Annotated in this window: 98 protein-coding genes, 2 tRNA genes and 1 pseudogene (1 of these 101 running past the window's edge); 33 read left to right on the top strand and 68 right to left on the bottom strand. The window is 67.1% G+C overall.

Annotated features, from left to right (window positions below; translation table 11 throughout):
- The 6 genes from cyoB to U5771_RS16510 form a co-directional block, all read right to left on the bottom strand.
- Positions 1-1,152: the 5' portion of a cytochrome o ubiquinol oxidase subunit I gene (cyoB, locus tag U5771_RS16535; protein ID WP_322024963.1), read on the bottom strand. 855 nt of this gene lie to the left of the window's left edge; 1,152 of the gene's 2,007 nt are visible here — the first part of the coding sequence; it begins with the start codon at positions 1,150-1,152; its stop codon lies beyond the left edge, outside the window.
- A 3-nt stretch (positions 1,153-1,155) separates the two neighbouring features.
- Positions 1,156-2,043, bottom strand: a complete 888-nt coding sequence (gene cyoA, locus U5771_RS16530; RefSeq protein ID WP_044847970.1) for a ubiquinol oxidase subunit II — start codon at positions 2,041-2,043, stop codon at positions 1,156-1,158.
- A gap of 278 nt (positions 2,044-2,321) precedes the next feature.
- Positions 2,322-3,848 carry an NADH-quinone oxidoreductase subunit M gene (locus U5771_RS16525; RefSeq protein ID WP_322024962.1) on the bottom strand — a complete coding sequence of 509 codons (1,527 nt, stop codon included), beginning with the start codon at positions 3,846-3,848 and terminating at the stop codon, positions 2,322-2,324.
- Positions 3,849-4,298: 450 nt separating this feature from the next.
- On the bottom strand, positions 4,299-5,672 hold the full coding sequence (locus tag U5771_RS16520; RefSeq protein WP_322024961.1) for a hypothetical protein: 1,374 nt from the start codon (positions 5,670-5,672) through the stop codon (positions 4,299-4,301).
- A gap of 204 nt (positions 5,673-5,876) precedes the next feature.
- A tRNA-Ser gene (locus tag U5771_RS16515) sits at positions 5,877-5,970 on the bottom strand.
- A 110-nt stretch (positions 5,971-6,080) separates the two neighbouring features.
- Positions 6,081-7,334 (bottom strand): aspartate kinase, encoded by a 1,254-nt coding sequence (locus tag U5771_RS16510; protein WP_322024960.1) that lies wholly within the window; start codon positions 7,332-7,334, stop codon positions 6,081-6,083.
- Here U5771_RS16510 and U5771_RS35600 point away from each other — a divergent pair.
- A pseudogene (locus U5771_RS35600) lies at positions 7,317-7,554 on the top strand (hypothetical protein); the annotation flags it as partial. The gene U5771_RS16510 and the pseudogene U5771_RS35600 sit on opposite strands and share 18 nt — an antisense overlap.
- Before the next feature lie 122 nt (positions 7,555-7,676).
- On the opposite strand, the gene tilS reads toward U5771_RS35600, so the two are convergent.
- The 4 genes from tilS to cysS all read right to left on the bottom strand — a co-directional run bounded on the left by tilS (position 7,677) and on the right by cysS (position 12,523).
- Positions 7,677-9,098 (bottom strand): tRNA lysidine(34) synthetase TilS, encoded by a 1,422-nt coding sequence (tilS, locus tag U5771_RS16505; RefSeq protein WP_322024959.1) that lies wholly within the window; start codon positions 9,096-9,098, stop codon positions 7,677-7,679.
- Positions 9,099-9,141: 43 nt separating this feature from the next.
- Positions 9,142-10,113 (bottom strand): acetyl-CoA carboxylase carboxyltransferase subunit alpha, encoded by a 972-nt coding sequence (locus U5771_RS16500; RefSeq protein ID WP_006478433.1) that lies wholly within the window; start codon positions 10,111-10,113, stop codon positions 9,142-9,144.
- A 99-nt stretch (positions 10,114-10,212) separates the two neighbouring features.
- Positions 10,213-11,082 (bottom strand): DNA-3-methyladenine glycosylase, encoded by an 870-nt coding sequence (locus U5771_RS16495; protein ID WP_322024958.1) that lies wholly within the window; start codon positions 11,080-11,082, stop codon positions 10,213-10,215.
- A 43-nt stretch (positions 11,083-11,125) separates the two neighbouring features.
- Positions 11,126-12,523, bottom strand: coding sequence for a cysteine--tRNA ligase (cysS, locus tag U5771_RS16490; protein ID WP_322024957.1), 1,398 nt, complete (start codon positions 12,521-12,523; stop codon positions 11,126-11,128).
- A gap of 234 nt (positions 12,524-12,757) precedes the next feature.
- Between cysS and U5771_RS16485 the strand changes: the two genes are divergently transcribed.
- From U5771_RS16485 to U5771_RS16470, 4 genes are all read left to right on the top strand, one after another.
- Entirely contained in the window at positions 12,758-13,480 is a 723-nt protein-coding gene (locus tag U5771_RS16485) for a tetratricopeptide repeat protein (RefSeq protein ID WP_322024956.1), read from the top strand.
- A gap of 39 nt (positions 13,481-13,519) precedes the next feature.
- A complete protein-coding gene (locus tag U5771_RS16480; protein ID WP_322024955.1) occupies positions 13,520-14,095 on the top strand; it encodes a peptidylprolyl isomerase in 576 nt (191 codons plus the stop codon).
- 88 nt (positions 14,096-14,183) lie between these two features.
- Positions 14,184-14,675: a peptidylprolyl isomerase gene (locus tag U5771_RS16475; protein ID WP_006751616.1), complete on the top strand. Its 492-nt coding sequence runs from the start codon at positions 14,184-14,186 to the stop codon at positions 14,673-14,675.
- Positions 14,676-14,700: 25 nt separating this feature from the next.
- Positions 14,701-15,501 carry a UDP-2,3-diacylglucosamine diphosphatase gene (locus U5771_RS16470; protein ID WP_322024954.1) on the top strand — a complete coding sequence of 267 codons (801 nt, stop codon included), beginning with the start codon at positions 14,701-14,703 and terminating at the stop codon, positions 15,499-15,501.
- A gap of 39 nt (positions 15,502-15,540) precedes the next feature.
- On the opposite strand, the gene cysE is transcribed toward U5771_RS16470, so the two are convergent.
- The gene (gene cysE / locus U5771_RS16465; protein ID WP_322024953.1) at positions 15,541-16,314 is read right to left on the bottom strand and encodes a serine O-acetyltransferase; all 774 of its coding nucleotides are present in this window, start codon (positions 16,312-16,314) and stop codon (positions 15,541-15,543) included.
- A 315-nt stretch (positions 16,315-16,629) separates the two neighbouring features.
- On the bottom strand, positions 16,630-17,451 hold the full coding sequence (locus tag U5771_RS16460; RefSeq protein ID WP_322024952.1) for an RNA methyltransferase: 822 nt from the start codon (positions 17,449-17,451) through the stop codon (positions 16,630-16,632).
- 279 nt (positions 17,452-17,730) lie between these two features.
- Here U5771_RS16460 and U5771_RS16455 point away from each other — a divergent pair, with 279 nt between their 5' ends.
- Positions 17,731-18,534, top strand: a complete 804-nt coding sequence (locus tag U5771_RS16455) for an inositol monophosphatase family protein (protein WP_322024951.1) — start codon at positions 17,731-17,733, stop codon at positions 18,532-18,534.
- A gap of 310 nt (positions 18,535-18,844) precedes the next feature.
- Positions 18,845-20,467 carry an NAD(P)/FAD-dependent oxidoreductase gene (locus U5771_RS16450; RefSeq protein ID WP_322024950.1) on the top strand — a complete coding sequence of 541 codons (1,623 nt, stop codon included), beginning with the start codon at positions 18,845-18,847 and terminating at the stop codon, positions 20,465-20,467.
- Between the two features lie 123 nt (positions 20,468-20,590).
- On the opposite strand, the gene U5771_RS16445 is transcribed toward U5771_RS16450, so the two are convergent.
- Complete coding sequence (locus U5771_RS16445) at positions 20,591-20,953, bottom strand: aegerolysin family protein (RefSeq protein ID WP_322024949.1); 363 nt, start codon at positions 20,951-20,953, stop codon at positions 20,591-20,593.
- Between the two features lie 210 nt (positions 20,954-21,163).
- On the opposite strand from U5771_RS16445, the gene U5771_RS16440 reads away from it, so the two are divergent.
- From U5771_RS16440 to U5771_RS16430, 3 genes are all read left to right on the top strand, one after another.
- Positions 21,164-21,352 carry a hypothetical protein gene (locus tag U5771_RS16440; protein ID WP_322024948.1) on the top strand — a complete coding sequence of 63 codons (189 nt, stop codon included), beginning with the start codon at positions 21,164-21,166 and terminating at the stop codon, positions 21,350-21,352.
- 537 nt (positions 21,353-21,889) lie between these two features.
- Positions 21,890-24,547, top strand: coding sequence for a DNA mismatch repair protein MutS (gene mutS, locus U5771_RS16435; RefSeq protein ID WP_322024947.1), 2,658 nt, complete (start codon positions 21,890-21,892; stop codon positions 24,545-24,547).
- Entirely contained in the window at positions 24,528-25,799 is a 1,272-nt protein-coding gene (locus tag U5771_RS16430) for a hypothetical protein (RefSeq protein ID WP_322024946.1), read from the top strand. Before mutS ends, U5771_RS16430 begins: the two co-directional genes overlap by 20 nt.
- Here U5771_RS16430 and U5771_RS16425 read toward each other — a convergent pair.
- On the bottom strand, positions 25,779-26,321 hold the full coding sequence (locus U5771_RS16425; RefSeq protein ID WP_322024945.1) for a peptidylprolyl isomerase: 543 nt from the start codon (positions 26,319-26,321) through the stop codon (positions 25,779-25,781). The genes U5771_RS16430 and U5771_RS16425 overlap by 21 nt on opposite strands.
- A gap of 32 nt (positions 26,322-26,353) precedes the next feature.
- Here U5771_RS16425 and U5771_RS16420 point away from each other — a divergent pair, with 32 nt between their 5' ends.
- The gene (locus U5771_RS16420; protein WP_322024944.1) at positions 26,354-27,574 is read left to right on the top strand and encodes a cupin domain-containing protein; all 1,221 of its coding nucleotides are present in this window, start codon (positions 26,354-26,356) and stop codon (positions 27,572-27,574) included.
- A 54-nt stretch (positions 27,575-27,628) separates the two neighbouring features.
- Positions 27,629-27,874: a hypothetical protein gene (locus U5771_RS35595; RefSeq protein ID WP_011657350.1), complete on the top strand. Its 246-nt coding sequence runs from the start codon at positions 27,629-27,631 to the stop codon at positions 27,872-27,874.
- A 20-nt stretch (positions 27,875-27,894) separates the two neighbouring features.
- Here the strand turns inward: U5771_RS35595 and U5771_RS16415 are convergent, their stop codons facing one another.
- From U5771_RS16415 to U5771_RS16365, 11 genes are all read right to left on the bottom strand, one after another.
- Positions 27,895-28,077, bottom strand: coding sequence for a hypothetical protein (locus U5771_RS16415; protein WP_322024982.1), 183 nt, complete (start codon positions 28,075-28,077; stop codon positions 27,895-27,897).
- Positions 28,078-28,201: 124 nt separating this feature from the next.
- Positions 28,202-28,978: an MBL fold metallo-hydrolase gene (locus tag U5771_RS16410; protein WP_322024943.1), complete on the bottom strand. Its 777-nt coding sequence runs from the start codon at positions 28,976-28,978 to the stop codon at positions 28,202-28,204.
- 4 nt (positions 28,979-28,982) lie between these two features.
- Positions 28,983-30,128 (bottom strand): outer membrane protein assembly factor BamC, encoded by a 1,146-nt coding sequence (bamC, locus tag U5771_RS16405; protein WP_322024942.1) that lies wholly within the window; start codon positions 30,126-30,128, stop codon positions 28,983-28,985.
- Between the two features lie 111 nt (positions 30,129-30,239).
- Positions 30,240-31,145: a 4-hydroxy-tetrahydrodipicolinate synthase gene (dapA, locus tag U5771_RS16400; RefSeq protein ID WP_322024941.1), complete on the bottom strand. Its 906-nt coding sequence runs from the start codon at positions 31,143-31,145 to the stop codon at positions 30,240-30,242.
- A gap of 47 nt (positions 31,146-31,192) precedes the next feature.
- Positions 31,193-31,795, bottom strand: a complete 603-nt coding sequence (locus tag U5771_RS16395) for a class I SAM-dependent methyltransferase (protein ID WP_322024940.1) — start codon at positions 31,793-31,795, stop codon at positions 31,193-31,195.
- Positions 31,796-31,804: 9 nt separating this feature from the next.
- A complete protein-coding gene (locus U5771_RS16390; protein ID WP_322024939.1) occupies positions 31,805-33,007 on the bottom strand; it encodes a tryptophan--tRNA ligase in 1,203 nt (400 codons plus the stop codon).
- Positions 33,008-33,015: 8 nt separating this feature from the next.
- Positions 33,016-33,678 carry a site-2 protease family protein gene (locus U5771_RS16385; RefSeq protein ID WP_322024938.1) on the bottom strand — a complete coding sequence of 221 codons (663 nt, stop codon included), beginning with the start codon at positions 33,676-33,678 and terminating at the stop codon, positions 33,016-33,018.
- 45 nt (positions 33,679-33,723) lie between these two features.
- Positions 33,724-34,356 carry an L-threonylcarbamoyladenylate synthase gene (locus U5771_RS16380; protein WP_059535812.1) on the bottom strand — a complete coding sequence of 211 codons (633 nt, stop codon included), beginning with the start codon at positions 34,354-34,356 and terminating at the stop codon, positions 33,724-33,726.
- A 79-nt stretch (positions 34,357-34,435) separates the two neighbouring features.
- On the bottom strand, positions 34,436-35,266 hold the full coding sequence (locus U5771_RS16375; protein ID WP_322024937.1) for a 3',5'-nucleoside bisphosphate phosphatase: 831 nt from the start codon (positions 35,264-35,266) through the stop codon (positions 34,436-34,438).
- 82 nt (positions 35,267-35,348) lie between these two features.
- Positions 35,349-36,239 (bottom strand): alpha/beta fold hydrolase, encoded by an 891-nt coding sequence (locus U5771_RS16370; RefSeq protein WP_322024936.1) that lies wholly within the window; start codon positions 36,237-36,239, stop codon positions 35,349-35,351.
- A 212-nt stretch (positions 36,240-36,451) separates the two neighbouring features.
- The gene (locus U5771_RS16365) at positions 36,452-37,309 is read right to left on the bottom strand and encodes a ferritin-like domain-containing protein (RefSeq protein ID WP_322024935.1); all 858 of its coding nucleotides are present in this window, start codon (positions 37,307-37,309) and stop codon (positions 36,452-36,454) included.
- Between the two features lie 143 nt (positions 37,310-37,452).
- Between U5771_RS16365 and U5771_RS16360 the strand changes: the two genes are divergently transcribed.
- The 3 genes from U5771_RS16360 (at position 37,453) to U5771_RS16350 (ending at position 39,457) form a co-directional block, all read left to right on the top strand.
- The gene (locus tag U5771_RS16360; RefSeq protein ID WP_322024934.1) at positions 37,453-37,977 is read left to right on the top strand and encodes a gamma carbonic anhydrase family protein; all 525 of its coding nucleotides are present in this window, start codon (positions 37,453-37,455) and stop codon (positions 37,975-37,977) included.
- 25 nt (positions 37,978-38,002) lie between these two features.
- Positions 38,003-38,953, top strand: a complete 951-nt coding sequence (hslO, locus tag U5771_RS16355; RefSeq protein ID WP_322024933.1) for an Hsp33 family molecular chaperone HslO — start codon at positions 38,003-38,005, stop codon at positions 38,951-38,953.
- 144 nt (positions 38,954-39,097) lie between these two features.
- Positions 39,098-39,457: a hypothetical protein gene (locus tag U5771_RS16350; protein ID WP_322024932.1), complete on the top strand. Its 360-nt coding sequence runs from the start codon at positions 39,098-39,100 to the stop codon at positions 39,455-39,457.
- 94 nt (positions 39,458-39,551) lie between these two features.
- On the opposite strand, the gene ftsB is transcribed toward U5771_RS16350, so the two are convergent.
- The 9 genes from ftsB to U5771_RS16305 form a co-directional block, all read right to left on the bottom strand.
- The gene (ftsB, locus tag U5771_RS16345; protein WP_322024931.1) at positions 39,552-39,977 is read right to left on the bottom strand and encodes a cell division protein FtsB; all 426 of its coding nucleotides are present in this window, start codon (positions 39,975-39,977) and stop codon (positions 39,552-39,554) included.
- Positions 39,978-40,059: 82 nt separating this feature from the next.
- Positions 40,060-41,343 (bottom strand): phosphopyruvate hydratase, encoded by a 1,284-nt coding sequence (gene eno / locus U5771_RS16340; RefSeq protein ID WP_009689673.1) that lies wholly within the window; start codon positions 41,341-41,343, stop codon positions 40,060-40,062.
- A gap of 106 nt (positions 41,344-41,449) precedes the next feature.
- Positions 41,450-42,304 carry a 3-deoxy-8-phosphooctulonate synthase gene (gene kdsA / locus U5771_RS16335; RefSeq protein WP_322024930.1) on the bottom strand — a complete coding sequence of 285 codons (855 nt, stop codon included), beginning with the start codon at positions 42,302-42,304 and terminating at the stop codon, positions 41,450-41,452.
- Entirely contained in the window at positions 42,301-43,959 is a 1,659-nt protein-coding gene (locus U5771_RS16330) for a CTP synthase (RefSeq protein WP_322024929.1), read from the bottom strand. Before U5771_RS16330 ends, kdsA begins: the two co-directional genes overlap by 4 nt.
- A gap of 175 nt (positions 43,960-44,134) precedes the next feature.
- Positions 44,135-44,980, bottom strand: coding sequence for an alpha/beta hydrolase (locus tag U5771_RS16325; RefSeq protein ID WP_322024928.1), 846 nt, complete (start codon positions 44,978-44,980; stop codon positions 44,135-44,137).
- Positions 44,981-45,212: 232 nt separating this feature from the next.
- Positions 45,213-47,705, bottom strand: coding sequence for a DNA internalization-related competence protein ComEC/Rec2 (locus tag U5771_RS16320; protein WP_322024927.1), 2,493 nt, complete (start codon positions 47,703-47,705; stop codon positions 45,213-45,215).
- 57 nt (positions 47,706-47,762) lie between these two features.
- Complete coding sequence (locus U5771_RS16315) at positions 47,763-48,551, bottom strand: TatD family hydrolase (RefSeq protein WP_322024926.1); 789 nt, start codon at positions 48,549-48,551, stop codon at positions 47,763-47,765.
- A 64-nt stretch (positions 48,552-48,615) separates the two neighbouring features.
- A complete protein-coding gene (lolD, locus tag U5771_RS16310) occupies positions 48,616-49,374 on the bottom strand; it encodes a lipoprotein-releasing ABC transporter ATP-binding protein LolD (protein WP_392840290.1) in 759 nt (252 codons plus the stop codon).
- Entirely contained in the window at positions 49,367-50,620 is a 1,254-nt protein-coding gene (locus U5771_RS16305) for a lipoprotein-releasing ABC transporter permease subunit (protein WP_322024925.1), read from the bottom strand. The genes lolD and U5771_RS16305 overlap by 8 nt, the downstream gene beginning before the upstream one ends.
- A gap of 158 nt (positions 50,621-50,778) precedes the next feature.
- Here U5771_RS16305 and U5771_RS16300 point away from each other — a divergent pair, with 158 nt between their 5' ends.
- The 5 genes from U5771_RS16300 (at position 50,779) to U5771_RS16280 (ending at position 57,529) form a co-directional block, all read left to right on the top strand.
- Entirely contained in the window at positions 50,779-51,855 is a 1,077-nt protein-coding gene (locus tag U5771_RS16300; RefSeq protein WP_322024924.1) for a regulator, read from the top strand.
- A 10-nt stretch (positions 51,856-51,865) separates the two neighbouring features.
- A complete protein-coding gene (gene recJ, locus U5771_RS16295; protein ID WP_322024923.1) occupies positions 51,866-53,563 on the top strand; it encodes a single-stranded-DNA-specific exonuclease RecJ in 1,698 nt (565 codons plus the stop codon).
- A gap of 161 nt (positions 53,564-53,724) precedes the next feature.
- A protein-coding gene (prfB, locus tag U5771_RS16290) for a peptide chain release factor 2 (protein ID WP_105392842.1) occupies positions 53,725-54,829 on the top strand; the annotation gives its coding sequence in 2 pieces (ribosomal slippage) (positions 53,725-53,805 and positions 53,807-54,829; 1,104 coding nt in all).
- Between the two features lie 74 nt (positions 54,830-54,903).
- Positions 54,904-56,430 (top strand): lysine--tRNA ligase, encoded by a 1,527-nt coding sequence (gene lysS, locus U5771_RS16285; RefSeq protein WP_322024922.1) that lies wholly within the window; start codon positions 54,904-54,906, stop codon positions 56,428-56,430.
- Between the two features lie 346 nt (positions 56,431-56,776).
- On the top strand, positions 56,777-57,529 hold the full coding sequence (locus tag U5771_RS16280) for a glycine zipper 2TM domain-containing protein (protein WP_322024921.1): 753 nt from the start codon (positions 56,777-56,779) through the stop codon (positions 57,527-57,529).
- Positions 57,530-57,668: 139 nt separating this feature from the next.
- Here U5771_RS16280 and iscX read toward each other — a convergent pair whose 3' ends face one another.
- From iscX to U5771_RS16220, 12 genes are all read right to left on the bottom strand, one after another.
- Positions 57,669-57,878, bottom strand: a complete 210-nt coding sequence (gene iscX / locus U5771_RS16275; RefSeq protein WP_040144569.1) for a Fe-S cluster assembly protein IscX — start codon at positions 57,876-57,878, stop codon at positions 57,669-57,671.
- 44 nt (positions 57,879-57,922) lie between these two features.
- Complete coding sequence (gene fdx, locus U5771_RS16270) at positions 57,923-58,264, bottom strand: ISC system 2Fe-2S type ferredoxin (protein ID WP_322024920.1); 342 nt, start codon at positions 58,262-58,264, stop codon at positions 57,923-57,925.
- A gap of 88 nt (positions 58,265-58,352) precedes the next feature.
- Entirely contained in the window at positions 58,353-60,221 is a 1,869-nt protein-coding gene (gene hscA, locus U5771_RS16265; protein WP_322024919.1) for a Fe-S protein assembly chaperone HscA, read from the bottom strand.
- Between the two features lie 54 nt (positions 60,222-60,275).
- Positions 60,276-60,803, bottom strand: a complete 528-nt coding sequence (gene hscB / locus U5771_RS16260; RefSeq protein WP_322024918.1) for a Fe-S protein assembly co-chaperone HscB — start codon at positions 60,801-60,803, stop codon at positions 60,276-60,278.
- Positions 60,804-60,897: 94 nt separating this feature from the next.
- On the bottom strand, positions 60,898-61,221 hold the full coding sequence (iscA, locus tag U5771_RS16255; RefSeq protein WP_014896627.1) for an iron-sulfur cluster assembly protein IscA: 324 nt from the start codon (positions 61,219-61,221) through the stop codon (positions 60,898-60,900).
- Between the two features lie 64 nt (positions 61,222-61,285).
- The gene (iscU, locus tag U5771_RS16250; protein WP_009691729.1) at positions 61,286-61,693 is read right to left on the bottom strand and encodes a Fe-S cluster assembly scaffold IscU; all 408 of its coding nucleotides are present in this window, start codon (positions 61,691-61,693) and stop codon (positions 61,286-61,288) included.
- 67 nt (positions 61,694-61,760) lie between these two features.
- Complete coding sequence (locus tag U5771_RS16245) at positions 61,761-62,984, bottom strand: IscS subfamily cysteine desulfurase (RefSeq protein ID WP_322024917.1); 1,224 nt, start codon at positions 62,982-62,984, stop codon at positions 61,761-61,763.
- A gap of 72 nt (positions 62,985-63,056) precedes the next feature.
- Positions 63,057-63,596 (bottom strand): Fe-S cluster assembly transcriptional regulator IscR, encoded by a 540-nt coding sequence (gene iscR, locus U5771_RS16240; protein WP_006760276.1) that lies wholly within the window; start codon positions 63,594-63,596, stop codon positions 63,057-63,059.
- Between the two features lie 117 nt (positions 63,597-63,713).
- Positions 63,714-64,196, bottom strand: a complete 483-nt coding sequence (locus U5771_RS16235; RefSeq protein ID WP_322024916.1) for a low molecular weight protein-tyrosine-phosphatase — start codon at positions 64,194-64,196, stop codon at positions 63,714-63,716.
- Positions 64,197-64,297: 101 nt separating this feature from the next.
- Positions 64,298-64,525 (bottom strand): hypothetical protein, encoded by a 228-nt coding sequence (locus U5771_RS16230; RefSeq protein WP_322024915.1) that lies wholly within the window; start codon positions 64,523-64,525, stop codon positions 64,298-64,300.
- A gap of 127 nt (positions 64,526-64,652) precedes the next feature.
- Positions 64,653-66,065, bottom strand: a complete 1,413-nt coding sequence (locus U5771_RS16225) for a lactate utilization protein B (RefSeq protein WP_322024914.1) — start codon at positions 66,063-66,065, stop codon at positions 64,653-64,655.
- A gap of 34 nt (positions 66,066-66,099) precedes the next feature.
- A complete protein-coding gene (locus U5771_RS16220; RefSeq protein ID WP_322024913.1) occupies positions 66,100-66,822 on the bottom strand; it encodes a (Fe-S)-binding protein in 723 nt (240 codons plus the stop codon).
- Between the two features lie 182 nt (positions 66,823-67,004).
- Here U5771_RS16220 and U5771_RS16215 point away from each other — a divergent pair, with 182 nt between their 5' ends.
- Positions 67,005-67,814 carry an IclR family transcriptional regulator gene (locus U5771_RS16215; protein ID WP_322024912.1) on the top strand — a complete coding sequence of 270 codons (810 nt, stop codon included), beginning with the start codon at positions 67,005-67,007 and terminating at the stop codon, positions 67,812-67,814.
- A gap of 104 nt (positions 67,815-67,918) precedes the next feature.
- Here U5771_RS16215 and pbpG read toward each other — a convergent pair whose 3' ends face one another.
- Entirely contained in the window at positions 67,919-69,076 is a 1,158-nt protein-coding gene (gene pbpG / locus U5771_RS16210) for a D-alanyl-D-alanine endopeptidase (RefSeq protein ID WP_322024911.1), read from the bottom strand.
- A gap of 655 nt (positions 69,077-69,731) precedes the next feature.
- Between pbpG and U5771_RS16205 the strand changes: the two genes are divergently transcribed.
- Entirely contained in the window at positions 69,732-70,298 is a 567-nt protein-coding gene (locus U5771_RS16205; protein WP_044848197.1) for a phasin family protein, read from the top strand.
- A 208-nt stretch (positions 70,299-70,506) separates the two neighbouring features.
- Here the strand turns inward: U5771_RS16205 and lpdA are convergent, their stop codons facing one another.
- From lpdA to aceE, 3 genes are all read right to left on the bottom strand, one after another.
- Positions 70,507-72,270, bottom strand: a complete 1,764-nt coding sequence (gene lpdA, locus U5771_RS16200; RefSeq protein ID WP_322024910.1) for a dihydrolipoyl dehydrogenase — start codon at positions 72,268-72,270, stop codon at positions 70,507-70,509.
- A 277-nt stretch (positions 72,271-72,547) separates the two neighbouring features.
- Positions 72,548-74,188, bottom strand: a complete 1,641-nt coding sequence (gene aceF / locus U5771_RS16195; RefSeq protein ID WP_322024909.1) for a dihydrolipoyllysine-residue acetyltransferase — start codon at positions 74,186-74,188, stop codon at positions 72,548-72,550.
- A gap of 70 nt (positions 74,189-74,258) precedes the next feature.
- Positions 74,259-76,955: a pyruvate dehydrogenase (acetyl-transferring), homodimeric type gene (aceE, locus tag U5771_RS16190; protein WP_322024908.1), complete on the bottom strand. Its 2,697-nt coding sequence runs from the start codon at positions 76,953-76,955 to the stop codon at positions 74,259-74,261.
- 273 nt (positions 76,956-77,228) lie between these two features.
- Here aceE and fixL point away from each other — a divergent pair, with 273 nt between their 5' ends.
- The 4 genes from fixL to U5771_RS16170 all read left to right on the top strand — a co-directional run bounded on the left by fixL (position 77,229) and on the right by U5771_RS16170 (position 83,848).
- Positions 77,229-79,745, top strand: coding sequence for an oxygen sensor histidine kinase FixL (fixL, locus tag U5771_RS16185; RefSeq protein ID WP_322024907.1), 2,517 nt, complete (start codon positions 77,229-77,231; stop codon positions 79,743-79,745).
- The gene (gene fixJ, locus U5771_RS16180) at positions 79,742-80,380 is read left to right on the top strand and encodes an oxygen response regulator transcription factor FixJ (protein ID WP_006493245.1); all 639 of its coding nucleotides are present in this window, start codon (positions 79,742-79,744) and stop codon (positions 80,378-80,380) included. The genes fixL and fixJ overlap by 4 nt, the downstream gene beginning before the upstream one ends.
- A 243-nt stretch (positions 80,381-80,623) precedes the next feature.
- Positions 80,624-81,481: a bifunctional methylenetetrahydrofolate dehydrogenase/methenyltetrahydrofolate cyclohydrolase FolD gene (folD, locus tag U5771_RS16175; RefSeq protein ID WP_322024906.1), complete on the top strand. Its 858-nt coding sequence runs from the start codon at positions 80,624-80,626 to the stop codon at positions 81,479-81,481.
- Positions 81,482-81,760: 279 nt separating this feature from the next.
- Complete coding sequence (locus U5771_RS16170; protein WP_322024905.1) at positions 81,761-83,848, top strand: M3 family metallopeptidase; 2,088 nt, start codon at positions 81,761-81,763, stop codon at positions 83,846-83,848.
- A gap of 60 nt (positions 83,849-83,908) precedes the next feature.
- Here the strand turns inward: U5771_RS16170 and dinB are convergent, their stop codons facing one another.
- Positions 83,909-85,114, bottom strand: coding sequence for a DNA polymerase IV (gene dinB, locus U5771_RS16165; RefSeq protein ID WP_322024904.1), 1,206 nt, complete (start codon positions 85,112-85,114; stop codon positions 83,909-83,911).
- A 200-nt stretch (positions 85,115-85,314) separates the two neighbouring features.
- On the opposite strand from dinB, the gene U5771_RS16160 reads away from it, so the two are divergent.
- Complete coding sequence (locus U5771_RS16160) at positions 85,315-86,007, top strand: aspartate/glutamate racemase family protein (RefSeq protein WP_322024903.1); 693 nt, start codon at positions 85,315-85,317, stop codon at positions 86,005-86,007.
- Between the two features lie 82 nt (positions 86,008-86,089).
- On the opposite strand, the gene U5771_RS16155 is transcribed toward U5771_RS16160, so the two are convergent.
- A tRNA-Met gene (locus U5771_RS16155) sits at positions 86,090-86,166 on the bottom strand.
- 181 nt (positions 86,167-86,347) lie between these two features.
- On the opposite strand from U5771_RS16155, the gene xth reads away from it, so the two are divergent.
- Positions 86,348-87,124, top strand: coding sequence for an exodeoxyribonuclease III (gene xth, locus U5771_RS16150; RefSeq protein ID WP_322024902.1), 777 nt, complete (start codon positions 86,348-86,350; stop codon positions 87,122-87,124).
- Between the two features lie 25 nt (positions 87,125-87,149).
- Here the strand turns inward: xth and U5771_RS16145 are convergent, their stop codons facing one another.
- The 4 genes from U5771_RS16145 to glnA all read right to left on the bottom strand — a co-directional run bounded on the left by U5771_RS16145 (position 87,150) and on the right by glnA (position 93,645).
- Positions 87,150-89,267, bottom strand: coding sequence for a prolyl oligopeptidase family serine peptidase (locus U5771_RS16145; RefSeq protein ID WP_322024901.1), 2,118 nt, complete (start codon positions 89,265-89,267; stop codon positions 87,150-87,152).
- 79 nt (positions 89,268-89,346) lie between these two features.
- A complete protein-coding gene (gene ntrC, locus U5771_RS16140) occupies positions 89,347-90,879 on the bottom strand; it encodes a nitrogen regulation protein NR(I) (protein ID WP_322024900.1) in 1,533 nt (510 codons plus the stop codon).
- 46 nt (positions 90,880-90,925) lie between these two features.
- Positions 90,926-92,068 (bottom strand): nitrogen regulation protein NR(II), encoded by a 1,143-nt coding sequence (gene glnL / locus U5771_RS16135; RefSeq protein ID WP_322024899.1) that lies wholly within the window; start codon positions 92,066-92,068, stop codon positions 90,926-90,928.
- Positions 92,069-92,229: 161 nt separating this feature from the next.
- A complete protein-coding gene (gene glnA, locus U5771_RS16130) occupies positions 92,230-93,645 on the bottom strand; it encodes a type I glutamate--ammonia ligase (RefSeq protein WP_322024898.1) in 1,416 nt (471 codons plus the stop codon).
- 405 nt (positions 93,646-94,050) lie between these two features.
- On the opposite strand from glnA, the gene U5771_RS16125 reads away from it, so the two are divergent.
- A complete protein-coding gene (locus tag U5771_RS16125; protein WP_322024897.1) occupies positions 94,051-94,515 on the top strand; it encodes a rhodanese-like domain-containing protein in 465 nt (154 codons plus the stop codon).
- Between the two features lie 135 nt (positions 94,516-94,650).
- On the opposite strand, the gene U5771_RS16120 is transcribed toward U5771_RS16125, so the two are convergent.
- The 5 genes from U5771_RS16120 to hrpA form a co-directional block, all read right to left on the bottom strand.
- The gene (locus tag U5771_RS16120) at positions 94,651-95,466 is read right to left on the bottom strand and encodes a competence/damage-inducible protein A (RefSeq protein ID WP_322024896.1); all 816 of its coding nucleotides are present in this window, start codon (positions 95,464-95,466) and stop codon (positions 94,651-94,653) included.
- Complete coding sequence (locus tag U5771_RS16115) at positions 95,463-96,290, bottom strand: EI24 domain-containing protein (RefSeq protein WP_322024895.1); 828 nt, start codon at positions 96,288-96,290, stop codon at positions 95,463-95,465. The genes U5771_RS16120 and U5771_RS16115 overlap by 4 nt, the downstream gene beginning before the upstream one ends.
- A gap of 111 nt (positions 96,291-96,401) precedes the next feature.
- Complete coding sequence (locus U5771_RS16110) at positions 96,402-97,376, bottom strand: sterol desaturase family protein (RefSeq protein ID WP_322024894.1); 975 nt, start codon at positions 97,374-97,376, stop codon at positions 96,402-96,404.
- 16 nt (positions 97,377-97,392) lie between these two features.
- Positions 97,393-98,382 (bottom strand): beta-propeller fold lactonase family protein, encoded by a 990-nt coding sequence (locus U5771_RS16105; protein WP_322024893.1) that lies wholly within the window; start codon positions 98,380-98,382, stop codon positions 97,393-97,395.
- A 179-nt stretch (positions 98,383-98,561) separates the two neighbouring features.
- Positions 98,562-102,767 carry an ATP-dependent RNA helicase HrpA gene (gene hrpA, locus U5771_RS16100; protein ID WP_322024892.1) on the bottom strand — a complete coding sequence of 1,402 codons (4,206 nt, stop codon included), beginning with the start codon at positions 102,765-102,767 and terminating at the stop codon, positions 98,562-98,564.
- A 23-nt stretch (positions 102,768-102,790) separates the two neighbouring features.
- Here hrpA and argA point away from each other — a divergent pair, with 23 nt between their 5' ends.
- Both argA and U5771_RS16090 read left to right on the top strand, forming a co-directional pair.
- A complete protein-coding gene (argA, locus tag U5771_RS16095; protein WP_014896599.1) occupies positions 102,791-104,170 on the top strand; it encodes an amino-acid N-acetyltransferase in 1,380 nt (459 codons plus the stop codon).
- 49 nt (positions 104,171-104,219) lie between these two features.
- Positions 104,220-104,495 carry an oxidative damage protection protein gene (locus tag U5771_RS16090; RefSeq protein ID WP_006478357.1) on the top strand — a complete coding sequence of 92 codons (276 nt, stop codon included), beginning with the start codon at positions 104,220-104,222 and terminating at the stop codon, positions 104,493-104,495.
- Between the two features lie 170 nt (positions 104,496-104,665).
- Here U5771_RS16090 and U5771_RS16085 read toward each other — a convergent pair whose 3' ends face one another.
- The 3 genes from U5771_RS16085 to U5771_RS16075 form a co-directional block, all read right to left on the bottom strand.
- Positions 104,666-106,078: an MFS transporter gene (locus tag U5771_RS16085; RefSeq protein ID WP_322024891.1), complete on the bottom strand. Its 1,413-nt coding sequence runs from the start codon at positions 106,076-106,078 to the stop codon at positions 104,666-104,668.
- A gap of 131 nt (positions 106,079-106,209) precedes the next feature.
- Entirely contained in the window at positions 106,210-107,466 is a 1,257-nt protein-coding gene (locus U5771_RS16080; RefSeq protein ID WP_322024890.1) for a CoA transferase, read from the bottom strand.
- A complete protein-coding gene (locus U5771_RS16075) occupies positions 107,463-109,217 on the bottom strand; it encodes an acyl-CoA dehydrogenase family protein (protein ID WP_322024889.1) in 1,755 nt (584 codons plus the stop codon). The genes U5771_RS16080 and U5771_RS16075 overlap by 4 nt, the downstream gene beginning before the upstream one ends.
- A 173-nt stretch (positions 109,218-109,390) precedes the next feature.
- Here U5771_RS16075 and U5771_RS16070 point away from each other — a divergent pair, with 173 nt between their 5' ends.
- Complete coding sequence (locus U5771_RS16070; protein ID WP_322024888.1) at positions 109,391-110,293, top strand: LysR family transcriptional regulator; 903 nt, start codon at positions 109,391-109,393, stop codon at positions 110,291-110,293.
- 49 nt (positions 110,294-110,342) lie between these two features.
- Here the strand turns inward: U5771_RS16070 and U5771_RS16065 are convergent, their stop codons facing one another.
- The 4 genes from U5771_RS16065 to U5771_RS16050 form a co-directional block, all read right to left on the bottom strand.
- The gene (locus tag U5771_RS16065) at positions 110,343-111,761 is read right to left on the bottom strand and encodes an amino acid permease (protein ID WP_322024887.1); all 1,419 of its coding nucleotides are present in this window, start codon (positions 111,759-111,761) and stop codon (positions 110,343-110,345) included.
- 92 nt (positions 111,762-111,853) lie between these two features.
- The gene (locus U5771_RS16060) at positions 111,854-112,924 is read right to left on the bottom strand and encodes a porin (protein WP_415859407.1); all 1,071 of its coding nucleotides are present in this window, start codon (positions 112,922-112,924) and stop codon (positions 111,854-111,856) included.
- Between the two features lie 100 nt (positions 112,925-113,024).
- Entirely contained in the window at positions 113,025-113,411 is a 387-nt protein-coding gene (locus tag U5771_RS16055) for a RidA family protein (protein ID WP_322024886.1), read from the bottom strand.
- A 30-nt stretch (positions 113,412-113,441) separates the two neighbouring features.
- A complete protein-coding gene (locus tag U5771_RS16050; protein ID WP_322024885.1) occupies positions 113,442-114,656 on the bottom strand; it encodes an amino acid aminotransferase in 1,215 nt (404 codons plus the stop codon).
- Between the two features lie 191 nt (positions 114,657-114,847).
- On the opposite strand from U5771_RS16050, the gene U5771_RS16045 reads away from it, so the two are divergent.
- Positions 114,848-115,330 carry an Lrp/AsnC family transcriptional regulator gene (locus tag U5771_RS16045; protein WP_322024884.1) on the top strand — a complete coding sequence of 161 codons (483 nt, stop codon included), beginning with the start codon at positions 114,848-114,850 and terminating at the stop codon, positions 115,328-115,330.
- Positions 115,331-115,343 lie beyond the last annotated feature (13 nt).

The following is a 115,343-nucleotide window of genomic DNA, read 5'->3' as shown; positions in this document are numbered from 1 at the left end:
GATCGTCCACAGCACGGGCGTCGTGAATTCGATCCGGCCGCGGTACATCGTAAACAGCCAGTTGAACACCTTCACGCCGGTCGGGATCGCGATGATCATCGTCATGATCCCGAAGAACGCGTTCACGTTCGCACCGGAGCCCATCGTGAAGAAGTGATGCAGCCACACGAGGAACGACAGCACCATGATCGCGCAGGTCGCGTACACCATCGTCTTGTAGCCGAACAGCGGCTTCTTCGAGAACGTCGCGATGACTTCCGAGAAGATGCCGAACGCCGGCAGGATCAGGATGTACACCTCCGGATGGCCCCACGCCCAGATCAGGTTCAGGTACAGCATCGCGTTGCCGCCGGCTTCGTTCGTGAAGAAGTGCATGCCGAGGTAACGGTCGAGGCCGAGCAGCGCGAGCGTCGCGGTCAGGATCGGGAACGACGCCATGATCAGCACGTTCGTGCAGAGGGCCGTCCACGTGAACACCGGCATCTTCATCAGCGTCATGCCGGGCGCGCGCATCTTGATGATCGTCACGAAGAAGTTCACGCCGGTCAGCAGCGTGCCGACGCCGGAAATCTGCAGCGCCCACAGGTAGTAGTCGACCCCCACCCCGGGGCTGTACTGCAACTCCGACAGCGGCGGATACGCGAGCCAGCCCGTCTGCGCGAACTCGCCGATCACGAGCGACACGTTGATCAGGATCGCGCTGACCGCCGTCATCCAGAAGGAGAGCGAGTTGATGAACGGGAACGCGACGTCGCGCGCGCCGATCTGCAGCGGCACGACCAGGTTCATCAGGCCGACCATGAACACCATCGCCATGAAGAAGATCATGATCACGCCGTGTGCCGTGAAGATCTGGTCATAGTGGTGCGGCGGCAGGTAGCCGGGCGCGTTGTACGCGAGCGCGAGCTGCATGCGCATCATGATCGCGTCGGCGAAGCCGCGCAGCAGCATGATCAGCGCGACGATGATGTACATCACGCCGAGTTTCTTGTGGTCGACCGTCGTCAGCCATTCCGTCCACAGCCACTTCCAGCGGCCGGTGATCGTCAGCGCGGCGAGGATGCCCAGCACGACCAGCCCCATGAAGGCGCCGGCCACCATGATGATGGGCTGATCGAACGGGATCGCCGATAGTGTGAGTTTGCCGAACATGCGTTACCCCTTCGTGCCGCAGGCGGCGTCCTTCAGATCGAGGACGTGGCCGTCGTTGTATTTCGCGATGATGTTGTGGAAGAGCCGCGGATCGACCGACGAGAAGTAGCGCACGGGCGCCTTCTCGCTCGGCTGCGCGACGGTGCCGTACACGGTCGCGTCGAGCCGGTCGGGCGAGGCCTTCACCTTCTGCACCCACGCGTCGAACTGTTCGCGCGGCTCGGCGAGCGTGCGGAACTTCATGTCGGAGAAGCCGCGGCCGCTGAAGTTGGCGGACGTGCCCGCGTAGTCGCCGGCTTCGTCGGCGATCAGGTGCAGGCGCGTCTGCATGCCGGCCATTGCGTAGACCTGGCCGCCGAGCTGCGGAATGAAGAACGAGTTCATCACCGAATCCGACGTGATGCGGAAGTTCACCGGCGTGCCGACCGGAATCGCAAGCTGGTTCACCGACGCGATGCCGAGTTCCGGATAGATGAACAGCCACTTCCAGTCGAGCGCGACGACCTCGACGTCGATCGGCTTCACCGACGACTCGAGCGGCTTGTACGGATCGAGCTCGTGCGTGGTCTTCCACGTGAGCACCCCGAGAAACAGGATGATCAGCGTCGGCACCGTCCAGATCACGACCTCGATCGCGGTCGAGTGCGACCAGTTCGGCGCGTAGGCGGCGTTGCGGTTCGATGCGCGGTAGCGCCACGCGAACCACAGCGTGAGCAGGATCACCGGCACGACGACGATCAGCATCGCCCATGTCGACGTCGCGATCAGCGCCTTTTCGGCGGCGCCGACGCTTCCTTTCGGATTTAGTACATCTAAATTACAGCCTGACAGGCTCAAAGCCGCGCCGATCGATATCAGCGCCGTCCAGCCTTTTGAAGCTCTTCTTTTCATCACACAGCCCGAGGGTCATTGAATCCGTTGCGTATGCCCGATGCGCATTCGATCCACGAAAGTCGCCGAATCATACGTCGCGCGGGCGCGATGAAAACCGGTGGATGCGGAAAATCATCATTGCAAAATCTGTTGTGAGACAGATTGTCGCGGGGCAATTTCACGCAGCCGGGAGGCGGCCGCGAGCCGGCCGGACGCCGCCCGCGCCAGCCTGGATGGATGTGCGCGCAACGACCGCATCGGCGTGCGATGCGGCCGTTGTGCGTCTTGTCAAACGATCAGCCGTGCGCCGCGGTCATGTCCGACTGGGCCGGCGCGCCGCCGTCGCCGGCAGGCAGCTTCGAATGGCTGGCTTCGTCGATCAGCCGTGCGACGGTCGGATCGATCGCGTCGGTGAACGGCTTCGGATCGACGCCGACCATCAGCACGATCAGCGCGAGCGACGCGAACATCACGATCTCGCGGCGGCTCAGGTCGGCGAGCTTCGCGATACGCGGGCTCGCGATCTTGCCGAACACGACGCGCTTGACCATCCACAGCGTGTACGACGCGCTGAGGATCAGCGTGAGCCCCGCGATCGCACCGATCCAGAAGTTGACGCGGATCGCGCCCATGATGACCATGAACTCGCCGACGAAGCCCGATGTGCCCGGCAGGCCGACGTTGGCCATCGCGAACAGCAGCGCGAACGTCGCGAAGCGCGGCATCACGCCCGCCACGCCGCCGTAGGCCGCGATCTCGCGCTGCTTCGTGCGATCGACCAGCACGCTCACGCACAGCAGCATCGCGCCCGCGACGAAGCCGTACGACACGAGCTGCACGATCGCGCCTTCGACGCCGATCTGGTTGAACAGGAACAGCCCGAGCGTGACGATCCCCATGTGCGCGACCGTCGAATACGCGAGCAGTTTGCCGAGATCGGTCTGCGCGAGCGCGATCAGGCTCGCATAGACGATCGCGAACAGCGACAGCGCGATCACGGCCGGCGCGAAGAAGTGGCTCGCGTCCGGCGTGATCGGCAGCGCGAAGCGCAGGAAACCGTAGCCGCCGAGCTTGAGCATCGCCAGCATCAGCGCGGCGCCCGTCGGACCGTCCGTGTAGACGTCGCGCAGCCACGTATGAACCGGCCACATCGGCACCTTGACCGCGAACGCGGCGAAGAAGCCGAGAAACACCAGCAATTGCGGCGCGAAGCCGAGCTGCAGCGTGCGCCATGCGTTCATGTCGAACGTGTGCGACTTCGCGTACAGGTACAGCATCGCCATCAACAGCAGCAGCGAACCCGCGAACGAGATGAAGAAGAACTTCACGGCCGCATAGACGCGATGCTCCCTGCCCCACGTGCCGATCAGCAGGTACAGCGGAATCAGCGTCGCCTCGAAGAAGATGAAGAACAGCAGCCCGTCCTGTGCGACGAACACGCCGACCATCAGCCCCGACAGGATCAGGAACGACGCGTAGTACTGCGCGACGCGCACCGTCACCGATTCCCACGACGCGATCACGACGACCACGGTCGTGAAAGCGGTCAGCACGACGAGCCACAGCGACGCGCCGTCGATCCCGACGCGCCAGCCGGCGTTGAACGCCGCGAGCCAGTTGCGGGTCTCGGCGAACTGCATCGCGGCCGAGTGCGCATCGAAACCGGTGACGAGCGGCACGACGGCGGCCAGCCCCGCGAGTGCGCCGACGAGCGCGATCAGTCTCGTGCGATGCGGATGACGGTCGGAACCGGCGCGCAGCAGGCACGCGCCGAACAGGATCGGAACCCAGATCGCCAGGCTCAGGAAGGGGAAATCATGCATGTCAACAGGCCTTGTGAGGGTCGCGCACTGCATCGGGAACAGGCGTGACGAAAGGAACGAAATCAAATCGACAGATAGATTTCGTGGATCGCCAATGTTGGCAAAATGTAAAGCGGAATCAGGGCAACGGTTGACGCCGCTCAAACGCAATCGGGTTAACCAGCATAAGACGATTGATTATTTTTTGCAGCGCAGCAGAGCTTCGTTTCGCGACGTACATAGAGACCGCTGATTTTTATAAGTAATTTTTTGTATTGCGGCGCGGTGTCGATCGCGTGAATCGGTGCGATGCCGCATTTTTTGTCTGAAGCCCGGTTCTTCGGAGCGCAAGGGCAGAATGCGGGGAAGGATGAATGAGAGTGATTCAAACCTTACATCGATACTTTCATTTTTATTTCGCCGCCCGGTGATCGCCGCGATCCGGAACACCGGAAGTCGCGGCGCATTCCGTCAGCGCTGATGGCTCAGCCTGTCCCACACGCGCATCGTCACCGCACGATAGTGGTTGTGTTGCGCGGGGAAATGGACGAAGCGGCTGTCGCGCGTCGCATAGACCGGCGATGACGCGAGCGACATCGCATCGACGATATAGCGGGCGTCGATCATGCCCGCCTCCAGCAGTTCGACGTAGATCGCCTGCTGGTCGCCACCGCTTGCGTAGACCGACGACCGATCGTCGAAGCTCTCGATGCGCGCGCATAGGCGTTCGACCAGTTCGCGCATCGGCGCGACGTTGCGTACGCCGATCATGCACGAGTTGATCGCCCAGGCCGTGTGGTCGGTGCCGATCACGAAATCGCGGCCGTCGATCACGCCGTCGACCGTCTGGCGCTGGTCGATCGCGAGGATGTCGGCGTCGACCCAGAACACGAACGCGTGATTCGGCAGATGTTCGCGAATCAGATGCAGCTTCGCCCAGTTCGCATCGACACCGGCCGGCAGGAACCCCGGCGGTTCGCGATACGCATGGTACGCATAGCCGTGTCGCGTGCAGTAGCGAACGAAGTTCTCTTCGTGAAGATCGCCGTAACCGGCGATGTGCGACGTGTGCAGGCTCACGAACGCGATGCTTGCGTGCGGGTTCAGGTGCCGCGCGGGCTCGCGCGTTCGTTGCTGCGCGGCACGCCAGTCGTCCATCGCGCGCGGCTGCTCGCCCTGCCCGACACGCGCCGCATCGTCGACGAGCGCGAGCACGTAGCGAAAATCGTAGTCCGGCGTCGGCGCCCATACGCCATCGATCTGCCGCCATTCGGGCGCCTGGTGGGCAACGAGCGGATGCGCGCCGACGACCCCGTCGATCGCGAGCCCGTCGCCCCACACGGTCTGGGCCGACGCGAAATAGCCGGTCGCGAGCGGCTGATCGAACGGCAGCGGCGGGAAGTACTCGGCAAGCAGCGTCGCCTCGCATGCGTGTTGCCGCTCGGGCAAGTGCATCGCCCACTTGCCCAACTCGACCACCAGCTTGCGCAAGCGCTCGCGCACGTCGGGCACGTTGCGAAAGATCATGCCGCTCGCGGCTGGCAACGGCGACTTCGAGGTCTGCGTCGTGACGATCGCGTCATAACCGTCCGCGACATCCGGCAACGCATGCTGGCCGAACACGACCGAGAACGGATCGAGCACGAGCAGCAACGCGCCCTGCTCCATCGCGACGAGCTGCGCGATGATCGCGTGGTACTTGTGCAGCACCTGCTGGCGCTCGCCGTACACATGCGTGCCGTCGACGATTGCGTGCCGGTAGCCGCGGCCCCGCGCGTAACGTTCGTGATTGTCGACGAGCCCGTCGACGGGGCGGTGCGAAAGGATGGTCAGTACGGAATGCATGCGTGCCGGAACTCCAGATTGAGCCGCGCGAGGCGATATGCCTATTTAGCGCATGAGCGTCGCTCAAGTCGAGCATTGATTGGCTGTCCGGACGAAGCGTGGCGCCGAACGGAGAGTCTGGAACCGAAGCGGGAGAAGCGAGAGAAGCGGGAAAAAGAAAAAGCCCCGCAAGTCCGAGAACTTGCGGGGCTTTGTCACCGCTTTTGGCGGAGACGGAGGGATTCGAACCCTCGATCCAGGTTTTGGCCCAGATGCTCCCTTAGCAGGGGAGTGCCTTCGACCTCTCGGCCACGTCTCCCAAACTTTCGCTCGCACTAGGGAGGCAGTGCGACGAGAACAAGATCATATAGGGTTTGGAGCCGTTGGTCAATTTCCATGATGCATTTTCTTCAATGCATCACAAAAAATTCACGCCGGCTGATCGAGCTCGAATGCCTTGTGCAGCGCGCGGACGGCCAGTTCCATGTATTTCTCGTCGATCAGCACCGAAATCTTGATTTCGGACGTCGAGATCATCTGGATGTTGATGCCCTCTTCCGACAGCGTGCGGAACATCTTGCTCGCGACGCCCACGTGCGAACGCATGCCGACGCCGACGACCGACACCTTCGACACCTTCGGGTCGCCCTGCACGCGCTCGGCGCTCACATGGCCCTGCACCTGGTTGGTGAGGATGTCCATTGCCTTCTGGTAGTCGCCGCGGCCGACCGTGAACGTGAAGTCGGTCTTCCCTTCGACGCTCTGGTTCTGGATGATCATGTCGACGTCGACGTTCGCGTCGGCCACCGGGCCGAGGATCTGATACGCGATGCCCGGCTTGTCGGGCACGCCCATCACCGCAATGCGTGCTTCGTCGCGCTGGAACGCGATGCCGGAAATGACTGCCTTTTCCATGGTCTCGTCTTCTTCAAAAGTAATCAGGGTGCCCGAGCGCATTTCTTCGTCGAGCGCAATCAGCGGATCGGTCAGGCTCGACAGCACGCGCGTCTTCACCTGGTATTTGCCGGCGAATTCGACCGAGCGGATCTGCAGGACCTTCGAGCCGAGGCTGGCCATTTCCAGCATTTCCTCGAACGTCACGCGATCGAGGCGTCGCGCCTCTTCGACCACGCGCGGGTCGGTCGTGTAGACGCCGTCGACGTCCGTGTAGATCAGGCACTCTTCGGCATCCAGCGCGGCCGCGACCGCCACTGCCGACGTGTCCGAGCCGCCACGGCCCAGCGTCGTGATGTGGCCGTCCGGATCGACACCCTGGAAGCCCGTGATGATCACGACCTTGCCGCCGTTCAGATCGGCCTTCACGCGCTCGTCGTCGATCGAGTGGATCCGTGCCTTCGTGAACGCGCTGTCCGTCTTGATCGGCACTTGCCAACCGGCATAGCTCACGGCCTCGACGCCGATTTCCTGCAGCGCGATCGACAGCAGGCCGACGCTGACCTGCTCGCCGGTCGACGCGATCATGTCGAGCTCACGCGGGCTCGGCTGGCTCGAAATCTCTTTCGCGAGACCGAGCAGACGGTTGGTTTCGCCGGACATCGCGGACGGCACGACCACCATCTGGTGCCCGGCCTGATGCCATTTTGCGACGCGTTTCGCGACGTTCTTGATGCGCTCGACCGAGCCCATCGAAGTGCCGCCGTATTTGTGTACGATGAGTGCCATTGTCGTTCTGAACTGAAGGAGAAGCCGCACGGGCGCGCTGGGCAGGCCGCGTTGCCGTTCGGTCACGCGGCTTGTGGCTGTGGACGGACGACGAGGGGGACGGCTGGGACGCAACACGCAAGCGTGACGGATTTTGCCCGGAAGGCCGATCAGGCCGCGCAAACCGGGTACGTCACGCGGAAAACCTGCACAAATCGCTCAAAAATCGAGCCGAGCAAACGTCCGAGCGTACCCGATAGAGGCCCGCTTGACAAGCCGCTCGCCGGTTCGGCAAGCGTTCCGGCGCTGTTTACCAAATGGTGAAAACCGGCGCGCGATCGCGCGGCCGGAAGCGTGCCGCCGCTACGCGATCAGCAGGTCGGGACGCCACTCGATCCGGCGCCACCCGCCGTCGCCGGGCAGCCCGTCGCCGGAAAGCCCGTCGCCGTGATTCACACCGAGCCGCGGCACGTAGACGAGCCGGTCGCCCGCGAACAACAGCGGCACGTCGCGCTGCCAGGCCGGCACGCCGCGCTCCTGGAACAGGTTCTTCAGCGTGCGGCCCGGCCCGCCGGGCGACGTACGCAGCCGCTCGCCGCCCGCGCGGGCGCGCGCGGCCAGCACGGCAGCGCGCAGCAACGCCTCCGGCACCGCGCCGTCGCTGCCGGCCTCGGCCGGCGCGAACACGAACGTGCCGCGCCATGCCGGCACGCGCCAGACTTCCTGGCCGTCCCACGCGAGCGAGGATTCGGGATGCGGCGTTCCGGTGCCGTCGTCGGCCGGCTCGGCACTGTCGCCCGCCTCCCAGTACACGGTATCGCGATAGAGCCGCAGGCACTGCCCCGCGTGATCGACCCGCAGCGCATGCGCGTCGTGCGCGGCCCGCAGTTGCCGCATCATGTTCGCGAGCCGGCCCGCCGACGCACCGGGCAGCCCGAGCCGGCGCATCCAGAAACGCAACAGATTCGCGCCGCGCGTGTCGTCGAACGCGACCAGCGCATCGCGCGACAGTGCGCGGCCGTCGTCGCGCGCGGCGCCGGCGAAATCGAGTTCGGCCAGATCGTCGAGCAGCCGTTGCGCGGCGGCCGCATGCTGGGCCGCGCGGCCCAGCGCATCGCGAAAGCCCGGGAAGTGCACGGCGAGCGCCGGCAGCACGTCGATGCGCAGCGCATTGCGCGCGTAGCGCGTGTCGCCGTTCGATTCGTCGTCGATCCACGTGAGCGCGCGCTGCGCCGCATAGCGTTCCAGTTGCGCACGCAACAATCGCAACAGCGGGCGCACGCGCTCGACGCTCACGCCGTCAGGGCGATAGCGCGGCGCCATCGCGGCCAGGCCCGCGATCCCCGCGCCGCGCAACAGCTGCAGCAGCACGGTCTCGGCCTGGTCGTCCGCATGCTGCGCGACCCAGAGCGCCGCCACGCCGTGGCGCTCGCACATCGCATCGAGTGCCGCATAGCGGCGCTCGCGCGCGGTCGCCTCGATGCCGAGGCCGCTGTCGCGCGGCACATCGACACGCTCCGACTCGAACGCGACGCCGAGTTGCGCGGCCGTCGCCTGCGCATGCGCGACCCATGCGTCGGCGTTCGCGCTCAGGCCGTGATGCACGTGCAGCGCGACGCAACGCGCCGCGCCCGCCACGCGCACGGCCGCGTCGAGCAACACCGTCGAGTCGAGGCCGCCGCTGTACGCGATCGCGATGCGCGCATCGGCCGGCAGATCGGCAAGCGCAACGCCGACCGCGTCGAGAACGGCGCGGTCGGCGGAGAATTCGGTCGGGGGGATCACGAGACAGACGCGCGCCGGACGGCGCGCGATGCGAACACGCCGGTCATGCGCCGGGCGTGGTTTCCTTGAACTTGCCGTAGGCCATCAGGCGCTCGAAGCGGCGCTCGCGCAGCGCATCGATGCTCATGCCCTGGAACTGGCGCAGCGAATCGGCGAGCGCGCGGCGCAGCAGCGCGGCCATGCCCTTCGGATCGCGATGCGCGCCGCCGAGCGGCTCGTTGATGATCTTGTCGATCAGGCCAAGCGCCTTCAGGCGATGCGCGGTCAGGCCCAACGCTTCCGCGGCCTCGGGCGCCTTCGCGGCGCTCTTCCACAGGATCGACGCGCAGCCTTCCGGCGAGATCACCGAATAGGTCGAGAACTGCAGCATCATCACGGTGTCGGCCACGGCGATCGCGAGCGCGCCGCCCGAACCGCCCTCGCCGATCACGGTCGTGATGATCGGCGTCTTCAGTTCGGCCATCACGTACAGGTTGCGGCCGATCGCTTCCGACTGGCCGCGCTCTTCCGCGCCGATGCCCGGATACGCGCCCGGCGTGTCGACGAACGTGAAGATCGGCAGCCCGAACTTCTCGGCGAGACGCATCAGGCGCTCGGCCTTGCGATAGCCTTCCGGACGCGGCATCCCGAAGTTGCGCGCGGCGCGCTCCTTCGTGTCGCGGCCCTTCTGGTGGCCGATCACCATGCACGGATGACCGCCGAAGCGCGCGAGGCCGCCGACGATCGACAGGTCGTCCGCGAACGCGCGGTCGCCATGCAGCTCGTGAAAATCGGTAAACAGTTCCGCAACGTAATCGAGCGTATACGGACGCTGCGGATGCCGCGCGATCTGCGAGACCTGCCACGGCGACAGGTTCGCGTAGAGGTCCTTCGTCAGTTGCTGGCTTTTCTTCGACAGCCGCTCGATTTCTTCCGAAATATCGACAGCCGAGTCGTCCTGCACGAATCGCAGCTCTTCGATCTTGGCCTCGAGTTCGGCGATCGGCTGTTCGAAATCCAGAAACGTGGTCTTCATGTGTTCGAATCCTTGGGTCTTGCGGCAGCGCGTATTCTACCCGCGCGGGCGACACGCAAGACCGGCTCTCAACTATTGATGTTTAAAACCCGATAGCCGTCAATCGGCGTCGGCGTCCTGTGCGTCGAGGCTGCGCCACATATACCAGGTCGCGACGGTACGCCACGGCTCCCAGTTGGCGGCCACTTCGCGCGCCTCGCTGCGCGTGACGGGCTCCCCGCTGAAGTAATTGACGCTGATCGCACGGATCAGGCCCGGGTCGTCGAGCGGCAAGACGTCCGGCCGCGACAGGTTGAAGATCAGGAACATCTCGGCCGTCCAGCGACTGATGCCGCGGATCTGCGTGAGTTCCGCGATCACGTCCTCGTCGTCCATCGACGTCCATTTGTCGACGTGCAGCGCGCCGGACACGAAGTGTTGCGCGAGATCGAGAATATATTCCGTCTTGCGCTTCGACAGCCCGCACGCGATCAGCTTGTCCGCGCCGAGCCGGATGACCGGCTGCGGTGCGAGTTTCGGACACGCATCCTCGATGCGCGCCCACAGCGCCTGCGCGGACGGCACCGAGATCTGCTGGCCGACGACCGAACGCGCGAGCGTGACGAACGGATCGCCGCGCTTCACGAGATGCGCGGGGCCGAACTTCGGGATCAGCTTCTTCAGGATGCGGTCGCGCTTGACGAGATCGGCGCACGCCTTGTCCCAGTATGCGGGACGCACGACGCCATCGGCGCCGTCGACTGCCGCATCGGATGCACGCACCTTGCGGGCCGCGTCGGCGGCCGCCATCGCGACCTCCGGCTGCGCCGCGTCCGCGCCCTTCGCGCGCGCCGGCTTCGCATGACCGTTGAGCGCGCCGTTCGGCGCGGCGCGCGTCGCGTCCGACTTCGCCGCCGGCGCGCGCTTGGCTGCCGGACGCGCGGCGAGCGGAGTCGCACGCCTGACCGGCGCTTTTCTGGCCGTTGCCATCTTGCCTCCTACCTGACGGATCGGTCAGTGGAACGCGCCGCGCTCATACGCGACGCCATTCGGTCGATCCGCCCGGTTTGTCTTCAAGTGCGATACCGGATTCGAGCAGTTCCGCCCGAATCCGGTCCGCTTCGGCATAGTCCTTCGCTTGCTTCGCCGCGACGCGCGCGGCGATCTTCGCTTCGATTTCGTCGGCTGCGAGCCCGCCCGCCTGCGCGGCACCGGTGCCCTGCTGCAGGAACACGCGCGGTTCGCGGCCGAGCAGGCCCAGGAGGCCCGCCAGCTGTTTCAGTTGCCGCGCGAGCGACGCATCGCGCGTGCGATTGACTTCGCCCGCCAGTTCGAACAGCGTCGCCACCGCGACCGGCGTGTTGATGTCGTCGTTCATCGCGGCCGCGAAACGCTGCGCATGCGGCTCGTTCCAGTCGAGCGCGAGCGTGTCGGGCTCGACATCCTTCAGCGCCGTGTACAGGCGCGTGAGCGACGCGCGCGCATCGTCGAGATGCACGTCGCTGTAGTTGAGCGGCGACCGGTAGTGCGTACGCACGATGAAGAAGCGCATCACCTCGGCGTCGTACCGCTCGAGCACTTCGCGGATCGTGAAGAAGTTGCCGAGCGATTTCGACATCTTCTCGTTGTCGACCTGCACGAAGCCGTTGTGCATCCAGTAATTGACGAACGTCTGGCCGGTCGCGCCTTCGCTCTGCGCGATCTCGTTCTCGTGGTGCGGGAATTGCAGGTCCTGCCCGCCGCCGTGGATGTCGAAATGCTCGCCGAGCAGCGTGCAGCCCATCGCGGAGCACTCGATGTGCCAGCCCGGCCGGCCCATCCCGTACTTCGATGCCCACGACGCGCCATCCGGATCGTCCGCCTTCGCGCGCTTCCACAGCACGAAATCGAGCGGGTCTTGCTTCGCGTCGTTCGCGGCGACGCGTTCGCCCGCGCGCAGGTCGTCGAGCGACTTGCCCGACAGCTTCCCGTAGTTCGCGAACTTGCGCACCGAATAGTTGACGTCGCCGTCGGTCGCCTGGTACGCGTAGCCGTTCGTCTCGAGCTTCTCGATCATTCCGAGCATCTGCGGAATGAACTGCGTCGCGCGCGGCTCGATGTCGGGCCGCTGGATGCCGAGCGCGGCTTCATCCTCGTGCATCGCGCCGATGAACCGGTCGGTCAGCGACTTGATCGTCTCGCCGTTCTCGACCGCGCGGCGGATGATCTTGTCTTCGATGTCGGTAATGTTGCGCACGTACGTGACCCGATAGCCGATCGCACGCAACCAGCGCTGGACGAGGTCGAACACGACCAACATGCGCGCGTGGCCCACGTGACAATAGTCGTAGACGGTAATCCCGCATACGTACATCCGCACTTCGCCGGGCTGGCGCGGCACGAAAACTTGCTTGTCACGCGCGAGCGTGTTGTAGATGCGCAGTGATTCCATAGAGATGAACCGTGAGCCGAAGGAAACCGCCCTGGCGAAGCTCGCCCAGCATGCGAAACGGACGGACCACCTGCCGCGGCACGACACCGCGCGTCCTCGATATCACATGGGGCGGTCAGGCTGCAAGCACAGCGGTGACGGCCACGAGAGGCAAAGAAAGACTGTCTGCGGCTCGCCGGAACGCGCAGACGTTTTGTTAGAATGGCTCGGAGTATAACATTCCGATTTACGCCTATGAAACCTCATCGCGGCCGCGCGCCGAGCGCTGCGACCCTCGTTGCGACCGCCGTCATGGGCGTCGCACTGACGCTTTTCGCGGCCCCCGCGGCACATGCGCAAAAGGCCCCGGCCACCGCCGACGGCACGCCCGAAATCGACGCGTCGATCACCGGCAAGCAGTGGAAACAGGCGCTCGCGCAGCTCGACGCGCGCATCGCGGCGAATCCGCACGACGTGCAGGCGCAGTTCAAGCGCGGCACCGTGCTCGCGCGCCTGAACCGCGACGACGACGCCATCCAGCAGTTCGTCGCGATCACGCAGGCCTACCCCGAACTGCCCGAGCCGTACAACAACCTCGCGGCGCTGTACGCGAAGCACGGCCGCTACGACGAAGCGCGCAGCGCGCTCGTGACCGCGACGCAATCGAACCCGAGCTACTCGCTCGCGTACGAGAACCTCGGCGACCTCTACCTGCGCCTCGCGGCCGAATCGTACAAGCGCGCGCAATCGCTCGGCCGCACGAGCGGCGCGACCGCCCAGCGCCTCGCCGACCTGCAGAAGATCGTGTCGCCGCCGAAGCCGGCGGCGAACGCGCGCGCCGTCACGCCGGCCACGCGCGCCTACACCGATCGCGCCGCCGCGAACATGAGCACCACCACGCTGCCGATGTCGCCGACGTTCCAGTTCAACGGTCCGTCCGGCGCGCTGACGGCGCCGTACGTCGCGCCGTCGCAGTAAGCGGCGCAACCTTCCTTCCCTCCCAACCTGAGGATCGCAATGAAACGTCTGTTGCTGGCGCTTGGCGGCGCCGCCCTTCTCGCGACCGCGCCCGCGTTCGCGCAATCGGCCACCGCGCACCCCGTCGTGCAGCTGAAGACCTCGCAGGGCGACATCCGCGTCGAGCTCTACCCGGAGAAGGCGCCGAAGACGGTCGCCAACTTCCTCGACTACGTGAAGGCCGGCCAGTACAACGGCACGGTCTTCCATCGCGTGATCAAGGGCTTCATGATCCAGGGCGGCGGCTACAAGACCAACTTCGAGGAGAAGCCGACCCGCGCGCCGATCCCGCTGGAAAGCCGCAATGGTCTGAAGAACCTGACGGGCACGATCGCGATGGCACGTACCAGCGATCCGAACTCGGCCACCGCGCAGTTCTTCATCAACACGGTCGACAACAGCGGCCTCGACTACCCGAACCCGGACGGCAACGGCTATGCGGTGTTCGGCAAGGTCGTGTCGGGTCTCGACGTCGTGAAGAAGATCGAAGGCGTGGCGACGACCTCGCGCGGCCCGATGCAGGACGTGCCGGCCCAGCCGGTCCTGATCGAATCGGCCAGCGTCGTCTCGAAATAAGCACCTGCCGGCACGTCCGGCGCCACACGCGGCCGCGTCGCCAGACCGGCCGCGTGCCATTTAAACTGCCTTACCGAAGGAATTCATCATGGTTGAACTGCACACGAACCACGGCGTGATCAAGCTCGAGCTGGACGCCGCGAAGGCACCGAAGACGGTCGAGAACTTCCTCAACTACGTGAAGAAGGGCCACTATGACGGCACGGTGTTCCACCGCGTGATCAACGGCTTCATGATTCAGGGCGGCGGCTTCGAGCCGGGCCTGAAGCAGAAGCCGACCGACGCGCCGATCGACAACGAAGCGAACAACGGCCTGAAGAACGACAACTACACGATCGCGATGGCGCGCACGAACGATCCGCACTCGGCGACCGCCCAGTTCTTCATCAACGTGAACGACAACGACTTCCTGAACCACTCGTCGCCGACGCCGCAGGGCTGGGGCTACGCGGTGTTCGGCAAGGTCGTCGAAGGCCAGGACGTGGTCGACAAGATCAAGGGCGTCAAGACGGGCAACGCGGGCTTCCATCAGGACGTGCCGGCTGACGACGTCGTGATCGAAAAGGCCGTGGTGGTCTGACGCAAGTCGTTACGGAGGCACTTCGATGTTGCAGGAGAGTCCGCCGCGAAGCGTCTCCGCGGGCGTGCCGGGCGAGCGCGAATATGCGCAAGCCGCACGCCCGTTCCTGTTTCTCTCCGATCTGCATCTGAGCGAGGCGATTCCGAAGACGGTCGCCGCGTTCGAGCATTTCGTGAAATTCACGGCCGACAGCGCCGACTCGGTGTTCATCCTCGGCGACCTGTTCGAATACTGGATCGGCGACGACGTGCTCGACCACGATCCGTTCGCGGCACGCATGGCCGCGCTGATGCATACGTTCTCGGAGCGCGGGATCGCGCTCTACGTGATGCACGGCAACCGCGATTTCCTGCTCGGCCGGCGCTTCATGAAGGCCGCCGGCGCGATGCTGCTGCCCGATCCGGCACTGATCACGGCGTTCGGCCAGCGCATCGTGCTCGCTCACGGCGACGCGCAATGCACGGCCGATCGCGGCTATCAGGTGTTTCGGCGGTTTGCCCGCAACAGCATCGCGCAGGCGCTGTTTCTCGCATGGCCGTTCCGCTGGCGCCGCGCGCTTGCGCAACGGATGCGCTCGAACAGCGAAGCGGGCCGGATGCGCCCCGCTTCGGCGATCTACGATGTCACGCGTGAAGGCATTGCCGCGCTGTTCCGGAAGAGCCGCGCGAGCGTGATCATTCACGGCCACACGCACCGCCCCGCGCGCCACCTCGAACCGGGCGGGATTCGCTGGGTACTGCCCGACTGGGATCTCGACCACGGCATGCCGCGCGGCGGCTATCTGCGCGTCGACGCCGAAGGCATCCACGCGATGCCGCTCGACTGACGCGCCCGACGCTGCCGGCGGCCGCCGGCATGCGCCGCGTTACGACTGGCGCTCGACCGCCTTGCCTTCCAGCACCGCCGACAGCCTGCGCAGGTCGAGACGCGCCGCGTCCGCGCCCTGCAGCGTTTCCAGATGCGTGCCGAGTTGCTCGAGCGCCGCGACGATCTCGTCGACGCGCCGGCTTTCCTTCGCCGCGTGGTCGATCAGGCCGTGAATCGCGAGCGACATCGGGTCGTCCGCGTTCGGCGTGATCCCGTACGCGCAGAACGCGGCGCGCTCGGGTTGCGGCTTCGGCTGCGCCGGCATCACGATACGCGCCGGATTGCCGACCGCGGTGCCGCCTGCCGGCACCGGCTTCACGACGACCGCGTTCGAACCGATCTTCGCACCCGCGCCGACCGTGAAACCGCCGAGCACCTTCGCGCCCGCGCCGACGATCACGCCGGCCTCGAGCGTCGGATGGCGCTTCGCGCCGCGCGTGAGCGACGTGCCGCCGAGCGTCACGCCCTGATAGATCGTGCAGTCGTCACCGACGATCGCGGTCTCGCCGATCACGACACCCATCCCGTGATCGATGAACACGCGCCGGCCGATGGTCGCGCCCGGGTGAATCTCGATACCCGTCAGGAAACGCCCGGCCTGCGACGCGAAGCGTGCGAGCCAGTAGCGTTTCGCGCGCCAGCATGCATGCGCGAAGCGATGCAGCACGAGCGCGTGCAGCCCCGGATAACAGGTCAGCACTTCCCAGGCACTGCGAGCGGCGGGATCCCGCTCGCGAATCGTCGCAACGTCTTCGCGCAGTCTAGTGAACATGATCGGGTCTGGGCTGGGGAAAAGGCCGGCACGCCCGCCGGCAACGGCCGGTCGTTATCGCGCCGGGTAATTTGCTTATGACGTCCGGCGATTGTAGGGCCACTCGCGCGCGGCCGCACAGCGTCGCGCGTTCACCCCGCCGACGGCACGGGTATTCGCGCGGGACGCCTGTCGCGGCTGGGTGACGCGGTCATCCGGTGGTTCGGCACGGCCCGGGGCACCACCATCGCGGCCGGCCGCTGCAACACGCCGGCGGCGGGCCAGAACGCATCCGTCGAACGCGTGAGCGCCCGACAGCCAACGTGCCTCGGCCGCTTACGCGTCGCCTTCGGGCGTGCCGGACTTCAGCAGGATGTGCTTCGCGATGCCGCGCAGGATGTTGACTTCCTCGCGCTCGAGGCCGGTGCGCGCGAACAGGCGCCGCAGCCGCGGCATCAGCTTCTTCGGGTTGCGCGGATCGAGAAAATCGAGCGCGATCAGCGCGTTCTCGAGGTGCGCGTACATCCGCTCGATCTCGTCGCTCTGCGCGAGCGTGCCGGCCTCGGCCTGCGCCTGGTGCGGCTCGCTCCCCTGCGCCAGGAACGCGACGCGCAGCTCATACGCAAGCACCTGCACGGCCTGCGCGAGGTTCAGCGAACTGTAGGCCGGATTCGCCGGGATGTGCGCGAGCGCGCTGCACTGCTCGACGTGCTCGTTCGCGAGGCCCGTGCGCTCGTTGCCGAACACGAGCGCGATGTCGCCGGCGCCGACCTGCGTGTGCGCCTGTTCGGCGGCCGCGCGCGGCGCAAGGCGCGGCGGCCCGTATTCGCGCGTGCGTGCGGTCAGCGCGATCGACCAGTGGACGCCGGACAGCGCATCGCCGAGCGTGGGCACGACGTGCGCGGACGCGAGGACGTCGTCCGCGCCGCTCGCCATCGCGATCGCCTCGGGGTCGCTCTGCACGTGCGGCACGCGCGGCGCCACCAGGACGAGCCTGGAGAAACCCATCGTCTTCAGCGCGCGGGCGGCCGCCCCGACATTGCCGGGATGGCTCGGCTCGACGAGCACGAAACGGGTGGACGTGAAGCCGCCGGACGGCGGCGGGGACGAGGCCGCGCCCGATTCGGACGGCGCGGCGGGGTTCTGCGGGGTTTCCACTACATACGACTCGGTTCATCAGAATGGCAGTATGGTATCGCCATCGCCCCGGCAAACCCACTCGTCCGGACGGCCAGTGGGGTTTCCCCGCATCCCGGTCACCTGAAACTCTCGAAAATCGGGTAAAATCATGTGTTTACGCGTCGCATCCCGTGCGACGCGGGTCGTACCCTGCTCTTTGTCAATTCGCGTCTCATCTCGCCCGGCACGTTTGCGCCGTTCCGGGCGGTGTGTTCCACTTCGTGGCGGCCCGTGCCGCCGGCTACAGGATCCAGGCTCATGCATCCCATGCTCAACATTGCTGTCAAGGCTGCGCGCCGCGCCGGACAGATCATCAACCGCGCCTCCCTCGACCTCGACCTGATCGAGATCCGCAAGAAGCAGCAGAACGACTTCGTCACCGAAGTGGACAAGGCCGCCGAAGAGGCGATCATCGAGACGCTGAAGACCGCCTACCCCGACCACGCGATCCTCGCGGAAGAATCGGGCGAATCGGAGAACGAATCCGAATTCAAGTGGATCATCGATCCGCTCGACGGCACGACCAACTTCATCCACGGCTTCCCGTACTACTGCGTGTCGATCGCGCTCGAGCACAAGGGCATCGTCACGCAGGCCGTCGTCTACGATCCGAACAAGAACGACCTGTTTACGGCCACCCGCGGCCGCGGCGCGTACCTGAACGACCGCCGCATCCGCGTCGGCCGACGCGACCGCCTCGCGGACGCGCTGGTCGGCACCGGCTTCCCGTTCCGCGAGAAGGACGGCCTCGACGCCTATGCACGTCTGTTCACCGAAATGACGCAGGCCTGCACGGGCCTGCGCCGTCCGGGCGCGGCCGCACTCGACCTCGCGAACGTCGCGGCCGGCCGTCTCGACGGGTTCTTCGAGCAAGGCATCAACGTGTGGGACATGGCGGCGGGCAGCCTGCTGATCACCGAAGCCGGCGGCCTCGTCGGCAACTACACGGGCGACGCCGATTTCCTGCACCGTCACGAGATCGTCGCGGCGAACCCGAAGATCTACGCGCAGATGATCCCGATCCTGAACCGTTACAGCCGCATGCATCCGGCAGCGGAGTAAGCCCGGGCCGCGCCCGCGCGGCGCGGTTGTCGCATCAACCACTCGTTGGCACCGTCATGATGGCGCGCGCGCTGCCTTCCGGTTGTCCGGGGGGCGCAGTAACCTTCTCCATGCAGGGGGCGCTTCCGGCGCCCGTCCTGACATTGCCCGAGTGGCCCGGCCCGGCTGGTGCACCGCCGCGCGTACCGCGCTTCCCCGAGCCCGACGATCGGCTTGCGGAACGCCCGCGCGGCGGACGACGCCGCCAGCACGCCGGCCCCCGCCTGTTTCAACACCGCCACGACTTCGTGGCCACCGTATCCGAATACTCATGTTACGGCTAAGCGAACTTAAACTCCCGCTCGACCACCCCGAGAGCGCCCTCGAAGCCGCAATTCACGCGCGCCTCGCGGAGCTTGGCGTGGCGGCAGACGGGCTCCTCCGTTACACGGTGTTCCGCCGTGCGCACGATGCGCGCAAGCGCGCCGACATCAAGCTCACGTATATCGTCGATGTCGAAGTCAAGGACGAAGCGGCCGTGCTTCCGCGACTGGCCGGCACGCCGCATTGCGCCGTGACGCCCGACATGGCGTACCACTTCGTCGCGAAGGCGCCCGAGCACGGCAACTTCCTGCGCCCGGTCGTCATCGGCATGGGGCCGTGCGGCCTGTTCGCCGGACTGATCCTTGCGCAGATGGGCTTCCGCCCCATCATCCTCGAACGCGGCAAGGCCGTGCGCGAGCGCACCAAGGACACCTTCGGCCTGTGGCGCAAGAGCGTCCTCAATCCCGAGTCCAACGTGCAGTTCGGCGAAGGCGGAGCCGGGACGTTCTCCGACGGCAAGCTGTACAGCCAGATCAAGGATCCCCACCACTACGGCCGCAAGGTGCTCGACGAATTCGTCAAGGCCGGCGCACCGGAGGACATCCTGTATCTGAGCCGGCCGCACATCGGCACGTTCCGCCTCGTCAGCATGGTGGAAAAGATGCGCGCGACCATCCACGAACTGGGCGGTGAAGTGCGCTTCGAAACCCGGGTCGAGGACATCGAGATCGATCAGGGCAAGGTGCGCTCGCTGACGCTGTCGAACGGCGAAACGCTCCGGTGCGACCACGTGGTGCTCGCCGTGGGCCACAGCGCGCGCGACACGTTCCAGATGCTGCACGATCGCGGCGTGTATGTCGAAGCGAAGCCGTTCTCGCTGGGTTTCCGGATCGAACATCCGCAAGGGCTGATCGATCGCAGCCGCTTCGGCAAGTTCGCGGGCCACAAGCAACTCGGTGCGGCCGACTACAAGGTGGTCCATCACTGCAGCAACGGACGCGCGGTCTACAGCTTCTGCATGTGCCCCGGCGGCACGGTGGTCGCGGCAACCTCCGAGCCTGGCCGCGTGGTCACCAACGGCATGAGCCAGTATTCGCGCGCCGAGCGCAACGCGAATGCGGGCATCGTCGTCGGCATCACGCCGGAAGACTATCCGGGCGGCCCGCTGGCAGGCATCGCGTTCCAGCGCAAATGGGAAGAGCGTGCGTTCGAACTCGGCGGCGGCGATTACAGCGCGCCGGGCCAGCTGGTCGGCGATTTCATCGCGGGCCGGCCGTCGACGTCGCTGGGCTCGGTGGTGCCGTCGTACAAGCCGGGCGTGCGCCCGACCGACCTCAGCACCGCGCTGCCCGACTACGTGATCGAAGCCATTCGTGAAGCGCTGCCGCAGATCGACAAGAAAATCGCCGGCTTCGCGATGCACGATGCGGTGCTCACCGGCGTGGAGACGCGCACGTCGTCTCCGATCCGGATCCGTCGCAAGGACGATTACCAGAGCGTGAACGTCGACGGGCTGTATCCGGCCGGTGAAGGTGCCGGGTATGCGGGTGGCATCTATTCGGCAGCCATCGACGGTATCGAGGTCGCGCAGGCGGTGGCGCTCGACATGCTGGCGACGCACGCGTCCTGACGACCTGATTCGCCGGACAGGATCGGCGCGCGAAGGTCCGCGCGCCGCTCGCGACCGCCGGTATACGGATATTTGGCTGTCGCTCGCGCCCGATTCGAATGGGTGCGAGCCAGTCACGCGGCGTCAGGCCTGCTTGATGTAGAAAGTAACGGTCGCGTTGTCCCCCGAGCCTCCGTCATAACCGACCTTGTAACCCGCGGCACTCACAGTGATCGAATAGCCGTTATTTCCGATATAAGGATTGTCCCAATAGAGCCGAAGATTCTCGATACCACCGCCATCGGCGAATTGATATTGAAGCTTCCCCTCCACTCCGGTCATAAAACCATCCGAATCACACTCCCATTCGCCAGCTTGACCATTCGGAATTTTCTCCGGAGGGTACGTGGCCCATATGCCATGCAACAGGGCGATCGATGCCGAGTCCAGAAACAGCGTATTGCCCGAGTTGTTTTGCAGCTTCACCGTCGTGCTTCGTGCGGACATTTCGTTCTCCACAATAAAATGTTATTGCGCATCGCAGCAATTTATGACGCACACCCCGCAATGCGATTCAAACATAGAGCACAAATATCCGCACCGAAAGCTGACAGTTGTAGCAGCCAAATTCAAACAAACAATTTAAATCATTATTCATAAAATCGATATACCAAAATCCGGCAATCCGAAATCATGAAAAATCGAGTCGAATAGCACTTGATTCGCAACGATTCCTGCGTTGCGGCCTTCAGCGCCGCGCAAGAGCGGGTTGATCCGCCCACTCACGATGCGCCACCACTCGACGACGACGACACCGAGCTACCCGCATCGAGCCGTGCGGCACGGCAAGCGTCGAACGGCTCGCTTCGGGAGACTGGCGAAGATCTCGAGACCGGCAATGCATGACCGGGAGAAGCGATCGCCGCTGGTTGGATCGCGTCTCGCTACAAGACATATAACTTGGCCAACCACCTTCCGTTCCGTGTGGGCGCTCCCCCGGGAACAGCCGTCCGATCAGGGGTACCCTCAGGTCAGTCGCGCTCTCGCGCCGGGCATTTTTTGTTTTGGTTCGGGCCTTGGAAATCGTCCACCAGAGACCGTCCTGCTCGACGGCGATTTCCTCTCGTTCCCTTGCGCCAATCTCGACGCCCCTCGTCGCGTTCCAGAGGTATAACGTCAGCGCATCCTCAACGCGCCGACCGAGGTTCGGCAGCCAGTTGAACAGCGCTCCCGCTTCGGCATCACTCAGGAACCATTTCGCGGTTCCGAAGGCGCACCGCCGATCCGCTTGCCATTGCGCCGTACCGGACCTCGCGTGATTTGCCGGACCGGCTGCGCACCGATCACGAACGCCGGCCACTAGCCAATCGGCGAACATCGGCCGTAACTTCCAACGCGACTGGTAAACTCGGGCAACTCAAGCAACAACTTTACGCCGGATCTATGACCACGCTGTCGCCCGAGGCCTTTGCAGGCCACACTCCGATGATGCAGCAGTACCTTCGCATCAAGGCCGATCACCCCGACACGCTCGTCTTCTACCGGATGGGCGACTTCTACGAGCTGTTCTTCGAGGATGCGGAGAAAGCCGCACGCCTGCTCGACCTGACCCTCACGCAACGCGGCGCCTCGGCCGGCACGCCGATCAAGATGGCCGGCGTCCCGCATCACGCGGTCGAACAGTATCTGGCGAAGCTCGTGAAGATGGGCGAATCGGTCGCGATCTGCGAGCAGATCGGCGACCCTGCCACATCGAAGGGCCCGGTCGAACGCAAGGTCGTGCGCGTCGTCACGCCCGGCACGCTGACCGACGCGGCGCTGCTGTCCGACAAGAACGACGTCTACCTGCTCGCGATGTGCACGGGTCACAACAAGCGTGGCGTCGCGGTCAACATCGGCCTCGCGTGGCTGAACCTCGCGAGCGGCGCGCTGCGGCTCGCCGAAATCGAACCCGACCAGCTCGGCGCCGCACTCGAACGCATCCGCCCGGCCGAAATCCTGACGGCGGACGGCGCGACCGACGCCGTGCCCGCTGGCGCCGGCGCGGTCAAGCGCGTGCCGGCATGGCACTTCGACATCGCATCGGGCACGCAGCGCCTGTGCGACCAGCTCGACGTCGCGGGCCTCGACGGCTTCGGCGCGCATTCGCTGACGAGCGCATGCGGCGCGGCGGGCGCGCTGCTGCTGTACGCGGCGGCCACGCAGGGCCAGCAACTGCGTCACGTGCGCAGCCTGAAGGTCGAGAACGAAACCGAATACATCGGGCTCGACCCGGCAACGCGCCGCAACCTCGAGCTGACCGAAACGCTGCGCGGCACCGAATCGCCGACGCTGTACTCGCTGCTCGACACCTGCTGCACGACGATGGGCAGCCGCCTGCTGCGTCACTGGCTGCATCACCCGCCGCGCGCGTCGGTCGCCGCGCAGTCGCGCCAGCAGGCGATCGGCGCACTGCTCGAGGCGCCAGCGAACGCGAGCCTCGACGCACTGCGCAGCGCGCTGCGCCAGATCGCCGACGTCGAACGGATCACCGGGCGTCTCGCGCTGCTGTCCGCGCGGCCGCGCGACCTGTCGAGCCTGCGCGACACGTTCGCCGCGCTGCCGGCGCTGCGCGAGCGCATCAGCGCGATCGTCGCGAACGCGGATGCGCTCACGCGCGTCGACGCGGCGCTCGCGCCGCCCGCCGAATGCCTCGACCTGCTGACGAGCGCGATCGCCCCCGAGCCGGCCGCGATGGTGCGCGACGGCGGCGTGATCGCGCGCGGCTACGATTCGGAGCTCGACGAGTTGCGCGACATCTCCGAGAACTGCGGGCAGTTCCTGATCGATCTCGAGGCACGCGAGCGCACCCGCACGGGCATCGCGAACCTGCGCGTCGAATACAACAAGGTGCACGGCTTCTACATCGAGGTCACGCGCGGCCAGACCGACAAGGTGCCCGACGACTATCGCCGTCGCCAGACGCTGAAGAACGCCGAGCGCTACATCACGCCCGAACTGAAGACCTTCGAGGACAAGGCGCTGTCCGCGCAGGAACGCGCGCTGGCCCGCGAGCGCGCGCTGTACGACGGCGTGCTGCAGGCGCTGCTGCCGTTCATTCCGGAGTGCCAGCGTGTCGCGTCGGCGCTTGCGGAGCTCGACGTGCTCGCCGCGTTCGCCGAGCGCGCCCGCACGCTCGACTGGGTTGCCCCCGCCTTCACCGACGAAATCGGCATCGAGATCGAACAGGGGCGCCACCCGGTCGTCGAAGCGCAGGTCGAGCAGTTCATCGCAAACGACTGCCGGTTCGGCGCCGAGCGCAAGCTGCTGCTGATCACCGGCCCGAACATGGGCGGTAAGTCGACATTCATGCGGCAGACGGCGCTGATCGCGCTGATGGCCTACGTCGGCAGCTACGTGCCCGCGAAGTCGGCCTGCTTCGGCCCGATCGACCGGATCTTCACGCGGATCGGCGCGGCCGACGACCTCGCCGGCGGCCGCTCGACCTTCATGGTCGAGATGACCGAAGCGGCGGCGATCCTCAACGACGCGACACCGCAAAGCCTCGTGCTGATGGACGAAATCGGCCGCGGCACGTCGACGTTCGACGGCCTCGCGCTCGCGTGGGCCATCGCACGCCATCTGCTCGCGCAAAACGGCTGCTACACGCTGTTCGCGACGCACTACTTCGAGCTGACGCAACTGCCGGCCGAATTCCCGCAAGCGGCCAACGTCCACCTGTCGGCCGTCGAGCACGGCCACGGCATCGTGTTCCTGCACGCGGTCAACGAAGGCCCGGCGAACCAGAGCTACGGGCTGCAGGTTGCACAGCTCGCGGGCGTGCCGGCGCCGGTGATCCGCGCCGCGCGCAAGCATCTCGCGTATCTCGAACAGCAGTCGGCCACGCAGCACACCCCGCAGCTCGACCTGTTCAGCGCGCCGCCCGCCGCGGCCGACGAACTCGAATGCGCGGATGCGCCGGCGCCGTCCGACGTCCCGCATCCGGCGCTCGACAAGCTGCGCGACATCGATCCCGACGACCTCAAGCCGCGCGAGGCGCTCGACCTGCTGTACGAACTGCGCACGCTCGTCCGCTCGCACGATGCCGACGGGCACGCATAAGCGCCTCCCGTCGGGCCGGCCGGCCCGCGCCGCCGCCGCACTGGTCGCGGCGGTGCTCGCGCTGGCGCAGGCCGGCGCGCTGGCCGCACCGCCCAAGCGTGCCGCGGCCCCCTACTCGTTCGCGGTCGTGTCGGGCGTCATCGATGCGCCGGCCGACGAGCCGGCCGCGCAGCGGCTGTTCGAATCGATCGCGCGCGAGCGCAATCTGGCCTTCGTCGTCTATGCAGGCGACCTCAAGGGCGCGAAGGAAGCGTGCCGCGACTCGCTGTATACGCAGCGCGGCGCGATCCTGGACGCATCGCGCGTGCCGCTCGTGTTCATTCCCGGCCACCACGACTGGGTGACGTGCAACACGGCGGCCGGCGGCAGCTACGACCCGGTCGAACGCCTGGACTTCGTGCGGCAGACGCTGCTGGCCGACGCGGCGTTGCCCGACCCCGGCGCGCTGCAGATCACGCGCGAAAGTGAAGTGGCCCGGTTCCGACCCTATCGGGAAAACGCGCGCTGGATGCATGACGACGTCGTCTACGTCGCGCTGAACGCACCGGCGCCGAACAACCACTATCTGACGGCCGGCGGCCGCAACGGCGAATTCGAGGACCGCATCATCGCGAACGGCTTCTGGATCGACCACGCAGCCGAATATGCGAAGCGGCGCGAAGCGCGCGCCATGGTGGTGATTTTCGAAGGCGACCCGCAGTTCGAGCGCTACGAGCGCGCCGAACGCTTTGCGTGGTTGCGTTTCAACCGGCCGCGCGTCCGCGACGGCTTCCGTGAACTGAAACGAACGCTGGTGAAGGCGGCGGCGACATTCCGCGGCCCGATCCTGGTGATGCACGCGAGCGGCGAGCCGCTTGCGAACGGCTTCCTGATCGATCGGCCGCTGCATGCGGACGACGGTGCGCTGGTGGGAAATGTGACGCGCGTCGCGATCGGACCGCGTCATCCGGCGAATCAGTGGGTGAAGGTCAACGTGTCGCCGGCACGGCAGACGATCTTCAACGTGAGCGTGCAGGACGTGCCGAAGAACCTGCCGATCCCGCCCGCGCTGCCAGTCCTGCCGCGCGACGAGGTCCCGCTGCCGCAGATGCCGGAGATCCCGGCGCTGCCGGCACTGCCCGACTCATCGTCGGTCGCGCCGCCGCTGCAGGGCGACGGCACGACGCCGGGCGGCGCCTCGTGGCCCGCGCCGCCCCCTGCTTCAGGGCCGGCGCCGGGCCTGCCTGCCAGTTCAGTGCAGGGTACGCCCTGACGGCGCGTCGCCGTCCTCGTCTTCGTCCTCGTCGACGATTTCAAGGCCTTCCGCGCCGTGCGCGTGCTCATGCTCGATCTCGTCCTCGGTCGCTTCGCGAACGTCCTTGACCGTCAGCGCGAAACGCAGCGCCATGCCCGCGAGCGGGTGGTTGCCGTCGAGCACGACCTTGTCTTCGGCGATGTCGGTGACCGTGTAGATCAGCGAATCCACTTCCTCGTCGCCGTCTTCCGGCGTGCCTTCGAACTGCATGCCTACTTCGAGCGGCTCGGGAAAACGATCGCGCGGCTCGATCTTCACGAGTTCGGGATCGTAGTCGCCGAACGCGTCCTGCGGCTCGAGCTGAACCTGCGCCTGGTAACCCGGTTCCTGGCCGTCGAGCTGTTCCTCGATCTTGGGGAACGTGCCATCATAGCCGCCGTGCAGATAAACCATCGGCTCGTCGCTTTCCTCGATCAGATTGCCTTGCGCATCCGACAGCTTGTAGGTGACCGACACGACGGTGTTTTTTGCGATTTTCATCCAATTCTCCCAAATACAAGTCTCATTATACGATGCGCAACCGGTCTCAAGCCGAACCGCGGGATGCCGCTGCCGCCCCGCTCGGCGCGCCGCCTTCCGATCTTCCCACGCCGCTGCTCGGCGGCCTCACGCCGGCGCAATTCATGCGCCGCTACTGGCAGAAGAAGCCGCTGCTGATCCGCCAGGCGATCCCCGGCGTGAAGCCGCCGGTCACGCGCGACGCACTGTTCGAGCTGGCCGCCGACTATGACGCCGAAGCGCGCCTGATCACCCATTTTCGTAACAAGTGGCAACTGGCGCACGGCCCGTTCGAGCCGGGCGCGCTGCCGGCCGTTTCGCGCAAGTCCTGGTCCCTGCTCGTGCAGGGCCTCGACCTGCACGTCGACGCGGCGCGCGCGCTGCTCGACCGCTTCCGCTTCATTCCGGACGCCCGCCTCGACGACCTGATGATTTCGTACGCGACGGACGGCGGCGGCGTCGGCCCGCACTTCGACTCGTACGACGTATTCCTGCTGCAGGTCGAAGGCCGGCGTCGCTGGCGCATCGGCGCGCAGAAAGACCTGTCGCTGCAGCCGGACGTGCCGCTGAAGATACTCGAGCATTTCGAGCCGACCGACGAATGGGTGCTGGAGCCCGGCGACATGCTGTACCTGCCGCCGCACATCGCGCACGACGGCGTGGCCGAAGGCGAATGCATGACCTGCTCGATCGGCTTTCGTGCGCCGTCCGCCGGGGAGCTGGGAGCGCAATTCCTGTACTACCTCGCGGAACGCGGCGGCCTGCGCGACGAGCGCGGCGACGCGCTCTACCGCGACCCGAAGCAGCCGGCGGTCGACGCCCCCGCGCAACTGCCGCCGGCGATGGTCGAGCGCGTCGCCGAGATTGTCGACGCGATCCGCTGGCGCAAGCGCGACGTCGCCGAATTCCTCGGCTGCTACCTGAGCGAACCCAAATCGAACGTGGTATTCGAGCCGCCGGCGCGCCCGCTGTCCGAGGCCGCGTTCGTCGCGCAGGCGTCGCGCCGGGGCGTGTATCTCGACAGACGCGCCGCATTGATGTATAACGCGCGCTCGTACTTCATTAATGGTGAAGAAGAACCGCTCGAGCAAGCCGGCGAATGGCTGCCCGAACTGGCCAATCTGCGCCACATGGAGGCGAAACGGTTTGTAACACTATCCCGGGCTCCCTCAATGACAGCCTTGCTGCACGAGTGGTATTGTGCGGGCTGGCTACGGGTCGGAAACCGGATTTAGTGGGCCGCCCCGTATGCCCGTGCAGATCAAATTCTGTATGGGAAAGACAACGTATTGACCCCGCATTTGTCGACGGTCGATAGGAAAGTGCATATAATTTCCGCCCAAGCCGTAGGGAAGATTCACGCTCTAGAAGTGCGTCTCCACCAGCGGCCCAGGTCGGTGTTGGAGCACATTACCGGTATTGTTTCGCGCTGTTGCTTACCTTTAACCATAAAAGGACGTGATCATGAAGAAATCCCTCCTCGTAGCTTCCCTGTTGGCTGCTGTTGCACTGGCTGCTTGCAACAAGAGCGCTGATCAAGCTGCTTCGTCGGCTGCTAGCGACGCATCGGCTGCTGCTTCGTCGGCTGCTTCGGCAGTTGCTGGTGCTGCGAGCGACGCTGCTGCTGCAGCTTCGACGGTGACGGCTGCTGCGAGCGACGCAGCTGCTGCTGTGGCGTCGGCTGCTTCGGCAGCGACGGCTGCTCCGGCTTCGGGCGCAAGCCAGTAAGCCTCAGCATCAGCTGAAAAAAAACCGGCCCTTCGGGCCGGTTTTTTTACGTCTGTCGGTTCCGCGCATCGCACCCGACAGGCAAGCCGGCCACGACGCCGTCCCGCCCCTTCCTGCCCCCCTTCTACGCCCGCTCAACCGAGCGTCAGCCAGTCGAAGCCCGCGTCCTGCGTGGCCACGACCACTTCCTCCCCGTCCGTTCCCAGCACGCCGGCCAACGCCTGGCGGGCCAGCTCGGGCCGGTTGTTCTGCTGGCTCAGGTGCGCCGCGACCAGGTGCTGGAGACGGCTGCGTTCGAGCGATGCGAGGATGCCGGCGGCGGCATCGTTGCTCAGATGGCCGTGATTGCCGCCGATCCGGGCCTTCAGCGACTGCGGATAGCGGCTGCCGGCGAGCATCGCGGTATCGTGGTTGGATTCGAGCACCAGCGCGTCACAGCCGCTCAGGACGGTCGTGATGTGCGGCGTGGCCATCCCGACGTCGGTCAGCACGCCGAGCCGGCGGCAACCGTCCATGAAGACGAACTGGAGCGGTTCCCGCGCATCGTGGGGCACCGTATAGGGCATCACGGCCAGATCGCGTATCGCGGCCGTCTCGTCGCCCCACAACACGTGGAGATCGACATCGGCCTCGTCCGCGCCCACCGCGCGCGCCGTGCCCCAGCTCATGTAGAGCGGCAGCGACCCGCGCCGGGCGAGCGTCAGCGCACTGCCGACGTGGTCGCTGTGTTCGTGGGTGATGAGGATCGCATCGAGATCGTCGATGGCGAGATTCAGGCGGCCGAGGCGGCGCTCGACCTCCTTCGCGGAAAAACCGCAGTCGAGCAGCACGCGGGTGGTCGTCGTGCCGCTCGAGGCCTCGACGACCAGCGCGTTGCCTTCGCTGCCGCTACCGAGGCTGGCGAAGCGCACTCGGTCAGTTCAGCTGGGCGTGCAACAGCGAAATGATCCGCTGCGCGTCCGACGAGTTGTCGACCTGGCCGTTCGCGTCGACCACCGCGACCTGCGTGGCGCCATTGCCCTGCGCGCGCACGTTGACCAGGTATTCCTTGCCCGGCTTGGCCGCCGACGGGCCGCCGTAGAACAGCTTGCCGAACAGCCCGTCGCGCTTGAGCTCTTCCATCGTGTTCGCGTAGCGGACCGTGTACAGGCCCTTCTCGCGATCGCGATTGTCGACCGCGAAGTTGGTGCGGTCGAGCGCGAGACCGACACGCAGCCACGCACGGTCGAACGATTCCGCCAGTTGCAGCGTCGCGGCGCCGCCGTTGGTGTCGCTGACCTGCGCCGGCGCCGTCGCGGGACGCGCATCGGTCAGCAGCTGCTTCGCCTGGGCGTCGCTCAGGCCGAACTTCTGCATCAGCTTCGACAGGAACACGGCCTCGAGCACCGGGTTGCGCGGACGCTCTTCCCAGCGCGACGACGTGCCGCCCTGCGGACCGACCATCATTTCCTCCATCGCGCTGTGCGTGATCGAGATGTCGGTGTTGCCGTTCGACGTGCGGTTCACGAGCGTGCGGAAGCGGTCGCGCGTGCCCGACGAGTATGCGAAGTCGATGACCTTGCCGATCGTGCGGCGGAACCAGTCGTCGGGAATGTTCGCGCGGTTCTCGGCCCAGTCGGTGGCCATGATGCCGGTCGACGGTGCGTCGGTCTTCAGCGAGAAGCCGTTCTCCTGCCAGAATTCCTTCAGGATCGGCCACAGCTGCTCGGGCGTGCGCCCGTCGACGACGAGCCAGCGGCGGTCGCCGTCGCGCTCGATGTGCATGCCGAGCGGATCCTGCGCGCTCGGGACGCCGTCGGTCGCGTTGCCGGCTGCCGTCGTCGCCCGCGGCGGCAGCGTGCCGAGACCGGCATTGCTCGGCGGCGCGACGAACTGCTGGGTCGTCGGCACCGGCTTCAGGTCGCTCGGCACCGCGAGCGGCGGCGCCGAACCCGTGTTCTTGTAGTTGACCCGGTCAGGAGCCAGATAATCGTTCAGCGTATCGCAGCCAGCGAGCGCGCCCAGCGCCAGCGCCACCACTGAAACCTGGATGGCGCGAGAGGAAAAGGCGAAACGTTTCATGAAATCCTTCGTCTTGCTAGAACGCTCGTCAGGAGCGGCGCCGGACGGAGCCGGCCGGTGCGGGTTGATGAGGGGTCGAGCCGGCGGCCGCAGGACGCGGCCGCCTGTGCATCAGGCGAGGACGCCGGCCTCGACGAGGGCCGAACGTACGACATCGTGGCAGCGCTCGTCGAGCGGCGTAAGCGGCAGACGGATGCCGCCCTGCATCTTGCCCATCGCCTGCAGCGCCCACTTCACCGGAATCGGGTTCGCCTCGATGAACAGGTTCTTGTGCAGCGACAGCAGCTTCATGTGCAGCTCGCGCGCCGTTGCGACGTCGCCGGCCAGCGCTGCACGGCACAGGTCGCTCATCGCTCGCGGCGCGACGTTCGCCGTCACCGAGATGTTGCCGTGGCCGCCGAGCAGCATCAGCGCGATCGCGGTCGGATCGTCGCCGCTGTAGATCGCGAAATGCTTCGGCGCGGCCTTGATCAGGTGTGCGGCGCGATCGATGTTGCCGGTCGCTTCCTTCACGCCGATGATGCCCGGCACCTGCGCGAGGCGCAACGTCGTCTCGTGCGCCATGTCCGCGACGGTGCGGCCCGGCACGTTGTACAGGATCACCGGCAGGTCGACCGACTCGGCGATCGTCTTGAAGTGCCGGTACATCCCTTCCTGCGTGGGCTTGTTGTAGTACGGCACGACCTGCAGCGTCGCGTCGGCGCCGACGGCCTTCGCGTGCTTCGTCAGTTCGATCGCCTCCGCGGTCGAATTGCCGCCTGCGCCCGCGATGATCGGGATGCGCTTCGCCGCATGCTCGACCGCCGTGCGGATCATCAGGATGTGCTCTTCGACGTTGAGCGTTGCCGACTCGCCGCTCGTGCCGACCACGACGAGTGCGTCGGTGCCTTCCGCGATGTGCCAGTCGATCAGTTTGCGAAACGCCGGCAGGTCGAGACTGCCGTCTTCGAGCATCGGGGTGACGATCGCGGGGATGCTGCCGCGGATTTGAATGCCGTCTTGGGTGCCGTTAGCCATGAAACGCGATTGATTGATGTACCGGTAAACGTTGAGATTGTAGCGGATTAGCCGGGCAGTTCGTAACGTGGAATTCCCGCCCCCGCCGTCGGGGTCGCGCCCTCGCGTACCGCGCAGATGCGCTGCACGAACGCCTCGCGCGGCGCGGCGGCGAATCCGTCCTCGTACGCGACCACCCGCAGGCGGCCGCGCACCGCATCCAGCAGCTCGCCCGGGGCGAGCAGGAACGCGGGGTTGGACGGTTTGCCGACCGTTTCGTTTCCTTGCGCGAAGGTTTCGTAGATCAGCACGCCGCCCGGCGCCACCGCATCGAGCAGATGGGGCCAGAGCGGACGATGCAAATAATGGGTGACGATCACTCCCGCGAACGACGCACCGGCCGGCAGCGGCCAGGGCGCGCCCTCGAGATCGGCGTCGCGCGCGTCGACGCCCGGGATCGCGCGCAATGCCGCCAGCGCAGCCGGATCGCGGTCGAGCGCGACGACCGGATGCCCATGCGACGCAAACCAGCGCGCATGGCGGCCGCCACCCGCGGCGACGTCGAGCACCGCGCCGCCCGCCGGGACGAGCCGCGACCACCGGGCGACCCAGCGCGACGGATCGGTCTGGGCGACGTGGCCGCCCGCGGCGGCAATGACAGGTTCGCGCATGCCGTCAGGTCAGGTGTACGACAGGCCCATCGCCTCGCGCACGTCGCGCATCGTCTCGACCGCGTGCTTGCGCGCCTTGTCGCAGCCGTCCGCGACGATTGCGCGCAGCAGCGACGGATCGTCCATGTACTTCTGCGCGCGCTCGAGCATCGGCTGCTGTTCGCGCAGGATCCCTTCGACGACCGGCTGCTTGCAGTCGAGGCAGCCGATGCCCGCCGAGCGGCAGCCGCTCTGCACCCACGCGTGCGTCGTTTCGTCCGTATAGACCTGGTGCAGCTGCCACACCGGGCACTTGTCGGGATCGCCCGGATCGGTGCGGCGCACGCGCGCCGGATCGGTCGGCATCGTGCGGACCTTCTTCGTGATCGTCTCGGCGTCCTCGCGCAGGCCGATCGTATTGCCGTACGACTTCGACATCTTCTGGCCGTCGAGGCCCGGCATCCGGGACGCTTCGGTCAGGAGCGCCTGCGGCTCGACCAGGATGATCTTGCGCGCACCTTCGAGATAGCCGAACAGGCGCTCGCGGTCGCTCATCGACAGGCTCTGCGATTCCTGCAGCATCGCGCGCGCCTGTTCGAGCGCCTCGTCGTCGCCCTCCTGCTGGTACGCATTGCGCAGCTCGTGATAGAGCTTCGAGCGCTTGCCGCCGAGCTTCTTCGCGGCTTCGAGCGCCTTCTCCTCGAAGCCCGGCTCGCGGCCGTACAGGTAGTTGAAGCGACGCGCGATCTCGCGCGTCATCTCGACGTGCGGCACCTGATCCTCACCGACCGGCACGAGCGAGCCGCGATACAGCAGGATGTCGGCCGCCATCAGCACCGGGTAGCCGAGGAAGCCGTAGGTCGACAGGTCCTTGTCCTTCAGCTTCTCCATCTGCTCCTTGTAGGTCGGCACGCGTTCGAGCCAGCCGAGCGGCGTGCTCATGCCGAGCAGCAGCGCGAGCTCCGCATGTTCGGGCACCTTGCTCTGGATGAACAGCGTCGCCTGCGCCGGGTCGATGCCGGACGCGAGCCAGTCGATCAGCACGTCCCACACGTTCTTCTCGATGACCTCGGGCGTTTCGTAGTGCGTCGTCAGCGCATGCCAGTCGACCACGCAGAAGAAGCACGGGTACTCGGACTGCAGCTTCACCCAGTTTTTCAGCACGCCGTGGTAGTGGCCGAGGTGCAGCGACCCGGTGGGTCGCATGCCGGAGAAAATACGATCTGGGAACATGATTGTCGTTAGAAAAGCGAGGCGAAGGGAGACAGGATGGCGCTCAGCACGCCGGCCGCGGCGTTCACGAGCGGACGCAGCCAGAAGTTCGTCAGCACGCCCGTCGAGACCAGCACGAGGACGATGATGAAACCGTACGGCTCGATACGCGACAGCGCGATCGATTGCTTCGGCGGCAGCAGTGCCGCCAGGATGCGGCCGCCGTCGAGCGGCGGCAGCGGAAACAGGTTGAGCACGCCGAGCACCAGGTTCGCGCTGACGCCCGCGTAGGCCATCCGCGTGAAGAACGGCTCGTCGATGCCGGCCGCGGGCAGCACGATGGTCAGCACGCCCCAGATCAGTGCCTGCACGAAGTTGCAGGCCGGCCCTGCGAGCGACACCCACAGGCTGCCCCAGCGCGGATTGCGCAGGTTGCCGAACGATACCGGCACCGGCTTCGCATAGCCGAACAGGAATGCGCCGCCGGTCAGGAAATACATCGCGAGCGGGATCGCGATCGTGCCGAGCGGATCGATGTGCCGCATCGGATTGAACGACACGCGCCCCATCATGTAGGCGGTGTTGTCGCCGAGCAGGCGCGCGGCGTAGCCGTGCGCGGCCTCGTGCAGCGTGATCGCGAAGATCACCGGCAGCGCGTAGACGGCGATGGTCTGTATCAGGGAAGCATCCATATCGCGTTATTGTAACAAGCGCACTGGCGCAAAAATGAATGGCGCTTACGCGGCCGAAAGCCCGAACGGTTCGAGCGCGCCGCGCCCGGCGCGCACGAGCTGCGGCTCGTCGCCCGTCAGGTCGATCACCGTCGACGGTTCGCGCGGACACGCGCCGCCGTCGATCACGAGATCGACCTGCTTCTCGAGGCGCGCGCGGATGTCGTCGGGGTCGTTGAGCGGCTCGTCGTCCGGCGGCAGGATCAGCGTCGTGCCGAGCAGCGGCTGGCCCAGCGATTCGAGGAGCGCGAGCGTGATCGCGTGATCGGGCACACGCAGCCCGATCGTCTTGCGCGACGGGTGCGACAGCCGGCGCGGCACTTCCTTCGTCGCCTGCAGGATGAACACGTACGGGCCCGGCGTCACCGACTTGATCTGCCGGTACTGACGATTGTCCACCATCGCGAAGTTGGCCAGTTCCGACAGGTCGCGCACGAGCAGCGACAGGTGCTGCTTCTCGTCGAGGCCGCGGATGCGGCGCACGCGCTCGACCGCGTCCTTGTCGTCGAGATGGCACGCGAGTGCGTAGCTGGAATCGGTCGGCATCGCGATCACGCCGCCCTTGCTGACGATGTCCGCGGCCTGCTTGATCAGGCGCGGCTGCGGATTATCCGGATGAATCCTGAAGAACTGGGACATGGGGACACGTAAAGAGGGAGAAGTCGGATGCGCGCCTCGCCGGCAGCGCGAACGGCGAACGGCAAGCGGCCGCGGCGCGTCAGAGCCAGCGCTCCCAGACCGGTTTCAGGTCGGGCGGCAACGGCGGCAGGCTGCCGAGCTCGACGCGGCCCTCGCCCGGCGCATGGAAATCCGAACCGCGCGACACTTCGAAGCCGAAGCGGCGCGCGACGTCCGCGTATTCGCGGTACTGGTCGGGCGTGTGGCTGCCCGTGACGACCTCGATCGCGCGGCCGCCGAGATCGATGAATTCGCCGAAGAATGCGTCGAATTCGACCGGCGTATAGCGGTAGCGGCCCGGGTGCGCGACCACGGCCTCGCCGCCCGCCGCGCGAATCCATGCGACGGCGTCGGACAGCGTTGCCCAGCGGTGCGGGACGAACCCGGGCTTGCCGTCGCCGAGCAGGCGGTCGAACACGTCGGATGTGGAGGCGGCATGGCCGTTCTCGACCAGGAAACGCGCGAAGTGGGTGCGTGAGATCAGGTCGGGATTCGACACGTACTTCAGCGCGCCTTCGTACGCACCGGGAATGCCGAGCGTCTCGAGCTGCGCGGCGATCGCCTGTGCACGGGCGGCCCGGCCGTGGCGCGTGCGGTAAAGGCCGTCGACGAGCGTCGGGTTCGACGGATCGATGTGCAGCCCGACGATATGGACCGTGCGCGACGCCCACGTGACCGAAATCTCGACGCCGCTCAGGTAGCGCATCCCGAGCGCCTCCGCCTCGCTGCGCGCCGCCACCTGGCCGCCGATCTCGTCGTGGTCGGTCAGCGCCCACAGGGTCACGCCGCCGGCATGGGCGCGGCGCGCGACGTCGGCAGGCGACAGCAACCCGTCGGAAACATTCGAATGGCAGTGGAGATCAGCGTTCATTGTCGGTATGGCAGGTGAAGCTTCATTCTACTGCAATGCGGCAATTGCGCCGCCCGCCTGCCCCGCCGCTGCCGCCGCCGGCCTATGCGCAGAACGCCTCGATCAGCGCCGCGATCTGCTCCGGCTGGTCGTGATGGACCATGTGGCCGGCATCCTCGACGAGCTTTTCGCGCCAGTCGGGGAACGCGCCGAAGCGCGCCTTGAACTCCGGCAGCGGGATGTCGCCCGCGATGTACGCGAGCGTCGGCGAATTGACGGCCTCGACGTGCAGCACCTTCGCGCGCACCTGCTTCCAGACGGCCATCACTTCGTCGAGCCGGTACAACTGCGGGCCCGCCATCTTGTGCGCGGGGTCCGCCAGCAGATGGTAGAGGCCGTCGTCGCCGCGCGTCGACCAGTGCGCGGCGAGGAACGCGGCGCGGCGCGGATCGAGCCGCGGATTGGTCTTGATCAGCCGGGCCGCCACGTCGTCGAGCGACGCATACGGACGCAGCACCGGCGGTTCGCGCAGCTCGTCGAGCCAGCCGCGCAGCCGGCGCGGCGCCTGCTCGGCCCGCGCGGGGGCGAGCCCGAACCCTTCGAGGTCGACCACGCGCCGCACGCGCTCCGGCCGCGCGCCCGCGTACAGGCACACGAGGTTCGCCCCCATGCTGTGCCCGACCAGGTTGACTTCACCGGTCGGCGCATAGTGATCGACGAGCGCATCGAGATCGCCCAGGTACTCGTGGAACCAGTAATGACCGCCGCCCTGCCGCGCGACCGGCCAGTCGGACAGGCCAAAGCCGCGCGCATCCGGCGCGATCACCTGCCAGTCGCCCGCGAGCGCGTCGACGACGAACTGGAACGATGCCGCAACGTCCATCCAGCCGTGCAGCATGAACAGCGTCGGCGCATCGGGCCGGCCCCAGCGCCGCACATGCAGCTTGACGCCGCGCACCGTGACGAAATCGGAAACAGAACTCGAGGCATTCATTGCAGTCGCCAGAAAAAAAGAATGATCGTTCGATTATAGCGATGACGCTTCCGTTCAGGCGACCGGCAGTCGAGGCAGTTCTCTAGCGACGGGGCGCCGATGACACGCCGAACCGGCGCATCGGGCGCTGCGGAAATGCCGCCGAACGGTCCGTGCGGCCCGACGGCGCCAGCGTTCGCCCGCCCGTCGGGCGCCGGCGGCGCCCGGTCGCCCTAACCCGCCGCCTGGCCGTCCGCCGCGTCCTGCGCGGCGAGTTCGTCCAGCTCCGCCTGCTCGAATCCCGCGGTGCGGCGGGCGTCGAAATTGAACGGGCCGCGCAGCCGCGGTGCATGGTACCGTTCGGCAAGCTCGCGGTAGGCGGGAACCGGATCGCGGCCGACCGCGTCGCACAGGTGCCGGAACCAGCGGTTCCCGATCGCGACGTGGCCGATCTCGTCGCGCAGAATCACGTCGAGGATCGCCGCGGACGCGTCATCGCCCGCCTGCACGAGCCGCGCACGGATCGGCGGCGACGCGTCGAGCCCGCGCGCCTCGAGCGTGCGCGGCACGAGCGCCATCCGCGCGAGCACATCGGCCTTGGTCCGCTCGCACATCTCCCACAGCCCGTTGTGCGCGGGAAAATCGCCGTACGCATGCCCGAACCCGGCCAGCCGGTCCGACAGCAGCGTGAAGTGATGGGCCTCCTCGGCCGCGACCTTCAGCCAGTCCGCATAAAACGCGTCCGGCATCCCGGCGAAGCGCCATACGGCGTCGAGCGCCAGGTTGATCGCGTTGAATTCGATATGCGCGAGCGCGTGCAGCAGCACCGCGCGCCCCGCGGGCGAGCGCATGCTGCGGCGTTCGAGCTGGCGCGGCTCGACGAGCGGCGGGCGCGCCGGACGGCCGGGCAGGTCGGCCGGCTCGTCCAGTTCGAGCGCCGGCGCGATCGCGGCCTGTCCGGCCAGCAGCGCGTCATACAGCGCGCGGACCTGCGCGGCCTTCGCGGCCGGCTCGAACATCCGCAGCGCGTCGAGCGCGGCACGGCGCACGCAACGCGGCGCCACGGTGAAGGAAGAAGGCTCCATGTTCATCAAGCGGGGCACCGCCCGTGCGCATCGCGGGAGCGCATGCACGCGACGGTTTACAATAAGCATTTGTGCCGTCACGCCATGCGCCCGGCACGCCAGACGCGCCATTCTACCGGCGCCCATCATCGAAGAGACCAGGAGACTCCGTGACGATCTACAAACTGGGCGAGACGGCCCCGACGATCCACGAAAGCGTGTTCGTCGCCGATACGGCGGCCATCATCGGCAAGGTCGTGCTCGAGGAAAACGCGAGCGTGTGGTTCGGTGCGACGATTCGCGGTGACAACGAGACGATCACGGTCGGTGCCGGCAGCAATGTCCAGGAAGGCGCGGTCCTGCATACGGACCCCGGATTTCCTCTGACGATTGCCGAAAACGTGACGATCGGGCATCAGGCGATGCTGCACGGATGCACGATCGGCGAAGGTTCGCTGATCGGGATTCAGGCGGTGGTCTTGAATGGAGCAGTCATCGGCCGCAACTGTCTGGTTGGTGCCGGCGCGGTCGTGACGGAAGGCAAGACGTTCCCGGACAACTCGCTGATTCTCGGCGCACCGGCGAAAGTCGTGCGCGAGCTGTCGGCAGACGACACCGCGCGGCTGCGCGCAAATGCGAAGACGTACGTCGAGCGGCGTGCGCATTTCAAGGAGCAACTCGTGCGGATCGGGTGATTCGCGCGGATTTCAAGGAAGAAGAGTGAGCGACCAGTTACAGAAATTCATGTTCAATTCGGCACCCGTGCGCGGCGAGATCGTGTCGCTGCGCAACACGTGGCAAGAGGTGCTTTCCCGCCGGGACTACCCTGCTCCGGTGCGCACGGTGCTCGGCGAGATGATGGCCGCCTGTGCGCTGCTGTCCGCGAACCTGAAATTTCACGGCACCCTGATCATGCAGATCTTCGGCGACGGGCCGGTCCAGATGCTGGTCGTCCAGTGCGGCTCGGACCTGACGATGCGGGCCACGGCCAAGTTCGCCGGCGACTCGGCGCAGACGATCGGCGACGACACGCACTTCGCGTCGCTCGTCAACGCGAGCGGCCACGGCCGTTGCGTGATCACGCTCGACCCGGCCGAGAAGCTGCCGGGCCAGCAGCCGTACCAGGGCATCGTGCCGTTGAACGGCGTCGACGGTCCGCTCGAATCGGTGTCGCAAGTGCTCGAACACTACATGCACCACTCGGAGCAGCTCGACACGCGGCTGTGGCTCGCGGCCGATCGCGACCGCGCGGTCGGCATGCTGCTGCAGAAGCTGCCGGGCGACGGCGGCATCGTGCCGCGCAACGCCGAGACCGACACCGACACCTGGGAACGCGTCTGCACGCTCGGCAGCACGCTGTCCGCGAAGGAACTGCTCGAAGTCGAACCGGAAGTCGTGTTCCGCCGGCTGTTCTGGCAGGAAAACGTGCAGCACTTCGACCCGGCCGGTACGCGCTTCCAGTGCTCGTGCTCGCGCGAGAAGGTCGGTGCGATGCTGCGCATGCTCGGCCGCGATGAAGTCGACAGCGTGATCGTCGAGCGCGGTCACGTCGAGATCCACTGCGAGTTCTGCAACCAGCGCTACGAGTTCGATCCCGTCGACGTCGCACAACTGTTCGCCGCCCCGGAACTCGCGACCGGCATCACGCCCGCGACCGACCAGCGTCACTGAGCCGCGCTGCGCAGCGCGTCCGTGCCCGCGCTGCGGGTGCGGGCGCATAATGACGCACGAGCGTCGCACGCACGGCTCACGCGCCGCAGGCCCCGCCTTCGGCGCATACCGCCTTCCGCTGTCGGCGCGCTGCTGGAGAAACACATGAATCGCCCGTTCCGCACCCTCCTCCTGACCAGCGTCGCCGCCGGCACGCTGGCCCTCGCCGGCTGCGCGGTGCAGCCGCCTTCGTCGACGATCCTGAGCCGCCTGCCCGAACCCGGCGCATCGGGCGGCCAGCCGCCCGCCCTGTCGAATGCGGAGCGCAAACGCTACGACGAGATCGACCGGCAGGTGCTGCGCGAGCAGAACGATGCGATGGCGGCCGAGGCCGCCGCGCGCGCGTGGGCGTATTACTCGCCGCCACCCGTGACCGTCTACGGCGGCTATTACGGCGGCGGCTGGGGAAACCGGTGGGGTACCGGCATCGGCTATGGCTACGGTTACCCGGGCTGGTGGTGGTGATGTATCGTCGCGTCGACCGACCCGATTGACGACTGGCAGGAAATAAAAAAGCGCGGCATTTCCCGCGCTTTTTCAATGGTTCGGACTCCCGCGCTCAGTGGTGCGTGGTCTTGCCCTTCTCGCCGCCGTGATGCCGCGACGGCTTCGCGATCGACTGCGGATTCGGCACGACACGCACGGGCGCCGCGGACACGGTACCGCGCGTCGACGTGCCCGAAGGCGTGCTGTTCAGCGGCCCGGCCGGCGCATTCGGCGACACGAACTGCACGAACACTTCGCCGTCCTTCACCATGCCCATCTCGTAGCGCGCGCGCTCCTCGATGGCCGCGGTACCGCCTTGCAGATCCTGCACTTCGCCCGCGATCCGTTCATTGCGCAGTTTCTCGTCCGCATTCTTCTGCAACTGATCGCCGAGCTGCTGGCGCAATTCATGCACCCGCAGCCAGCCGCCGTGTCCCCACCATAGGGGGTACTGAATGAGCGCCAGCAAGGCAATCAGGACGACAGTGACAAGCCGCATGTAAGAGACGCAGATATAAGAAGCGCCGCTCCGCGCGACATGCACAGAGCGGCGTCGAGATGACGAACCCGATAGTAGCGCGTTAGCGCAGGTTATAGAAAGCCGATTTGCCCGGGTAGCTCGCGATATCGCCGAGATCTTCCTCGATGCGCAGCAGCTGGTTGTACTTCGAGATGCGGTCGCTGCGCGACAGCGAACCCGTCTTGATCTGACCGGCGTTCAGGCCGACCGCGATGTCCGCGATCGTCGAATCTTCCGTTTCGCCCGAGCGGTGCGAGATCACGGCCGTGTAGCCTGCGCGCTTCGCCATTTCGATCGCCGCGAACGTTTCGGTCAGCGTACCGATCTGGTTGATCTTGATGAGGATCGAGTTCGCGATGCCCTTCTCGATGCCTTCCTTCAGGATGCGCGTGTTCGTGACGAACAGGTCGTCGCCGACGAGCTGCACCTTCTTGCCGAGGCGCTCGGTCAGCAGCTTCCAGCCTTCCCAGTCGCCTTCGTGCATGCCGTCCTCGATCGACACGATCGGGAACTTGTCGGCGAGCGTCGCGAGGTAGTCGGTGAATTCGGCCGACGACAGTTGCAGGCCTTCGCCCGCGAGTTGGTACTTGCCGTCGTGATAGAACTCGGATGCCGCGCAGTCGAGCGCGAGCAGCACGTCTTCGCCCGCACGATAGCCGGCCTTCTCGATCGCCTGCAGGATCGTCGACAGACACTCGTCGTTGCTGCCGAAGTTCGGTGCGAAACCGCCTTCGTCGCCGACTGCCGTGCTCATGCCGCGGTCGCTCAGGATCTTCTTCAGCGCGTGGAACACTTCCGCGCCGCAACGCAGGGCTTCACGGAACGTCGGCTGGCTCACCGGAACGATCATGAATTCCTGGATGTCGAGGCTGTTGTTCGCGTGCGCGCCGCCGTTGACGATGTTCATCATCGGGACCGGCAGCTGCATCGCGCCCGAGCCGCCGAAGTAGCGGTACAGCGGCAGGCCGGCTTCTTCAGCCGCTGCCTTCGCGACGGCCATCGACACGGCCAGCATCGCGTTCGCGCCGAGGCGCGACTTGTTGTCGGTGCCGTCCAGCTCGAGCAGCGTCTTGTCGAGGAACGCCTGTTCCGACGCGTCGAGGCCCATGATGGCTTCGGAGATTTCGGTGTTGATGTGCTCGACAGCCTTCAGCACGCCCTTGCCGTTGTAGCGGCCGGCTTCGCCGTCGCGCAGTTCGATCGCTTCACGCGAGCCGGTGGACGCGCCCGACGGCACCGCCGCGCGGCCCATCGTGCCCGATTCGAGCAGCACGTCGCATTCGACGGTGGGGTTGCCGCGCGAATCCAGAATCTCGCGGCCGATGATATCTACGATTGCACTCATGGGTTTCCTCTGAGAATGACGATGGATTCTTCAAACTGCGACGGCATGCGTGCCGATACTGCTTACGCTACTGACGCGCGAAGCCGTCGCAAGGTTCATTCGATCTTTAGTTGAAATCGTTTTCCAGGAACGGATTGCGCTTCACCGCCTGGTCGAGCGTGACGAGGGTCTCCAGCAGCGCGCCCATCCGGTTCAGCGGCACCGCGTTCGGGCCGTCCGACTTCGCTTCGGCCGGATTCGGGTGCGTTTCCATGAACAGGCCCGCGACGCCCGTCGCGACCGCGGCACGCGCAAGCACCGGCACGAATTCGCGCTGGCCGCCCGAGCTCGTGCCCTGCCCGCCCGGCAACTGCACCGAGTGGGTCGCATCGAACACGACCGGCGCGCTCGTCTCGCGCATGATCGCGAGCGAACGCATGTCGGACACGAGGTTGTTGTAGCCGAACGAGACGCCGCGCTCGCACGCCATGAAGCGGTCTTCCGACAGACCGGCTTCACGCGCCGCGTCGCGCGCCTTGTCGATCACGTTCTTCATGTCGTGCGGCGCGAGGAACTGGCCCTTCTTGATGTTGACGGGCTTGCCCGAGCGCGCGCACGCCTGGATGAAGTCGGTCTGACGGCACAGGAACGCGGGCGTCTGCAGCACGTCGACGACCGACGCGACCTGCTCGATCTCCTCGATCGAATGCACGTCGGTCAGCACCGGCAGGCCGAGCTGGCGCTTCACCTCGCCGAGGATCCGCAGGCCCTCGTCCATTCCGAGGCCGCGAAACGACTTGCCCGAGCTGCGATTCGCCTTGTCGTAGGACGACTTGTAGATGAACGGAACGTTCAGCTTCTCGCAGATCTCCTTCAGGCGGCCCGCCGTGTCGATCGTCATTTGCTCCGATTCGACAACGCAGGTACCCGCGATCAGGAAGAAAGGCTGGTCGAGACCGACCTCGAAATCGCACAGCTTCATGCTTGCACTCCGCGCGCTTGCTTGTTGGCGAGCGCGGCTTCGACGAACGACTTGAAGAGGGGATGGCCGTCACGCGGCGTGGACGTGAATTCCGGGTGGAACTGGACGCCGACGAACCACGGATGCATCGAGCGCGGCAGTTCCATCATTTCCGGCAGATCCTCGCTCGGGGTACGGGCGCTGATGATAAGGCCGCCGGCTTCGAGCTGGGGCACGAAGCGGTTATTGACTTCATAACGGTGGCGGTGGCGCTCGTTCACGTCCTTGCCATAAATCTCTTCGGCCATCGTGCCGGGCTTGATCGGGCAGCGTTGCGAGCCGAGGCGCATCGTGCCGCCGAGATCGGATTCCTCGGTGCGCGTCTCGACCTTGCCTTCGCGGTCGTGCCACTCGGTGATCAGCGCGACCACGCGTTCCGGCGTTTCCGGATCGAATTCCGTGCTGTTCGCCTGCTTCAGGCCCACGACGTCGCGGGCGAATTCGATCACCGCGAGCTGCATGCCGAGACAGATGCCGAGGTACGGCACCTTCGACTCGCGCGCGTAGCGGATCGCCCCGATCTTGCCTTCCGTGCCGCGACGGCCGAAACCGCCCGGCACCAGCACGGCGTCGAGATGCTTCAGGCTGTCGACACCGTTCGTCTCGATCTCTTCCGAGTCGATGTACTCGATGTTGACCTTGGTCGACGTGTGCAGCGATGCGTGGCGCAGTGCCTCGATCAGCGACTTGTACGACTCGGTCAGATCGACATACTTGCCGACCATGCCGATCGTCACTTCGTGCTTCGGGTTTTCCAGCTTCTCGACGAGCTCCGACCACATGCTCAGGTCGGCGTCCTTCGGCGACAGCTTCAGTTCCTCGCAGATGATCCGGTCGAGGCCCTGGTCGTGCAGCATCTGCGGAATCTTGTAGATGCTGTCGGCGTCCCACACCGAGATCACGGCGTCTTCCGGCACGTTCGAGAACATCGAGATCTTCTTCGATTCGTCGTCCGGGATGCGGCGATCCGCACGGCACAGCAGCACGTGCGGCAGGATGCCGATCTCGCGCAGCTTCTGCACGCTGTGCTGGGTCGGCTTCGTCTTCAGCTCGCCGGCCGTCGCGACGTACGGCACGAGCGTCAGGTGCACGAAGCACGCGCTGTTGCGGCCAAGGCGCAGGCTCATCTGGCGCGCGGCCTCGAGGAACGGCAGCGACTCGATGTCGCCGACCGTGCCGCCGATCTCGACGATCGCGACGTCCGGCTCGCCGCAGGTGGCCGACGCCGCCCCGCGCTCGATGAACGCCTGGATTTCGTTCGTGATGTGCGGAATCACCTGCACGGTCTTGCCGAGATAGTCGCCGCGGCGTTCCTTGCGGATCACCGATTCGTAGATCTGGCCGGTCGTGAAGTTGTTGGCCTTGCGCATCTTCGTGCTGATGAAGCGCTCATAGTGGCCGAGGTCGAGGTCGGTCTCCGCTCCGTCTTCCGTCACGAACACTTCGCCGTGCTGGAACGGGCTCATCGTGCCGGGGTCGACGTTGATGTAGGGATCGAGTTTGAGGAGGGTGACTTTCAGACCGCGCGATTCGAGGATCGCGGCGAGGGAGGCGGCGGCAATACCCTTGCCGAGGGAAGAAACTACGCCGCCGGTGACGAAAACATATTTGGTCATCGCTGGATGCTCGCGGGAAAAACGGATTATACCGTAAAGCCCGCCCTTCTCTCAGCAATCGACGCGATGATCCCGCCCTTTCGCGCCGTGCCGCGCCAGCGGTGCGCGCCCGGGCGAACCGGCCTGCCGGCCGGTGCAACCGCGCCCGCCGGACGCGGTGCACCGGACCGATGTGTCAGGCGCTTTTCACGAGCGCCGCGCCGTCGCGCGGCACGCCGCCCTCCGCCGCCTTCAGCGAATTCAGCATCCGCTGCAATGCGCGGGCCGTCTCGATCGGCCGCTCCATCGGGAACAGGTGGCTGCCCTCGAGCCATTCGATGCGCCCGCGCGCCGCGCGGCGCGTCGCATCGAGCCCGACCTGCCGCACTTCGCGCGAGCGCGTGCCGGCGAGAAAGCCGAGCGGCACCGGCGCGCCGTGCGCGAGCCGCGGGCCGAGCGTGTGCGGCAGCGTCCGGTAGATCAGGTATTCGACCTGCCGGTCGAAGGCGAGCGCGCGTTCGCCTTCGGCGCCCGCCGGCGGAATGCCGAAGTCGATGTAGTCGGACAGCATCCGCTCGTCCCAGCGCGCGAACGCGGGCTTCTCGTGAAAGTGCCGCCAGACTTCGTCGCGGCTCACCCACCGCGTACGCCGGTTGCGCGTCGCGGCCGCCGGCGACAGGCGCTCGTCGAGCCCGGCCCACTGGCTCGCGCGCAGCGCGCCGGCGCGCCATCCCGCGATGATCGGCGAATCGATCATCACCACGCCGCGCACCCAGTGCGGTTTTTTCAGCGCGGCCATCAGCGACAGGTAGCCACCGAGCGAATGGCCGACGAGCCAGACCGGGCGCTCGTAGCGGCTGCCGATGTCGTCGAGCAGTTGCTCGACGAGATGCGGCCAGTCGCGCGTCACCGGGTAGCGGCGGTCGTGACCGATGCGCTCGATGTAACGCAGGTCATAGTCGTCTGCCAGCTCGGCGAAGATCGTCCGGTACGTCGAGGCCGGAAAACCGTTCGCATGCGAGAAGTGGAGGATGTCCTTCAAACGCCGATGTCTCCTTTGTCGACCGGAGTTAGCGCTTTAGCGCTTACTCCGGTCCCATGCTTCGCGGTCGACCGGAGCTGGCGCTTCAGCGCTTACTCCGGTCCCATGCTTCGCGGTCGACCGGAGCTGGTACCTCATCGCATGCTCCCGTCCCGCGCTTCGTAGTCGACCGGAACTGGTACTTCCGCATGTGGTCCGGCCTCTTCTTTCCCGACGCACGCCACCGCACCGCTCACCGGTCCATCCAGTACCGTCGCCGCGCATCGCGATAACGCTCGAACGCGAAACCACCGTCCGCCGGCGCGACGTCGAACCGCACGGCCCCGTCGCGATCGGTGCGCGGCAGCGGAATCCCGCGCGCCTCGTAGCGCGCGAGGACCGTCCGGTTCGGATGCCCGAAGCGATTGCGATAGCCTACAGGAAATACCGCGACGCGCGGCCCGACCGAATCGAGGAAAGGCTCGACCGACGACGTGCGGCTGCCGTGATGCGGGACGACGAGGATCTGTGCGCCCAGTGCGTCGCGCGCGTCGGCCACCAGCCGACGCTCGGCGCGTGCCTCGATGTCGCCCGTCAGCAGTGCCGACGTCCCGCCCGCGTCGATGCGCAGCACGCACGATTGTTCGTTCGACGGACCGGCGCCGGCAAGACCAGGCGGCCACAGCATCGTGAAGGCGACGCCGTCCCAGGTCCACCGCTGCCCGGCCGCGCAACGCAGCCGGTCGGCGACGCCAGCCGCCTGCGCGTCGCGCCATAGCCGGTGCCGCGGCGCAATGCCGGCGAGCAGCTGGCGGACCTCGGCGGCCGCATAGACGGCCGCCGCGCCGCCCGCGTGATCGGCGTCCGCATGACTGAGCACGAGCGAATCGATCGTCCGGATCCCCCGCGCGCGCAACGCCGGCGCGACGATCCGCGTGCCGGCATGGGTCGACTCCGGCCCCGGCCCCGCATCGAACAGCAGCGTCCGGCGCGCGGTCTCCACCAGCACCGACGCGCCCTGCCCGACGTCGAGCACGGTCAGCCGGAAGCCGCCGGGCGGCGGCGCATCGGGTGCCGGCGCGACCAGCGGCAGCCATGTCAACGGCGCCGCCCAGCGCAGCGGCCAGCCGCGCGGCATCAAGGCCCACGCGACACCCACGCACGCCAGCGCCAGCACCGGCCAGTCGGGCATGCGCAGCCAGAACACGCCGGCCGGCCAGTCGGCGAGGTGCCGGAGCAGCGCGATCATCGGTTCGAGCGCCGCATGCGCGAGCCGGAACGCATACGCGTCCAGCGGCGCCGGCAACCCGATACCGGCCAGCACGATCGGCGTCACGACGGAACTGACCCACGGAATCGCAAACGCATTGCCGAACGGGCCCGATACCGAGATTTGCGCGAACCACGCGGCCGTCAGCGGCGCGAGACCGATCGTCACCGCGTACTGCACGCGCGTCGCCTCCGCGATACGGCGCGCGGCACGCCTGCACCATGCGCACAGCCGGCGCCAGCGGTCGACCGCGGCAGCACCATTCGCCGCACTGACGTCGTCACCGTCGAATTCACGCACCGCGCGCCAGCCCGCCACCGCCATCAGGATCACGGCGACCGCACCGAACGACAGCCAGAACCCCGCCGACAGCACCGCCCACGGATCGGCAAGCAGCACGCCGCCGAGGGCCGCGCACAGCACCGCGGACGTCGGCACGCTGCGTCCGGCCAGATAGGCGGCCGCCCCTGCCGCGATCATCCACCACGCGCGCTGCGCCGGCACGTTGAAACCGGCAAGCGCCGCATAGCCGGCGGCGGCCGTCAGCGCCGCCAGGGAAGCCACGTAGGGCGCCGGCATCACGAGCGCCGCGACACGTCCGCGCCAGCGCAGACGCCGCCAGACCATCGATACGATCCCGCCCGCGATCGCGCCGACGAGCCCGACGTGCAGGCCCGAAATCGCGACCAGATGGCTCGTGCCCGTATTGCGCAGCACGCGCCAGTCGTCGTCGCCGATGCCGGATTGATCGCCGACCGCTAGCGCGGACACGATGCCGCGATGGCGCGCGTCGCTGCCGAGCGCGTCGCCGATACGGGTGCGCAGCCCATCGCGCAGCCGATCGATCGACGCGCGCCATCCCGACGCGCGCGCGTCGAGCAGTTCCGCCCGCTCGGGCGCGACCACGTAGCCGATCGCGCGAATGCCCGCGGCAAGCCACGCCGCCTCGCTGTCGCGCACGCCGGGATTCGCCTCGGCATGCGGACGCTTCAGGCGCACGACGAGGCGCCAGCGCTGCGCGGCGCGCAAAGCGGGCATCGCGTCGCGTGCCGCGGGCGCGCCGTACGTGCGCCACGACAACCGGATCAAGGGAGGAAAACGGGCCAGCCCCGCATCGTTCGATTCGACGGCAAACAGCAGTCGCGCACCGGTGTCGTCGATCACCGGCAACCCGCGGATCACGCCCGTGACGACGATGTCGCGCCCTTCGCGCTCGACGGGCAGGCTGTCACGCAGCCGCCATTCTGCGCGCGCGGCCGCATAGCCGAATCCGATCGCACAAGCGGCGCTTGCGCACAGCATCCACCGGAACGCGATGATCGCGCGGGTCCGACGGCGCCGCGCACACCATCCGAGCAGCGCGCCGCAACCGGCCAGCACGGCCGCCCCGCTTACCCATGCGCCCGCGCCCGGCAACGCCGCCTGCCGCTGCAGCACGACGACGCCGAGCGCGAACGCGATCCACCACACGCGCATCGCGCCTCCTCGTCGACCTGGCGCCACCGCTGTCGAGACGGCGCCTTCCGGCAACGATTATGCGGACGAAAGTGCGAGACGCGGCAGCGCGGCGAACGCGTTAGCCGTTGTGGATAGGGACAGCGCGTGCACGTCGATCCCGCGCAGTTCGGCGAGCACGGCGCCGATGCGCGGCACCTGGTCGGGCGCGTTGCGGGACTTGTACGCCCACTCGGGCGCGATGTCGGGCGCATCCGTCTCGACGACGATCGCGTCGAGCGGCAACTGTGCGGCGAGCCGGCGGATCTGCAACGCGCGTCCGAACGTCACGTTGCCGCCGAAACCGAGGTGCAGCCCCTGTGCGAGATACGCGTCGGCCTGCTGGAAACTGCCGTTGAACGCATGCGCGATGCCGCGCCGCACGCCGAAGCGGCGCAATCCGGCCAGCACGCGGTCCTGCGACTTGCGCACGTGGCACAGCACCGGCAGTTCGAATTCGCGCGCGAGCTTGAGCTGCCCCTGATAGAAGAATTGCTGCCGCGCTTCGTCGAGCCCCGGCACGAAGTAGTCGAGACCGATCTCGCCGATCGCGACGAAGCGCGGATCGTCGAGGCTCGCCTCGATCTCCATGCGCAGCCGGTCGAGATCCTCGTCGCGCGCGTGCGGCGTATACATCGGGTGGATGCCGAGCGCATAGACCGCGCCCGGCGTGCGCTGCGCCAGTTCGCGCACGGTCGTGAAATTGTCGCGCCCGACACTCGGGATCACGATGCGCGACACGCCGGCCGCGCACGCCGCCTGCGCGACCGCATCGCGGTCGGCGTCGAACTCGGCGGCATCGAGGTGGCAATGCGTATCGATCCACATGGCAGCGTTCCTGCGCCGTCGCCGCCGCGCCGGGACTCGCCCGGCGGCACGACGGGGCGTTCGTTCACACCGGCAGCGCCGGCTCCTCGTGCAGCACGCCGTCGCGCAAGCGCATGATGCGGTCGCAACGCGCGGCGAGTTCGGGATCGTGCGTGACGATCACGAAGCTCGTTTCAAGCGTCTCGGACAATTCGAGCATCAGGTTGAACACCGTATCGGCCGTCGTGCCGTCGAGGTTGCCGGTCGGCTCGTCGGCGAGCACGCAGGCCGGCTTCGTCACCAGCGCGCGCGCGATCGCGACGCGCTGCCGCTCGCCGCCCGACAGCTCGCCCGGCCGGTGCTTCGCACGCGGGCCGAGACCGACGCGTTCGAGCATCGCCTGCGCCTGTTCGCGCGCGTCCTCGGTCGTCATCCGGCGGATGCGCAGCGGCATCGCGACGTTGTCGAGCGCGGTGAATTCCGGCAGCAGGTGATGGAACTGGTAGACGAAGCCGAGCGCGCGGTTGCGCAACTCGTTGCGCTCGCGCTCGGCGAGCTGCGTAAACGGCTTGCCGAGCAGCGACACTTCGCCCGCGCTCGGTTCGTCGAGGCCGCCCAGCACGTGCAGCAGCGTGCTCTTGCCGGAGCCCGACGCGCCGACGACCGCCAGCTTCTCGCCGCGCCGCACCGTCAGCTCGGTGTTGTTGAGCACCTGCACGTTGAAGCCGCCCTGCACGAACGCCTTCGTGATCCCGCGCGCCTGAAGCACGTATTCCTGCATACCTGCCGAATCCTGTCTGATGGGTTGTCGTGAATCCGCGAATGCGGTCGCGCGGTCATTCATAGCGCAGCGCCTCCGCCGGCTTCACCTTCGCGCCGCGCCAGCTCGGATAGAGCGTCGCGACGGCCGACAGCACGAACGCGATCAGGCCGATCTTGATGACGTCGCCCGCGACCAGCTCGGACGGCAGCTCGCTGATGAAGTACACCGACGGCGGCAGGAACTGCACGCCGAACAGATGCTCGATCATCGGGATCAGCCACGGAATGCTCCACGCGATCAGGCAGCCGAGCGCGACGCCCGACGCGGTGCCGACGAAGCCGATCGTCACGCCCTGCACGACGAAGATCTTCATGATCGAGCCCGGCTGCGCGCCGAGCGTGCGCAGGATCGCGATGTCTGCCTGCTTGTTGGTCACCGTCATCACCAGCGACGACACGAGGTTGAACGCGGCGACCGCGATGATCAGCGTGAGGATGATGAACATCATCCGCTTCTCGATCTGCACGGCCGAGAACCAGGTCTTGTTCTGCTGGGTCCAGTCGCGGATGTACAGGCTGCCCGACAGCGTGTGCGACAGCTCGACCGCGACCTGCGGCGCCTTCTGCATGTCGGTGAGCCGCAGCCGCACGCCGGTCGGCGCGGACATCCGGAACAGCGCCTCCGCGTCGCGGATGTTGATCATCGCGAGCGTGCTGTCGTATTCGTAGTGGCCCGATTCGAACACGCCCACCACCGTGAACTGCTTGAGCCGCGGCATCATCCCGGCCGGCGTGATCGTGCCTTCGGGCGCGACCAGCGTGACCTTGTCGCCGACCGTCACGCCGAGGTTGCCGGCGAGCGCGTCGCCGAGCACGATGCCGAACTGGCCGGGCACGAGCGCGGCGAGCTGGCCCGCCTTCATGTCCTTGCCGATGTCCGACACCTGCGGTTCGAGCGACGGCTCGACGCCGCGCAGCATCACGCCGCTCACCGCATCCTGGCGCGTGAGCAGCGCCTGCGCGTCGACGTACGGCGCCGCGCCGGTCACCGACGGATTGCGGCGCGCTTCCTGCGCGGTCAGTTGCCAGTCGGGCATCGAGCCGGTCGGCGAGAACACCTCGACGTGCGCGAGCACCGACAGCATGCGGTCGCGCACTTCCTTCTGGAAGCCGTTCATCACGGACAGCACGACGATCAGCGCCGCGACGCCGAGCGCGATCCCGAGCATCGACACGAGCGCGATGAAGGAAATGAAGCCGTTGCCGGTCGTGCGTTTGCCGGCGCGCGTGTAGCGCCAGCCGATCTGCCATTCGTACGGAAGTTTCAAGCGAATCCTTTCTGCTGGTTACGGCGGGGATGGCGGCCCGCGGCCGAAGCGCCGCCCGGTGGCGGCCGGCCGGGCGCGATCAAAAAAACGGGCGCCGGACGCAATCGGGCCCAATCAGACCGTCAGCCGGCCCGATCACGCGCGCAGTTTGCCATACAATGCGCACCATCATGCACGACCGACGCCTCCATTTTCTCGTTCCGTTCGCGCTGCCGTCGGCGGCCGATGCGGCCTCGTCCCTGCACACGCTGGACAGCCCCGCGCTCGAAAAGTTGCTCGCCCGGGCGAGCCTCGTCGAGCGCGTGGCCGGCGAGGACTTCCAGCGCACGCTGCCGCATGAGCGCTGGCTGGCCCGCCAGTTCGGCGCGACCCAGGGCAACGCCGCCGACGAGGCGCCGCTCGCCCCCTACATGCTGCTGGCGGACGGCGGCGACCCGGGCACCCACGCCTGGGCGTGCGTCGAGCCCGTCCACGTCGAAATCGCGCACGATCACCTCGTGCTCGTCGACCCGGCGAGCCTCGCGCTCGACGACGGCGACGCCGCCGCGCTGCTGGCGGTCGCGCGCCCGCTGATCGAGGAACTCGGCGTGCGACTGGAAGCGCCGCATCCGGCGCGCTGGTACCTGTCGAGCGAGCAGCTCGCCCGCCTCGCCGGCGCCGCGCCGCTGCGCGCCAGCGGCCGCAACATCGAGATCTGGCTGCCGCACGAGGCGCACACCGGCGAACGTTCGCGGATGTGGATGAAGCTGCAGAACGAAGTGCAGATGGCGTGGTTCCAGCATCCGGTCAACGAAGCGCGCGAAGCGCGCGGGTTGCCCGCCGTCAATTCGATCTGGTTCCATGCGCAAGGCACGCTGAAGCCGGTCGGCAAGCCGTTCGCGCGCGTGCTGTCCGCGTCGTCCGCGGCGCTCGGCCTCGCGCGCGCCGCCCAGGCCGGGGCCGGCGCCGTGCCGGCCGCATTCGGCGCGCTGCCCGCCGCCGCCGGCGCGACGCTCGTCGAGCTGCCGGTGCTGTCCGCCCCGTTCATCGAACAGGACTGGGCACGCTGGCACGACGCGCTCGCCGCGCTCGAGCGCGACTGGTTCGCGCCCTCCCTCGCCGCGCTGCGGAACGGCGAGCTGGCGAGCGTCGATTTCACGCTGTGCGGCGACACCAGCTCCGTGACGCTGCACGCGACGCGCGGCGACCTGCGCAAGTTCTGGCGCCGCCGCGCGCTGGCATCCCTGTTCGAATAACCCGACCTGTATGACCCGGATCGTTACCCGCCCCGTCGCCCCCGCCGACGCCGAAGCGCTCGCGCGCCACGGCCTGCATCCCGTCCTCGCGCGCCTGTATGCGTCGCGCGGCGTGCAGTCGCCGACCGACATCGAGACGGCGCTCGCGCGCCTCGTCCCGCCCACCGAACTGAAAGGCTGCGCGGACGCCGCGGCGCTGCTCGCCGACGCGATCGCCGACAAGCGACGCCTGCTGGTCGTCGCCGACTACGACTGCGACGGCGCGACCGCCTGCGCGGTCGCGGTGCGCGGCCTGCGAATGTTCGGCGCGCAGATCGACTACCTGGTGCCGAACCGCTTCGAATACGGCTACGGGCTCACGCCCGAGATCGTCGAACTCGCGGCCGCGCGCAAGCCCGACCTGCTGATCACCGTCGACAACGGCATCGCGAGCGTCGCGGGCGTCGAGGCCGCGAACGCACGCGGCATCGACGTGCTCGTGACTGACCACCACCTGCCCGGCGACGCGCTGCCCGCCGCACGCGCGATCGTCAACCCGAACCAGCCCGGCTGCGCGTTCCCGAGCAAGCACATCGCCGGCGTCGGCGTGATGTTCTACGTGCTGCTCGCGCTGCGCGCCGAGCTGCGCCGCCGCGGCGCGTTCGCGAGCAAGGAAGCCGAGCCGCGCCTCGACGGGCTGCTCGACTTGGTCGCGCTCGGCACCGTCGCCGACGTGGTGCGGCTCGACGGCAACAATCGCGTGCTGGTCGCGCAGGGGCTGCAGCGCATCCGCAACGGCCGCATGCAGCCGGGCATCGCCGCGCTGTTCCGCGCCGCCGCCCGCGAGGCGCGCACCGCGTCGGGCTTCGACCTCGGCTTCGGCCTCGGCCCGCGCCTGAACGCCGCCGGGCGGCTCTCGGACATGTCGCTCGGGATCGAGTGCCTGATCACCGACGACATCGGCCGCGCATGGGACCTCGCGCAGCAGCTCGACGTGATGAACCGCGAGCGCCGCGAGATCGAGGCCGGCATGCAGCAGCAGGCGCTCGCCGATCTCGCCGACGTCGATCCGGCCGACGCGTGCACGATCACGCTGTTCAATCCTGCATGGCACCAGGGCGTGATCGGCATCGTCGCCGGGCGGCTCAAGGAGAAATTCCACCGCCCGTCGTTCACGTTCGCGCATGCGGACGAAGCCGGCACGCGGGTCAAGGGTTCGGGCCGCTCGATTCCCGGCTTCCACCTGCGCGATGCGCTCGACCTCGTGTCGAAGCGCGAACCCGACCTGATCGTCGCGTTCGGCGGCCACGCGATGGCGGCCGGCCTCACGCTCGACACCGACAACGTGCCGCGCTTCGCGGCCGCGTTCGAGGCCGTCGCGCGCGAGTGGCTGTCCGACGACGCGCTCGCGCGCGTGATCGAGACCGACGGCGAACTCGAGGACGCGTATTTCACGCCGCAGTTCGTCGGGCTGCTCGACGAAGCCGTCTGGGGCCAGGGCTTTCCGGCCCCGCTTTTCTCCGGCGAATTCGACGTCGTGTCGCAGTCGCTCGTGAAGGAAAAGCACCTGAAGCTGCAGCTGGCGCGCGGCCGCCAGCGCTTCAACGCGATCTGGTTCAACCACACCGAGCCGCTGCCGGCAAGTGCGCTGATCGCGTACCGCCTCGTGGCCGACACGTGGAACGGCATGACGCGCGTCCAGTTGATCGTCGAACACGCGGCCGGTTGAGCGCCGACCGCCCGCCTACCCGGCCCGCGGCGCGCGCGGGCCGCATGCGCGCCGCGCCGGACGGGGCCGCGGCGCGCATGCAAGCACACTCCGCGTCACCGGGACACCCCGCCGATCGGCTATAATTCCGCTTTTTTACGAAGCAAGAATAGCGAACGATCATGGAAGCGGAACGTCTCAACGCGATCGAAAGCTCCCTGCTCGACCTGCGCAACCGCGCGGGCGAGCTTCGGGGGTATCTTTGACTACGACGCCAAAGCTGCGCGTCTGACCGAAGTCAACAAGGAACTCGAAGACCCGAACGTCTGGAACGATTCGAAGAACGCCCAGGCGCTCGGTCGCGAGAAGAAGCTCCTCGAGGGCGTCGTCACGACGCTGACCGCGCTCGATAGCGACCTGCGCGATGCGCTCGACCTGTTCGAGCTGGCGCGTGAGGAAGGCGACGAAGACACCCTCGTCGCGTCGGAAGAAGACGCCGCGAAACTCGAGGCACGCGTCGGCGACATCGAGTTCCGCCGGATGTTCTCGAACCCGGCCGACCCGAACAACTGCTTCATCGACATCCAGGCCGGCGCCGGCGGCACCGAGGCGTGCGACTGGGCGTCGATGCTGCTGCGCCAGTACCTGCGCTACTGCGAGCGCAAGGGCTTCAAGGCCGAGGTGCTGGAAGAATCCGACGGCGACGTCGCCGGCATCAAGAACGCGACGGTCAAGGTGTCGGGCGAATACGCTTACGGCTTCCTGCGCACCGAAACGGGCATCCACCGCCTCGTGCGCAAGTCGCCGTTCGACTCGTCGGGCGGCCGCCACACGTCGTTCTCGTCGGTGTTCGTGTATCCGGAAATCGACGATTCGATCGAAGTCGAGATCAACCCGGCCGATCTGCGCATCGACACGTACCGCGCATCGGGCGCGGGCGGCCAGCACATCAACAAGACCGACTCGGCGGTGCGGATCACGCACATGCCGACCGGCATCGTCGTGCAGTGCCAGAACGACCGCTCGCAGCACCGCAACCGCGCCGAAGCCATGGCGATGCTGAAATCGCGCCTGTACGAAGTCGAAATGCGCAAGCGCCAGGCCGAACAGGACAAGCTCGAATCGAGCAAGACCGATGTGGGCTGGGGCCACCAGATCCGTTCGTACGTGCTCGACCAGAGCCGCGTGAAGGACCTGCGCACGAACGTCGAAATGAGCAACACGAGAGCTGTCCTCGACGGCGATCTCGACGACTTCATCAGCGCGAGCCTCAAACAGGGCGTGTAAGCGCCGCGGCGCGGCCCCTCCGGTCGCGCCGCCCTTCCCGTTGCGTGCCGCACCCACTCCGAATTCCGACCATCATGACCGAACCGACCCAAACGCAGCCCGCCGTCGCGGCAGACGAAAACCAGATCATCGCCGAGCGCCGCGAGAAGCTGCGCGCCTTGCGCGAGCAAGGCATCGCCTATCCGAACGATTTCCGGCCGACGCATCACGCCGCCGATCTCCAGGTGAAATTCGCCGACTCGGACAAGGCCGCGCTCGAAGCGAACCCGGTCGAGGTGTCGGTCGCCGGCCGCATGATGCTCAAGCGCGTGATGGGCAAGGCGAGCTTCGCGACGGTGCAGGACGGTTCGGGCCAGATCCAGTTCTTCGTGACGCCGAACGACGTCGGCGCGGAAACCTACGACGCATTCAAGAAGTGGGACCTGGGCGACATCGTCGCCGCCCGCGGCGTGCTGTTCCGCACCAACAAGGGCGAGCTGTCGGTCCAGTGCAAGGAACTGCGCCTGCTGTCGAAGGCGCTGCGTCCGCTGCCGGACAAGTTCCACGGCCTCGCCGACCAGGAAATGCGCTATCGCCAGCGCTACGTCGACCTGATCGTCACGCCGGAAACCCGCGACACGTTCCGCGCGCGCACCAAGACCATCGCGTCGATCCGCAAGTTCATGGACAACGCCGACTTCATGGAAGTCGAAACGCCGATGCTGCACCCGATCCCGGGCGGCGCCGCGGCCAAGCCGTTCGTCACGCATCACAACGCGCTCGACATGCAGATGTTCCTGCGCATCGCGCCGGAGCTGTACCTGAAGCGCCTGATCGTCGGCGGTTTCGAACGCGTGTTCGAGATCAACCGCAACTTCCGGAATGAAGGCGTGTCGCCGCGCCACAACCCGGAATTCACGATGATGGAGTTCTACGCCGCGTACACCGATTACCGCTGGCTGATGGACTTCACCGAGCAACTGATCCGCCAGGCGGCGATCGATGCGCTCGGCACCGCGACGATCCAGTACCAGGGCCGCGAGCTCGACCTCGCGAAGCCGTTCCACCGCCTGACGATCACGCAGGCGATCCAGAAGTACGCGCCGCAGTACACCGACGGCCAGCTGTCGGACGACGCGTTCCTGCGCTCCGAACTGAAGCGCCTGGGCGTCGACGTATCGCAGCCGGCCTTCCTGAACGCCGGTATCGGCGCACTGCAGCTCGCGCTGTTCGAGGAAACCGCCGAATCGCAGCTGTGGGAGCCGACCTACATCATCGACTACCCGGTCGAGGTGTCGCCGCTCGCACGCGCATCGGATACGGTGCCGGGCATCACCGAGCGTTTCGAGCTGTTCATGACCGGCCGCGAGATCGCGAACGGCTTCTCGGAGCTGAACGATCCGGAAGACCAGGCCGCGCGCTTCAAGAAGCAGGTCGAGCAGAAGGATGCGGGCGACGAGGAAGCGATGTTCTTCGACGCCGACTACATCCGCGCGCTCGAACACGGGATGCCGCCGACGGGCGGTTGCGGGATCGGCATCGACCGTCTCGTGATGCTGCTGACGGATAGCCCGACCATCCGCGACGTGCTGCTGTTCCCGCACCTGCGCCGCGAAGACTGACGGCCGTGCCCGCGTGTGCGCCGCGCCCTGCGGCGCGCACGCGACAGCTTTGTAACCACGCGTAAATCCCGCCTGCCGGCGCTCGCCGGTTTTCGATCCTCCCCCGTTTTATCCCCTCGTCGTGACGGCCTTCTCCGGGTTTTCCCGGTAGCGCCCACCGGCTCTGCGCTGCAATTCGTTACACCTTGATACGGCGCGCCGCGCGCCGGTGGACGACACTCCTGTTGCGTCACCACGCATGACCACGGGACCAGAACGCGGCGCCGGAACGCCAAGTCTGCTCGCTCCCGAGCGTGGGATCCGGCCATCGCCAACGTGCTGAGCCGGGTCGACACCGGAGAAAAAAATGGACAACCAGAATCAGACCACGCCGCAAAAGCAACGCCTCCACCCGCTCATCGCGACCGCGGCAGGCGCCGTCATCGTCGCCAGCCTCGCCGCCACCGCCGCGATCACGGGCATCTTCCCGAAGGCCAGCAGCAACAACGCGCAGAACGGCCAGACCCAGGCCGCGCTGATCGCATCGCAGCCGGCCGTCGATACGGCCGCGGCAGCCAGCGCCGCGCTTGCCGCGCAAGCGCAGCAGCAGCAGCAGCAGGCAGCCGAACAAGCCGCGCAGCAGAAGCTGGCGGCCGAGAAGGCGGCTGCAGCACAAGCCGAACCGAAGCCCGCGCCGCGCCCGGCAGCCACGCACCACCGCCATACGCCGGCACCGCGACCGCCGCAATACGCGCAACAGCCGTCCGCGCCCGCGCAGCCGGCCTATTGCCAGACCTGCGGCACGGTCGTCGCGATCACGCAGACGCGTACGCCGGGCCAGAGCTCGGGGATCGGCGCGGTCGGCGGCGCAGCGGCCGGCGGCCTGCTCGGCAACCAGTTCGGCCACGGCAACGGCCGCACGGCGATGACGATCATCGGCGCGCTCGGCGGCGGTCTCGCCGGCAACCAGGTCGAGAAGCAGGTGCGCGCGGAAACGGACTACCAGGTGCAGGTCCAGATGGAAAGCGGCGCGACGCGCACGTTCACGTACCACAACCCGCCGCCGTTCGGCCAGGGTCAGCGCGTCCGTGTCGAGAACGGCACGCTGGTCGGATCGTGACGCGCAACGCAAGACGCATCGGCAGGGCCGTCCGTTGACGGGCGGCCCCGGTACCGCGCCGGAAATGAAAAAGGCTCGTGAAGCATCACGAGCCTTTTCCTTTTGCGGGAGCAACGCGGCGCGGGCGCCGACGCGAACCTCAGTCTTCGTCGTCGAAGTCCGATTCGTCGATCCAGTGGGCCTGGATCGCCTCGAGGATCTTTTCGCCCGAGTGGGCCGGATCGTCGGTGAAGCCGTCCAGTTCGATGACCCATTGGCGCAGGTCGACGAAATTGATCCGCTGCGGATCAACGTCCGGATGCTTGTCTGCCAGCGCGATGGCGATTTCGCGCGAATCGGTCCATTTCATGGCCTGCTCTCCCGTGTACGTGGCGAGTCCGCCCCGCCGATCCGTCAGTGATTTTCCTTCGCGTGGTTGATCGAGTACTTCGGGATCTCGACCACCAGGTCCGAATCTTCCGTCACGATTGCCTGGCACGACAGACGCGACGTCGGCTCGAGGCCCCACGCCTTGTCGAGCAGGTCGTCTTCGTCCTCTTCGGACGGCTCGAGATCGTTGAAGCCCTCGCGGATCACCACGTGGCAGGTCGTGCATGCGCACGACTTCTCGCATGCGTGCTCGATCTCGATCCCATGGTCGAGCAGGTTGTCGCAAATACTCTTGCCGGGCGTCGCATCGATCACTGCGCCGTCCGGGCACAGTTCGACATGAGGCAGCACCACCAGTTGAGGCATGTCCGTTCCGTCAGTCAGGGTGCGGCGACTGGCGCCGCACGGTTCAATATCGCGCGGACCGTCGCCGGCCCGCGTGCAGGTCGTTCGTTCAGATCTCGTCGAGACGCCGGCCCGACAGCGCGCGCTTGATGCTCTTGTCCATCCGGCGCGCCGCGAATTCATCGGTGCCGTCGGCCAGCGTCTTGGTCGCGGTTTCGATCGCGTCCGTGTCGTCGCCCTGCGCGATCGTGCGCAGCGCCGCGACGAGCGCGTCGACCTGCGTGCGTTCGGCGTCGTCGAGCAATTCGCCGTCGGCCGCCAGCGCCGCCTGCGTCGCCTCGATCATCCGCTCGGCCTCGACCTGCGCTTCGCGCAGCGCGCGGGCCCGCATGTCGATCTCGGCGGTCTTGAAGCTGTCCTCGAGCATCTTCGCGATGTCGTCGTCGGCGAGGCCGTAAGACGGCTTCACGACGACCGATGCCTCGACGCCCGAATGCTGCTCGCGCGCGAACACCGACAGCAGCCCGTCCGCATCGACCTGGTAGGTCACGCGGATGCGCGCAGCACCGGCCGTCATCGGCGGGATGCCGCGCAGCTCGAAGCGCGCGAGCGACCGGCAGTCGGCGACGAGCTCGCGCTCGCCCTGCACGACGTGGATCGCCATCGCGGTCTGGCCGTCCTTGAAGGTCGTGAATTCCTGCGCGCGCGCGATCGGAATCGTCGAATTGCGCGGAATGATCTTCTCGACGAGGCCGCCCATCGTCTCGACGCCGAGCGACAGCGGAATCACGTCGAGCAGCAGCCAGTCGTCGCCGCTGCCGCGATTGCCGGCGAGCAGGTCGGCCTGGATCGCCGCGCCGAGCGCGACGACCTGGTCCGGATCGAGATTGACGAGCGGCGGCTGGCCGAAATACTTCGCGACCGCCTCGCGGATCACCGGCATGCGCGTCGCGCCGCCGACCAGCACGACGCCCTTGATGTCGGCCGGGCTCACCTGCGCATCGCGCAGGGCCTTGCGGGTCGGCGTCAGCGTACGCTGCACGAGCGGCTCGACGAGCGCGGCGAACGTGTCGTGCGAGATCGTCTGCGCGAGCTGCGCACCGCTCGACAGCGTCACGTCGAGCGACGCCTGCGGCGCGGACGACAGCGCTTCCTTCAGCACGCGCACGCGATCGAGCAGCAGGCGCACGTCCTCGGGCGCGAGCGCCTTCGCGTCGATGCCGGCCCGCGCAAGCACGTGGCCGAACAGCGCGTGGTCGAAATCGTCGCCGCCAAGTGCGGAATCGCCGCCCGCGGCCAGCACTTCGAACACGCCCTTCGTCAGCTTCAGGATCGACAGGTCGAACGTGCCGCCACCGAGGTCGTACACCGCGTAGAGGCCTTCGGCCGCGTTGTCGAGACCGTAGGCGATCGCGGCCGCGGTCGGTTCGTTCAGCAGGCGCAGCACGTTGAGGCCCGCGAGACGCGCGGCGTCCTTCGTCGCCTGGCGCTGCGCTTCGTCGAAGTACGCGGGTACCGTGATCACCGCGCCGACCAGGTCGTCGCCGAGCGTGTCTTCCGCGCGGTAACGCAGCGTCGCGAGAATCTCGGCCGACACTTCGACCGGGCTCTTCACGCCGTCGATCGTGCGGATCTGCACCATGCCGGGTGCATCGACGAATTCATACGGCGCGTTCGCCGCGCCTTCGACCTCGGCCTTGCCGCGGCCCATGAAGCGCTTGACCGACACGATCGTGTTGCGCGGATCGGTCGCGGCCTGCTCCTTCGCTTCGTGACCGATGCGGCGGCCGCCCTTCTCCAGATAACGGACCACCGACGGCAGCAGCGCGCGACCCGCTTCGTCCGGCAGCACTTCGGGCACGCTGTTGCGCACGGCCGCGACGAGCGAGTTCGTCGTGCCGAGATCGATCCCGACAGCGAGTCGCCGCTGGTGCGGCGCCGGCGCCATGCCCGGTTCGGAAATTTGCAGTAAAGCCATCTTGGTTCGTTCGGGCGCTCGGCCCGTTTGCTGCGCGTGCCGCAAGGCACGCGGTTAAGTTTCGAGGCGCTCGATCTGCGCGCCCACTTCCGACGCGACCCGTTCGATGAACATCAGCTGGCGCACGGCCTCGGCGGCGGCCTGGTCGGCCGCGCTGTCGAGCAGCGTGCCGAGGCGCTCGAGGCGCACGCGCTTTTCGTCGCGCAGTTCGGCGAGCAGCGCATCGAGCGCGTCGACGTTGCGGGCGGCCGCGGCATCCTCGATGCCTTCGCGCCATTCCATCTGCTGCATCAGGAACGCGGGCTCCATCGCGGTGTTGTTTTCGGCACCGATATCGACGCCGCGCAGCGTCAGCAGATAGGTCGCGCGCTTCAGCGGATCGCGCAGCGTGCGGTACGCCTCGTTCGCGCGGGTCGCCCATTGCATCGCGATGCGCTTTTGCGCGTCGCCGGCCGCCGCGAAGCGGTCCGGGTGCACCTGCGTCTGCACCGTGCGATACGCGCTGTCGAGCGCCGCGTCGTCGAGCGCGAATTGCGCCGGCAGGTGAAACAGATCGAAGTGGCTGTCTTTCAGCGAAACCATCGTCGCGTTCAATTCCGGTTCGTCGCGCGGCAAACGCCGCACATTAAAAAGGCGGCCCGTGCCGCCTCTTGCCCGCATCGCGCGGAAACCCGCGTCACACGCGGAACGATTCGCCGCAGCCGCACTCGTCCTTGACGTTCGGGTTGTTGAACTTGAACCCTTCGTTCAGGCCTTCGCGTGCGAAGTCGAGCTCGGTGCCGTCGATGTACGCGAGGCTCTTCGGGTCGACGATGACCTTCACGCCATGGCTCTCGAACACCTGATCCTCGGGAGCCAGCTCGTCGACATACTCGAGCTTGTACGCGAGCCCCGAGCACCCGGTCGTGCGAACGCCAAGCCGCAGGCCCACACCCTTGCCGCGACGGACGAGGTATTTCTGGACGTGCTGTGCTGCTTTTTCGGTCAGTGTAATTGCCATGATGTCCTTGCCGCGGCGCGCCCGTGGAGCCCGCCGCGTTCCTTCACAAGCCGCTCGATGCCGCTCAGGCCGCTGCCTGATCGCCTTCCTTGGTGTCGTGGCGCTTCTTGTAGTCGGCCACGGCTGCCTTGATCGCGTCTTCCGCGAGAATCGAGCAGTGAATCTTCACCGGCGGCAGGGCCAGTTCTTCGGCGATCTGCGTGTTCTTGATCGACAGCGCCTCGTCGAGCGTCTTGCCCTTCACCCATTCGGTCACGAGCGAGCTCGACGCGATGGCCGAACCGCAGCCGTACGTCTTGAACTTCGCGTCTTCGATCACGCCGTCCGCGCCGACGCGGATCTGCAGCTTCATCACGTCGCCGCAGGCCGGCGCGCCGACCATGCCCGTACCGACCGCGTCGTCGTCTTTCGCGAACGAACCGACGTTACGCGGGTTTTCGTAGTGATCCAGAACCTTGTTGCTGTATGACATGACTCAGACTCCTTGACTCGTTACGTCTGCGTGCGCAAATCCGCCCGCGAATGTATTCAATGCGTGTTCAGTGTGCGGCCCATTCGATCGTCGACAGATCGATGCCTTCCTGGTGCATTTCCCAGAGCGGCGACAGTTCGCGCAGCTTCGCGATCTTGCCGTTCAGCAGTGCGATCACGAAGTCGACGTCCTGCTCCGTCGTGAAGCGGCCGACCGTGAAGCGGATCGAGCTGTGCGCGAGTTCGTCGTTGCGGCCGAGTGCACGCAGCACATACGACGGCTCCAGCGACGCCGACGTGCACGCGGAGCCCGACGACACCGCGACGTCCTTGATCGCCATGATCAGCGACTCGCCTTCGACGAAGTTGAAGCTGATGTTCAGGTTGTGCGGGACACGGTGCTCCATGTCGCCGTTCACATACGTTTCCTCGATCTGCGACAGGCCGCGCAGCAGCTTGTCGCGCAGCATGCGGATGCGCTCGTTCTCGGTCGCCATTTCTTCGCGCGCGATGCGGAACGCTTCGCCCATGCCGACGATCTGGTGCGGCGCCAGCGTGCCCGAGCGCATTCCGCGCTCGTGGCCGCCGCCGTGCATCTGCGCTTCGATGCGCACGCGCGGCTTGCGGCGCACGTACAGCGCGCCGATGCCCTTCGGGCCGTAGGTCTTGTGCGCCGAGAACGACATCAGGTCGACCTTCAGCTTCGCGAGGTCGATCTCGACCTTGCCGGTCGACTGCGCGGCGTCGACGTGGAACACGATGCCCTTCTCGCGGCAGATCTCGCCGATCGTCTCGATGTCCTGGATCACGCCGATCTCGTTGTTCACGTGCATCACCGACACGAGGATCGTGTCCGGGCGCAGCGCGGCCTTGAACACGTCGAGGTCGATCAGGCCGTCTTCCTTCACGTCGAGATAGGTGACTTCGAAGCCGTCGCGCTCGAGCTCGCGGCAGGTGTCGAGCACGGCCTTGTGCTCGGTCTTCACCGTGATGATGTGCTTGCCCTTGCCCTTGTAGAAGTTCGCGGCACCCTTGATCGCGAGGTTGTCCGATTCCGTTGCGCCGGACGTCCAGATGATCTCGCGCGGATCCGCGTTCACGAGCGCGGCCACCTGCTCGCGCGCTTCCTCGACCGCGCGTTCCGCGTCCCAGCCGTACGCGTGGCTGCGCGACGCCGGGTTGCCGAACTGCTCGCGCAGGTACGGCACCATCTTGTCGACCACGCGCGGATCAACCGGCGTCGTCGCGCTGTAATCCATGTAGATGGGCAGGTGGAGAGTCTCTTGGGTCATCTGTCGCTCCGGGTATTCTGTGCAGGGACTATGTGCGTAATGTGGTGTGCGGGGTGTGCGGCGCGCTCGCGCTCACGAACTCGCGATGTTGAACACCGAATTGGGACCGAGCGGCATCGTGCGCACCGGTTCGGCCGGCGCCGCGGCGGGCTCCGGCGCGCGCCGATCGCGCAGCACCGCGGGTGCGCCCTCGCGTGCGCGCTGCTGATCGACGAGATCCTGCAGCGAGACCGAATCGAGGTATTCGACCATCTTCTGGTTCAGGGTCGACCACAGCTCGTGCGTCATGCAATGGCCGTCGGGCTGCTTCGAGCCGTCGCACGTGCCTTTGCCGCCGCACTGCGTGGCGTCGAGCGGTTCGTCGACCGCGATGATGATGTCGGCGACGGTGACGTCCTGCGCGCGACGCGCGAGGTTGTAGCCGCCGCCCGGGCCGCGCACGGATTCGACGATTTCATGCCTGCGCAGCTTGCCGAACAGCTGTTCGAGATACGAGAGCGAAATCCGCTGGCGCTGGCTGATGCCTGCAAGCGTCACCGGGCCCTGCTCCTGGCGCAGTGCCAAGTCAATCATCGCCGTGACGGCGAAACGGCCTTTGGTGGTGAGTCTCATGGTGTCTAGGGGACTGCAATCTTGACGATTTTGGTCAAGTATAAATATTTGACGATTTTAGTCAAGTATCCATGTCCGCGACAGGGTATTCGCAGACCGCTGAATACCCCGCCGCGATCAGCGTGCGGTGCGGCTCCGGAGCGTGTCCAGCAGGCCCGCGCACGCGCGCTCGACCTGGTCGAGCACCTGTTCGAAGCCCTGCGCGCCGCCGAAATAAGGATCGGCCACTTCGGTCTCGGTCGCGCCCGGGGCGAATTCCATCAGGAGGCGCACCTTGTCGCGATGCTCGGGCGGGCAACGCCGCCGCAACTCCGCGAGATTGGCTTCGTCCATCGCCAGCAGCAGGTCGAACCGCTCGAAATCCGCCGCACCCACCTGCCGCGCCCGCAGCGCGGACAGCTCATAGCCGCGGGTGCGGGCCGCCGCCTGGGCGCGCGCGTCGGGCGGCTCGCCGACGTGCCAGTCGCCCGTGCCGGCCGAGTCGATCGCGATCCGGTCGGCCAGCCCGGCCGCGTCCACCTGGTGGCGCATCACGCCTTCCGCCGTGGGCGAACGGCAGATATTGCCGAGACAGACGAAACAGATCGCAACGCGGGTCATCGCACTATCGGAAAGCCGCGGCGAACCGCGTGGGAGAAGAACGCGCCATTATACAAAGGCGCCCGGAATCGCGCCGCCGCGCGAAGCGACGGCGGCGTGCCTTACAGCGCCTTGGGTGCGGCGAGCGCGACGTCGCCCGATGCGGCCGGCAACGGTTTCGCCGCGTCGCCGACCAGCCCGAACGACACCGCGCGCGCGAGTTCGGCCGATGCCTGATGAACGGCGATCGGGCCGCGCGACGGCGCGTCGGCCATCGCGTGCAGATAAGCGACCGCGGCGAGCGGGACGACGATTGCCAGCGGCCAGTACATCGATATTGTCTTTCTCATGATGCGGCTCCTTGACCTCATTCCCCGAAACCCAATTCCGGGGACTACAGACGAGATTCTATAGACCGCATCTATCGAGATAAATACATGAATAGCGAACGCACTGTTGCCGCCCGATGAACAGTCGTCAGCCGAGGTGGCTTTGCGATGCCGCGTACAGTTCGCGGAACGTGCGGCCCGTCGGCGTCGGCATGTCGCGCGTGTCCATCCAGCCGCCCATCATCGGCAAGCGCCGCAGCGTGCCGCCGCTGCCGCCCAGCCGCTCGAGGATGCGCACCGCGAGCTTGGTCGTCAGCGCGTAAAGCACCGGCCGGCGCGCGAAAAAGCCCCATGCGGCGAGTGCGGCGCGCTCGCGCCACGGCCGCAGGTGCCGCTCGACCTGTTTCTCGCGCAGCGTGCGCAGCAGGTGCGACAGCGGGATCCCGGCCGGGCACACGCTGTCGCATTCGCCGCACAGCGTCGCGGCCTGCGGCAGGTCGAGCGCTCGGTCGATCCCCACGTAGCTCGGCGTCAGCACCGACCCCATCGGCCCCGGATAGACCCACCCGTACGCATGCCCGCCGACCTTCTGGTACACCGGGCAATGGTTCATGCACGCGCCGCAACGGATGCAGCGCAGCATCTCCTGGAATTCGCCGCCGATCAGGCCCGTGCGGCCGCCGTCGACGAGCACCACGTAGTTGTGTTCCGGGCTGTCCTCGTCGCCGGGGCCGCGCGGCCCGGTGAGCAGCGAGAAGTAGTTCGAGGTCTTTTGCCCGGTCGCCGAACGCGGCAGCAGACGCATTGCGGTCGCGAGATCCTCGAGCGTCGGCAGCACCTTCTCGATGCCCGTCACCGCGACGTGCACGCGCGGCATCACCGTGCACATCCCTTCGTTGCCTTCGTTCGTGACGATCGCGACCGAGCCCGTCTCGGCGATCACGAAGTTGCCGCCCGTCACCCCCATGTCGGCCGACATGAAATGCGGGCGCAGCACCTCGCGTGCCTCGCGCGTCATGTCGGGAATCTCGGTCAGCCGCTCGCGGTGATGCGTGCGCGCGAACAGGTCGGCAATCTCGTCCTTGTCCTTGTGCACGACGGGCGCAATGATGTGGCTCGGCGGCTCGTTGTCGTTGATCTGCAGGATGTATTCGCCGAGGTCCGTCTCGATCGACTGCACGCCCATCTCGGCGAGCACCGCGTTCAGGCGCATTTCCTCGGACACCATCGACTTCGTCTTGATGACCTTCTTCACGTCGTGCCGGCGCGCGATGTCGGCGACGAGCCGCGCGGCGTCCGCGGTCGTTTCCGCGAACAGCACCGTCGTGCCGCGCCGCGCCGCCTCGCGCTCGAACGCCTCGAGCCACACGTCGAGGTTCTCCAGCGCACGGTTGCGGCGCGCCTTCAGCGCGGCGCGCGTCGCCGGGAAGTCGATCGCGGTCATCGCGTCGGCGCGCGCGGACACGAACTTCGTCGACAGCTTCTTCAGGTTCTGCTGCAGACGCTGGTCGGCCAGCTTCTGGCCGGCACGCGCCTTGAAATGCATCGATTGGACTTGCATCGCGGTATCGGGGAAAAGTGAGCGGAACCGGGCGTCAGACGTCGCCCGCCAGCACCTGCGCGACGTGCAGCACGCGCGTGTCGCGGTCGCCCGTGCGGCGCAACCGCCCTTCGATGTTCAGCATGCAGCCGAGATCGCCGAGCACGACGGCGCCCGCGCCGGACGCGCGCACGTTCGCGCATTTCTCGTCCGCGATGGCCGCCGAAATGTCGCCGTACTTGACCGCGAACGTGCCACCGAAGCCGCAGCAGTGCTCGCAGTCCTTCATCTCGGTAACGGCCACGCCGCGCTGCGCGAGCAGCGCGCGCGGCTGCGCCTTCACGCCAAGCTCGCGCAGGCCCGAGCACGAATCGTGATAGGTGACGGGACCCGCGAATTCGCCGGGCGCGAGCGTCACCTTCGCGACGTTTGCGAGGAAATCGGTCAGTTCATAGACTTTCTGCTGGAAGCGCGTGTAGCGTCCCATCAGCTCGGGATCGTCGCGAAACAGGTCGCCGTAGTGCGCGCGGATCATGCCGCCGCACGAGCCCGACGGCGCGACGACGTAGTCGAACTGCTCGAACTCGCGCAGCGTCTTTTCCGCGAGGTCGCGCGCGAGCGCACGGTCGCCCGAGTTGTAGGCCGGCTGGCCGCAGCAGGTTTGCGCGGGCGGCACGAACACCTCGTAGCCGGCATCGCGAATCAGTTTCAGCGCGGAAAAACCGATTTCCGGACGCATCAGGTCGACCAGGCAGGTCACGAACAAACCGACTCGCATACGCGCTCCTTCGAGAAAACGGCTCTCATTATCCGCCGTTTGGCCGGCAAGACCAACGCCGGCACGTGCGCAAGTGCGCGCGACCGGAAACGAGGACTTCCTCGAACGGCGTTCGCTTTTTTCACGATACGAGATACAATCGACGCAACACCGCTTGCCGCGTCAACCGATGCTCCCCCGACATGAGCCAACCCACCCCGGATTCCAAAACGTCGATCCAGGTGATCGAACGCATGATGCGGTTGCTGGACGCGCTTGCCGCGCACAGCGACCCCGTCAGCCTGAAGGAGCTTGCGCAGCGCACCGAACTGCATCCGTCGACCGCGCACCGTATCCTCAACGACATGGTGACCTGCCGCCTGGTCGACCGCTCCGATCCCGGCACCTACCGGCTCGGCATGCGGCTGCTGGAGCTCGGCAACCTCGTGAAGGCACGCCTGTCGGTACGTGACGCGGCCCTGATGCCGATGCGCGAGCTGCACCGCCTGACCGGCCAGACCGTCAACCTGTCGGTCCGCCAGGGCGATGAAATCGTCTATATCGAGCGCGCGTATTCGGAGCGCTCGGGGATGCAGGTCGTCCGCGCGATCGGCGGCCGCGCGCCGCTGCACCTGACGTCGGTCGGCAAGCTGTTTCTCGCGGTCGACGAAACGTCGCGCGTACGCGCGTATGCGACGCGCACCGGGCTGTCCGGCCATACGCAGAACAGCATTACCGACATCGCGAAGCTCGAGCGCGAGCTGACGCTCGTGCGCCAGCAATCGTGCGCGCGCGACAACGAGGAGCTGGAACTGGGCGTGCGCTGCATCGCGGCCGGCATCTACGACGACTCGGGCAAGCTCGTCGCGGGCCTGTCGCTGTCGGCACCGGCCGACCGCCTGCAGGATGCGTGGCTCGGCCAGTTGAGCCGCACCGCCCTGACCATCTCGGAATCGCTCGGCTACCGCCCCGCGCCCGCGAAGGACACCGACGGGTTGCAACGGCACGCATGAGCCGCGTCACCCGCGTTACAGCGGCCGGACGAAAAAAAGCCCCGCGCGATTGCGGGGCTTTTTCTTTGCGGCGATCGGCACGGCGGCGAACCGCCGCGGCGCGATCAGGTGCCGCCGTTCGCCGTATTGGCAGCCGTCAGGCGCTCGCCGCCGCCGGCGTCGAGCCAGTTGCGCAGGCGCGCCGCGTCGGCGAAGCGCGAATACTTGCCGAACGAATCCAGCAGCACCATCACCATCGGCCGACCATGGATCGTCGCCTGCATCACGAGACATTCGCCCGCCTCGTTGATGAAGCCCGTCTTCTGCAGGCCGATGTCCCACGAGCCGTTGCCGCGGATCAGCGCGTTCGTGCTGTTGTAGACCAGGTTCCGCTTGCCCGTATTGACGTCGTACGTACGGTCGGTCGAGAACTGACGAATCATCGGGTACTGGTACGCCGCATTGACCATCTTCACGAGGTCGCGCGCACTCGACACGTTCGAGCTCGACAGACCCGTCGAATTCTCGAAATGGGTGTCGTTCATGCCGAGCGACTTCGCCTTCGCGTTCATCGCGGCGATGAACGCCGGACGGCCGCCCGCGTAGTAACGCGACAGCGCGGCGGCCGCGCGGTTTTCCGACGCCATCAGCGCGATGTGCAGCATGTCCTCGCGCGACAGCACCGAGCCGACCGACAGGCGCGAACCCGTGCCCTTCTCGTAGTCGCGGTCTTCGTCGGTGACTTCGATCTGGTCGGTCATCGGCGACTTCGAGTCGAGCACGACCATCGCGGTCATCAGCTTCGAGATCGACGCGATCGGCACGACGGCGTGCGAATTCTTGTCGAACAGCGGCTCGCCGGTGTTCTGGTCGACGACGTACGCGACGCTCGAGCGCAGCGCGAGCGCGTCCGGCGTGTCGTGCAGGCCGAATGCCTGGCCGACCGTCGGGCGACGCGGCTGGAACGCAACCTTGCGCACCGCGCCGTGGTGGCCGTGCACGTTCGACGCGAGCGTCGCGCGCTTGCGCGATGCCTTCGCGCGCGGCGCATCGTCCGACGCGACGTTGGCGGATTTCGCGGAGGCGGCCTTCACCGTCTTCTTCTTCGCGGAAGAAGTGGAAGCGGCTTTCTTGGCGGCCTGGTGGGTCTTCGCAGTGGCGGCAAAGGCGTCAGCGGGCGCGACGGACGCGGCGGTCGCCAGCAAGGCGACGGCGACCGACACAGCCGTGCCGAGCGTCATGCTCTGCAACAATCTGCGCGGTGAAAACGATTCGGCTTTCATTGGGGTCTGGACAAAGCGGGCGGGAGTTTCCGCAAGTGTAGTTAAAGCTGAAAAAAAGAGCAATATTAGGCACTTACCGATCGTCGTTAAACCGGAATGTAAGGGTCGACCAATAATGAATCGATCAACCCTCCCGCTCCCATCGGAAAAATTCATGGGATGCGCTGCCCGACAGTACCCGTCTCCCGATTACCACACGGTTAATTGAGATAACGTCACTTCGGCGACGATTTAAAGCGGGGAAAGTACGTATCCGGCGCTCGGCGTGCCAGCGGCACCGGTCTCGACCGCGGCGGCGGCACGTCGCCACGGCACGCGCATTGAAACGGCGCGCTTTTCGACAGGAACAGAAGCATAACGTTCCACACGCCTGTCAGGTTTACCTGTGCATGATCATGGTGCGCCACGCCTGCCCCGGCCAAGTGCGCACCATGTGGGAACACGTCTGAAACCGATTCCGAATCGGTCACGATAACTCGTTGTTTTATCGATAATTTGTCGCGATTGTGCAACGCACAAAAAGTGCTTGACAAGACTTTTCTCTGCCCTAAAATACGACTCATTGCTGCGTTGCACAAAGCACGCGGATCCGAGGTTCCCCAGCGTAGTGCCCTCTACCCCTGCGATCGACGCGATCGCTTTTCAGGAGCTTGACATGTCCTTGCTGACCCCCGAGCAAATCGCCGCCGCCCAGAAAGCCAACCTCGAAAGCCTGTTCGGTCTGACGACCAAGGCGTTCGAAGGCGTCGAAAAGCTGATCGAACTCAACCTGCAGGTCGTGAAGTCGACGCTGACGGAAAGCCAGGAAAACGCGCAGCGCCTGCTGTCGGTGAAGGACGCACAGGAACTGATCGCGCTGCAAGCGAGCCTGTCGCAGCCGGTCGCGGAAAAGGTGCTGTCGTACAGCCGTCACCTGTATGAAATCGCGTCGTCGACGCAAGCCGAGTTCGCGAAGGTTGCCGAAGCGCAATTCGAAGAGCAGAACAAGAAGGTCCAGGCGCTCGTCGACAACGTCGCAAAGAACGCCCCGGCCGGTTCGGAAACGGCTGTCGCCGCACTGAAGTCGGCACTGAACGCCGCGAACACGACGTACGAAACGGTCCAGAAGGCTGCCAAGCAAGCCGTCGAGATCGCCGAAACGAACTTCAACGCGGCTGCCGCTGTCGCGACGAAGGCTGCGAGCGCTGCTGCATCGCGCCGTTCGAGCAAGCCGGCCGCGTAAGCGTCCCCTGCTCCTGAAAAAGCCGCGCACTGCGCGGCTTTTTCGTTTCCGGCGCGGGAACCTCCATGCGTCCGGTCGTCGCCGGTACGCCGGCGCGACACGGGCGGCGGGTTGCCATCGGCCGTGGACAAAAGAAAACGCCGCCGTCCGGGGGTCCCGGGCGGCGGCGTTTTTCGTGGCCGGCACATGGCCGGCCGTGCCGGCTGCGTTACTTCTTGCGTTGCGGCGGCAGGTCCGTACAGACGCCTTCGTACAGTTCGGCGGCCATGCCGACCGATTCGCCGAGCGTCGGGTGCGGATGGATCGTCTTGCCGATGTCTTCCGCGTCCGCGCCCATCTCGACGGCGAGACACACTTCGCTGATCAGGTCGCCCGCGTTCAGGCCGACGATGCCGCCGCCGATCACGCGATGGGTTTCCTCGTCGAAGATCAGCTTCGTGAAGCCTTCGTCGCGGCCGTTCGCGATCGCGCGGCCCGATGCGGCCCACGGGAACACGGCCTTGCCGTACTTGATGCCTTCGGCCTTGCACTGGTCTTCCGTCTTGCCGGCCCAGGCCACCTCCGGATCCGTATAGGCAACCGACGGGATCTGCAGTGCGTCGAAGTACGCCTTCTCGCCGTGCGCGGCTTCCGCTGCGACGTGGCCTTCATGCACGGCCTTGTGCGCGAGCATCGGCTGGCCGACGACGTCGCCGATCGCGAAGATGTGCGGGACATTCGTGCGCATCTGCTTGTCGACGTCGATGAAGCCGCGGTCGGTGACCGCGACGCCAGCCTTGTCGGCACCGATCTTCTTGCCGTTCGGGCTGCGGCCCACCGCGACGAGCACGAGGTCGTAGCGCTGCGCTTCCGCCGGCGCCTTCTCGCCCTCGAACTTCACGTAGATGCCGTCTTCCTTCGCTTCCGCGCCGACCGTCTTGGTCTTCAGCATGACGTTGCCGAAGCGCTTCGCGTTGTACTTTTCCCAGACCTTCACGAGATCGCGGTCCGCGCCCATCATCAGGCCGTCCATCATTTCGACGACGTCGATCTCGGTGCCGAGCGTCGAGTACACCGTCGCCATTTCGAGGCCGATGATGCCGCCGCCGATCACCAGCATGCGCTTGGGCAGCTGACGCAATTCGAGAGCGCCCGTCGAATCGACGACGCGCGGGTCTTCCGGCATGAACGGCAGCTTCACTGCCTGCGAGCCGGCCGCGATGATCGCCTGCTTGAACTTGACGACCTTCTTGCCGTTCTCGCCCTGCACTTCCATGTGATACGGATCGACGAACGCGCCGACGCCGGTGACCACTTCGACCTTGCGCGCCTTCGCCATGCCGGCGAGGCCCGTCGTCAGTTTCTTGACGACGCCGCCCTTGAAGTCGCGCAGCTTGTCGAGGTCGACCTGCGGCTTGCCGAACGAGATGCCGTGCGCCGCGAGCGCTTCCGCTTCCTCGACGACGAGTGCCGTGTGCAGCAGCGCCTTCGACGGGATGCAGCCGACGTTCAGGCACACGCCGCCGAGCGTCGAGTAGCGTTCGACCAGCACCGTCTTCATGCCGAGGTCGGCAGCGCGGAACGCGGCCGAGTAGCCGCCGGGGCCGGCGCCGAGCACGAGCATGTCGCACTCGATGTCGGCGGCGCCGCCGTAGCTGCCGGCTTGCGGCGCGGGCGCCGGAGCGGCGGCCGGTGCCGGTGCAGCCGCTGCGGGCTTTGCCGGTTCCGGTGCTTTCGCGGGTGCGGCTGCGCCTGCCGAGGCTTCGACGATGGCGATGACCGTGCCTTGCGAGACTTTCTCGCCGGCCTTGACCTTGATTTCCTTGACCGTGCCGGCGACGTCGCTGGGCACTTCCATGGAGGCCTTGTCCGATTCGAGCGTGATGAGCGTTTGCTCTTTTTCGATCACGTCGCCCGGCTTCACGTTGACTTCGATGACATCGACGCCGCTGAAATCGCCGATATCCGGAACCTTGACTTCGATGAGACTCATTACTGTCCCCTTCTTGATTAGCTGCAGACAGAGGGGGAGAAACTCGCGCAAGAACCGACTACGGCCTGGCAAAAGAACGCGAACCCGGGCAGGACCACCTTTGCCGTCCGCCCAAGGACGCGCTTTTCTTTTGGTTACTTTTCTTTGGAAGACAAAGAAAAGTGACCGCCGCCCCGCGCAGGGGCGACGCTAGCAAACCGTTAGCGAAACAGGTTCAACGACAGGGCGAGGATCACCGACATCGACCCCGCGCCCCCGCGAGCCACTCCCACGCTCATCAAAGAATGATGCGACGGAAATCGGCAAGCAACGCGCCGAGATACGCATTGAACCGCGCGGCTTCCGCACCATCGATGACGCGATGGTCATACGACAGCGACAGCGGCAGCGTGAGCCGCGGCACGAACTGCTTGCCGTCCCACACCGGCTTCATCTGGCCGCGCGACAACCCGAGGATCGCCACTTCCGGCGCGTTGATGATCGGCGTGAAGTTCGTGCCGCCGATCCCGCCGAGCGACGAGATCGAGAAGCAGCCGCCCTGCATCTGGTCCGGCTTCAGCTTGCCGTCGCGCGCGGCCTTCGACAGCTCGGCCATTTCCTTCGCGATGTCGACGAGGCCCTTCTTGTCCGCGTCGCGGATCACCGGCACGACGAGGCCGTTCGGCGTGTCGGCGGCGAAACCGACGTGGTAGTACTGCTTGAACACCAGGTTGTCGCCGTCGAGGCTCGCGTTGAAGGTCGGGAACTTCTTCAGCGCGGCGACGACCGCCTTGATCACGAACGCGAGCATCGTGAACTTCACGCCCGCCTTCTCGTGCTCCTTGTTCAGCTGCACGCGCAGCGCTTCGAGCTCGGTGATGTCCGCTTCGTCGTTGTTCGTGACGTGCGGGATCATCACCCAGTTGCGATGCAGGTTCGCGCCCGAGATCTTCTTGATGCGCGACAGCGGCTTCGCCTCGAACGGGCCGAACTTCGAGAAGTCGACCTTCGGCCACGGCAGCAGGTTCAGCTCGCCGCCGCCTGCCGGCGCGGCTGCCGCGGCCGGCGCTGCGCGCTGGCCCGTCATCACGCCCTTCACGAAGCCGGTGACGTCTTCCTTCGTGATGCGGCCCTTCGGGCCGGTACCCTGCACGCGTGCGACGTCAACGCCGAGTTCGCGTGCGAACTTGCGCACCGACGGCGATGCGTGGCTCGCGCGATATTCGCCCGACGGCGCAGCGGCCGGCGCGGCAGCAGCCGGAGCCGGCGCAGCCTGCACCGGTGCCGGTGCGGCGGCGGGGGCCGGTGCCGGGGCAGCAGCGGCCGGAGCCGGTGCGCTCGCCTGCGGCGCGGCGGCAGCCGGTGCGCCGGCGGCGTCGAGCAGCACGATCAGCGTGCCTTCCGACACCGAATCGCCCACCTTGACCTTGATTTCCTTCACGACGCCGGCGGCCGGGCTCGGCACGTCCATCGTCGCCTTGTCCGACTCGAGCGTGACGAGCGACTGCTCCTTCTCGACCGTGTCGCCGACCTTCACGCCGATCTCGATCACCGGGACGTCCTTGTAGTCGCCGATATCGGGCACCTTCACCTCGAGCGTGCCGCCCGATGCAGCAGGAGCGGCAGCCGAAGCGGCTGCAGCCGGTGCCAGCGCTGCCGCCGGAGCCGGCGCGGCCGCGCCGTTCACCTGCGCCGCGGCGGCGCCGTCGAGCAGGATGATCAGCGAGCCTTCCGACACGGAATCGCCCACCTTGATCTTCACTTCCTTGACCGTGCCGGCTGCCGGGCTCGGGACGTCCATCGTCGCCTTGTCCGACTCGAGCGTGACGAGCGACTGCTCGGGCTCGACCGTGTCACCCACCTTCACGAGCACCTCGATGACGGGCACGTCCTTGTAATCGCCGATATCCGGCACCTTCACTTCGATCGCTTGACTCATCTTTTTGTGTCTCCATGGCCGCGCGCGCCCCTCCCGGAAGCGGCGCGCGGCATCACACGGCGCGTGTGCGTTAAACGGTCATCGGGTTGGGCTTCGACGGATCGAGGTTGTACTTGGCAATCGCGTCCGCGACCACCTTGCGCTCGATCGTGCCTTCGTCGGCCAGCGCGTTCAGCGCGGCGACGGTGACCCAGTGACGGTCGACTTCGAAGAAGTGACGCAGCTTCTCGCGGGTGTCCGAGCGACCGAAGCCGTCCGTGCCCAGCACGACGAAGCGGCGATCGATCTGACCGCGGATCTGGTCGACCAGCGCGCGCACGTAGTCGGTCGACGCGATGACCGGACCCTGCGTGTCCTTCAGGCACTTCTGCACGTGCGACAGGCGACGCTCCTCGGTCGGATGGAGCAGGTTCCAGCGCTCGATTTCGTGGCCTTCACGCGCGAGTTCGGTGAAGCTCGGCACGCTCCACAGGTCGGCCGCGACGCCCCAGTCGTTCTTCAGCAGGTCGGCGGCAGCGATCACTTCGTTGAAGATCGTGCCCGCGCCGAGCAGCTGCACGCGCGGTGCCTTCGCATCGGCGTCGGCCTTCTTGAACGCGTACATGCCCTTGATGATGTCGGCCGCCACGTGCTCGCCCTGCGGAATCGCCGGGTGCTCGTAGTTCTCGTTCATCACCGTGATGTAGTAGTACACGTCTTCCTGGTCCTGCACCATGCGGCGCAGACCGTCCTGGATGACCACCGCGAGTTCATAGCCGAACGTCGGGTCGTAGCTCACGCAGTTCGGCACCGATGCCGCCCACAGGAGCGAGTGACCGTCTTCGTGCTGCAGGCCTTCGCCGTTCAGCGTCGTGCGGCCCGCGGTGCCGCCGAGCAGGAAGCCGCGCGAGCGCATGTCGCCCGCCGCCCATGCCAGGTCGCCGATCCGCTGGAAGCCGAACATCGAATAGAAGATGTAGAACGGCACCATGATCTCGCCGTGCGTCGAATACGACGTCGCCGCCGCGATCCAGTCGCACATGCCGCCCGCTTCGTTGATGCCTTCCTGCAGGATCTGACCGGTTTCCGATTCCTTGTAGAACATCAGCTGGTCGGAATCTTCCGGCACGTACTTCTGGCCTTCCTGGTTCCAGATACCGATCTGGCGGAACAGGCCTTCCATGCCGAACGTACGCGACTCGTCCGGGACGATCGGCACGACGCGCTTGCCGAGTGCCTTGTCCTTCAGCAGGATGTTCAGGATCCGCACGAACGCCATCGTCGTCGAGATCTCGCGGCCTTCGCCCGTGCCCTTCAGCAGCGGCTCGAATGCGTCGAGCGCCGGCACCGGCAGCGACGTCGCCTTCTCGCGGCGATGCGGCAGGTAGCCGCCGAGGTCCATGCGCTTCTGGCGCATGTATTCGAGTTCCTTCGAGCCTTCCTCGAACTTCAGGTACGGCACGTCTGCGATCTGCTCGTCGGCGATCGGCAGGCGGAACTGGTCACGGAACTTCTTCAGTTGCTCGACCGGCAGCTTCTTCTGCTGGTGCGTGATGTTCATCGCCTGGCCCGACTCGCCCATCCCGTAGCCCTTGATGGTCTTCGCGAGGATGACGGTCGGCGCGCCCTTCGTGTTGCTCGCCTCGTGGAATGCCGCGTAGATCTTGTGCGGATCGTGGCCGCCACGGTTCAGCGCCCAGATGTCGTCGTCCGACCAGTCGGCGACGAGCGCCTTCAGTTCAGGCGTGTTGAAGAAGTGTTCGCGCACGTACGCGCCCGACTCCGACTTGTACGTCTGGTATTCGCCGTCGACGGCTTCCATCATGCGGCGCATCAGCGCGCCCGACTTGTCGCGTGCGAACAGCGCGTCCCAGCGGCTGCCCCAGATGACCTTGATCACGTTCCAGCCGGCACCGCGGAATTCCGATTCCAGTTCCTGGATGATCTTGCCGTTGCCGCGCACCGGACCGTCGAGACGCTGCAGGTTGCAGTTGATCACGAACACGAGGTTGTCGAGCTTCTCGCGGCTCGCCATGCCGATCGCGCCGAGCGATTCCGGCTCGTCCGTCTCGCCGTCGCCGAGGAACGCCCAGACCTTGCGGCCGGCGGTCTTCACGATGCCGCGCGATTCCAGGTACTTCATGAAGCGTGCCTGGTAGATCGCCATGATCGGGCCGAGACCCATCGACACCGTCGGGAACTGCCAGAAGTCCGGCATCAGCCACGGGTGCGGGTACGACGAGATGCCCTTGCCGTCGACTTCCTGGCGGAAGCTGTCGAGCTGCTCTTCCGACAGGCGGCCGAGCAGGAACGCGCGCGAGTACACGCCCGGCGACGAGTGGCCCTGCACGAACACGAGATCGCCGCCGTGCTGGTCGGACGCCGCGTGCCAGAAGTGGTTGTAGCCGACGTCATAGAGCGTCGCGGCCGATGCGAACGACGCGATGTGGCCGCCGACGTTCGTGTCCTTGCCTGCGCGCAGCACCATCGCCAGCGCGTTCCAGCGCGTGTACGAACGGATGCGGTGCTCGATGTCCTGGTCGCCCGGAATCTTCGCCTGGGCGGCAACCGGAATCGTGTTGATGTACGGGGTATTGGCGGAGAACGGCAGGTGTTCGCCGTGCACGCGGGCGAATTCGATCTGCTTTTCGATCAGGTAGTGCGCGCGGCCGGTGCCCACGGAGGAGATCACGCCGTCGAGCGACTCGAGCCATTCAACGGTTTCTTGCGGGTCGTCGTCACGTTCGGCGGCGACATATTTCATCACTTCGTTCGGTACAGCGGACATTCTCGTCTCCTGGGTCCTGGAATGTGAGGATCGCTCTCGTGCAGACGACGCGACGCGGCCGGCTGCGGGCAAGCTCCGACGGATTGTAATGAGCGTATCCGGCCACGCGCAACAAAATTTTCGAATTGTGAGATCTTTTCTCGCAATGCGGAATATTGCTGCGCTGCACCCTTGTTTCGGGCCTCTCCGGCACGCGCCGCGAGCACAAATCCGTTTCCGTTCAACATATCCGGTATGGGTTTTCCATGTATTGCGCTGCGCTACAATCCTGCCATGTTGACCGATCGGCTTTTCGCACGCTCGGCGCGACCGTCGGGCCCGCCGGCGGAGTCGCAGCCGTCCCGCTGGCACCACGGACCGTGGTGGTCCAATTCCTATTTGCTGACGCCGCTGCTGTCGATCCTCGTGTTCCTCGTGGTGATGAGCCTGATTCTATGGAGCCTCAATCGCCGCGAACAGCAACAGCAGGAAGACACCCTGTTCCGTAACGTCGCGTGGGCGCAGCAGCAGATCCGCCTGTCGATGACGGGCGCGCAGGAGCAGTTGCAGGCGCTGTCGCGCGATCTCGCGTCCGGCCGCCTCGACCAGAATGCGTTCCAGATGGCCGTCGCCGACGTGATGCAGACGCATCCGGAAATCCTCTATCTGAACTGGTACACCGCACCCGGCGTGCAGCGCTGGCCGACCGTGCACCCGCCGCTGCTCGGCCAGCGGCTCGCGAAGCCCGGCGACGCGCAGATGCAGGACGCCGTGCGCGGCGCGTACGACGAAGCGCGCAGCACGCGCCGCCAGGCCTATTCGCCACTGATCTACGACGACTTCGGCAACGGCTTCATCACGCTGCAGACGCCCGTGATGCGCGGCGACCGCGAATATCTCGGCTCGATCGCCGCGGTGTTCTCGGTCGAAGGAATCCTGAAGCACGACATCCCGCAGGAGCTGTCGTCGAAGTACAAGATCTCGATCACCGACTCGAACAACCGCGAGCTGTCGTCCACGTCGACGCGCCCGCGCCTGCCGCGCGACTCCCACTACGACCTGCCGCTCGATCCGCCCGGCCAGGGGCTGACCGTGCGCGTGTACGCGTTCCCGCAGCTCACGAACCTGACCAACAACACGCTCGTGTGGCTCGTCGCCGGGCTGTCGTGCTTCGTGCTGTGGAGCCTCTGGAGCCTGTGGAAGCACACGCGCCAGCGCTTCGAGGCGCAGCAGGCGCTGTACGCGGAAGCGTTCTTCCGCCGCGCGATGGAGAACTCGGTGCTGATCGGCATGCGCGTGCTCGACATGCACGGCCGCATCACGCACGTGAACCCGGCGTTCTGCCGAATGACGGGCTGGGACGAGACCGACCTCGTCGGCAAGGTCGCGCCGTTCCCGTACTGGCCGCGCGACTCGTATCCCGAAATGCAGCGCCAGCTCGACATGACGCTGCGCGGCAAGGCGCCGAGTTCGGGCTTCGAGCTGCGCGTGCGGCGCAAGAACGGCACGCTGTTCCATGCGCGCCTCTACGTGTCGCCGCTGATCGACAGCTCGGGCCGCCAGACCGGCTGGATGTCGTCGATGACCGACATCACCGAACCGAAGCGCGCACGCGAGGAACTCGCGGCCGCGCACGAGCGCTTCACGACGGTGCTCGAAAGCCTCGACGCCGCGGTGTCGGTGCTGGCCGCCGACGAAGCCGAACTGCTGTTCGCGAACCGCTACTACCGCCACCTGTTCGGGATCCGTCCGGACGGCCACCTCGAGCTGTCGGGCGGCGGCTTCGACCGTGCGCAGGCGTCGTCCGACTCGATCGACATGGTCGACGCGTTCGCGGGCCTGCCGGCCGCCGCGCTGACCAGCAGCACGGCCGACGCGCAGGAGGTGTACGTCGAGAGCATCCAGAAGTGGTTCGAGGTGCGCCGCCAGTACATCCAGTGGGTCGACGGCCACCTCGCGCAGATGCAGATCGCGACCGACATCACGACCCGCAAGAAGGCGCAGGAGCTCGCGCATCAGCAGGAAGAAAAGCTGCAGTTCACGAGCCGATTGATGACGATGGGTGAAATGGCGTCGTCGATTGCTCACGAATTGAACCAGCCGCTCGCCGCGATCAACAACTACTGCTCGGGCACGCTCGCGCTCGTGAAGAGCGGCCGCGGCACGCCCGAAACGCTGCAGCCAGCGCTGGAAAAGACCGCGCAGCAGGCGCTGCGCGCGGGGATGATCGTCAAGCGGATTCGCGAATTCGTGAAGCGCAGCGAGCCGAAGCGCCAGCCGGCGCGAGTCGCGGACATCGTCGCCGACGCGGTCGGGCTCGCCGAGATCGAGGCCAGGAAGCGCAGGATCCGGATCGTCACGGAAATCCTCGCAAGAATGCCTATTATTTATGTCGACCCCGTGCTGATCGAGCAGGTGCTCGTGAACCTGATGAAGAACGCGGCCGAGGCGATGGCCGACGTGAAGCCGGCGTCGGCGGACGGCGTGATCCGCGTCGTCGCCGACATCGACGCGGGTTTCGTCGACATCCGTGTGATCGACCAGGGTCCGGGCGTCGACGAAGCGACCGCCGAACGCCTGTTCGAACCGTTTTACAGCACCAAGTCCGACGGCATGGGCATGGGGCTGAACATCTGCCGTTCGATCATCGAATCGCATCGGGGGCGTCTGTGGGTGGTCAACAATGTCGAACCGGACGGCCGCATTTCCGGCGCGACATTCCACTGCAGCCTGCCCATTGGGGAACCCGCTGATCTCGGCCAAGGGGGGCGCGAGGCATCGGCATCACATACCGTTACGGGAGAACTATGAATAGCCCTGTCACCACCACTCAGGAAACTGTCTTCGTCGTCGACGACGACGAAGCCGTACGGGACTCGCTGCGCTGGCTGCTGGAGGCGAACGGCTATCGCGTGCAATGCTTCTCGAGCGCCGAGCAATTCCTCGATGCCTATCAGCCGGCGCAGCAGGCCGGCCAGATCGCCTGCCTGATCCTCGACGTGCGGATGTCGGGCATGAGCGGCCTCGAACTGCAGGAGCGCCTGATCGCCGACAACGCCGCGCTGCCGATCATCTTCGTCACGGGCCACGGCGACGTGCCGATGGCGGTGTCGACGATGAAAAAGGGTGCGATGGACTTTATCGAGAAACCGTTCGACGAGGCCGAGCTGCGCAAGCTCGTCGAGCGGATGCTCGACAAGGCCCGAAGCGAAAGCAAGAGCGTCCAGGAACAGCGCGCCGCGAGCGAGCGCCTGTCGAAGCTGACCGCGCGAGAGCAGCAGGTGCTCGAGCGGATCATCGCCGGCCGCCTGAACAAGCAGATCGCCGACGATCTCGGGATCAGCATCAAGACGGTCGAAGCGCACCGCGCGAACATCATGGAAAAGCTCAACGTCAACACGGTCGCCGATCTGCTGCGCCTCGCGCTGTCGAAGAAGCAGGCCTGAACGTTGCGCGCGGCCGCGGGGCGCCTGCCCGGCCGGCCGCACCGTCGCCCTGCCGCGCCCGCGATGCGGCCCACTCGCGCGGCGTGGCCCGGCGCTTCCTCCCGGAGCGCCGGCACTACCGCCATGACGCTTTCCTTGTATTCGCTGTCGGACGACAGCAGGCGACCGGTATAATTGCGTGTTTTGCTGCGGCGCTTCGCGCGCCGCACGCCCGCATTCCAACTTCCCGGCAGGACCACCACCATGACAGCCCTCCTCATCGACGGCAACGCCCTCTCGAAGACCTTGCGCGCGCAGGCCGCCGAACGCGCCGCCGCCCTGACCGCACGCGGCCACCAGCCCGGTCTCGCGGTGATCCTCGTCGGCGCCAACCCGGCGAGCGAAGTCTACGTGCGCAACAAGATCAAGGCGTGCGAGGACAACGGGTTCTTCTCGCTGAAGGATGCGTACCCGAACACGCTGTCGGAAGCCGACCTGCTCGCGCGCATCGACGAACTGAACCGCGACCCGAAGATCCACGGCATCCTGGTCCAGCTGCCGCTGCCCGCGCACATCGACAGCCACAAGGTGATCGAGGCGATCGCACCGGAGAAGGACGTCGACGGCTTCCACGTCGCGAACGCCGGCGCGCTGATGACGGGCAAGCCGCTGTTCCGCCCGTGCACGCCGTACGGCGTGATGAAGATGTTCGAAGCGCATGACATCCCGCTGCAAGGCGCGAACGCCGTCGTGATCGGCCGCTCGAACATCGTCGGCAAGCCGATGGCGATGCTGCTGCTCGAAGCCGGCGCGACCGTGACGATCTGCCACAGCAAGACACGCGACCTTGCCTCGCATACGCGCCAGGCCGACATCGTGGTCGCCGCGGTCGGCAAGCGCAACATCCTGACGGCCGACATGGTCAAGCCCGGCGCGACGGTGATCGACGTCGGCATGAACCGCGACGACGCGGGCAAGCTGTGCGGCGACGTCGACTTCGCCGGCGTGAAGGAAGTCGCCGGCCACATCACGCCCGTGCCGGGCGGCGTCGGCCCGATGACCATCACGATGCTGCTGATCAACACGATCGAAGCCGCCGAGCGCGCCGCCGCGGCCGCCTGATCGCCTGAGATCGCCACCCGCGATCGCCCTGCCCGCCCAGCCGGCGCGCATTCGTGCGCCGGCGTCTCGCCGGCCGCCGTCGCGGCCGCGTCGCCACGCTGCCACACCCCACGGCGTTTCACCCGAATCGGCCCCCGCATCGACCGCCTCCAATCGCGTCGTTAGAAACTAACGATTGGAAAGCGCGCGATGCGCCCCAATAATGTCGGTATCGGGCGCCGCCGCATCGCGCCTCACCCTTTTCACCCCGGTTCATCCGGCAACAGACAGGGAGTCTTAATGTCCGCCAGCGCCAATTCCAATCCGCTCCTCGATTTCTCCGGCCTGCCCCGCTTCGGCGAGATTCGTCCGGAACACGTGACGCCCGCGCTCGACACGCTGCTCGATGCCGCCAACCGTGCGGTCGACACCGCGAGCGCGCCCGCGACGCCGGCGACCTGGGCCGCGATCGTCGAGACGGTCGAGCAGGCGACGGAGCCGCTCGGGCGTGCATGGGGCGTCGTCGGCCACCTGAACGCGGTCGCCGATACGCCGGAGCTGCGCGCCGCGTACGGCGAAAACCTGCCGCGCGTGACCGAATTCTGGTCGAGCGTCGGCCAGAACCTCGCGCTGTACGAGAAGTACAAGGCGATCGCCGCGAGCGCCGAATACGCGACGCTGTCCGTCGAGCGCAAGAAGATCCTCGACAACGCGCTGCGCGATTTCCGCCTGTCGGGCGCCGAGCTTCCCGAAGACCGGAAGCCGCGCTTCGCGGAGCTGCAGGAGCAGCAGGCCGCGCTGTCGAAGGCATTCTCCGACCACGTGCTCGACGCGACCAACGCCTATGCGTATTTCGCGCAGGACGAGGCCGAGCTGGCCGGCCTGCCGGGCGACGCGATCGAAGCAGCCCGCGAAGCCGCGCAGAAGGAAGGCAAGGAAGGCTGGAAATTCACGCTGCACTTCCCGTCCTACTTCCCGGTGCTGCAGTACGCCGAGAACCGCGCGATGCGCGAGACGGTGTACCGCGCGTATGCGACGCGCGCATCGGAACTCGGGCCGCAGTACGGCGGCGGCAAGGCCGAGTGGGACAACACGGCGATCGTCGCCGACGAGCTGAAGCTGCGCCGCGAAGAAGCGCAGATGCTCGGCTACCGCAACTTCGCCGAAGTATCGCTCGCGCCGAAGATGGCCGAATCGCCGCAGCAGGTGATCGCATTCCTCGAGGATCTCGCGACGCGCGCGCGCCCGCATGCGGACAAGGACTGGGACGAACTGCGCGCGTTTGCCGCGAAGGAACTCGGCCTGACCGAGCTCGCGCCGTGGGACGTCGCGTTCGCGGCCGAGCGGCTGCGCCAGCAGCGCTACGCGTTCTCGGAAAACGAGGTCAAGCAGTACTTCCCGGAACCGGCCGTGCTGAAGGGCCTGTTCACCGTCACCGAAACGCTGTTCGGCGTGCGGATCAAGCCGGACGACGCACCGGTGTGGCACAAGGACGTGCGCTTCTTCCGCGTGGAGAACCGCGACGGCTCGCTCGTCGCGCAGTTCTATCTCGACCTGTATGCACGCGAAGGCAAGCGCGGCGGCGCATGGATGGACGACGCGCGTGCGCGCGCGAAGCGCGGCGACACCGTACAGACGCCGGTCGCGTACCTGACCTGCAACTTCTCGGCACCGGTCGGCGGCAAGCCCGCGTGCTTCACGCACGACGAAGTCATCACGCTGTTCCATGAATTCGGCCACGGGCTGCACCATATGCTCACGCGCGTCGACGAGCTCGGCGTGTCGGGCATCAACGGCGTCGAATGGGATGCGGTCGAGCTGCCGTCGCAGTTCATGGAGAACTTCTGCTGGGAATGGGACGTGCTGTCGTCGATGTCGTCGCACGTCGATACGAGCGCCGCGCTGCCGCGCGAGCTGTTCGACAAGATGATCGCCGCGAAGAACTTCCAGAGCGGGCTCGGCACGCTGCGCCAGATCGTGTTCTCGATGTTCGACATGCTGCTGCACGTCGACTTCGACCCGGCCGGCGCGACCGGCGTGAACGCGTTCGCGCGCGAGATCAACGAGCGCTACCACGTGATCCCGCAGGCCGCGTTCTCGCGCTGGCCGAACACGTTCAGCCACATCTTCGCGGGCGGCTATGCGGCCGGCTACTACAGCTACAAGTGGGCCGAAGTGCTGTCAGCCGACGCGTACGCGGCGTTCGAGGAAGCGGCCGCCGCAAGCGGCAGCGTGCTCGACGCGGCGACCGGCACGCGCTATCGCCGCGAAATCCTCGAAGTCGGCGGCAGCCGGCCGGCGATGGATTCGTTCAAGGCGTTCCGCGGCCGCGAGCCGGAAATCGACGCGCTGCTGCGCCACAACGGGATGGCCGCCCCCGCGCACTGACCATGCCCTGCCCGGCGCGTCCGGCAGCATCGCAAGGCACCGCTTCGGCGGTGCCTTTTTTCATGGCGCCGGCGTGTCGTCGCCGGCTTCGTCCGCGTTGTCGGTGTTGTGGTCGGCTTCGTCGTCGAACAGCGAGAACTGCCCGTGACGCTCGGCCGTGTCCTCGTCGATGCGCACGCCGACGCCCAGCAGCCGAACCGCCTGCGCGCGCCGCTGCAACCCCTTCGCGAGCAGCGTGACGGCCGTCTGCGCATTGGTCGCGTCGGCCACGCATTCGACCGTCGTGCGCTGGAAATCGGCGAAGCGGATCTTCACGTACAGCTTGCGGATCGAGCGGACCGCGCCCGCGCGCGCGATCCGCGCGTCGAGCTGCACGACGAGGCGGCGGATCTCGTCCGAGCATTGCTCGAGCGTCGTCAGGTCGGTCACGTAGGTCGTCTCGACACTGACCGACTTGCGCTCCTGGTCGGCCCGCACCGGCCGCTCGTCGATCCCGCGCGCCAGCTGGTACAGCCGCCGGCCGAACGCGCCGAACTCGCGATGCAGGTCGATCAGCGACCAGTCGCGCAACTGCGCGCAGGTCTGGATGCCGAGCCGGTCGAGTCGCGTGGCCGTCACCTGGCCCACGCCGTGCAGCTTGCGCACCGGCAGCGCCGCGACGAACGCATCGACTTCATGCGGGCGCACGACGAACAGGCCGTCGGGCTTGTTCCAGTCGGACGCGATCTTCGCGATGAACTTGTTCGGCGCGACGCCCGCCGACACCGTCACGCCGACGGTGTCGTACACGCGCTGGCGAATCTCCCGCGCAATCAGCGTCGCGCTGCCCTGGCACAGTTCGGAACCGCTGACGTCGAGGTACGCCTCGTCGAGCGACAGCGGCTCGACGTCGTGCGTGTAGTCGCGATAGATCGCCATGATCTGCCGCGACGCCGCGCGGTACTTGTCCATCGCGGACGGCAGGATCAGCAGATCCGGACACTTGCGCATCGCCAGCGCCGACGACATCGCCGAATGCACGCCGTAGCGCCGCGCCTCGTAGTTGCAGGTCGCGATCACCCCGCGCTGGTCGGGCCGCCCGCCGACCGCGAGCGGCCGGTTGCGCAGCGACGGGTCGTCGCGCATCTCGACCGACGCGTAAAAGCAGTCGCAGTCGCAGTGGATGATCTTGCGCACGCGTGGCGGCGCGTCGCCGGGTGACGGCATGCGCGGATCGGCAGGCGGGTTGATGGTCGGATTCACGGTGCCGATACTGTACAAAAACACAGTGCCCGTTTCAACTGTCGCGTGCTGCCGCGTTCGACCGCCGCCGGACACCGCCAGGCACCTCGGATCGCCGCCCCCGCGCGCCGGCCACCTCCAACCGGCAATGCCGTACCGGTCCGCTTCGCGCGGATCGTACCGCCGCGCGCGCGGGCCGGCCCCTATACTCGTCTGCCACGACATATGAAACGCACAGGTGACGGATGAAGACGATCGGACTGATCGGCGGGATGAGTTGGGAATCGTCGGCCGAGTACTACCGGATGATCAACCGCCATTCGAAGGTGCTGCACGGCGGCCATCACAACGCGAAGAGCGTGCTGGTCACGGTGGATTTCGCGGAGATCGAAGCATTGCAGCGTGCGCAGGACTGGGCCGCGCTCGGCGAACGGATGGCCGATGCCGCGCGTCAGCTCGAAGCGGCCGGCGCCGATCTCGTCGTGCTGACGACCAATACGATGCACCGCGTGCACGGCGCGATCGAGGCCGCGGTGGCGCTGCCGTTCCTGCACATCGCCGATCCGACCGGCGCCGCGCTGCGCGCCGCGGGCGTCGAGCGCGTCGCGCTGCTCGGCACGCGCTACACGATGGAACTGCCGTTCTATGAGGAGCGTCTGCGCGACAAGTTCGGCCTCGACGTGCTGGTGCCGGACGAATCCGCGCGCAACGACGTGCACCGGATCATCTACGACGAGCTGTGTCATGGCGTGATCGATGCCGGGTCGCGCGCGACCTACGTGGCGATCATCGACGAACTGGCGAAACGCGGCGCGCAGGCGGTGATTCTCGGCTGCACGGAAATCACGCTGCTGATCGGCGCGGACGATTCGCCGCTGCCGGTGTTCGATACGACCGCGCTGCATGCGAAAGCGGCGGTCGAGTGGGCGGCGGGCTGAAAACAAAAAACCCGGCACGGGGCCGGGTTCCTGTCGACGAAGCGCGCATCGGTCACTTGCGCTGCACATCGTCTGGTGTGCTTGGTTGCGGGGGTAGGATTTGAACCTACGACCTTCGGGTTATGAGCCCGACGAGCTGCCAGACTGCTCCACCCCGCGTCAGAGAAATAAATTATAGGGTGATGAAGCACTCACGTCAACACTTTTGTCACAAATTCTTCGCAGGCCGTCGATATCGCGACGCACGGCACCGGCTTTGCATCGTGTGTCGCGCGCGTTCGCGCCCCGTGCTCGCGGTAAGATGGCGGCCTTCGCATTCACCCCGCACGCATTCCCGTTCATGAAAATCGCCACCTGGAACGTCAACTCGCTCAACGTCCGCAAGCAGCACGTGCTCGACTGGCTCGCGCAAAGCGGAACCGACGTGCTGTGCCTGCAGGAACTGAAGCTGCCGGACGAGAAATACCCGCGCGCCGATCTCGAGGCGGCCGGCTACCGCAGCTGGTTCACGGGCCAGAAGACCTACAACGGCGTCGCGATCCTCGCCCGCGACACGCTCGCCGTCGACGAATCCGATGTCGTGCGCAATATCCCCGGCTTCGACGATCCGCAACAGCGCGTGGTCGCGGTGACGGTCGACGGCGTGCGCGTCGTGTCCGCGTATTTCCCGAACGGCCAGGCGCCCGACTCCGACAAGTTCGTCTACAAGATGCAGTGGCTCGACGCGCTGCACGCGTGGCTGAACACCGAGATGCAGCGCTACCCGAAGCTCGCGCTGCTCGGCGACTACAACATCGCGCCGGAAGATCGCGACGTGCACGATCCGGCGAAATGGGAAGGCCAGAACCTCGTGTCGCCGCAGGAGCGCGCGCACTTCGCGAAGCTGATCGAACTCGGCTTCGTCGATGCGTTCCGCCGTTTCGAGCAGCCCGAGAAAACCTTCACGTGGTGGGACTACCGGATGTTCGCGTTCCGCCGCAACGCGGGGCTGCGCATCGACCACGTCCTGCTGTCGCCGGCGCTCGCCGCCACCTGCACGTCATGCGAGGTCGACCGCACGCCGCGCACATGGGAACAGCCGTCCGACCACACGCCCGTCGTCGCGATCGTCGGCTGAGCCCCCTGCCCGCTCACGCCCGCGCTCAACCGCGCGCGGGCGCGGGCCCGAGATGGGCCCACAGGAAGCCGAATTCCGCCGCATCCGATTCGGCGCGCTCCAGGTCGTCGGCGCTGCCGTGGCCGCCGTCGGTGTTCTCCCAGTACCACACCCGTTCGTGTCCGAGCGCATGCATGCGCGCGGCCATCTTGCGCGCATGCGCGGGATGCACGCGGTCGTCGCGCGTCGACGTCGTCAGCAGCAACGGTGGATAGACGACACCTTCGCGCACGCGGTGATACGGCGAGTAGGCGGCGAGCGCCGCGCCCTCGCGCGCATCGTCAGGATTGCCGTATTCGTCGAGCCACGCGGCGCCCGCGTGCAGCTTCGGATAGCGCCGCATGTCGAGCAGCGGCACGCGGCACAGCACCGCGCCGAACAGTTCCGGACGCTGCACCATGCACGCGCCGACCAGCAGCCCGCCGTTGCTGCCGCCCTCGATCCCCAGTTGCGCGGCCGTCGTCACGCCGGTGCGGATCAGGTCCTCGGCCACCGCGATGAAGTCGTCGAACGAGCGCTGCCGATGTTCGCGCTGCGCGTCGACGTGCCAGCCCGGCCCGAATTCGCCGCCGCCGCGGATGTGCGCGAATGCCGCGACGCCGCCGCGTTCGAGCCACGCGATGCCGAGTGCATCGCTGTAGCCCGGCAGGTTCGGAATCGCGAAGCCGCCATAGCCTGACAGCAGGCACGGCCGCGCGACGCGGGCGCTGCCGTCGACGGGCTCCGGTCCATCGAGTGCGTCCCGCGGCCCGATCAGCGTGTACGGCACGACCGTGCCGTCGCGCGAGCGGGCATTCGCGCGACGCACGACGAGCCCGGCCGCATCGAATCGCACCGGCGGACGGTCGAGCAGCACGCGCCGCGACGACGCATCGGCCGCGCGATCGGCCAGATCGGCGAGCCAGCATTCGGGCGGATCGAGATAGGTATCGACGTCCACGTACACGTCGTCGTTCAGCGTCGACTCGACCGGCTCGACGTCGATCTGCGCGTCGCCCGGCCATTCGAACGGCCGCGCGTCCCACGTCCACGCGCCGTCGTCGCCCTGGCGCGGCTGCCACAGCATCGTGCGGTTGTGCACGTCGTCGAGCCAGCTCGCGATCAGCATCGTGCGCGTGTGCGTCCACGTGCAGGCGGACGTCGACGGTCGCGGCACGAACAGCGTCGTGAGCTCGCGCGACCCGGCGAGGAATGCCTGCTCGCGGATCGCAAGCAGCGAGCCGCCCGCGTGACGCACGCCGCCGCAGTCCCAGTCGAGCCGCGGCTCCAGCATCAGCCAGCCTTCCCAGAAGCCGACCTCGACATGCGTCGGCACGTCGTAGCGCGCCCACTCGCCCGCGTCGGTCAGCCGGTATGCATGCGCGTCGAAGAAATCGACACTGCGCCACGCGACGTGGCGGCCGTCGATCGGATCGAACCCCGCGCCCGCACTGATGTCGTCAGGCTCGCCACGGAACACGACCGGCGCATCGGCGAGCGGCGTGCCGCGTACCCAGCGGCGCGCTTCGTACGGATAGCCGGCGGCGGTCGCATGCGCCTCGCCGCGATCCCAGCTTACGTAGACGGTATCGCGGTCGATCCAGCCGACCGTGTGATTCCCGGGCGCGTCGATCGTGAAACCGCCGTCGACGAAACGACGCGCCACGAGATCGAACTCGCGCACGACGACCGCATCGGCGCCGCCCGGCGACAGCGACAGCAAGGCACGGTCGCCATCCGGGTACAGGATCGCGTCCTGCTCGAACACCCACGACTCGCCCTCTTGCGCGCCGAGCGCGTCGACGTCGAGCAGCGTTTCCCACTCCGGCCGGCCGGCACGCCAGTCGTCCCAGCGCGCGCGGCGCCACAGTCCCTTCGGATGGAGATCGTCCTGCCACAGGTCGTACGCCCAGTCGCGCCAGCGGGTCGGAATCACCGGGCGTTCGCGCGGCAGATACGCGTGCGCGAGCCGCGCGGTGAGCGCGCGATACGCATCGTCGTCGCGCAGCGCGACACGCGTGCGCGCGTTCTGCTCGTCGACCCACGCGCGGGCGCGCTTGCTGTCGAGCGCTTCGAGAAAACGGAAGGGATCGGCCCCGGCGGGCCAGCGGAAGGAATCGGACATGACGGTGTGCACGTGACGGCAAACCGCGATTATGTCCGATCGCGGCATGCGCGACGCCCGCGCATGCCGCGACGAAGGCTTACGGCTCTAGATGCAGTTCCTGAATCTTGCGCGTGATCGTGTTGCGGCCGATGCCGAGCCGCTCCGCCGCCTCGACCTTGCGGCCGCGCGTGAAATCGAGCGCCTCGCGGATCACGGCCGCCTCGAAGCGGCGCGCAAGCTCGTCCATCACGTCGGCCGAATTCTCGCGCAGGAGCCGCGCGACTTCGGTGCGCAGCCCGCTCTCCCACATCGGATAGCCGGCCGGCGCGCCGTTCGGCGCGGCCGCGACGGGCGCAGCCGTCAACGGCATCGCGCCGGCCGCCGGCGGCACGCGCGCCACGTCGCCCGCACCGCCGCTTCCGCTCACGCCGCCGTGCGCATCCACGCCGTCGAGCGTCGCGGTCACCGGCGCGCCCGCGGGCACGAGATCGGGCGGCAGGTCCTTGATCTCGACCGTCTGCGCGGGCGCCATCACGGTCAGCCAGTTCGCCAGGTTCTCGAGCTGACGCACGTTGCCGGGAAACGTGAGCGACGTCAGATACGCGAGCGCTTCGTCGGACACGCGCTTCGGCTCGACACCGAGATCGCGCGCGCTCTTCTGCAGGAAGTGGCGCGTGAGCAGCGCGATGTCCTCGCTGCGTTCGCGCAACGGCGGCAGCCGCAGCCGGATCACGTTGAGCCGGTGGTAAAGGTCCTCGCGGAACAGCCCCTGCCGCACGCGCGACTCGAGATTCTGGTGCGTCGCCGCGATCACGCGCACGTTCGCGCGCAGCGGGTTGTGGCCGCCGACCCGATAGAACTGGCCGTCCGACAGCACGCGCAACAGGCGCGTCTGCAGATCGAACGGCATGTCGCCGATTTCGTCGAGGAACAGCGTGCCGTTCTCGGCCTGCTCGAAGCGGCCCTGGCGCGTCGTCTGCGCGCCGGTGAACGCGCCGCGCTCATGGCCGAACAGTTCGGATTCGAGCAGGTCCTTCGGAATCGCCGCGGTGTTCAGCGCGATGAACGGTCCGTTCGCCCGCGGGCTGTGACGGTGCAGCGCCCGCGCGACGAGCTCCTTGCCGGTGCCCGATTCGCCGGTGATCAGCACGGTCGCGGCCGAATGCGACAGGCGGCCGATCGCGCGGAACATGTCCTGCATCGCGGGCGCCTGGCCGAGCATCTCGGGCGCTTCGGCCACGCGCTCGTCCTGCGGCGCGCCGCCGCGCAGGCTTTCCTCGACCGCGCGGCGGATCAGTTCGACCGCCTTGTCGACGTCGAACGGCTTCGCCAGATATTCGAACGCGCCGCCCTGGAACGCCGCGACGGCGCTGTCGAGATCGGAGAACGCCGTCATGATGATGACGGGCAGGCCCGGCAAGCGCTCGTGCATCGCCTGCAACAGCTCGAGGCCGGAGCCGCCCGGCATCCGGATGTCGGACACGAGCACCTGCGGCGTCTCGTGGTCGAGCGCGGCCAGCGCGTCACGCACGTTCGCGAAGCTCTTCGTCGCGAAGCTGTCCCGGGCGAGCGCCTTTTCGAGCACCCAGCGGATCGATTGATCGTCGTCTACTATCCAGATCGGCTTCATAGGTCGGTCAGATATTGGTGAATCCGGTGAATCGCCATGCCGCCGCTCAATGATCGAGCGGCAGCAGGATCTGAAATTCGGTACGGCCGGGCCGGCTCTCGACCTCGATCATCCCGTCGTGCTGCTGCACGAACGTCTGCGCGAGCGTGAGGCCGAGGCCGCTGCCGTCGTCGCGCCCGGACACGAGCGGGTAGAAGATCCGGTCGCGGATCTCCTCCGGAATGCCGGGCCCGTTGTCGACCACGTGCAAGTCCAGTGCCAGCCTGTACAGGCGCTTCGCGATCGTCACCTTGCGCGCGACGCGCGTGCGCAGCTCGATCTTCGCATCGCCCTGCGCGATCCGTTCGCGCAGCGCCTGCGCCGCGTTGCGCACGATGTTCAGCAGCGCCTGGATCAGCTGCTCCTTGTCGCCGCGCAGGTCCGGCACGCTCACGTCGTAGTCGCGCTCGATGGTGAGCCCGCGCGGAAATTCCGCGAGCATCACCGCGCGCACGCGTTCGCACACTTCATGAATGTTTACGTCGCCGACGATGTGCGGATGCCGGTGCGGCTCCAGCAACCGGTCGACGAGCGTCTGCAGGCGGTCGGACTCCTTGATGATCACCTGCGTGTATTCGCGCAACTCGCCGCGCTCGCGCTCGCTCAGTTCGAATTCGAGCAGCTGGGCTGCGCCGCGAATGCCGCCGAGCGGGTTCTTGATCTCGTGCGCGAGGTTGCGGATCAGTTGCTTGTTGACCGCGGTCAGGTCGTGGATGCGCTCCTCGCGATCGGTACGCGACTGCCGTTCGTTCTCGAACAGCTCGACGAGCACGAAATCGGGTGCGGTCTCGAGGAAGCCGACGATCGCATGCACGTGCAGAGGTTCGCGGCCGGGCCGGTCGAGCACGGTATCGAGATGCGTCGCGTGAAAGCGCTCCTCGCCGATCGCGGTGATCGTCGACGCGAGCTCGTTCGCGTTCGGGAAAATCTCGCCCCACGGCCGCTGCGCGAGCTGCCGGCGCGAGATGTCGAGCATCGCCTCCGCGGACGGGTTCGCGAACGCGACCCGCAGCGTCTTGCGGTCGAGCACGATCACGACCGTCGGCAGCGCTTCCAGCCCGGCAAGCAGGCCCGAACGCGCGAGCCGCTCGTCTTCCGTCAGTCGCTCCGGCTGCCCCGTCTTCGCCTTGATCAGATTCTTCAGAGCCATCGTGCGTATCGTCGCGCCTCAGCGAGTCGGAAAAGGGAAATGCTCGGAACAAAAAAGGGACGGCTGGACGCCGTCCCCTTTCAGACTCCGCGGTTCCCGCCGCAGGCCGCGCGACGGGAACGAACCGGCATGACGGCGCTGAATCGAAGCGCCATCGCCGATTACAGCGAGTAGTACATCTCGAACTCGATCGGATGCGTCGTCATGCGGAACTTCGCCAGCTCCTGCTCCTTCAGCGCGAGGTACGCATCGAGCATGCCGTCGGTGAACACGCCACCGCGCGTCAGGAACTCGCGATCCTTGTCGAGCGCTTCCAGTGCCTGGTCGAGGCCTGCGCAGACGGTCGGGATCTTTGCATCCTCTTCCGGCGGCAGGTCGTACAGGTTCTTGTCCGCGGCTTCGCCCGGGTGGATCTTGTTCTGGATCCCGTCGAGGCCTGCCATCATCAGTGCCGAGAAGCACAGGTACGGGTTCGCCATCGGATCCGGGAAGCGCGTTTCGATACGGCGGCCCTTCGGGTTCGACACGTGCGGAATGCGGATCGATGCCGAACGGTTGCGTGCCGAGTAGGCGAGCTTGACCGGTGCCTCGAAGTGCGGGACCAGACGCTTGTACGAGTTCGTCGTCGGGTTCGTGATCGCGTTCAGCGCGCGAGCGTGCTTGATGATGCCGCCGATGTAGAACAGCGCCAGTTCCGACAGGCCGGCGTAGCCGTTGCCCGCGAACAGGTTCTGGCCGTCCTTCCAGATCGACTGGTGAACGTGCATGCCCGAACCGTTGTCGCCGACGACCGGCTTCGGCATGAACGTCGCCGTCTTGCCGTACGAGTGCGCGACGTTATGGATGATGTACTTCGACCATTGCGTCCAGTCGGCGCGCTCGACCAGCGTCGAGAACTTCGTGCCGATTTCGTTCTGGCCCTGGCCCGCCACTTCGTGGTGGTGCACTTCGACCGGGATGCCGAGCTGTTCGAGCAGCAGGCACATTTCCGAACGCATGTCCTGGAACGTGTCGACCGGCGCGACCGGGAAGTAGCCGCCCTTCGTGCCCGGACGGTGGCCCGTGTTGCCGCCTTCGAATTCCTTGCCTGCCGACCACGGTGCTTCTTCCGAGTTGATCTTCACGAAGCAGCCCGACATGTCCGTGTTCCACTGGACCGAGTCGAAAATGAAGAATTCCGGTTCCGGACCGAAGTAGGCCGTGTCGCCGATACCCGTGCTCTTCAGGTACGCTTCCGCGCGCTTCGCGAGCGAACGCGGGTCGCGCTCGTAGCCCTTGCCGTCGGCCGGCTCGACCACGTCGCAGGTCAGCACGAGGGTCGACTCTTCATAGAACGGGTCGACGAATGCGGCGCTCGGGTCCGGCATGAGCAGCATGTCCGACGCCTCGATGCCCTTCCAGCCGGCGATCGACGAGCCGTCGAATGCATGGCCGCTTTCGAACTTGTCTTCGTCAAACGCCGAAACCGGCACCGACACGTGCTGTTCCTTGCCGCGCGTATCCGTGAAGCGGAAATCGACAAACTTGACGTCCTCGTCCTTCACGAGCTGCATGACGTCGGCGACGGTTTTACTCATAACCTCTTCTCCTGATTGAACAATTCCGGCGGACTGGGAACCGCCTCGTTTATCGAGCTGCCCGGAGTCTGGCTTTGGCGCAGCGCGCCCCGGGTCGACCGAATTCTATATAGCAGCTTCCGTGCCAATCATCGCAAATCCGACGCGAATCGCGCCGACCCGCGCCGTGGCGGGGCCCGGCTGCGCGATTCCGGGGCCGTGCGCCGCACCGGCAGCCGCCCGACCGCACTGCGATGGTGCAATCGGCAGGATGCGCCGGAACGATGGATTCATTCTGGTGCATGCGTGCCATTCTGCACTTTTTTGGTGAGCGCGTGGGCGGTGCATGCGTCGCAGGGCACGCGGACATCCGCGCGGCGGTGCCGCGCTAGAATGATCATTTGACCGATACGGAGACCTCCTGCCATGAGTACGCTCGACCAGCTTTACGCGAAGGCCGAAGAACGCCGCGCCCAAGGCGCGCTCAACTATGCCGGCGCACTGCTGCCGGTCGAGGCCTTCGAACTGCTGCAGCTCGACCCGTCGGCACGCCTCGTCGACGTGCGCACCCGCGCCGAGCTCGACTGGATCGGCCGCCCGCTTGTCGGCGACGGCCAGTACCTGCACCTCGAATGGACGCGCTATCCGGGTGGCGTGCCGAACGCCGAATTCGTCGACCAACTGAAAGCGGCGCTGCCGGCCGACACACCCGTCCTGTTCCTGTGCCGCAGCGCCGCGCGCTCGAAGCTTGCGGCGGTCGCGTCGACGCAGGCCGGCTTCACGAAGGCCTTCGATCTGCTCGAAGGCTTCGAGGGCGGCAAGGATGCCGAAGGCCACCGCAAGACGGTCGACGGCTGGTGCTTCCGGAAACTGCCGTGGATCGGCGCCTGACGGCGCATCCGCCCAGGCACGCCCGACCGACACATCGTCGAGCCGGGCGATGACATCCCGATGACGGGCCGCATTGCGCGGCCCGTGGTTTTTGTGCGGCCGTTCTGCGGCCGGTGCGCGATCGATGCGCGACCCTCAGGCGCGCGGCGCGTCCGGTTCGACCACGTCGCCGCCGAGCAGGTGCACGCCTTCGCGCAGCTTCACGAACGCGGCCGCGACCGCCTCCGGCTCGCCCTTCACGCCGAGGTCGATATGCCGGCGCGCGTAGATCCCGCCGCGCTCGGCATCGCCGACGCTCGGCAGGCTGAACACGCGCACGCCCGGGAAATCGCGCTCGATCTTCTCCATCAGCGGCGTGAGCGTCGACTCCGGCAGTTCGAACACGTACAGCGAACGCTCCGCGTGCGGCGTCGCGTGATGGAGATGCTGGTACTGCGTGTCGAGCACCCATTCGATCATCGGCCACGCCATCACCGGGAAGCCCGGCACGAAATGGAGATCGCCGACCGAGAAACCGGGAATCCGGTTATAGCCGTTCGGGATGATCGTCGCGCCCGCCGGGAACACGCCCATGTTGAAGCGGTGCTGGTTTTCCGGCGACTCGAAGTCGACCGGCTTCGCCGGATCGGTGTGCGTCTCGCGGATGCGCTCCGAGATCAGCGCCTTCGCTTCCGGATGCAGCGCGAGCGGCACGCCCAGCGCGGCGGCCGCGCACTGGCGCGTGTGGTCGTCCGGCGTCGCGCCGATCCCGCCGGTGGAGAACACGATGTCGCCGGAAGCAATTGCGCGCGCGAGCGTCGCGGTGATCCGCGCCGGATCGTCGCCGACGTATTCGGCCCAGTCGAGCGCGAGGCCACGCGCGCCGAGCAGCTCGATGACCTTCGCCAGATGCTTGTCCTGTCGGCGGCCCGAAAGGATTTCGTCGCCGATGATGATGATGCCGATGCTCATGCCTGCCCCATGTCGATTGCGGTGGCGCGCGAACTCGCGCGCAGGTCGTCCAGCGCGCGCAGGCAATAGTGCCCGAACCACAGCGCCGAGAAGACGAGGATGAAAGCGTAAACCCAGATCATGGCCGCCGCCACGAACGGAAACAGCACCATCATCCAGACCGACGACACCCACACGAAGGTCGGCACGGTGCCGAGCAGCCCGGTCGCGACGCCGATGCCGATCAGCGGCCAGCGATGCTGCCGTACCAGCGCGCGGCGCTCGTCGCGGCTCGCGTGCTGCGCGAGCGCGTCGTAGGTCATCACGCGGTACGTGAGCCAGCCCCAGATCACGGGCGGCAGCAGCGCGAAGAACGGCGGAATCAGCCACAGCGGGATCGTGACGACGAGCAGCACGACGCCCACGATCGCCGCGCCGAGCGAATTGAACACGCTGCCGAAGAACGTGCCGCCCCGCTTCGCCTCCAGCGCGGCGAACTGCCGGTTCGACAGGTGCTTGATCACGACCGGCATCGAGATCGTCGCGATCAGGAGCAGCACGGTCAGCACGATCAGCGGGATCGCGAGCGACACGACGACGAACGGCGCGACGACCGCATGCAGCTGCGACATCCCGATCGCGTCGAACACGCGGTACAGCGCGGCGGTCAGCATGAAGCCGTCGAGCGCGCCGCGCGCGGCATCGATCAGCGTCTGCCACGAGAACCACAGCAGGACGCCCCACAGCAGCGCCGAGACGACGAACGGCATCAGGGTGAGCCACAGCATGCGCGGGTGCAGCGCGCTGGCGAAGGCCCGGACGAAAGAGCGCAGCAAGTCGTTCATGCGAACCTGTATCGACGAGGAAAAACGGGGAAAGGATAAACCACACGGCCCGCACGCGCCAAAGCGCATGCGGGCCGTGCGGGAAAGCCGTTCAACGGGAAAGTGACTCGGTCAGGCGGACGCCGCGCCGCGCTTCGCGGGCACGAGGCGCCGGAAGATCCGCACGAACGCGAGGCCGTGCTGCGCCCAGAAGCCGTCGCCGTAGGACACGCCTTCGACCTGCTCGCGGATGCCGGTCGGCTCGACCGTGCGGTTCCACGACGCGGTGCCGAACATCATGTCCCACCACGGGAACAGCACGCCGAAGTTGCAGCCGTACTTGGTGCCTTCGTGGCCGTAGCCGACCGCGTGGTGGCGCCGGTGGAAGATCGGGCTCACGAGCAGGCGCTCGCCGAGCCAGCCGAACGACAGCCGCGCATTCGTATGCTGGATGCTCTGCACGAAATTCGTGACCGCGGTCAGCACGACGAACTGCGACGGCGTCACGCCGATCACGAGCGCGATCGCCGCGAAGAAACACGATTGCAGCACGTCGTCGAGCAGGTGGTTGCGATCGTCGCACCACAGCGACATCTGCCGCTGGCTGTGATGGACTGCGTGCAGCTCCCACCAGATGCCGAACTTGTGCTGCCAGCGGTGATACCAGTAGCCGGCGAAGTCGAGCACGACGAGGTAGATCGCGAACGCGACGATCGGCTTCGAAGTCACGCCCGGCCACAGATAGTCGAGGTTGACGTTCGCGACGCCGTGCAGCCGCAGCCACGCCTGGAAGTTGTCGAACACCGGCTGCAGCGCGAAGAAGAAGAACAGCGCGTAGATGCCGAGCTTCGAGATCGCCGTGTAGATCACGTCGACCCGCACCGCGCGGCGGTTCTTCCAGCGCTCGACGGGCGCGAGCGCCTCGAGCGGGCGCAGCAGCGCGAACATCAGCACCATTTGGAGCGCGCCGATGATCACCCAGTACAGCGCGTCGTAGGTGTCCTCGTCATAGTCCATCAGGTTGAACTTGAAGAGGAGCGGCTGCACGACGTCGACGTACAGCCAGGTCTGGATATCCGACACGAACGCATCGATCAGGTGCAGCATCGTTCGCCTCCGCCCGTCACGCGCCGTTCGCAGCCTTCCACGGCGCGCGGTCGTAGAAGTAGATCCCGTGCGGCGAACGGCCAACGGCGATCGTCTGCACCAGCTTGCGCGACGCCAGGTCGATGATCCCGACCTTCTTCGCGAAGCGGAACGTCACCCACAGCGTCTTCTTGTCGGCGGACAGCTCCATGTCGTCGGGGCCCGGCAGCAGGCCGGTGATGTCGCCGACCTTGGTGAGGGTGATCTCGTCGATGATGCTGATCGTGTTCGCGACCCGATTCGTGATCGCGACGTGCGTGCCGTCGGCGAGCGAGCGGAAGTTGTGCGCGCCCTTGCCGGTCTGGATCGCCTTCACGACCTTCTGATTGCGCCAGTCGACGACCGCGATGTAATCGGCGCCCGTCATGCCGACCAGCAGGTATTTGTCGTCCGGCGTCATCCACAGGCCCGCCGGCACCTTGCCGACCGGCATCTTCCACTTGACCGTCTGCGTCGCGAGGTCGACCGCCGCGATCTCGCCGGACACCTGCAGCGACACGAGCACGGTCTTGCTGTCCTTCGTGAACGCGATGTGGCTCGGCATCACCGCGAGCGGCAAGCGCTTCGCAAGATGCAGGTCGCGGCCGTCGTAGCTGTAGATGTCGAGCCGGTCGAGGCGCAGCCCCGTCGACACGAACCACTTGCTGTCGGGCGAGAAGCCGAGCTGGTACGGATCCTCGATGCCTTCGACCGTGCGCTGCAGCTTGCCCGTCTTCGGATCGACGAACATCAGGCTGTTCGAGACCGAATTCGCGACGATCAGCGACGAATTGTCCGGCGTCGCCATCAGGTGGTGCGGCTCCTTGCCGGTCGGCATCGTGCCGACGACCTGGCGGGTCTGCTGGTCGATCAGGGAAAGCGTTGCTTCGGCCGAATTGAGGACGATCACGTTATTCGCGTGTGCGGCGGGCGCCAGCACGGCGGCGGCCAACGCAAGCGTGCGGCCGAAGGAAAGGAAAGTGCGCATGAAGACTCACGTCGTGGAACAGCAGTCATTGTAAAACGCCCAACCGGCCCCGCCGGTTGACGGGAATCGGCATTGCGCCACTTCGACGCACGCCGCGGCCGCCGTGCGGCCCGCCGCGGCAGGCGCCGCGCGGCCGGCCGGGCCGGCCGCCGGTGCGGGCCCGGACCACCGCCGTTGCGCTAGCGCTGCATCGACTCCCAGACCTTGTGCAGACGCTTGACAGAGACAGGCATCGGCGTGCGCAGTTCCTGCGCGAACAGCGAAATTCGCAGTTCCTCCAGCAGCCAGCGGAATTCCGCGAGCCGCGGGTCGGCGACGCCGCCGCGCTGCGACACCGCACGCTGGTACTGCTGGGCGAGCGGCAGCAGCTCGCCGGACTGCTTCGCGTCGCGTGCCGGGTCGGCCTTCAGCTTGTCGATCCGCAGCGCGACGCCCTTCAGGTAGCGCGGGAAGTGCGCCAGCTGCACATAAGGGGTGTCGATCACGAAGCGCTTCCCGACCAGCGCGGCGAGTTGCTGCTGGAGATCCGCATGGGCCTGCGCGAACGGCTTCGCCTGCGCGAGCTTTTTCGCCAGACCCGCGTACTCGGCGAGGATCTGCCCGACGAGCCGCGCGATCTCCTGCGCGAGCAGGTTCAGGCGGCTCCGGCCCTCGTCGCGACGCGCATGGAAGCTCGCGTCGTCGTCCGGCAGCGGATCCTGCAGGCACGCGCGGTCGAGCGCCGTGTCGATCAGCTGGTCGCGCAGCTCGTCCTGCGTGCCGAGCGACATGTACTGCATCGCCATCTCGCGCAGCCCCGGCAGGTTCTTCTCGAGGAACTTGATCGGTTCCTTCAATTGCAGCGCGAACAGCCGCCGCAAGCCGGCCCGGTGGATCCGCGCGGCCTCCTCCGGCGAGTCGAACACCTCGACGTCGCAATGCGTGCCGCGATCGACGAGCGCCGGATAGCCGTACAGCGTCTGGCCGCGACGGCGGATCTCCAGCAGCTCGGGGAGCTTGCCGAAGTTCCACGTCGTCAGGTTCTCGTACAGCGCGGTCGCGCCGGCTTCCGCCGGGACGGCCGTGCGCGGCTCCGCGCCCTTGCCCGGCTTGCCGCCCTTCGCCGCCGAACCCGGCGCGGCAGCGGGCGCCGGCAGGTCGTCCGCGTCGCCCCCGCCCGCCTCGCCGCCGGGCGCGATCGTCGATGCCGCCGCGATCTTCTGGAACTGCTGCTGCGCCTGCGCGCCGAGCTCCTGGCGCAGCTGCGCGAGATTGCGCCCCATCGCGAGCTGGCGGCCGTGCTCGTCGATCACCTTGAAATTCATGAACAGGTGCGCGGGCAGCGTCTCGAGCTTGAAGTCGGCCGTCTTCATCGCGACCTGCGTCTCGCCGCGCACGTCGGCGATCAGCGCCTCGACGAGGCCGCCCGCGCCGAAGCGCTCGCGGCCCGTCCGCTCGACGAAGCCGGCCGCGTACTCGGGCAGCGGCACGCAATGCCGGCGCAGCTTCTGCGGCAGCGACTTCAGCAGCAGCTGCACCTTTTCCTTCAGCATCCCCGGCACGAGCCATTCGCAGCGGCGCGCGTCGACCTGGTTCAGCGCATAGAGCGGCACCGCGAGCGTCACGCCGTCGCGCGGCGTGCCGGGCTCGAAATGGTACGTGAGCGCCATCTCGACGCCGGCCATCGTCGCGCGCTTCGGGAACAGCTCGGTCGTCACGCCGGCCGCCTCGTGGCGCATCAGGTCGTCGCGCGACAGGTACAGCAGGCGCTGCTTGTCCTCCGCCTGGCCGCCCTTCCTCGCCTCGTCGCGATACCAGCGCTCGAACGCGACGCCCGTGTAGATGCCCTCCGGAATCGCCTGATCGTAGTACGCGTAGATCAGCTCGTCGTCGACCAGCACGTCCTGCCGGCGCGACTTGTGCTCGAGCTGCTCGATGTCGGCGAGCAGCTTGCGGTTGTGCGCGAAGAACGGCAGCCTGGTGTCGAATTCGCCTTCGACCAGCGCGCCGCGAATGAACAGCTCGCGCGCACGCGCCGGGTCCTGTTGGCCGAACGCGACGCGCCGGCGGTGGTAGATCGGCAGCCCGTACAGCGTCGCGCGCTCGAACGCGCTGACCTGCGCGGGACGCTTTTCCCAATGCGGCTCCGACAGCGATTTCTTCAGCAGGTGCGCGCCGATCTTCTCGACCCACTCCGGCTCGATCTTCGCGAGACAGCGCGCATACAGCCGGCTCGTCTCGACGAGCTCGGCCGCCATCACCCAGCGGCCGGCCTTCTTCGCGAGCGCGGAGCCCGGCCACAGGTAGAACTTGATCCCGCGCGCGCCGAGATAGTGCGGATCGTCGTCGGCCTTCATGCCGAGGTTGCCGAGCAGGCCCGTCAACAGGGCCAGATGGACCTGCTCGTAGGTCGCCTCGACCTCGTTGAGCCGCCAGCCGTGCTCGCGCACGACCGTCAGCAGCTGCGAATGGACGTCGCGCCATTCGCGCAGCCGCAGGTGCGACAGGAAGTTCTGCCGGCACGCGTCGATCAGCTGGCGGTTCGACTTCTTGTGCGCGACGGCCTCTTCGAACCACGCCCAGATCTTCAGCCACTGCAGGAATTCGGAGCGTTCGTCGGCGAACCGGCGGTGCGCCTGGTCAGCCTGCTCCTGCGCTTCGATCGGACGGTCGCGCGGGTCCTGCACGGACAGCGCACTCGCGATGATCAGCACCTCGCGCAGCGACTGCTGGTCGCGCGCGGCGAGAATCATCCGGCCGACGCGCGGATCGAGCGGCAGCCGCGCGAGTTCGCGGCCGAGCGGCGTCAGCGCGTTGTCGTCGTCGACCGCGCCGAGTTCGTTGAGCAGCTGGTAGCCGTCCGCGATCGCGCGGCCGGGCGGCGGCTCGAGGAACGGGAACGATTCGATCGCCGTCAGGTGCAGCGATTTCATCCGCAGAATCACCGACGCGAGCGACGAGCGCAGGATTTCCGGATCGGTGAAGCGCGCACGCGCCTGGTAGTCGCTTTCCTCGTACAAGCGGATGCAGACGCCGTCGGCCACCCGGCCGCAGCGGCCCGCACGCTGGTTCGCGGCGGCCTGCGAGATCGACTCGACCTGCAGCTGCTCGACCTTGTTCCGGTACGAATAGCGCTTCACGCGCGCGAGACCGGTGTCGACGACGTAGCGGATGCCCGGCACCGTCAACGACGTCTCGGCCACGTTGGTCGCGAGCACGATGCGGCGTGCGTTCGATGCCTTGAATACCTTGTCCTGGTCGGCCGCCGACAGCCGCGCGAACAGCGGCAGGATCTCGGTATGCGGCGGATGATGCTTGCGCAGCGCCTCGGCCGCCTCGCGGATCTCGCGCTCGCCGGGCAGGAACACCAGCACGTCGCCGGGGCCTTCGCGACACTGTTCGTCGACCGCGTCGACGATCGCGTCCATCAGGTCGCGTTCGGCCTCGCGCGCGGTCTTCACGCGATCGCGGCCGCCCGTGCCCTCGGCGTTCTTTACCGCAGGGCGATCCTCGGCCACCGGCCGGTAGCGCATCTCGACCGGATACAGGCGCCCGCTCACCTCGATCACGGGCGCCGGGCGCGCGTCAGTGCCGAAATGGCGCGCGAAGCGGTCGGCGTCGATCGTCGCGGACGTGACGATCAGCTTCAGGTCGGGCCGCCGCGGCAGGATCTCCTTCAGGTAGCCGAGCAGGAAGTCGATGTTCAGGCTGCGCTCGTGCGCCTCGTCGATGATCAGCGTGTCGTACGCCTTCAGCAGCGGGTCGGTCTGCGTCTCGGCGAGCAGGATGCCGTCCGTCATCAGCTTGACGGACGCGCCCGGCGCGAGATTGTCGGTGAAGCGCACCTTGTAGCCGACCACCTCGCCGAACGGCGTGCCGAGCTCCTCGGCAATGCGCCGGCCGGTCGACGACGCGGCCAGGCGCCGCGGCTGCGTATGGCCGATCAGGCCCGTGCCGCCGGCGCCGAGGCCGCGGCCGAGATCGAGACAGATCTTCGGCAGCTGGGTGGTCTTGCCCGAACCCGTTTCGCCGCAGACGATGACAACCTGGTGACCGGCGATCGCGCGCGCGATTTCGTCGCGCTTGCCCGACACGGGCAGGCTTTCGGGGTAGGTGATCGGCGGAACGGGATTCGGCGCGACGGCCGCGCGCGGCGGACGTTCGCGGCGCGGCGCGCGCTCGCCGGTGGCCGGGGGCGCGCCCTTCGCGGCCGGCTGGCCCGCCTCGCGGCGGCGCTCGTCGCCGTGCGGCCCGCGCGGCCCGCGCGACGGCTGGCCCGCCTGCTGTTGCTGCTGCTCGCGCGGAGGCTGGCCGTGCTGCTGACGCGCATCGGCCGCACCATCCGGGTGCTTCGCCGACGGCGCTTTGGCCCGCGTCGGCGCGGGACTTTTAGGTACATTCGACATGGGGGCGCATTATAATCCCGCCCATGAATTCCCAAACCGACCTCCCTCCCGCCCAGACCGGCGCCGCGACGCCGCCGGCCGCCGACGATTCGGCCGCCAGCCACGCGCAGTTCGTCGACTGGATGCGCTCCGTCGCGCCCTATATCCACAAGTTCCGCAACAGCACGTTCGTCGTGGGGTTCGGCGGCGAGGTGGTGCAGCAGGGGCTGCTGAACGCGCTCGTGTCCGACATCGCGCTGCTGCAGGCGATGGGCATCCAGATCGTGCTGGTGCACGGCTCGCGGCCGCAGGTCGAGGAGCAGCTGAGCCTGCATGGTGTCGAATCCGAGTTTTCGCACGGGCTGCGCATCACCGATGCGCGCGCGCTCGAATCCGCGAAGGAAGCGGCCGGCGAAGTGCGTCTCGACATCGAGGCCGCGATCAGCCAGGGTCTGCCGAACTCGCCGATGGCGCACGCGCACATCAGCGTCGTGTCCGGCAACTTCGTGACCGCACGGCCGGTGGGGATTCTCGACGGGGTCGATTTCGCGCACACGGGCATCGTGCGCAAGATCGACGCCGAATCGATCCGTCATTCGCTCGCGAGCCGCAAGCTCGTGCTGCTGTCGCCGCTCGGCTTCTCACCGACCGGCGAGGCGTTCAACCTGTCGATGGAAGACGTCGCATCGGCCGCCGCGATCGCGCTGCGCGCCGACAAGATCATCTTCCTGACCGAAGCGCCCGGCATCGTCGACGACGAAGGCGAGCTGGTCCGCGAAATGTCGCTCGACGCGGCCGCCGAGCTGCTCGATTCCGGCAACGTCCAGGGCGACGATGCGTTCTTCCTGAAGCACTCGATCCGCGCATGCCGCGGCGGCGTGACCCGGGCCCACCTGATTCCGCAGTCGCTCGACGGCAGCATGCTGCTCGAGCTGTTCCTGCACGACGGCGTCGGCACGATGATCTCGTACGAGAACCTCGAGAGCCTGCGCGAGGCGACGCCGGACGACGTCGGCGGCATCCTGTCGCTGATCGAGCCGCTCGAGTCGGACGGCACGCTGGTGCGGCGCGGCCGCCACCAGATCGAACGCGATATCGACCACTTCTCGGTGATCGAGCACGATGGCGTGCTGTTCGGCTGCGCGGCGCTGTATCCGTACCAGCAGGAAAAGATCGGCGAGATGGCGTGCCTGACGGTCGCGCCGGAAGCGCAGGGCTCGGGCGACGGCGAACGCCTGCTCAAGCGCATCGAGCAGCGCGCCCGCGCGCGCGGCCTCACGCACATCTTCGTGCTCACGACGCGCACCGAGCACTGGTTCCTCAAGCGCGGCTTCGTCAAGGTCAGCGTCGACGACCTGCCGGAAGACCGCCGCAAACTCTATAACTGGCAGCGCAAGTCGCTCGTGCTGATGAAGCAGCTCTGAGCGCAGGCACGACTGCCCTCCCCCAGACCGATTACAGGAGAAGTACACGATGGCTCGAATGATCCAATGCGCGAAGCTCGGCAAGGAAGCCGAAGGTCTCGATTTCCCGCCGCTGCCGGGCGAACTCGGCAAGCGCATTTACGAAAGCGTGTCGAAGGAAGCGTGGCAAGGCTGGCTCAAGCAGCAGACGATGCTGATCAACGAGAACCGCCTGAACATGGCCGACCCGCGCGCGCGCCAGTACCTGATGAAGCAGACCGAGAAGTACTTCTTCGGCGACGGCGCGGACCAGGCGTCCGGCTACGTGCCGCCGACGGAAGGCTAAGCACCGCGAATCGCGCGAGGCCGGCCGTGCCGGCCGCGCGCGAAGCGAGGGCAAGCAAACGGCACCGTGTTTCGCACGGTGCCGTTTGCTTTTGGGGAGACGGAATCAAGCCGATGCGATCCGGCCGGCGCATACGATGCCGCCGAGTCGGCCAGTCGCGCCTGCCCGCCTCACCCAGCCGGTTTCAACGTGCCGCGCTCGCCCGGCTGCGCGGCCTCGCCGGCCGGACTGTCGGCGCTCGCGCTTTCGGCGCCCCACTCGGCCGCGTCGCTGCGCTCGGCCGTCGACAGTTCGTCCGCGCGGTAGCCGGTGCGATTCAGCAACGCGAGCATGCACCCGAGCGACACGAGCGCGTACAGCCCCGACGCGATCGCGACGCCGACGATGCTGCCGGTCGCGTTCAGGATCGCCTGCGCGAGCACCGGCGTGCCGCCGCCGACGACGAGCGCGCTCAGCTGGTACGCGAGCGACAGCCCCGTATAGCGGATGTTGGCCGGAAACACCCGCGCGAGCACGCCGCCGACCGCGCCGTAGAACATCGCCGACGGGATCGTCGAGATGCACATCCCCGCGACGGCGACCCAGTACGAGCGCGTCGCCAGCGCATGGAACATCACCGGCATCAGCACGATCTCCGGAATCAGGATCCAGCACATCGCGCGCCGCATGTCGGCCTTCGACACGATCCACGCGCCGAGCGGCTGCATCAGGAACTGCACGACGAGCGAGATCGACAGGATGCCGAGGAAGGTACCCTGCGCATAGCCGAGCTCCCTGGTCGCCCACGACAGCGCGAACGTGCTGCGGAAGTACGTGACGTTGATCACCGGCAGCGTGCCGGCCGCGAGCAGCACGACGGGCCAGTGGTCGCGCACGACGTCGCGCAGCGGCAGCTTCACCGTGCGCTTGCGCGCGAGCACGCGCTGCATGTCGATCGACTCCTCGAGCCGCAGCCGGATCACCATCCCGATGATCACGAGCACCGCCGACAGCAGGAACGGAACGCGCCAGCCCCACATCAGGAACGACGGCGTCGGCAGCGCGCTCAGCGCGAAGAATGCAGCAGTTGCGAGCAGGTTGCCGGTGGGCGAACCCTGCTGCGCGAATGCCGCGTACAGGATGCTGCGGTGCTTCGGCGCGTTCTCGCTCGCGATCAGCACCGCGCCGCCCCACTCGCCGCCGACCGCGATGCCCTGCAGCACGCGCAGCACCACGAGGCCCGCGGGCGCCCACACGCCGATCGACGCATAGCCGGGCAACAGGCCGATGCCGGTCGTCGCAAGCCCCATCATCACCAGCGTGATCACGAGCGCGGTCTTGCGGCCGACGCGATCGCCGAGATGCCCGAACACGATTCCGCCGAGCGGCCGCGCGGCGAAGCCGGCCCAGAACGTGACGAACGCGAGCAGCGTCGCGACGCCGGGATCCATCGTGCTCGAAAAGAACACCTTGCCGAACACGAGCGCGGCGGCGGTGCCGTAGATGTAGAAGTCGTACCACTCGATCGTGGTGCCGACGAACGCCGCGAGGGCGGCGCGGCCGGGCCGCGGCTGCGCGGCGGACGGGGATTGCGGACGGCTCATCGATGTCTCCATGTTTGTGATCGGCGGCACGACTGTCGCGCGCCTTGCCGGGTGGCCGGCCTTGCGCCGCCGGCTGGCGGTGTTGCTTTACATTGCGCTGCCTTTCCTTGCGACTCGTCGGCCGGGGACGCTCACGTCTGGTCCGGCGCGACCTTCAGCACGCCGGCGTCGAGCAATTGCTGCCGGAGCGCGGGATCGACACCGAGACGGTCGAGCACCGCGCGCGTATCGCGGCCGAGCGCGGGCGGCGGCGAACGATAGGTCGCCGGCGTGCGCGACAGCTTCACCGGCGATGCGGTGCCGCGATACGCGCCGATCTCGACGAACAGCTCGCGGTGCAGCGCATGCGGGTCGCGCGCGACGTCGGCCACCGTGCGCACCGGCCCGCACGGCACGCCCGCCGCCATCAGGTCGCGCGCCAGCGGCTCACACGGATACGCCGCGAGCCGTGCCTCGAGCTCGGCCTTCAGTTCGGGCCGGTGCGCGCAGCGGCTGCGGTTGTCGACGAAGCGCGGATCGCCCGCGAGCGCCGGCGCGCCGAGATGCGCGACGAGACGTGCGAACTGCCGGTCGTTGCCCACCGCGAGGAAGATCGGCACCGTCGCCGTGCGATAGCTGTCGTACGGCGCGATGTTCGGATGCGCGTTGCCGCTGCGTTCGGGCACGCGCCCCGAGCCGAAGAAATTCGGCAGGTGCGGATGCAGCAGCGACACGCCGCAGTCGTACAGTGAGATGTCGATCGACTGGCCCTGCCCGCTCTGCTCGCGCTCCGCGAGCGCGAGAAGAATGCCGGCAAGTGCGTTGAGGCCGGTGACCATGTCGACGATCGGCAAGCCGATCCGCATCGCGTCACCGTCGCGCTCGCCGTTGACGCTCATCAGTCCGGCCATCGCCTGGATCACCGCGTCGTAGCCGGGCAGCCCGCCGAGCGGACCGTCCTCGCCGAAACCCGTCACCGCGCAGTGGATCAGGCGCGGGAAACGCGGCCGCAGGTCGCGCGCGTAGTCCATTCCCCAGCGCGCGAGCGTGCCGGGCTTGAAGTTCTCGACGAGCACGTCGGCGTCTTCGAGCAGGCGCCACAGGATCGCGCGCCCTTCGTCGCGGGACAGGTCGAGCGCGAGCCCCTCCTTGTTGCGGTTCACGCCCATGAAGTACCACGCGGTGTCGCCGAGGAACGGCGGCCCCCAGCCGCGCGTCTCGTCGCCAGCCGGCGGCTCGATCTTGACCACCGTCGCGCCGTGGTCGGCAAGCGCCTGCGTGCAGTACGGGCCGCCGAGCACTCGGCTCAGGTCGACGACTTTCAGGCCGTCGAGTGCGCCACGCGTCGCTTCCTTCACTTTCGTCGCTTCCGTCGCTTTCGTCGCTTCCGTCGCTTCCGTCGCCTTCATCGTTCGACCTCCGGCAGCAGGTCGAGCGCCATGTCGAGCGGCACCGGCGTGCCGCGCAGCAGCGCATCGAACGCCGCTGCTTCATCGTCGCGCGACGCCGGCGCGAGCGGGTCGACCGGCAGCAGCTTGTGGCGCACGATCAGGTGCGCGAGCGCGAGGCGCCGGTAATCGGGCGCGAGCTGCGCGCCCTCGCACGCCATCAGCACGGCCGCGCTCGCGTAGTACAGCGCCGACGCGGCCTGCCGCACGCGCGTGTCGTCGCCTTCCGCCGCGACCCGCGCGAGCGCATCGCATGCGCGCGCGAGAATGCGCCGCAGCGCCGCGCGGCTCGCGTCGGGCAGCGGCGCCGCGCCGAGCCGGTCGCCGAGGAACGTGCGCAGCGCGTCGAGCGCCTGCTCGCGCTGCGCGGCGCGCGCGACGTCGAGCGCGACGATGTTGCTGGTGCCTTCCCAGATCGAGCCGAGATGCGCGTCGCGCACGAGGCGCGCATCGCTCCATTCCTCGATGTAGCCGATGCCGCCGCGCACCTCCATCGCGTCGCCCGTCACGCGACGCGCGTCGCGGCACGCGCGGAACTTGATCAGCGGTGTCAGGATGCGCACGCAGCGCGCCGCCTGCTCGTCGCCCGCATCCGCCCGCGGCAACAGCAGCGCGATCTGCATGAACATCGCGCGCGCGGCCTCGGCGGGCAGCAGCATCTTCATCAGCTGGCGCTGCATCAGCGGCATCTCGATCAGCTTGCGGCCGAACGCGGCGCGGTGCGCAACCACGTGCAGCGACTCGTTCAGCGCACGCCGCATCAGCCCCGCCGCGCGCACGCCGTTCGACAACCGCGACATGTTGATCATGTCGGCCATCTGGTGAAAGCCGCGGCCGATCTCGCCGATCAGCCAGGCCTGTGCGCCTTCGAGCGCGATCTCGCCGCTCGCCATCGAACGGCTGCCGAGCTTGTCCTTCAGCCGCACGATCCGGTAGCGGTTGCGCGTGCCGTCCGGCAGCGTCTTCGGCAGCAGGAACAGCGCGAGGCCCTTGATGCCGTCCGGCGCACCGTCGGGTCGCGCCAGCACCATCGCCAGGTCGGCGTCCGCGTTCGAGCAGAACCACTTGTCGCCGTACAGGCGCCATACCGCCCCGCCCTGCTCGTCCGTTTCGCGCACCGCGCGCGTCGCGATGCGCGCGACGTCGGAACCGGCCGCCTGCTCGGTCATGAACATCGCGCCCTGGAACAGGGTGTCGAAATCGCGCGACGCGAGCCTCGGCAGGTAGTGCTCGACCAGCGCCGGGTCGCCGAAACGGCGCAGCGTGCGCGTCAGCGAATCGGTCATGCTGACCGGGCAGCACAGTCCGAATTCGGCCTGCACGAACAGGAACGTCAGCGCGTACTTGACGAGCGGCGCGACCGCCTCGGGCTGGTGGCTCAGCGACGCGAGCCCGAGCTCCGAGTAGGCGACGCGTTCGAGCGCGACATACGCGGGATCCTTGTCGATCCGCTGCACTGCTTCACCGCGCCGGTTGCGGTGCTCGAGCACGGGCGGATGCTTGTCCGCGCGCGACGCCCATGCGTCGAGTTCGCCCGACACGCGCGCGCCGAGCGCGTGCAGCTGCGGTTCGAGTCGAGCGTATTGGGTCGCGCCGAGATGCAGCTTCAGCAACGCGCCGAGATCGGGATCGGCCGTGAAGAAATTGATGCCCCGGCTATCGGGGATGTTGTTGGCTGCGCCGGTGTCCGGCGTGCAAGCGGTGTCGTTCATGCATGCGTCTCCATGGTGGCCCGGCTGCCGGCCGGCGCCCGCGCGGCGGGCGGCGCGGCGGCTGATGCCAGGCGTTCAGCAGAGCGTAGGCGTGCGATCGATAAGCGTCCAATACAGGATTTATCCGGTACGATAGATAGCGCTTATCGATGCCGATGCGGAGAGGAGACAGCATGGAACTGAGGCAGTTGCGCTACTTCGTGGCGGTCGCCGAGGAACTGCATTTCGGGCGCGCGGCGAAGCGCCTGTTCATCTCGCAACCGGCGCTCAGCTTCGACATCCGCAAGTTCGAGGACGCGCTCGGCGTGCGGCTCTTTTCACGCACCAACAAGACGGTCGCGCTGACCAACGCGGGCGCGGTGCTGCTCGGCGAGGCGCGCCGGCTGCTGCTGCAGGCGGCCGAGGCCGAGCGTCTCACCGTGCGCTCGGCGTCCGGTCTCGCGGGCCGGCTGCGGATCGGCTTCGTCCATTCGATGCTGTATCGCGGGCTGCCCGATGCGGTGCGGCGCTTCGAGGCCGACTACCCGGGCGTCGAGATCGTGCTGAGCGAGATGAACACGCAGGCGCAGGTGCAGGCGATCCAGCGCGGCCAGATCGATCTCGGCTACTCGCACTGGGGCCACTGCCCGCCCGAGGTCGAATCGGCGCCCGTCTACGCGGAACCGTTCGTGTGCTGCCTGCCGGCCGCGCACCCGCTCGCGCGGCGCCGGCAGGTCGCGCTCGCCGCGCTGGCCGCGGAACCGTTCATCCTGTTTCCGCGCGACGCGGCGCCGCACTATCACGACCTGATCATCGCGCAATGCGTGAACGCGGGATTCAGCCCGCTGATCCGTCACGAGGCGCGGCTGTGGCAGACGATCCTGTCGATGATCGAGTTCGGAATGGGCATCGCGCTGGTGCCGCGCGTGCTGCAGCAGGTGAAGAGCGACCGGCTCGCGTTCCGGCCGCTGAAGGATGCGTCGCTCGAATCGCGCACGCTGGAGCTGAAGCGCAGCGGCACCGCCGAACCGGTCGCGCTGCGCTTCGCCGACTACGTGCGCGCGTCGATCGACGCACTGCCCGCGCTCGCGGGCTGAGCCGGCGCGCCGGTATTTCGCACCGGTATTTCGCACCGGCCCTGCTCCGTTACTTCGCTTCCGGCTGCAGCACCGGCTGCGCGCGCCGGTACCACACCGCATACACGACGGACAGCGCGACCAGGAACGGAATGCCGAAAATCAGCGTCATGTGGAATTCGGCCGTGAAGTAGGTCGTCACCATCACCGCGAGCATCAGCGCCGCGCCGAGCAGCGTCAGCAGCGGAAAGCCGCGCATCCGGAACGCGGGCGCCGGCAGGCCGAGCGCCGCGCGACGCCGCCGGAAGCAGTAGTGCGTGACGAAGATCATCATCCACGTAAACAGCGCGCCGAACATCGACACCGCCATCATGATCGTGAACGACGCATCCGGATACAGCACGCTCAGGATCGTCGCGAGCGCGATGCCGAGCGTCGACAGCAGCAGCGCGCCGAACGGCACGCCGCGCCCGTTCACCTCGCCGAGCGCCTTCGGCGCGTAACCCGCGCGCGACAGGCTGAACATCATCCGCGTCGTGATGTAGAGCTGGCTGTTCATCGCGGACAGCGCGGCGATCAGCACGACGAAGTTGATCAACCCGGCCGCGCCCGGCAGGTGGATCGCCTCCATCACCTTCACGAACGGGCTCTCGTCGCGCCCCGCCGCCGTCCACGGCACGATCGCGAGCATCAGCGCGAGCGTGACGAGGTAGAACAGCACGAGCCGCACGATCGTCGAGCGGAACGCGCGCGTCACCGCGTGCTCGGGATCTTCCGCCTCGCCCGCCGCGACCGCGATCATCTCGATGCTCAGGTAGCTGAAGATCGACACGATCACCGCGACCCACATCCCCCACATGCCCTTCGGAAAGAAGCCGCCGTGACCGGTGTAATGATGGAAGCCCGCGCGGGCCGCGCCGTCGCCGACCAGCGCCGGATTGCCGAACACGACATACGCGCCGAGCACGATGAAGCCGACGATCGCCGCGATCTTCACGACCGAGAAGCCGTATTCGACCGCGCCGAACACGTCGACGCTGCGCGCGTTGACGAACACGAGCAGCGCCGAGAAGCCGACGATCCACAGCCAGCCCGGCACGCCCGGGAACCAGTACTTCATGTACAGCGCGATCGCGGTGACTTCGGTGCCGACCGCGAGCACGATGCACGCCCAGTACGCATAGCGCACGAGGAACCCGGCCCACGGGCTTACGTAATGTTCGGCGTATGCGCCGAACGACCCGGAGGTCGGGTGCGCGACCGTCATCTCCGCGAGACAGCCCATCAGCAGCAGCGAGATGAACGCGCCGATCGCGTAGCTGACGAGCACGCTCGGGCCCGCGAAGCCGATCGCGAACCCGCTGCCGAGAAAGAGACCGGTGCCGATCGCACCGCCGATCGCGATCATCGCCATCTGCCGTGCGGAAAGCGTGCGGCGCAGACCCTGCTCGCGCGCCGCGATGTGCTGGAATTGCCCTTCTGGTTGCATCGAATGACCTCGTTCGAAAACGTGTGTCCGGTCGAAACGTCGACGGCGCACGGACCGGTGCCGGACCGCACCGGCCACCGCGCGCCGCGTGCTCAGAACAGGTGGCGCAAGCCGGCCGCGATGCCCGTCTGGTTGCCGCGTCCGGGCATTTCGGTGAACGCGCCGCCGGTCACCCGGTTGTAGTCGACCGTCGCGTAGACCTGCGTCGCCTTCGACAGCGCGTACTCGGCCTCGAGCACGCCCGTATAGCGCTTCCCGCCGTTACCCGCGATGCCGTTGACGTTGCGGATGTCGTCGTAGTACGCGACGCCCGTCACCGATACCGCCGGCGTGACCTTCACGCTCGCGCCGGTATAGAAGATCGCGTCGCGACGCGGGTTGTCGGCGAACGAACCGTAGGTCACGTCGCGGCCCGACGCGTTCAGCAGCTGCTGGTCGAGCGAGCCCGTGCGGTCGATGCCGCCCAGATAGCCCGCGTACAGCGTCGCCGCGCCGAACGCGTAGCGTGCGCCCGCGCCCCATGCCTGCTGCGCACGGCTGTTCAGGTCGCGCACCTGCTGGTAGGTCGCGCCGACCATCAGCCCGCCGAGCGTGTACGACACGTGCGTGCCCCAGTACGCATTCGCGCCGAGGCTGCCCGCGACGCCGCCGAAACCGTAGCTCGCGCCGACGTTCAGCCCGCCGAACGTGCCGTCGTAGCTGACCACGTTGCTCGCGCGGCCCTGGGTCAGGAAGTACGGCCACATGTTGGCCGTGTAGTTGCCGACCGTCAGCGGATCGAGATCGCCGAACAGGTTGAACGCCTCGGTCGCCTGCCGGCCGAGCTTCACGGTGCCCCAGTCGCTCGCCAGGCCGACATAGGCGTAGCGGCCGAACAGCGCGCCGTCGAGCTGCCCGTTCTGCGGCTCGAAGCCGCTCTCGAGCCGGAAGATCGCCTGCAGCCCGCCGCCGAGCGCTTCGCTGCCCTTCAGGCCCCAGCGGCTGTTGGTGATCGCGCCGTTGGTCATCTGCACGCTCGCGTCGTTCGACGCGTTCGCATGGGTCGTGTAGCGAATGCTCTGGTCGACGATGCCGTACAACGTCACGCTGCTCTGCGCCATCGCGCCGCTCGCGGCGAGCAGGCCCGCCATCGTCGGCAGTGCGAATCGACTGATGCTCCTCATCTTCGTCTCCATCCTTGTCTCGTTTCTTGATGTGTGTTGGTGCTGGTTGGGGGGTGTCGGTAATCGTGGGTGCTGCAATGCGCGCGCAGCCGTGCGCCGGCTAGCCGCGTGCCGCCGGCAGCGCGACGTACGCGACGAGTTCGACGCGCATGGCCGGGTGCGCGAAGCCCTGCACGCCCACGCACGTGCGGTTCGGGTACGGTTCGCGGAAGTGGCGCCGGTATTCGGCGTCGAATTCCGGCATCGCCTTCACGTCGGACAGGTAGACGAGCACCTGCGCGACGTCGTCCATCGTCGCGCCGGCCGCCGCGACGGCCTTCGCGAGATTGCCGAGCGTGATGCGCGCCTGCTCGGCCATCGTGTCGCCGACAATCGCGCCGGACGCGTCTACCGGCCCGTGGCCGGTAAACATCAGCCCGCCCGCGCGGGTCGCCCACGAGAACGGTTGCGCGAGCTGCGGCAAGTCGACCGGGATCGTATCTGCCATCGTGTCCTCCTTCGGTTCGGGATCGGCCGCTCAGGCGGCCTGGCGCGACGCGCCGCCGAGCACGTCGGCGATCGCGTTCGCGACGTGGTCGACGTTCGCATCGTTCAGGCCCGCGATGCACATGCGGCCCGAGCGCAGCAGGTAGACGCCGTGCGACGCGCGCAGCCGGTCCACGTCGGTCGCGGCGATGCCGGTGTAGCTGAACATGCCGCGCTGCGTGACGAGCGCATCCAACGCGGGCACCGGCAGGCGCGCGTCGAGCCGCGCCTTCAGCGCGCCGCGCATGCGCTTGATGCGCGTGCGCACCTGGGCCACCTCGTCTTCCCAGCACGCACGCAGGACGTCGTCGTTCAGCACGGCCGACACGAGCTGCGCGCCGAACAGCGGCGGGCTCGAGTAGGTGCGGCGCACGCCGGCCTGCAACTGGCTCAGCACCGTCGCCGCTTCGCCCGCGCTCGCGCAGACGATCGACAGCCCGCCGACGCGCTCGCCGTACAGCGAGAAGTTCTTCGAGAACGAGTTGCTGACGATCGCCGGCAGCCCCGCTTCGACGATCGCGCGCACGGCCCATGCGTCGTCGTCGAGACCGTCGCCGAAGCCCTGGTACGCCATGTCGAGAAACGGAATCAGCCCGCGGCGCACGAGCACGTCGATCACCGCGCGCCACGCGTCGCGGCCGAGGTCGAGGCCCGTCGGATTGTGGCAGCACGGCTGCAGCAGCACGATGCTGCGCGCGGGCAGCGCGTCGAGCGCCGTGAGCATCGCGTCGACGCGCAGGTCGTTGCGCGCTTCGTCGTAGTACGGATACGTGTGCACGTCGAGGCCGGCCGCCGAGAAGATCACGCGATGGTTGTCCCACGTCGGATCGCTGATCCAGATCGCGCTGTCGGGGAAATAGCGCTTCACGAACTCCGCGCCGAGCCGCAGCGCGCCCGAGCCGCCGAGCGTCTGCAGCGTCGCGATGCGCCCTTGCGCGAGCGCCGCGCAGTCGGCGCCGAACACCAGGCGCTGCACGCCCTGCCGATACGCGGCGAGCCCTTCCATCGGCAGATACGTGTGCGGCGCGCCGGCTTCGCGCAGGCGCTCGGCCGCAAGGCGCGTGCTCTCCAGCACGGGGATGCGACCCGCGTCGTCGTAGTAGAGGCCGATGCTGAGGTTGACCTTGTGCGGGTGGGCATCCTGCTGGAACGCCTGGAACAGCGACAGGATCGGGTCGCCCGGATAGGCGGGAATGTGTTCGTACATGGCGGAATGACGGTAGGAGTTGAAGGCGGCGATTCGGCCGGCAGCGTGACAGCGCGTCAGGCCGTGCGGTCAAGGCATGGGGCGCATGTTAGCGAGGACGAAATAGAATGAGCTTCACTTTTCGATGACGAATCTCGTCAACTGCAGTAGAGTCTGCGCTTGTAATCTCAAAAATAACGGGATTCTGCGAAATGACTCTGGATCGAACCGACATGCGGATCCTCCGGCACCTCGAGCGGGACGGACGCATCAGCAATCAGGACCTCGCGAACGCGGTCGCGCTGTCGCCGTCGGCGTGCCTGCGGCGCGTGAAGCTGCTCGAGGAACGCGGCGCCATTGCGGGCTACCGCTGCACGATCGAGCCGAAGAAGGTCGGCGTCGCATTCGAGGCGCTCGTGCACGTGTCGATGCGGCCGGACGTGCCCGAGTGGCACGACCGGTTCGTGGAGGCGATCCAGCAGTGGCCGGAAGTCATCGCCGCGCAGATCGTGACGGGCGGCTCGAACTACGTGCTGACGGTGCGGGCGCGCGACCTCGACCACTACTCGGACTTCGTGATCAACCGGCTGCACCGCGCGACGGGCGTGATGTCGATCAATTCGAGCATCGTGCTCGCGACGCTCAAGCGCGACGGCTCGATCCTCGATCTCGTCGAGCCGTCGACGGCCGGCTGACGAACCTTCTGCA

The sequence above is a fragment of the Burkholderia sp. BCC1977 genome (assembly GCF_905339595.1).
Taxonomy (GTDB): domain Bacteria; phylum Pseudomonadota; class Gammaproteobacteria; order Burkholderiales; family Burkholderiaceae; genus Burkholderia.
The sequence above is the reverse complement of the archived record's forward strand: the minus strand, read 5'-3'. Positions and strand labels throughout refer to the sequence as shown.

Coding starts and splice junctions, on each gene's coding strand:
- U5771_RS16160 (WP_322024903.1), top strand. CDS start 85,315: ATGAAGACGATCGGACTGATCGGCGGGATGAGTTGGGAATCGTCGGCC.
- U5771_RS16455 (WP_322024951.1), top strand. CDS start 17,731: ATGCATCCCATGCTCAACATTGCTGTCAAGGCTGCGCGCCGCGCCGGA.
- U5771_RS16065 (WP_322024887.1), bottom strand. CDS start 111,761: ATGCAACCAGAAGGGCAATTCCAGCACATCGCGGCGCGCGAGCAGGGT.
- U5771_RS16060 (WP_415859407.1), bottom strand. CDS start 112,924: ATGAGGAGCATCAGTCGATTCGCACTGCCGACGATGGCGGGCCTGCTC.
- U5771_RS16055 (WP_322024886.1), bottom strand. CDS start 113,411: ATGGCAGATACGATCCCGGTCGACTTGCCGCAGCTCGCGCAACCGTTC.
- U5771_RS16110 (WP_322024894.1), bottom strand. CDS start 97,376: ATGCTGCACCTGATCGATGCGTTCGTGTCGGATATCCAGACCTGGCTG.
- folD (WP_322024906.1), top strand. CDS start 80,624: ATGACAGCCCTCCTCATCGACGGCAACGCCCTCTCGAAGACCTTGCGC.
- ntrC (WP_322024900.1), bottom strand. CDS start 90,879: ATGAAGCCGATCTGGATAGTAGACGACGATCAATCGATCCGCTGGGTG.
- U5771_RS16390 (WP_322024939.1), bottom strand. CDS start 33,007: ATGTTCCCAGATCGTATTTTCTCCGGCATGCGACCCACCGGGTCGCTG.
- dapA (WP_322024941.1), bottom strand. CDS start 31,145: ATGGCTAACGGCACCCAAGACGGCATTCAAATCCGCGGCAGCATCCCC.
- U5771_RS16230 (WP_322024915.1), bottom strand. CDS start 64,525: ATGAGAAAGACAATATCGATGTACTGGCCGCTGGCAATCGTCGTCCCG.
- U5771_RS16350 (WP_322024932.1), top strand. CDS start 39,098: ATGAATCGCCCGTTCCGCACCCTCCTCCTGACCAGCGTCGCCGCCGGC.
- U5771_RS16450 (WP_322024950.1), top strand. CDS start 18,845: ATGTTACGGCTAAGCGAACTTAAACTCCCGCTCGACCACCCCGAGAGC.
- U5771_RS16475 (WP_006751616.1), top strand. CDS start 14,184: ATGGTTGAACTGCACACGAACCACGGCGTGATCAAGCTCGAGCTGGAC.
- fdx (WP_322024920.1), bottom strand. CDS start 58,264: ATGCCTCAACTGGTGGTGCTGCCTCATGTCGAACTGTGCCCGGACGGC.
- U5771_RS16425 (WP_322024945.1), bottom strand. CDS start 26,321: ATGAAAATCGCAAAAAACACCGTCGTGTCGGTCACCTACAAGCTGTCG.
- U5771_RS16430 (WP_322024946.1), top strand. CDS start 24,528: ATGCCGACGGGCACGCATAAGCGCCTCCCGTCGGGCCGGCCGGCCCGC.
- U5771_RS16470 (WP_322024954.1), top strand. CDS start 14,701: ATGTTGCAGGAGAGTCCGCCGCGAAGCGTCTCCGCGGGCGTGCCGGGC.
- ftsB (WP_322024931.1), bottom strand. CDS start 39,977: ATGCGGCTTGTCACTGTCGTCCTGATTGCCTTGCTGGCGCTCATTCAG.
- U5771_RS16415 (WP_322024982.1), bottom strand. CDS start 28,077: ATGCTGAGGCTTACTGGCTTGCGCCCGAAGCCGGAGCAGCCGTCGCTG.
- U5771_RS16385 (WP_322024938.1), bottom strand. CDS start 33,678: ATGGATGCTTCCCTGATACAGACCATCGCCGTCTACGCGCTGCCGGTG.
- U5771_RS16220 (WP_322024913.1), bottom strand. CDS start 66,822: ATGCGAGTCGGTTTGTTCGTGACCTGCCTGGTCGACCTGATGCGTCCG.
- U5771_RS16090 (WP_006478357.1), top strand. CDS start 104,220: ATGGCTCGAATGATCCAATGCGCGAAGCTCGGCAAGGAAGCCGAAGGT.
- U5771_RS16420 (WP_322024944.1), top strand. CDS start 26,354: ATGCGCAACCGGTCTCAAGCCGAACCGCGGGATGCCGCTGCCGCCCCG.
- iscA (WP_014896627.1), bottom strand. CDS start 61,221: ATGGCAATTACACTGACCGAAAAAGCAGCACAGCACGTCCAGAAATAC.
- U5771_RS16380 (WP_059535812.1), bottom strand. CDS start 34,356: ATGTCCCAGTTCTTCAGGATTCATCCGGATAATCCGCAGCCGCGCCTG.
- U5771_RS16520 (WP_322024961.1), bottom strand. CDS start 5,672: ATGCATTCCGTACTGACCATCCTTTCGCACCGCCCCGTCGACGGGCTC.
- U5771_RS16235 (WP_322024916.1), bottom strand. CDS start 64,196: ATGACCCGCGTTGCGATCTGTTTCGTCTGTCTCGGCAATATCTGCCGT.
- pbpG (WP_322024911.1), bottom strand. CDS start 69,076: ATGAAAGCCGAATCGTTTTCACCGCGCAGATTGTTGCAGAGCATGACG.
- lpdA (WP_322024910.1), bottom strand. CDS start 72,270: ATGAGTCTCATCGAAGTCAAGGTTCCGGATATCGGCGATTTCAGCGGC.
- aceF (WP_322024909.1), bottom strand. CDS start 74,188: ATGAGTCAAGCGATCGAAGTGAAGGTGCCGGATATCGGCGATTACAAG.
- U5771_RS16480 (WP_322024955.1), top strand. CDS start 13,520: ATGAAACGTCTGTTGCTGGCGCTTGGCGGCGCCGCCCTTCTCGCGACC.
- hrpA (WP_322024892.1), bottom strand. CDS start 102,767: ATGTCGAATGTACCTAAAAGTCCCGCGCCGACGCGGGCCAAAGCGCCG.
- iscX (WP_040144569.1), bottom strand. CDS start 57,878: ATGAAATGGACCGATTCGCGCGAAATCGCCATCGCGCTGGCAGACAAG.
- U5771_RS16445 (WP_322024949.1), bottom strand. CDS start 20,953: ATGTCCGCACGAAGCACGACGGTGAAGCTGCAAAACAACTCGGGCAAT.
- U5771_RS16145 (WP_322024901.1), bottom strand. CDS start 89,267: ATGTCCGATTCCTTCCGCTGGCCCGCCGGGGCCGATCCCTTCCGTTTT.
- U5771_RS16365 (WP_322024935.1), bottom strand. CDS start 37,309: ATGAACATGGAGCCTTCTTCCTTCACCGTGGCGCCGCGTTGCGTGCGC.
- U5771_RS16500 (WP_006478433.1), bottom strand. CDS start 10,113: ATGAAGACCACGTTTCTGGATTTCGAACAGCCGATCGCCGAACTCGAG.
- U5771_RS16215 (WP_322024912.1), top strand. CDS start 67,005: ATGAGCCAACCCACCCCGGATTCCAAAACGTCGATCCAGGTGATCGAA.
- iscR (WP_006760276.1), bottom strand. CDS start 63,596: ATGAGACTCACCACCAAAGGCCGTTTCGCCGTCACGGCGATGATTGAC.
- U5771_RS16510 (WP_322024960.1), bottom strand. CDS start 7,334: ATGGCACTCATCGTACACAAATACGGCGGCACTTCGATGGGCTCGGTC.
- kdsA (WP_322024930.1), bottom strand. CDS start 42,304: ATGAAGCTGTGCGATTTCGAGGTCGGTCTCGACCAGCCTTTCTTCCTG.
- argA (WP_014896599.1), top strand. CDS start 102,791: ATGAATTCCCAAACCGACCTCCCTCCCGCCCAGACCGGCGCCGCGACG.
- aceE (WP_322024908.1), bottom strand. CDS start 76,955: ATGTCCGCTGTACCGAACGAAGTGATGAAATATGTCGCCGCCGAACGT.
- U5771_RS16225 (WP_322024914.1), bottom strand. CDS start 66,065: ATGCAAGTCCAATCGATGCATTTCAAGGCGCGTGCCGGCCAGAAGCTG.
- hscA (WP_322024919.1), bottom strand. CDS start 60,221: ATGGCTTTACTGCAAATTTCCGAACCGGGCATGGCGCCGGCGCCGCAC.
- U5771_RS16075 (WP_322024889.1), bottom strand. CDS start 109,217: ATGAACGACACCGCTTGCACGCCGGACACCGGCGCAGCCAACAACATC.
- U5771_RS16370 (WP_322024936.1), bottom strand. CDS start 36,239: ATGAATGCCTCGAGTTCTGTTTCCGATTTCGTCACGGTGCGCGGCGTC.
- U5771_RS16280 (WP_322024921.1), top strand. CDS start 56,777: ATGGACAACCAGAATCAGACCACGCCGCAAAAGCAACGCCTCCACCCG.
- U5771_RS16045 (WP_322024884.1), top strand. CDS start 114,848: ATGACTCTGGATCGAACCGACATGCGGATCCTCCGGCACCTCGAGCGG.
- U5771_RS16205 (WP_044848197.1), top strand. CDS start 69,732: ATGTCCTTGCTGACCCCCGAGCAAATCGCCGCCGCCCAGAAAGCCAAC.
- cyoA (WP_044847970.1), bottom strand. CDS start 2,043: ATGAAAAGAAGAGCTTCAAAAGGCTGGACGGCGCTGATATCGATCGGC.
- glnL (WP_322024899.1), bottom strand. CDS start 92,068: ATGGCTCTGAAGAATCTGATCAAGGCGAAGACGGGGCAGCCGGAGCGA.
- U5771_RS16105 (WP_322024893.1), bottom strand. CDS start 98,382: ATGCGCACTTTCCTTTCCTTCGGCCGCACGCTTGCGTTGGCCGCCGCC.
- U5771_RS16170 (WP_322024905.1), top strand. CDS start 81,761: ATGTCCGCCAGCGCCAATTCCAATCCGCTCCTCGATTTCTCCGGCCTG.
- U5771_RS16080 (WP_322024890.1), bottom strand. CDS start 107,466: ATGAAGGCGACGGAAGCGACGGAAGCGACGAAAGCGACGGAAGCGACG.
- fixL (WP_322024907.1), top strand. CDS start 77,229: ATGTTGACCGATCGGCTTTTCGCACGCTCGGCGCGACCGTCGGGCCCG.
- U5771_RS16070 (WP_322024888.1), top strand. CDS start 109,391: ATGGAACTGAGGCAGTTGCGCTACTTCGTGGCGGTCGCCGAGGAACTG.
- cysS (WP_322024957.1), bottom strand. CDS start 12,523: ATGGAATCACTGCGCATCTACAACACGCTCGCGCGTGACAAGCAAGTT.
- xth (WP_322024902.1), top strand. CDS start 86,348: ATGAAAATCGCCACCTGGAACGTCAACTCGCTCAACGTCCGCAAGCAG.
- U5771_RS16315 (WP_322024926.1), bottom strand. CDS start 48,551: ATGTGGATCGATACGCATTGCCACCTCGATGCCGCCGAGTTCGACGCC.
- U5771_RS16495 (WP_322024958.1), bottom strand. CDS start 11,082: ATGGCAACGGCCAGAAAAGCGCCGGTCAGGCGTGCGACTCCGCTCGCC.
- U5771_RS16120 (WP_322024896.1), bottom strand. CDS start 95,466: ATGAGCATCGGCATCATCATCATCGGCGACGAAATCCTTTCGGGCCGC.
- lolD (WP_392840290.1), bottom strand. CDS start 49,374: ATGAATGACCGCGCGACCGCATTCGCGGATTCACGACAACCCATCAGA.
- U5771_RS16320 (WP_322024927.1), bottom strand. CDS start 47,705: ATGCGCGTGTGGTGGATCGCGTTCGCGCTCGGCGTCGTCGTGCTGCAG.
- mutS (WP_322024947.1), top strand. CDS start 21,890: ATGACCACGCTGTCGCCCGAGGCCTTTGCAGGCCACACTCCGATGATG.
- U5771_RS16395 (WP_322024940.1), bottom strand. CDS start 31,795: ATGCGCGAACCTGTCATTGCCGCCGCGGGCGGCCACGTCGCCCAGACC.
- U5771_RS16115 (WP_322024895.1), bottom strand. CDS start 96,290: ATGAACGACTTGCTGCGCTCTTTCGTCCGGGCCTTCGCCAGCGCGCTG.
- U5771_RS16330 (WP_322024929.1), bottom strand. CDS start 43,959: ATGACCAAATATGTTTTCGTCACCGGCGGCGTAGTTTCTTCCCTCGGC.
- bamC (WP_322024942.1), bottom strand. CDS start 30,128: ATGAAACGTTTCGCCTTTTCCTCTCGCGCCATCCAGGTTTCAGTGGTG.
- U5771_RS16050 (WP_322024885.1), bottom strand. CDS start 114,656: ATGTACGAACACATTCCCGCCTATCCGGGCGACCCGATCCTGTCGCTG.
- glnA (WP_322024898.1), bottom strand. CDS start 93,645: ATGAGTAAAACCGTCGCCGACGTCATGCAGCTCGTGAAGGACGAGGAC.
- U5771_RS16125 (WP_322024897.1), top strand. CDS start 94,051: ATGAGTACGCTCGACCAGCTTTACGCGAAGGCCGAAGAACGCCGCGCC.
- U5771_RS16375 (WP_322024937.1), bottom strand. CDS start 35,266: ATGAACGCTGATCTCCACTGCCATTCGAATGTTTCCGACGGGTTGCTG.
- U5771_RS16525 (WP_322024962.1), bottom strand. CDS start 3,848: ATGCATGATTTCCCCTTCCTGAGCCTGGCGATCTGGGTTCCGATCCTG.
- lysS (WP_322024922.1), top strand. CDS start 54,904: ATGACCGAACCGACCCAAACGCAGCCCGCCGTCGCGGCAGACGAAAAC.
- hscB (WP_322024918.1), bottom strand. CDS start 60,803: ATGGTTTCGCTGAAAGACAGCCACTTCGATCTGTTTCACCTGCCGGCG.
- U5771_RS16300 (WP_322024924.1), top strand. CDS start 50,779: ATGCGCACCATCATGCACGACCGACGCCTCCATTTTCTCGTTCCGTTC.
- U5771_RS16245 (WP_322024917.1), bottom strand. CDS start 62,984: ATGACCCAAGAGACTCTCCACCTGCCCATCTACATGGATTACAGCGCG.
- recJ (WP_322024923.1), top strand. CDS start 51,866: ATGACCCGGATCGTTACCCGCCCCGTCGCCCCCGCCGACGCCGAAGCG.
- fixJ (WP_006493245.1), top strand. CDS start 79,742: ATGAATAGCCCTGTCACCACCACTCAGGAAACTGTCTTCGTCGTCGAC.
- U5771_RS16085 (WP_322024891.1), bottom strand. CDS start 106,078: ATGAGCCGTCCGCAATCCCCGTCCGCCGCGCAGCCGCGGCCCGGCCGC.
- iscU (WP_009691729.1), bottom strand. CDS start 61,693: ATGTCATACAGCAACAAGGTTCTGGATCACTACGAAAACCCGCGTAAC.
- eno (WP_009689673.1), bottom strand. CDS start 41,343: ATGAGTGCAATCGTAGATATCATCGGCCGCGAGATTCTGGATTCGCGC.
- U5771_RS16485 (WP_322024956.1), top strand. CDS start 12,758: ATGAAACCTCATCGCGGCCGCGCGCCGAGCGCTGCGACCCTCGTTGCG.
- cysE (WP_322024953.1), bottom strand. CDS start 16,314: ATGTTCACTAGACTGCGCGAAGACGTTGCGACGATTCGCGAGCGGGAT.